This window comes from Allorhizobium sonneratiae, assembly GCF_023700755.1.
Lineage (GTDB): Bacteria > Pseudomonadota > Alphaproteobacteria > Rhizobiales > Rhizobiaceae > Allorhizobium > Allorhizobium sonneratiae.
Genome location: NZ_JAMKOJ010000008.1, coordinates 111,731 through 225,616 on the forward strand (window position 1 = coordinate 111,731; position 113,886 = coordinate 225,616).

The window sequence follows — 113,886 nt, forward strand, 5'->3', positions numbered from 1 at the left end:
CGCTGGCGCGCGACTATGGCGTCAAGCTGCACACCATGCCGGAAGAAGAGTGGATGGCAATCGTCAAGGAACGCGCCATCGATGCGATGATGGCGATGATCCGTGAGGATCTTGCCGCACTCAATGTGCATCACGACCTGTTTTTCTCCGAACGTCAGCTTCATGCCGATGGCGGCGCGGCCATTCGCACAGCGATCAACGACCTGACGTTCAAGGGCCATGTCTATCGTGGCGCGCTGCCGCCGCCGAAGGGGCAGGTGCCGGAAGATTGGGAAGACCGCGAGCAGACCCTGTTCCGCTCGACCGAAGTGGGTGACGACATTGACCGGCCGCTGATCAAGTCCGATGGCAGCTACACCTATTTTGCCGCTGATGTCGCGTACTTCAAGAACAAGTTCGACCGCGGTTTTTCGCAGATGATCTATGTGCTGGGCGCCGATCATGGCGGCTATGTCAAACGGCTGGAAGCCGTGGCACGGGCGGTGTCGGAAGGTGCCTCGAAGCTGACCGTGCTTCTGTGCCAGCTGGTCAAGCTTTATCGTGATGGCGAGCCGGTGAAGATGTCGAAACGTTCCGGCGACTTTGTCACTTTGCGTGATGTGGTGGATGAAGTGGGCCGCGATCCGGTTCGGTTCATGATGCTTTATCGCAAGAACAGTGAGCCGCTGGATTTCGATTTTGCCAAGGTGACGGAGCAGTCGAAGGATAACCCGGTTTTCTACGTGCAATATGCCCATGCCCGCTGCATGTCGATTTTCCGCCAGGCGGAAGAGGCTTTTGCCGGTGTAACTGCCGATCTTGCTGCGATGAAGGATGCCGTCAGCGAAATTGGCGATCCGGCGGAACTGCAACTGATTGCAAAGCTTGCAGAATATCCGCGTATCGTTGAGGCAGCCGCCCAGTCCATGGAGCCTCATCGCATCGCATTTTATCTGTACGATCTGGCCAGCTCCTTCCATGCGCATTGGAATAAGGGTAAAGATCAGCCGGAATTACGATTTGTTAACGATAAAAACCGACAATTGACCTTGGCCAGGCTTGGGCTTGTTCATGCTGTCGCCTCTGTTTTGAAATCCGGCTTGGCAATTACGGGCACGGATGCGCCGGAGGAAATGCGATAGTGTGATGCATGTGCCCGTTACTCCCGGCTTGTCGATGTGTCGCGTAGCAAGTGGATCAGGGTATGGTGCAAAAACAATCCGCATATGACAGGGACGCTGGCGGGCGCGGCTTTGCCGATGACGACCCGTTGGCGGAGCTTGCCCGTCTTGTCGGCTATGATGCACCCGTTGCTCGCCGACAAGAACCCGAGATGACCGCGCCCGAGACTGGAATCGGATATGGCGGATCTCACGACCTGTCCTGGGGGCAGGTGCCATCAGAGCCTGTGGCAGCGCCCAATGAGACATATGTAGGTGAGACTTTATCCTATGCTTCGCCATCGCAGCAGCCGCAGGATCCCGTTTATTCCGGCGGCGATGCCCTTGCTGATGAGCTGGAATGGTCGATGGAGCCGCAGCTTGCGCCTGCAACCGCACCATCTGTGCGCCATGGTGCAGCCGATCCGCAAGGCGGCTATGGCAGTCATCGCCTGCCGCTGGCCAATTTCAGTCCGGCAACCCCGGCACGACGGGTTGAAGAGCCGGTCTTTCAGCAGCCCAGCCCGCCGCAAGTGCCTGTTTCCTCGGCGCCGCAGCCGGTTGAGGAACCCGATTATGATTTTGGTTTTTCGCCCCCTCCCATATCGAGTGCTGCGCCGCCCGTTATGCATCAACGATCGGTCGAGCCGGAGCTGGATCTGAGTGCACGCCGCGAAACATTGGCTGCTCCCTCGCCGGTTTCGCCATCGCCGACACGGACTGAGCCGTCTTTTGAAGCCGTTCGCTATGATGCGCTCAGTGCGCCGTCTTCATCCGGCAAACCTGCCTCGGGTGATTTTTTTGCAGCTCTAGCGTCAGGCGAAGCTCTGTTTCAGGAGCCGCCCGTCCAGGCGCGAATGGAGCCGCGGATGGAGGCATCGTCGTCTCAGCCGAGCGTTGCGCCGCAGGCCGCAATGGATGAGCCGCTGGAAAATCTGGATTTCGATCTTGAGGATATCACCCTCGATCTCTCCGATCTCGAAATGGAGCCGGTGGCAGTGCCTGCTCCGGAGCCGGTCCATTTTGTTGCAAAGCCTGAGCCTGCGCCGGTTGCAAGGCCTGTCAGCGCCCCGGTTGCGCCTGCCGCGTTGGTGAAAAGGCCTGTTGTCTCTGCTCCAGCTCCAACTCCTGCTCCGGCACCTGTCGCGGATAATGTGCCCGGTCTTCCGTTCGACAATGCAGAAATTGCTGATCAGGATGAATTACTGGAGCCTGTATCGCATCTGCATGTGCCGGACCTGCCGCCAGTCGAAGACAAGAAGCCGGTCAGCTACACGCCTGATTATGATTTCGATATCGATGCGGAGCTTGCCAGCCTGCTCAATCAGGCTGGTCATGGTGGTGGCAAGACGGCGGCTGCTCCGGTCGCCGGGCAAGCACCATCCGAGCAGCCGTCAGCAGTGCGTGTGGCAAGGGCAGACCTTCCTCCTGTCGTGGAAAAGGTACGTAGTCTGCCAGGGGATGATTTCGACGTTTTCGAAAAGGCCCTTGAGGAGGATTTCCGCAAGAGCCTTGATGAAACCGGACCGTTTCGTTCTTCTTCTTCGGGGATGGCTTCTGCCGGAGTGGCGGATGTCTCTCTCGATCAGACAGGCAGGATGGATGATTATGACCCCGAACATTCTGGTGGCGGTCGAATGATCGCTGTCGCTGCCGCGGCGGTCGTCGTTCTTCTCGTTGCTGGTGGCGGGGTCTATGCCTGGTTGAAGATGAAAGACCCACTGGCGCTTGAAGGGGGTAAGCCTCGCATCGTCATGGCTGACAAGGCACCGGTCAAGGTGGTGCCGACCAATCCCGGCGGCAAGGTTGTACCCAACCAGAACAAGGCGGTTTACGAGCGCGTCTCCGGCGATGGTTCCGAGCAGCCGCAGCAGAAGCAGTTGATCACATCCGAAGAACAGCCCATGGATGTGAGCAAACAGACCGACATGACCAATATGCCGATGGACAGCGACACGGGCGCTGACGCAAATGCGGCTCAGAACGGGGCGTCTGCAAATGGTCAGCCTCTGGTGACGCCGCAACGGGTGAAGACCATGATCGTGCGCCCGGATGGTACGCTGGTGGCGGCGGATACCGGATCGTCGTCAGCAACACCGGCTGCATCATCGCAGGATCAGCAGGTTCAGCCGCTTAACGCACCGCCGGCAAACGAAACGACCGATCAGGCCCTGGCGTCTGCCGGTTTTTCGACAACAGCGGCGACGCCAACTGCTCAGCAACCGGCTGCGGATAGCGGCGATCTCACAGGCGTTCCGGCACCCAACATGCCTGTGCCTGTTGCCCGTCCTAACATTCGGTCTGTGCCTGCTGCCTCAGCCCCTGCTGTGCAAAGGGCGTCTCTGGCAGCGCCCGTTGCTGCCCAGACGTCTCCGGCCACAGCGGCTGGCGGCGGCTATTATATCCAGATTTCGTCGTTGCCGTCGGAGGCAGACGCACGCAAGAGCTATGAACGGCTTTCGTCCAAATTCGCGGGCGTGATCGGCGGCCGGGCGCATGATATCAAGCCCGCTGAAATCCCCGGCAAGGGGACGTATTATCGTGTCCGGATTGCTGGCGGCAGCAAGGATGAGGCGGCAGCGCTCTGCGAACGTTACCGTCAGGCAGGCGGCAGCTGCATGCTGGTCCGCTGATCCGTTCGAGCAAAACGGCCATATGATTGGCGCCTTGCGTTTTATAAAACCCAAGGCGCCATTAATTGTCCTTAAAGCATGTCGCGTTTCATTGTCCTCAATGAAACGAGAACGTACATGCGACAAAACAAAGACTTAAAGCACGTTGCATGAGGCTGATAAGCCGCAACGTGCTTTAGAAATCTGTCTTGTTACAGGGCAGGTGCTGCCCAGGCCGGGAAGGGATCCGACAGATTGCGCCACTGCGAGGGTGAGAAGTCTGAAGCCGGGATAAGACATGCATCGAGAGCGTCACGAATGGCCTGTTCATGCATGGGATCGGCGCCGATGAAGACGATTTCCTGCCGCCTGTCGCCCCAGACGGGATCAAGATAAGGCTGCATGGCTCTGAGAAACCCCGGATCTTGAGGCCATTTTTCCTGCGGCACGGAGGCCCACCACAGCCCCATGCGCCCGGTGCGCACCAGCGGACCAGCCAGACTGAATTCCCCCACATGATGCGGCCTGGTGCCCAGCCAGAAAAAGCCTTTCGCCCGGATGACACCGGGGAGCGGCGTTTCGATAAAGCGCTGAAACAGGGCGGGATCGAACGGGCGTCTTGCCTTGTAGACAAAGGAGCGGATGCCATATTCCTCAGTTTCGGGGATATGATCCTTGAACCCATGCAGTTCCTTGAACCAGAGGGGATGGGTTTCGGCGCGGCCCAGATCAAACAGTCCTGTGCCAAGCACGTCTGATAAGGCCACCTGGGCAAAATCGGTCTCGATGATCCGGGCATCCGGATTGAGCCCGACAATGATCTTGCGCGCCGCATCCAGACGCTGAGGTCCGGCGATCCCGATCTTGTTGAGCACGATCACATCGGCAAATTCGATCTGTTCGACAAGAAGATCGACAAGAGTGCGTTCATCGTCGTCACCGGCTGTTTCGCCTCTGTCGGAGAGAAAATCGGCAGAGGTATAATCCTTCAGCAGATTGGCGGCATCGACAACGGTGACCATGGTATCCAGCCGGGCAATGTCGGAGAGGCTGTGCCCGTCTTCGTCGCGAAACTCAAAGGTTGTGGCAATGGGCAGCGGTTCGGCAATGCCGGTCGCCTCGATCAAAAGATAATCGAAGCGCCCGGATTGGGCCAGTGCGCGCACTTCCGTCAAAAGATCGTCACGCAAGGTGCAGCAGATGCAGCCATTGCTCATTTCCACCAGTTGCTCATCGGTGCGCGACAGGTTTGCCCCGCCATCGCGCACCAGTGCTGCGTCGATATTCACCTCGCTCATATCATTGACGATCACTGCCACCCGCAAGCCCTCGCGATTGGCCAGAATATGATTGAGCAGTGTGGTCTTTCCGGCACCAAGAAAGCCGGACAGGACTGTGACAGGCAGTTTTGTGTTCATGTTTCACCTATATGATATAACGTAACATAACTTGGGCAAGTTTCGGCTTGTCTATCCGCTGAGACCTGTCAGGCGCGGTTGAGCCTGACAGGGTTTCGATAAAATGTTCAGGGCATCAGGATTTCAGGCAGTCGGCCATCGCCTTGGCCATGTCCTGCATCAGGGCCGGATAAAGATCGGGACCATCCGCCTGCTCGGTCCCCAGAGGGTCGAGCAGCCCGGTGCGGGTTGGCGTGCCTTCAGCCACCACCTTGACGATGGGTGAGGGAAATTGCGGTTCGGCAAACAGGCAGGCAGCGCCTGATGCTTTCAGCTTGTCATGGATTTCTGCAATCCGCTCGGCTCCCGGCGCGGTTTCGGGGCTGACGGAGATCGATCCGGTCACGGCCAGCTTGTAGTGATGTTCGAAATAATGATAGCCGTCATGAAAGACGATGATCGGTTTTGCCGGCAGGTCGGCAAGCTGTTTGACGATCCCCTTATCCATGGCGTCAATTCTGGTATCAAAGGCAGCCAGATTGCGCCGATAGGCATCCGCATGGTCGCCATCCCTGGCGATCAGGGCATTGGCCATGGCCGCTGCCATGGCTTTGGCATTGTCGGGATCGAGCCAGATATGCATATCATATTCGCCATGATCATCATGGCCAGCATGATCTTCATCGGCATCGGGTTCAAACAACCCTCCTTCACGCAAAGGCAGGAGCCTGACGTTAGGGGCGCCACTCAAGGTGACAATCCTGGTTGTACTGTTCAGGCTGGCAAGCGGCCGGGACATAAAGGCTTCGAGCTGCGGACCGATCCAGAAGACGATATCGGCGGTCTGCAGGGCGCGCGCCTTGGACGGCTTGAGACTGTAACTGTGAGGGGAATTGGCGCCATCCACCAGCAGGCTCGGCTCACCGACCCCCTGCATGATGGCGGCGGCAATCGAATGGACCGGTTTGATGGTGGCGACAACATTCGGCGCCGCCCAGGCTGCCGACATACTGGCCATCAGGGTGAAAAGCACAAGGGCAGGGCGATGCATGCGGTTTTCCACGGGATATGTCCTTTCTTTCACTCTTGCCGATCTTATGTAATGTTATTACATTGATTGCAACAGCCTATCAGCTGTGTCATAGAGTATCACTCGAACAGGGTCGGGCGAGGATCGGTAAAATCATGCTCGAAATCAAATGTTTAGAGTGCCGGTCAGATGCAATCTGATGGTATGGCGGCCTGATCGGGCGCAACAGGCAGACAAGGGAGTTTTCCATCCGTGCTCAAAGCCGTCGAAGACGATTGTCTGGTGACCCTGACCAGTGCGGGCTTTCGCCGTGGCGGGCGCTTTCTGGTACGCGGCGTCGATTTTTCTGTCCACCGCGGTGAGATCGTGACCCTGATCGGGCCGAATGGTTCGGGAAAATCGACAACGGCGAAACTTGCGACCGGCATATTGCGCCCCGATGAAGGCGAAGTGCGGCGGCATGGGGCGATCAGCATTGGTTACGTACCACAGAAAATCGCCGTGGACTGGACCATGCCGCTGACGGTGAAGCGGCTGATGACCATGACCGGCAGGCTCTCAAATGCCGATATAGACAGCGCGCTTGCGGCGGTGGGCATACCGCATCTTGCCCGGTCGCCTGTGCAGCATCTTTCGGGCGGCGAGTTTCAGCGGGCGCTTCTGGCGCGCGCGCTTGCCAGAAAACCGGATCTTCTGGTTTTGGACGAACCCTTGCAGGGTGTCGATTTTGCCGGAGAGATCGCGCTTTACGAGCTGATTTCAACCATCCGCCGCAAGAGCGGTTGCGGTGTTCTGCTGATTTCTCATGATCTGCATATGGTCATGGCGGAGACTGATACCGTCATATGTCTCAATGGCCATGTCTGTTGCCGGGGAACGCCGGAAAGCGTCAGCCAGAATGCGGAATATCGCAAACTTTTCGGCGCTGCAGCCAGAACGCTTGCGGTGTATAATCATCGCCACGATCACACGCATCTGCCGGATGGTCGTGTGCTGCATGACGATGGCAGTATCACCGATCATTGCCATCCGCAGGACGGGCACCATCACGGCGATCATTCTGATCATACGCATCGCCATGCAGAGGGCACTGGTCATGATGGATGATTTTTTCATCAGGGCCATGTTTGCCGGTATCGGTCTTGCCCTGACAGCGGGGCCGCTCGGCTGCTTTGTCATCTGGCGGCGCATGGCCTATTTCGGTGATACGATGGCGCATTCCGCCCTGCTGGGTGTTGCCCTGTCGCTGTTGTTTTCCCTCAATCTGACCGTGTCCGTGTTTATCGTGGCAGCCCTTGTGTCGGTGCTTCTGCTCGCCTTGCAAAGACAGCGCGGTCTGTCGGCCGATTCGCTGCTTGGCATTCTCAGCCACGCAACGCTTGCGATCGGCCTGGTATTGGTCGCCTTCATGACCTGGGTGCGCATCGATCTGATGGCCTATCTTTTCGGGGATATTCTGGCTGTTTCCAGTCAGGATGTGATGGTTGTCTGGATTGGAGGACTGGCGGTTCTCGTCGGTCTCTGCCTGATCTGGCGTCCTCTTTTTGCCGCAACGGTGAATGAAGACATCGCCATTGCCGAAGGACTGGCTGTCGGCCCGACCCGGCTCATCTTCATGCTGCTGATGGCGCTGGTTATCGCGATTGCCATGAAGCTGGTCGGAATTTTGCTGATCACCGCCCTTTTGATCATTCCGGCAGCAACGGCAAGACGGTTTGCCGCAACGCCTGAAATCATGGCGATCCTGGCCGGGCTTATCGGCGCGCTGGCGGTGATGGGCGGTCTTATGGGGTCGCTTCACTATGACACGCCGTCTGGCCCCTCGATTGTGGTCGCGGCCCTTTGCCTGTTTCTCTTCAGCCTGCTGCCGTATCGGCGCGCCGCCGCCATGAAAGGATGATCGCCATGACATCACATGCCTTGGGCAGCCATGCACTGACCCGCAATCAGTCGCTGGTGTTTCACACCCTCGAACAGGCCGGGGGGCCGTTATCGGCCTATGTAATTCTCGACAAGCTGCGCGATCAGGGATTTCGCGCCCCGCTCCAGGTCTATAGGGCTCTTGAAAAACTTCTTGAATTCGGTCTGGTCCACCGGCTTGAAAGCCTCAATGCGTTTGTCGCCTGCTCGCACCGCGAGGAACAATGCTGCGCCCATGGCACAGTTGCCTTTGCCATTTGCGAGCGCTGTGGCCATGTGCAGGAATTTCACGATCACACCATCGATCATCGTCTTGAGGACTGGACCAAGGGGCGTGGCTTCAAAATGGAAAAGACCACGATCGAGATTCGTGGTCTTTGTGCGTCCTGCTCGGCATAGATAGATAGCGATATCTGGCTGCTGCTGTCAGCCTTGACCCTTGTAGATAAGCCAGCTTTTGGTCGGCTCGCGTTGTATTTCTTCATTATAGGCGCGAATGCAGTTTCGGCCGCTGTTCTTGGCATTGTAAAGGGCGACGTCGCTACGTCCGTAAAGTTCTGATGCATCCTGACAGTTGACGGCAAAAGCATAACCTAGCGACACGGTGATCGGACCGTAATTCACTCCGGTCCGTGAATTGCGGAAGGGGGTCGCCTCAATACTGGACCTGATCTTTTCGCACATGGCCTGCATGTCTTCACTCGAGCCTTCGGCAATGACGGCGAATTCTTCGCCCCCAGTTCTTGCGGCAAAAGTCTCGCGCGACAGGCAGGCGCGGATGAGGCCGGCGACAATGGCCAGAATCTTGTCACCAACCGGATGACCGAATGTGTCGTTGACGGTCTTGAAATGATCGATATCGATCAGGATCAGCGCGATTGAAGCAGACGGTGTCTGATTGAAAAGATTGGCCATCCGCTCATCGAAGGCACGACGATTGGAAAGACGTGTCAGCGAATCGGTGTTGGCGATACGCTTGTATTCATCAAGTTCACGCCGCACGGCATCCATATCTGCGGATTTCTGGTTAAAACTGGCAACCGTCTTTTCACCACGTGCCATAGTGTCGCCCGTTGCCTGGCTCAGAAGAGTAATCGCATTGCGCACAAGTTCGACACTGGCCAGATTCTTGGCATTGATCCGGCCATTGGTTTCCTCAAGCAGGTCACTGTAGATTCTAAGGGCGCTTTGTTCCTGCTTGAGCAGGCGTACAATATTGTCCAGTTCGTTTGTCAGTCGGGAATGTGCGTTTTCGACCAGTCGATTCGAATTATGAGAAAAAAATTCCTCCGAAATTATATCGAGATCTTCCTGCGTGGCTTTAGCGCCAAGGGCGACAAGGCGCCGCGTCAAAGCAGGATTGGAGCCGATATAAGCCTCATAAAACAATTCATAGTTGCGTGGCAGCGGCGAAACTCCCATATTGCGCATGGCAAAAAGAATTTGCGCAGCAAGATCACCGTTTTGTCCCCTGTTTGTTGACGCTGAATTCATTTTTATTGTCCCACGTTTTCTCCCTGTCGGTTGCCCTGTACGATGTTCAGTCAGGCAAACCCTTACCCCGACAGCAAGTCTATATTTTGTCGTTCCAAGCTCTCTTCATTGTCGAAATGCAGCCTGATTCTGTCTTGCAGAACGTTATCTGTATGTGCATGGCTGGCAGCAAGAGGAAGGCTTCATTCTCCGCCAAGCGCTTTGCCTGCTATGACATCATGTGTTTCATTAAACACATTGAACTTTCTGTAAATATTTAAATTTACAGCATAATTCCTTAAATCTCTGCCGACTTTATATGGTTGTAACTGCAGCATTATTTTCAATGCCTTACAGAGAGGCTCGTAAAATAGTCATTTTTCATGCCTCATCCTGAAGCCTCTTTCTATCAAGCTCTGAAGTGAAAAATGTCTGCAGTTTATGATTGCATATTTTCTATGAAGGCCTTTGCATGTTTTCAATCTGTGGAAAGTTCTGTTGCTGCCAGATACAATCCATAATCTGTCTAACTTGCGTTGCGGCAAATAGAAAAAATGAATCATGCTCGCATTCGCAATAATGATTGTATTTAATCGATATTGATTAAAATGAAAAGCATAGTTCCGTGCAATTGGTGTGGCCGCAAAGTTTTTTTCAATTGCTTGCTCAACAAAATCAGGATTTTTCAGAGGGGATCCCTGTTGTTGTCTGACTATGCGGGGCCCATCACTCCCATCGACGTTTACGGCATCCTGACGGATCTCAGGCCTTCAGACGGCGACAGTTTTTGTGCGCAGATCAACATTCGGAGAAAAGGAATTTTACAGCTGTGGGCGCATTTCTGCAGGTTGCGACCTTTATGATGCGTTAGCGTGATGGCAACCGTCCTGATCGTCGTATAGGCCATCGTATTTCGTAGTATTATTTTATCAATACACGAAATAAATTAATATAATATAATTTCGTCATCCAAGATTTATACTTGCAAAATATCGACAAAAATATAACGATAATATTTGAAATTAATTCAATTATAAATCATGATTTCGTACTTTCGATTTTTATATATGAATTTTTAATATCTAATATAAATTATGATATACATGGATATTCCGTTTATCAATGTCAGATTATAGGGGTTTTTTGAAAAAAACGCCGATTAATCCATAAAATTTATGGTATGCGAAATTTGGCAACCGAGTTGCGAGTAAAGCGTCGTGGAGTGTCCCGCTTTGCAGCATGGTGCTGCCAGAGATGGATCCCTGGCAGCAGTCTCGCGCGTTATACGCAACTGCCATTAGAGCAGCAGACGATATTTTGCGAACCCATTCGCGCCGTCACCGGCGTCCTCGATTTTTGCGCCGACGACTTTACCCGCAAAAGCGCGTCCCTTCGGCCCTGTCTCAAACACGGCAGTTGTTCCGGGCATGGGCGCAAAATGCCAGTTTCCGTCCGCCGATGGATTGATCGTGCCCTCGGAGACAATGTAGCGCACGATGACATCGCGATTGGTGTCCGGGCCGACAAAGATGACCTTGCTTGCGTTGATGCCAGGGAAATTGCCACCGCCGCCAGCACGGTAATTGTTAGTCACGACGACAAACTGCTGTTTCAGATCAATGGGTTTTCCCTGATAGCTCAGATTTTTGATGCGGCTTGCATCTGCGTGGATCAGCTTGCCGTCTTCATCGTAACGGGCGGGCTGGGAAAGATCGATTTCATAGGTCACGCCATCAATGACATCATAGTTGTAGGACGGGAAGCTGGGATTGATCAGCGGCGCATCCTTGGCACCCGGCTTGACCTCATGGAAAATGCCAGCCGACATGTCCAGCCAGTCTTTCACGTCCTCTCCGGTCACCAGCACGGCCTGAACGGTGTTGGGATAGAGATAAAGGTCGGAGACATTCTTGATGGCGATGTCGCCCGCCGGAACGTCGGTATAATAATCCGGTCCGCCACGGCCGCCGGATTTGAAGGGAGCTGCCGCCGACAGCAGCGGATAGTCCTTGTATTTCGTCTCCTTCAGCATGGTCTTGATATACCAGAGCTGGGCATTGGAGACGATCTGCACCGACGGATCATCGGCCACAAGCGCGAAATAGGAGTAAAGCGGCGCGGAGGTCTTGCCAACCGGCGTGCGCACATAGGCCAGCGTCGCCTCATGTTCCTTTTCGACGGCGGCGACGATTTCCGGCTTGTCCTTGACATCGGCAATCACTTTACGGGCTTCGTCACGATGATAGATCGGACGGGCCTCGCTGGTGAAATCGACGATCTTCCAGCTCTTGCCGTCTTTTTCCAAGAGCAGGTCGATCAGCCCCATATGCGAGCCCCAGAAACCGGCCATCACGGCGGGCTTGCCCATCAGCGTGCCTTTCACCGGGTCAGCACCTTTGATGCCGTCCCAGGTTTTCGGACCGGGGAAGACGAGATGCTGATGGCCGGTGAAAATCGCGTCAATCCCGTCAACGCCGGCAAGATAAAGCGAGGCATTTTCCATACGATCAGATGGGCCGCTGCCATCGATGCCGGAGTGGGAGAGCGCAATGACGATATCGGCACCCTGTTCCTTCATCACCGGCACCCAGGCCTTTGCCGCCTCGACGATATCGCGGGTCTGGGCCTTGCCCTCGAGATTCTTGGCATCCCAGACCATGATCTGCGGCGGCAGGAAGCCGATGAAGCCGACCTTGACGGTGTTTTCCTGTCCGCTACCATCCTTGATCTTTTTGTCGAGGATGATGAAAGGCTTGAAATAGAGATCATCCTGTTTCGGATCGGAAGCCAGCTGGCCTTTGGTCAGGTTGGCGCAGACGATGGGAAATTTTGCCCCGGCCAGCGTGTTGAACATAAAATCGAGGCCGTAATTGAACTCGTGATTGCCAAGCGTACCGCAATCATAGCCAAGAACATTCATCGCCTTCATCACCGGATGCACGTCACCGGCCTTCATGCCTTTTTTGTAAGCCATGTAATCGCCCATGGGGCTGCCCTGCAGAAGATCGCCATTGTCGATCAGCATGGAATTTGTGGCTTCGGTGCGGATCTTGTCGATCCAGCTTGCCGTACGCGACAGGCCAAGCGTGTCATTCGGCTTGTCGGCATAATAGTCGTAGGGCAGAAGGTTGACGTGGATGTCGGTGGTTTCCATCAGCCGCAGATGGGCCTGATTGGCTGCAGCGCGGGCGCTGAACGGGTGGAGAACCACCAGAGCGCCGGTTGCGGCAAGCCCTCCGAGAAGATAGCGGCGACTTATGGGATGGCTGTCGTGAAAGAGAGACATGTGTGGCTCCTGGCGCTGGGTTTGGATCCGGAAGCATCTGGCGAAAGAGGGCCGGACGGTGTCGGCATTTGATAGATGTCCGACACCGTAAGGACGCTTCTTTTAAAAGCAACTGCATCCTTATCATGACAGGAGAATGATGAGGCGCATCTTCCTATCCGCTCTCACCGGCATGATATCTGCCCCGCTTCACATCGAAACGGTTTTTTCCCACATCACCTTACCGGTTATCTGGCAGGTTATGGCAAGGCGAATGGTCTTGTCACCCTCATTCTGCCTGAGGCTCAGAAGAGTCGCTCCGGTTCCGCTGGAAGTTGTTCCGCTTTGCCAGAGCACTTTGCCGTTCCGGCTGTAAAAGATCAGGTTTCCATCCTCTTTCAGCAGCAGGCGACCGGGCAGGGCGGCGGCATCCTGCTGTTCCAGCATGGCCCAGAGAATATGGCCTGCGGCATCGCTCAGCACGGGGCCGTGTGCGGGCAGGTTGTTCAATGTCGCGCCGCCAGTGAAAGTGGTCAGCGCCTGACCGGGCAGCATGACCGGACGCATCCGGCTGTCGAGACGTGACCCATCCTGCATTTCTCCCACCAGCGGTACCTGCATCAGATAACGCAGATCCTCTGCGGTCCAGCCGTTGAAGTCCTGTGCTGCCAAAAGCACGGTCAGCTTGGCAAGCGAGGCCATCGGCGTCATGTCGGCGGGATTGAGTGCGCCGATGCCTGGAAGCCAGGCGCCGGCGGCATAGGCGTTGTAATCCACCGCACCTTTCAGCACCTGAGTATTGTCGACAATGACCACGCCCTGATCTGCGGCCTCTTTCAATGCACGGGCAATCGCGCCTTTTTCCGGCTCGTTGGGGTTGCCGCTTGGAAAATTGCCCTCGCCATAGGCTTCCAGCACCAGCCCACGAATGCCCTCAGCTGTGACGGCGCGGATGAGATTGGCAAGGAGCGCCGTGCCGGCCTCTGGCCGGTACCAAGCGGGAAAGGCGTTGAGCTGCATCACCGGCACCTGATCGAGCCGGTCGAAAATGGCCTGCAATTGCGCCAGTGTGGCTGCTCGCGCTGTCGGATGATCGAGGCTGACCGCATCCGAGAGCGGAAAGGGCAGAGCATTCCTGGCGTCAAGCGTGAGCGTAATGCCATATTGACCGACATCGGGAAAATTCGGCGAGGTGAAGCCATGAAACTGATTGGCATCGGTTTTCACCACCCGGCTGCCGCGCATCAGATGGCTGTTGAAGAAGACATAGAGACCGGCAAGACCTGTGGCGGCGGCCGCCACCGCACCGCAGACATTCTGGAATGCATCGGTGTTGAAGCTCATGCCCGTGATTATTCCTGCCTGATCGGCGTGGAAAAGCGGCACCTGCGAACCGGTGAGAATGACCGGCTTGCTGAGCTGGGCAAGCGCTGTGCCATCGGCACGAAAGCGGCCTAGCAGCATGGACAGTGCCGTGCCGCTGAAATCCATCGTATCGGTGCCATGCAGCACCACCCAGCCATCGGCCTCGTCGTAATGTTCAAGAATATATCGGGCGATCAGGCACCAGTCTGAAGGTTGCAGATTGGTGCTGTCCAGCATACCGCTCGCACTTTCCGGGAATGCGAGATCGGTGACATAATCAAGGTCGAGGCCGGGACATGTCTGCTTGAGAATCGGATCGAGATGAATGGCAGATGCCGCCTTGAAGGCGGCGCTCGACATCGGCGCAAGGGGATTTCCGACGCAACTGATCGTGCCGCCGGTATTGATGATGGCAATCTTCATGAAATCCCCTCCGCTTATGTTTTATCACCCGGGCGAGCGATCTTCCGCCCGGTCGATCCGGCACTGATAACAATTATTGCGTGCCGAACGGACATGCACATAAGCGATTTCCGTCCGTTCGAGAAGGGCCGAAGCGCGATCGACAATGGCTTCGGTTGCCGTCACGGCGCCTGTTCCATAAACGATGCGATGATCGTCACCGTAACCCCGCAGGATATAATCCTGGCTTTCCAGCATGGGGGGAAGCCTGTTGCTCGCCTCGTAGCGGGTGCATTCTTCGGCATGAAGAAAAAGCGGTCCGGTTTCCGCATAGGGTTGAAGGGCGGGAAAGGGCCGGTACGCCAGAGTGAGGCAGGGCTCTCCCGCGGCAATCATGTAAAGGCAATGACGGCAGGGATAGCCGCCGGGAGAAATATCCCTTTCCGGTAAAAGCCCATAGGCATCCGGCGATCCCTGGCGCAGCGCCTTGACGGCGTCAGAAGGCAGGGCGGTGAAGTGAACGGCAACCATGGCGGTACTCTCTTCTGTTGGCGATACCGGCATTGTCATGGTTCAGACTTGGGATTCCACCCGATTCCTGCGCCTCTCAGATAGGACGGGGCAGATGATCGTACACGTCTTTCAACTGTTGCAGGCGGATGTCATAGGCCTTGCGGATACAGGCGGCATCGGGCCCGCAGGCTTGCCGGGTTTTGAGCCAGGCGGCCTGCTGATCCTGAAGATCGCCACGGCTGCCCATGGCGAGAAGCCCGGAGAGAAGATCGAAAGTGGTGACCATCTTCACATCGAGATCGTTGAGGTCGCGATTGGCGCAGATGGTCTTTTCATCAGGCATGAGACTGGCTTTGGTGCAGTCGAAACTCGCTGCAACGGCCATGCGCGGATAGGGCAGAGCCAGGGCCGCTACCGCCAAAACAATCATCGGCAATCGCATAAGACAATCTCCTCTCTGGGCTGGTTTTAGAACGCAATTCGATCTGATCGAATCAGAACGGCGGCCTCATCTTTTCTTTTCGATTCATAATCTTGATCGTCCTCGTTTCACTCCGACCGGATTATGATCTGAAAACGAAAGAGGGTGGATGAGAGTTCCGTTTTTATCGGGATGGCGGGAAAAACAACTCCTGTCACGCAGGCACGCAAAAGTGATTGGACTGTCCTTGCAGGAGACTGCGACGCTTCCCGAGCCATCTGTTGTGCGGGTGTGATTTATAAAACCTTAAGATGTGGGAGTGGGGTTATGCGGGGTTTTTCATGTGCATTATTGTCGGTCGCTGTTTGTGTGTCGCTCAGTTCCTGTGTCACGACGCAAGGCTCTCATCTTCATGCACAGAACGGGATTACGGCAGTCAGTGGTGAGCGAACGAAGATTGCTCAGGCATGGCATCTCAATCCGGATTGCACGGCTGACGGCGTGCCGAATATCCGTATTCTCCAAGAGCCGCAGCACGGCTCTGTCAATGTCGTGACCGAACCTGTCTATCCGTTGTTTGCGCGAGGAGTCTTGGCCAAATGCAGGACCAAAAAAGTGCGCGGCACCGTGGTCTATTATACATCCGCCCCCCATTATCTCGGGCCTGATCGTGTCCGTACCCGCTCATCCTTCCAGATGGGCGGAGTTGCCGATGTGGTGACAAAGATCAATGTCGTCAAGTAAGGCGATGTAACGATCTTTGGCTTCATTCCTGACAGTATCGTGCGTTTTCTCAAGCGCACATAAGATGCTGTAACGCCTTAAATCTAATGCATAATACCTTAAACCGAATTCCGGTTTAAGGTATTGTGTTTACGCATTTACGGAGCGCGACCATCTTCATTGCAACCGACTGATCGTGAGATGAAAGCCTCCTGCCTCGGTGGCAGGGCAGAGACGTCGAAATGATCGGGTGGCTCACCGGCCCGGGCGCGGGTCATCATCATGGTGAAGGCGGTTTCCAGATGGCGGCAGAAGCGTTCGGCATCGAAGAGCGGTGCGATGAAGCGGTTCTGTTCAAGATGCGTCCTGATCGCGGCACGTTTTTCCGGCTGGGCAATGAGGCTATTGGCCAGCGCGACGAAACCGTCCTCATCCTCCGCCACCAGTTCAGCAAGGCCTATGGCGTTGAGCAGGCTTTCCGAGACGCGGGAGGCGAAATTGCTGCCCTTTTTGGTGATAACCGGAACACCGGCCCAGAGAAGGTCCGATGTTGTCGTATGGCCGTTATAGGGGAAGGCGTCGAGCGCGAAATCACAGGCCTGCACCCTTGCCAGATGATGGGCATAATGCAGTTTCGGGGCAAAATGCAGTTGCGATTGCTTGATGCCGAGGCTTTTGAAACAGGCGGCGGTGGCCTGTCGCGCGGCCTGACCCTCGATCATGATGGACAGCAGCGCCTGCGGGTTGTCTTTCAGCACCCGCGCCCAGAGCCTGATCGTGGCGGGTGTGTTTTTCCATTGTGTGTTGAACGCACCGATCACCGGCCTCTCGGCGGGCAGGCCCAGTGCCAGCCGCTGGGCCGGTGGCGGCAGGGGGCGGTGGACCGGATCGTTGGGCTGATAGCTTTCCGGCAGACGGCAGAATTTTTCATGGTAATGCGGGAGCGAACTGTCGGGCAGCACGAAACGGTCGCCAATCACATAATCGCAATCCACCTCCTGACAGGAGCCGGGAAAGCCCAGCCATTGCACATGCACCGGCGCCAGCGCCCGGTTCATCAATTGTGAGCGGGAGCCACGGGTGTGGCCCTGCAAGTCAACGATAATGTCGAATTGTTCCGACCGAATGCAGGCTTCGGCCTCGTCGTCACTCATCTGGCCGATGGTAAGAATGCGCCCCCATTCTTGGCGTCCTCCCTCATCAAAGGCCTTGAGATGGTCCGGTGTATAACAGATCAGCGTGACGTCGAAGCGGTGCCGGTCATGAGCGGCTATCACGCTGCGCGCCAGCCGTAAAACGGCGTGATTGTCCCAGAAATCACCGGAGAGGTAACCAATGCGGATTTTTCCGTCATCGGGCCTGAGGCGGGAATGGCGCAGATGACGGACGGCGTCAGACGGCTTGGGCGCGATGGCGATATAGCCCGCCCGCCGGTTCAGCGCCTCATCCTCAATGCCGATGAGATTGGCATGGGGGGAGGTGACCTCGAGAAAGTCGAGACGACCTGCGGCAATATCCGCCTTTATCGCGTCCTCCTCCGGCATCAGCAGATCATAGGCACATTGACTGCGGGCAAGACCGATCAGCCACATGCGGACAAACTGGTTATTGGGCTGTCTTTGCCGCAGTTTGAGGAACAGCGGCAAGGTCAAGGGATTGTCCGACTTTTCCGCCAGACTGTTGGCGGCAAACAGAAGGTGTTCTACCGCCTCGCTGGCGCAGAGGCAGCCAAGCAATGCCTGTTGACTGGCAGGATCGAGCTGGCGCGCCGTCTTCAGCCGTACAAAGGCAGCATCGGCATTGGTCGCATCGATATGGTTTGCCTGTTCGGCCAGCGCCAGTGCCGTTTCATCCTCGCCGGCAGACAGCATCAAGCGTGCAGCTCTGGCGTAAAAATCGGCCTGCTGTGACCCATGCGGGCTGTTCTGTGCCTGCCCCACCAGAGCAATGGCCTGTTCGACGAGGCGCTTCGGTTGCTCGCTCGCGCTCATGCTCCGCATCATCCTTTTATGGCTTCGGCTGAACTGAACGGCGATCTCCGCTCAGGAAGCGCCGCAACATCGAAAGGTGCCGGATCCAGCCCTTTCTGCGCCCGCGCCACCATGGTTTCAAAGGCACTCTCCAGATGACGGCAGAAGCGTTCGGCATCGAAGAGGGGGGCAATAAAGCGCTGGCTGTCGAGATGCTGCCTGAGGGCGGCACGTTTTTCCGGATAGCGGATGAGGTCGCTGGCCAGTGCCACAAAACCAGCCTCGTCTTCGGCAACAAGCTGCGGCAGACCGATGGCATTGAGCAGGCTTTCCGACACGCGCGAGGCAAAGTTTCTGCCCTTGCGGGTGATGACCGGCACGCCCGCCCACAGCATGTCAGACGTGGTTGTATGCCCGTTATAGGGAAAGGTATCCACGGCAAAATCAGCCGCCTGGACGCGGGCGAGATGCGCGTCATAGGCCATTTTCGGGGCAAAGAGCAGTTGCGACTGCTTGATGCCGAGGGTCTTGAAAAAGGCGGCCGTAGACTGGCGGGCTTTCTGCCCGTCGATCATCAGCCAGAGCAGTGCCTGAGGATTGTCTTGCAGCACCTTTGCCCAAAGTCGCAGCGTTTCAGGCGTATTCTTGCGCTGGCTGTTGAAGGCGCCGATAATGACCCGACCTTCCGGCAATCCGAGCGAGAGCCGCTTCACCGGCGGCGACAAAGGCCGATGGAACGGATCGTTTGGCTGATAACTTTCCGGCAGACGGCAGAATGCCTCGTGATAATGGCAGGCAGAGCTGTCCGGGAGCACGAAACGGTCGCCGATAACATAATCGCAGTCCACATCGATGCAGGAGCCGGGAAAACCCAGCCATTGCACATGCACGGGCGCCAGCGACCGGTTCATCAGATTGGAACGGGTACCGCGGGTATGGCCCTTCAGATCGACGAGAATGTCGATCTGTTCCTGGCGGATCAGGCGTTCCGCCTCCTCGTCGCTTTTGCCGGCAAGCAGAACGATCCGGCCCCATTCGCTGCGTCCGCCCCGGTCGAACGAGAGCATTTTCTCGTCCGTATAGCAGAAAAGCACGATCTCGTAGCGCTTTGGATCATGCGCCGTCAAAACACTGCGGAAGAGGCGCATGGTGGCGTGATCATCCCAGAAATCGGAGCTCAGATAGCCGATCCTGATCTTGTCCGCCCAGTTATGCGCCATGGCGCGGCGGTGTTTTCCAAGCTGTGGCGACCAGGGCGTGAAAGGACCGATCAACCGGGCGAGACGGTTCAGCCCCTCATCCTCCTGCCACATGAGATTGCCGTGTGGCTGCTCTGCCGCAAGGGCTTCGGTTTTGCCTGCGGCGATATCGGTCAAAAGCTTCGGCTCCTCTTCGGCCATCACCGTATAATCGCATTGCTCGCGCGCCAGGTGCCAGAGCGTCATGCGCACATAGGCATCCTGCGGGTAAAGCGCGCGCAGGCGCTGAAATACGGCCAATGCGAAGGGGCTGCGATAATCGGCTGCAATCGTGTTGATCAGCAGCGGATCACTGGCGAGCGCATTGAGGATAAGGCCGAGCGCTGTCTCGCGCTGGCCGTGTTCATCGAGGGATTTGGCTTGGTCGAAGATGAGGGCTTGATCGGTCACGGCATCACTGACATTGCAAAGATAGCGATGCTTTAAGATGTCGAGCTTGCCTGAAGCTCATGAGCGTGATCCGCGCTGTCGGTTTCGTTATGCCGTTTTCGGTTTGGCGCGCCGCCTTTGCATCAGTGTTGGACGGATCAGGCGATAGGCAATCAGCAGAATGACGACCGCCGTATAAAAGGCCGGTTCCAGCGTGAAGGACTTGCGCGACAGGATGAAGTGCAGCAATCCGGCGGGTAGGATCAGATAGACGGCCTTGTGCAGGGTGATCCAGCGGCTGCCGAGCTTGCGGATCGACCAGCGGTTCGAGGTGACCGCCAGCGGGATCAGCAGGATAAGCCCCGCCATGCCCAGCATGATATAGGGACGTTTGAGAATATCGCCGAGGATGGATGAGAAGATCAGCCCGCGGTCCAGTGTCAGATAAATGGCGAAATGGGCCAGAACATAATAAAAGGCAATCAGCCCCAGCGCCCGGCGATAGGCGATGAGATTGATCCGTGCCAGATCGCGCAGCGGCGTAATCACCAGGCCAAGGCAGAGAAAGCGCAAGGCCCAGATACCGAGTGCATGTTCAAAATCCCGCACCGGATCGGCACCAAGCTCGCCATAAATGCCGAGATAAAAATCATAACAGCCCGGAAACAGGCCAATGACATAAAGCGCCCAGACGGAGAGCGATTTCTGCCGGGCAGACAGCGAAAATCCGGCCATGATCAGAAATATTTCCTCAAATCCATGCCCGTATACATGCTGGCCACCTGATCGGCATAGCCGTTGAACATCAGCGTATCGATACGCTTGCCGCCGAAAAGGCCGGAATCCTCGCCAATGCGCCGCTCCGTGGCCTGGCTCCAGCGCGGATGATCGACATGCGGGTTCACATTGGCGTAAAAACCGTATTCATTCGGCGCTATGATGTTCCACGTGCAGGGCGGCTCTTTTTCCGTAAGCGTGATCTTGACGATGGATTTGATCCCCTTGAAGCCGTATTTCCACGGAACCACAAGACGGATCGGGGCACCGTTCTGATTGGGCAGGGTTTCATCGTAAAGGCCCGTGGCCAGCAGCGTCAGCGGATTGCGTGCCTCGTCCATTCTCAGGCCATCGACATAGGGCCAGCTGATCGGCTGGAAAAAGCCCCGCTGGCCGGGCATCTGGTCCGGGCGTACGACGGTTTCGAAGGCGACATATTTGGCGCTGCCCAGCGGTTCCACCCGGTCGAGCAGGGAGGCAAGCGGAAAACCGATCCACGGAATGACCATCGACCAGGCTTCGACGCAGCGCATCCGGTAAATGCGTTGCTCCATCGGAAAGCTCTTCATGATGTCGTCCATGGACAGCTTTTGCGGCTTGGCAACAAGGCCGCCGATCTCGATGCTCCAGGGCAGGGGCTTGAAGGCGCCGGAATTGGCGGCCGGATCGGATTTGTCCGTGCCGAATTCATAGAAATTGTTATAGGTGGTGACATCCTTTTTCGGCGTCAGCTTGTCCGGTACCTTGTAATCGGTCGGCTTGCCGGTGAGCGGTGCCGCCAGTGCCTCACCTGAAGCGGCAAGTGCCAATGCGCCTGCCGCCCCGCCAATGATCTGGCGGCGCTTGAGGTAAAGCGCTTTCGGGGTCACTTCGCTTTCAGGAATATGCGGCGGGCGAAAGGCAGACATGACGGCTTCCTCTGATGGGCATGATTGATTATCCTATATACGTAGATTGAAGCGAAAAGATTACAGGCCGCCAGAACAAAATTTGCAGTTTATCAGTCTATCGTTTCACAAAAGCGTGCTTTCGCGGTCTGTTCCGGTGCCGTTTGCCGTACCGTTTTTCGCTGCGGCGATAGTGACAGGGACGGTTGGATTGCTTAGGAAATCTCTTAGAAAAGACGGTGCGCCGTGGATACAGGGCGTGTCTTGAGCATTTCCAGGGAAAGTGGTCTCCGGTTTCCCGTCCGGAAATGCGCCAACAAGAGCATTTCGAGGGAAAGTGGTTCCCGGTTTCCCGTCCGGACATGCGCCAACAAGAGCATTTCGAGGGAAAGTGGTTCCCGGTTTCCCGTCCGGACATGCGCCAACAAGAGCATTTCCAGGGAAAGTGGTCTCCGGTTTCCCGTCCGGAAATGCGCCAAACAAGAGCATTTCCAGGGAAAGTGGTCTCCGGTTTCCCGTCCGGAAATGCGCCAACAAGAGCATTTCCAGGGAAAGTGGTTCCCGGTTTCCCGTCCGGAAATGCGTAAAACAAGAGCATTTCCAGGGAAAGTGATCTCCGGTTTCCCGTCCGGAAATGCGTGAAACAAAAAACACAATCTGTCGAGGACATGCCCATGCCAGCCTATCGCTCAAGAACCACCACCCATGGCCGCAACATGGCCGGTGCGCGCGGCCTCTGGCGCGCCACCGGCATGAAGGATGGCGATTTCGGCAAGCCGATTATTGCCGTGGTCAATTCCTTCACGCAGTTCGTGCCGGGCCATGTGCATCTGAAGGATCTCGGCCAGCTCGTTGCCCGCGAAATCGAGGCGGCTGGCGGCGTGGCCAAGGAATTCAACACCATTGCTGTCGATGACGGCATCGCCATGGGCCATGACGGGATGCTTTATTCGCTGCCCTCGCGCGAAATCATCGCCGACTCGGTTGAATATATGGTCAATGCCCATTGCGCCGATGCCATGGTCTGCATTTCCAACTGCGACAAGATCACGCCCGGCATGCTGATGGCGGCACTGAGGCTCAATATTCCCGCCGTCTTCGTGTCCGGCGGGCCGATGGAAGCGGGCAAGGTGGTGCTGCATGGCAAGACGGTGGCGCTGGACCTCGTCGATGCCATGGTGGCCGCCGCCGACGACAAGGTGACGGATGAGGATGTGCAGGTCATCGAGCGTTCCGCCTGCCCGACCTGCGGCTCCTGCTCCGGCATGTTTACCGCCAATTCGATGAACTGTCTGACAGAGGCTTTGGGCCTGTCGTTGCCCGGCAATGGTTCGACGCTCGCCACCCATTCCGACCGCAAGCGCCTCTTCGTCGAGGCCGGTCATCTGATCGTCGATCTCGCCCGCCGTTATTACGAGCAAGACGACGACAAGGTGCTGCCGCGTACCATCGCCTCGAAACAGGCCTTTGAAAATGCCATGGCGCTGGATATTGCCATGGGTGGATCGACCAATACGGTGCTGCACATTCTCGCTGCCGCTTACGAGGGCGAGGTGGATTTCACCATGGACGATATTGATCGTCTGTCGCGCAAGGTGCCGTGCCTGTCCAAGGTCGCGCCTGCCAAGCAGGACGTGCATATGGAAGATGTGCACCGCGCAGGCGGCATCATGCGCATTCTCGGTGAGCTGGATCGCGGCGGGTTGATCAACCGCGACTGCCCGACCGTTCACGCCGAAACAATTGGCGATGCTATCGAGCGCTGGGACATTACCCGCACCACTTCTGAGACGGTGCGTGAATTCTTCCGCGCCGCCCCCGGCGGTGTGCCGACGCAGGTGGCGTTTTCACAATCCTCGCGCTGGGATGAACTGGACGCCGACCGGGAAAAGGGCGTCATTCGCTCTGTCGAGCATCCTTTCTCCAAGGATGGCGGGCTTGCCGTGCTGAAGGGCAATATCGCGCTGGACGGCTGCATCGTCAAAACCGCAGGCGTGGATGAAAGCATCCTGAAATTTACCGGTCCGGCCAAGGTCTATGAAAGCCAGGACGCTGCCGTGAAGGCCATCCTCAGCAATGAAGTGGTTGCGGGCGATGTGGTGGTAATCCGCTACGAAGGCCCCAAGGGTGGGCCGGGCATGCAGGAAATGCTCTACCCGACCAGCTACCTGAAATCCAAGGGCCTCGGCAAGGCCTGCGCCCTGATCACCGACGGCCGCTTCTCCGGCGGCACTTCGGGTCTCTCCATCGGCCACGTCTCGCCGGAAGCGGCCAATGGCGGCACGATTGGCCTTGTCAGGAATGGCGATAAGATCGAGATCGACATCCCGAACCGCACGATCAGCCTTGCCATTTCCGACGCCGAACTCGCCACCCGCCGCGCCGAGCAGGACGCCAAGGGCTGGAAGCCTGCGGAAGTGCGCAAGCGCAATGTCACGACGGCGCTGAAGGCCTATGCGGCTTTTGCAACGAGCGCGGACAAGGGAGCGGTGAGGAAGTTGCCTGAATAAGGGTTTCGAGCTGTAAATGATTGAAAATGCCGTCGCAAAATCAGATTTTGCGACGGCATTTTTGTCTGATGGATCATTCTGGCTTTGTGTTTTGGTGAAGGCCACGCCATTCTGTATAGGTTGCAGTGGCGCTGAGGTCCGGGCGGGGTGGTTCTGGCAGTATAGCGATATATTCCAGCGAATGGCCGTCTGGATCGCGAAAATAGACGCTGGCTGCGGGCATCCATGGCAAAACAATTGGCTGATCGATTTCTGCGTTTCCGCTCAGGTTGAGAGGAAGAACACCTTTGGACCGCAAATAGTCCGGTGCCAGTAACACCTGCTCAAGTGATGTTTGAAACGCGGTATGCAGTTTCATTTGCATGGGCGAGCTGTGAATTGACCACAGGCCGAGCATGGAGCGCTCTCGTCCACCAATCCAGAAAAAGGCAACATCGCGGGCTGGTATTTTGTGGGCCAGTTCAAGCCCGACAACATCCCGATAGAAATCGATGGATTGTTCAAGATTGGAAACGGTCAGGTGGGTTTCGTATAGACCGTTGATTTGGACCATGATGATCAACTCCTTGTTCTGCGCTGCCATTGGTATTGGACGTCGCGTTGTGGGTTGATCGAGTTTATAGAACCTCAACCACAGTTGAGGTCAATGGTGTGTTATACAAAAATGATAAAAAGGTTGCCGCTCAACAGGATAGGTTGCCCAAACACCAATATTTGAGCGACGATCTTTGTTGAGCGGGACTGATAGGCTCTTAAGATGTGGCCTTTCAGAATTGGTCGGTCTACCTTAGCAGAAAGTTGTTTTCAGGCGTTGCAGCATTGAATTTTACGATGGAGCGTTGACTGTAGGCTTTGGCTTCTGCAAACGGGTCGCTGGAAGATATACGCGACGCTTCTTCCATTGTTTCGCAACGAAGGACGATGATGGCTGTTCCATCATCACAAGGGCCGCACAGAACCAGTTGGCCTCGATTATGCAATTGATGAAGCCAAGTGACATGCGCCTTCACCAATGAGGAGGTCATCAGCTGTGATCGGGCATCCGCAAGGCGAACAAGAAAATGCGTCATCGTTATTTCCGATTGGCAGATGTTATGCGACCCTTTGTTTGGGTTTATAGCGTCGCAGTAAAATATGGGTGCGACGCTACTGTATGATTTTACCGGAATTCGGGTGCCGGTGTTTTCCGGAGATAAATCTCACCCAAAAACCCGCTTGAAAATCGTATCCACATGCTTGGTGTGATAGCCAAGGTCGAACTTCTCGCGGATCTGCTCTTCGGAGAGCGCGGCCCGCACTTCCGTATCACCCAGCAGTTCTTCCAAAAAGTCCTTGCCCTGTTCCCAGACCTTCATGGCGTTGCGCTGCACGAGGCGGTAGCTGTCTTCGCGGGAGACGCCGGCTTGGGTCAGAGCCAGAAGCACGCGCTGGCTCATCACGAGGCCGCGGAATTTGTTCATGTTTTTCAGCATGTTTTCCGGGTAAATCACCAGCTTTTCAACAACGCCAGCCAAACGGTTCAGGGCGAAATCGAGGGTGATGGTGGTGTCTGGGCCGATGGCGCGTTCAACGCTGGAGTGGCTGATGTCGCGCTCGTGCCAGAGGGCTACGTTTTCCATGGCTGGAACGACCGACATGCGCACCAGGCGGGCAAGGCCGGTGAGGTTTTCGGTCAGCACCGGGTTGCGCTTGTGCGGCATGGCCGACGATCCCTTCTGGCCCGGAGAGAAGAACTCTTCGGCTTCCAGCACTTCCGTGCGCTGCATGTGGCGGATTTCGATGGCGACGTTTTCGATGGATGAAGCAATCACGCCGAGCGTTGCGAAGAACATCGCATGGCGGTCACGCGGAATGACCTGCGTGGAGACCGGCTCTGGCACGAGGCCGAGTTTTTCGCAGACATGTTCTTCCACACGCGGATCGATATTGGCAAAAGTGCCAACCGCGCCGGAGATGGCACCCGTGGCGATTTCAGCCCGCGCATTGACCAGACGTTCGCGGTTGCGCTTCATTTCGGCATAGAAACGGGCAAAGGTCAGGCCCATGGTGGTCGGTTCGGCGTGAATGCCGTGGCTGCGGCCGATGCGCACCGTATCCTTGTGCTCGAAGGCGCGGGTCTTCAGCGCGGCCAGCACCCGGTCCATGTCGGCGAGCAGAATATCGGCGGCGCGCACGAGCTGGATGTTCAGCGTGGTGTCGAGCACGTCGGAAGAGGTCATGCCTTGATGGACGAAACGGCTGTCCGGCCCGACGAATTCGGCCAGATGCGTGAGAAAGGCAATGACGTCATGCTTGGTAACGGCTTCGATCTCGTCAATGCGCGCCACGTTGAATTCGGCAGCGCCACCTTTTTCCCAGATGGTTTTTGCCGCCTCTTTCGGGATCACGCCAAGCTCGGCCAGCGCATCACAGGCATGGGCCTCGATCTCGAACCAGATGCGGAATTTGGTTTCCGGCGACCAGATGGCAACCATTTCCGGGCGGGAATAACGCGGGATCATCGGCTCGAACTTTCCTTGGGCTAGATCATGTCCATAAATGGGGAAGCGAGCTTCCCCTTCGGAGATGCGTAAAACGGATCGTCAGTGGGGTTTGACCGGCTCTTAGCAAACCTTATGGCCGATCTCAACCGATCCTATAATTTTATAGGAATGGCCAGCCAGCGCCCGTCGGACCCATCGGAAGAGGGGGTCAGAACCAGCACGAGCGCAATCTGCACCAGATTGCCGTTGGAGGCCTGATAGGTGACCACGCCGCCCAGACGATAGCCGGTCGGGCAGCGGCGGCTTGCGGGCACATGGCCGTCCTCATACACCACCTTGTCCTGCTTGGCCCCGGCAATCTGCGTCATGCGCAGGCGAAAGCCCTTGATCACCGGCGCTTCATCCTTGCAGGCCGCAGGGGCGCCTTCATCCAGCTCTTCCAGAGTCAGCGTATAGGGCTGCCCGGTCAGCGGCATTGTTGCGCGCAGGCGGTAGCTGAGGCTATGCGGATCGACACCAGCCTCGCTCACCGGATTGAAGGCCACCATCTCACCCGGATGATCCTTGAAATCATACTGGCTGACCATCTGCGCCACCTTGTCGGCGCTTTGCTGGCGAATGGCCGCAAGTCCGCCCTTGCCATCCTCGCCGCGCAGGCGCACCGGCGTATCAGGAAGAAAGGTGTTGTTGTTCAGGTTGATGGCGTAAATATTGGAATAGGCGGTGTTGGATGGCGTCTGAATGCCATATTCCTCAAAGGCGAATACGCTGCCATCGGCAGAAAAGCCGAGAGGGTGCACGGCGGCTATGTCACCGGCAAAAGCGGGAAGGGCGGAGAAGGCCAGAAGTCCGGCGGCCAACGTCCGGGTCAACCAGTGTTTCAAGCGCGACCTCCCTCGGCGGCCTGCCTCAGCGCGGCCACGGTCTTGCGATAGGCATCCACCCCTTGCCCCTTATAGATGGCGGAACCGGCAACCAGAACATTGGCGCCCGCCGCGGTCACCAGCGGCGCCGTCTCGACGGTAATGCCGCCATCGACTTCCAGAGCCACCGGCCTGGTGCCAATCAGCGTTTTTGCCTGTCTGAGCTTTTCGGCGGCGGCGGGAATGAAGCTCTGGCCGCCAAAGCCTGGATTGACGCTCATGATCAAAATCAGATCGACATCGTCGATGACATGCTCGAGCGCGGAAACCGGCGTGGCCGGATTGAGCGAAACGCCCGCTTTCTTGCCGAGCGCCCGGATCGTCTGCAGTGAGCGGTGAAGATGCGGCCCGGCTTCGGCATGAACGGTGATGTAATCGCAGCCCGCTTCTGCAAAGGCGGCAAGATAGGGATCGGCAGGCGCAATCATCAGATGACAGTCGAACACGGCTTTCGTCACCGGGCGCAGCGCCTTGATCACGGCGGGGCCGAAGGAAATATTGGGAACGAAATGCCCATCCATCACGTCGAGATGAATCCAGTCTGCGCCGGCCTCGACCACATCGGACACCTCCTGACCCAGACGGGAAAAATCGGCGGCGAGGATCGACGGTGCGATCAGCGGAGCGTGAAACATCGGTTCTTAAACTCGTCGAATGGGCTTATCACTTGGCGCTCAATAGCATTCCCTTGGGAGCGCGACAACCTTTCCCTTGGTCTTCAACGTGATCTTATCGTCAAGCCGTCGATCCTGTCCCGGGGCATGATGGATGGATTGACGGCAGACACTGTGCAGGGATGGCAACGATTTCGAAACGTGCAAAAGGCACAAACATGGTGCGATTTGTGGTGCGTTTTGCAAGGCAGGCTGCTTGCGGGGCAGACGCCGCAGGGTTCAGACCGTGCCTTTGCTCAGCGCTTCGGCTTCGTCATAGGCATCGCGAGTCTGTTTCAGGCCAGCACGGGGCTGCTCATTTTCGCCGGCTTTCATGAAAAACAGACCAAGAGCCGAGGATTCGGTCAGAGTGGTGATGGCCGCGCGGGTTATCGCTTCAGCCTTGGCTGCATCCTTGTCCTTGCGGATATTGATCTGGCGGGAAATCTGCTCGACATAATTCGGCCGCATCACCTTCGCGGGCGGCTTCAAAGTATCGGCAACATAGCCTGCGGTTGTCGCGGACACCGACAGAATCTGGGTCATGGCGCATCACCAAAACGTGTTTCAACGAGTCTTATCTTCAACATGAGTATTCAACGGCATTTTTACCTGCAATTGTGCAGAGAATTTCGTGCTGTTTCAGAAGATAAACATATCTGCGTGGATATAGTTTTGACTTTAACGCTTAAATTTTATCGATGTTCCAAGCTGAGGCGATTTTTACGTGAGGCGAGGCAAAATATTGACATATGCCTGTTTGTACCTCGATGGACGGTTTTGCCTGTCCGTGACCTTGACGGCAAAGCCCGAAGCCGTCAGGTGAATTGACAGGTGACAGATAGGATCAGAAAGGATCGGCATTGATGAAGCATGTTCTTTTCGTGGCTGTTGGCGGTGGTATCGGCTCGGTGCTGAGATATTGGACCGGTGTGATTGCCGTGCGCCTTTTTGGCCCCTTTCTGCCCTGGGGCACATTTGCCGTGAATATTGTCGGTTCCTTCTGCATCGGGCTTCTGGCGGAGATGATTGCACGCAAATTCAATGCTTCCATGGATATGCGGATGTTTCTCGTCACCGGCGTCATGGGTGGCTTCACCACGTTTTCGTCCTTTTCGCTGGATGCAATCAGCCTTGCCCAAAGGGGTGATCTTGCCTGGTCGGCAGCCTATGTCCTGGGCAGTGTCGGGCTTGCGCTGTGCGCTGTTTTCGCCGGTCTTGGCGTTGGGCGTGCTTTTTTCTGATCCATGGTTTTCTTCCGGCTGTGAAATAGGGTAAAGCCTGCGCTTAAAAAGGAATAAGCGCCCATGGCAGGTATAGAGCATATCAAGGTCGATGCGGATGAGGCGGGCATGCGCCTCGACCGCTGGTTCAAGAGTCATTATCCGGGGCTGGGGTTCGGGCAGTTGCAGAAACTGCTGCGCTCCGGTCAGGTGCGCGTCGATGGCGGGCGGGTGAAAAGCGACAGCCGGGTTCAGCCGGGCCAGATGGTGCGTGTGCCGCCGCTCGATGTCGATGCAAGAGGCCCGAAAGCAGGGCCGATCGCCGGGAAAGAGCTGAAACATTCCGGTGATGCCGAGCTTCTGGCGCGTATGCTGCTGCATGAGGATGACAAGGTTTTCGTGCTGAACAAGCCTGCGGGTCTTGCGGTTCAGGGTGGATCGGGCGTTGCCCGCCATATCGATAAAATGCTGGAGGCCTGGACCAGCCCGAAGGGCGAAAAGCCGCGCCTCGTGCACCGCATCGACCGCGACACCTCAGGCGTGCTGGTCGTGGCGCGCACGCGCGGTGCGGCGCAAAAGCTGACGGCTGCTTTCCGCGAGCGCGACACCAAGAAAACCTATTGGTCGCTGGTCAAGGGCGTGCCGCGCAAGCGCGAAGACAAGCTGTCCTCCTGGCTGGTCAAGGAACAGACCATTGATGGCGACCGGATGCGGATCGCCAAACATGGTGAAGAGGGGGCCGATCATGCCGTGTCCTTTTACCGGGTGATCGATACGGCCGCCCAGAGCCTCGCCTGGCTGGAAATGGAGCCCTATACCGGGCGCACCCATCAGCTTCGTATCCATGCGCTTTCCATCGGTCATCCGATCATCGGTGATCCGAAATATTTTATCGACGATCCGAATTGGGATTTTCCCGGCGGTGTGCAGAAGCGCCTGCATCTTCATGCCCGCCATATCGATATTCCCCATCCTTCCGGCGGGCGGCTGAAGGTCACGGCCCCCTTGCCGCCGCATATGGTGCAGACCTGGAACCTGCTGGGTTTCGATCAGGATTATGGCGGGGATGTCGAGGAATGAAGCTGGTTCTTTTTGATTGCGACGGCACGCTGGTCGATAGCGCCGGCACCATCCATGAGGGCATGATCCGCACCTTCACCGCCTTCGATAAGCCGGTGCCTGATCTGGTGCAGACAAAATCGATCATTGGCCTGACGCTGGATATTGCCATTGCACGGCTTGACGGCAAAACCCATGCCGATGACGAGGCGATTGCCATGGCGGCCCATTACAAGTCGCTGTTTACAGACCTGCGCAAGGCATCGCAGTTTCACGAACCGCTCTTCGATGGCATCGATACGGTGCTGAAGAGGATTGCCGCGCGCGATGACATGCTGATCGGTGCCGTCACTGGAAAATCGCGCCGCGGCCTCACCTTCATTCTCGATCATCACGGGTTGTCGGAGCATTTCATCGTGCGTCGCACGGCGGATGACTGCCCCTCCAAGCCGCATCCGGCGATGGTGACGGAATGCTGCGATGAAATCGGCATTCACCCCCAGGATGCCATTGTCATTGGCGATGCGATCTACGATATGCAGATGGCCAAGGCGGCGGGCGCAAAAGCCATCGGTGTCAGTTGGGGTTATTGTTCCGTTCCGGCCTTGAAGGAGGCAGGAGCCGACGCGATTGCAGCTGAACCAATCGATCTGATCGACCTGATTTTCTGAAGAGTTCTCGATATGCGCGATATTTTTGATGGGCTGACACCGGAGCCGAGCGATCCCGATCCGGTGCGCCGTGCCCAGATCCAGATGAAACGACCGCTGCCAAAACGCTTCTACAAAGAGGTGACGGTCGAGGCAGCGAACGACGGATTTGCCGTCCTGCTGGATGGCCGCTCGATCAAGACACCGGTCAAGCGGCAGCTTATCCTGCCGTCAGAAGCCGTGGCCGAACTGGTGGCTGAGGAATGGCGTGCACAGGCCGAGGAGATCAATCCGGCGGCCATGCCTGTCTCCCGGCTGGTCAATACTGCGCTTGATGCGGTGGCCAACAGTCTCGACGAGGTGATAGACGACCTTGTCCGCTTTTCCGGTTCCGATCTTCTCTGCTATCGCGCTGAAGAGCCGCAGGCGTTGGTTGAGCGCCAGAGCGAGGCCTGGAACCCGGTGCTTGCCTGGCTGGTGGAAACCCATGGTGTCAGGCTCATCACCGTCAGCGGCATCATGCATCAACAGCAGCCGGATCAGTCCGCCGCCGCCTTCCGCCGCGCCATCGAACGTTACTGCTCGCCGCTGCCGCTATCTGCCTTGCATGTCATGACAACGCTGACCGGTTCGGTCGCTCTGGCTCTGGCGCTGGCCGATGGCTTTTTGAACCTTGATGAGACCTGGCGGCTTGCCCATCTTGATGAGGACTGGACCAATGAGCACTGGGGGACGGATGCCGAGGCACAGGCGCGCCGTGATGCCCGTTTTGACGAGATGCAGGCGGCATATTCGCTTCTGTCAGCTTCGCCCCTTGATAGGTTAATAAAATAATACAAGAAAATTTTTTAGTATAATCTGTAATTTGTGGTTGCTATCCTGGTTGTCAATGGTGATACTTCACAACGGTAAGGGGCACCGCTCTCTTTAGAGTTCGTCCGGGGAAAGGAGTAGCTTTTTCCCGAAAAGACAAACGAACACATATCGAGAGCCTGTTTATGATCTGTGGGGAAAGCTTCTGCGGCAACGCTGTTGTCATGATGCTTTTCCTGCGGGGTTGTGGGGATAAATGCAATTTTCAAAATTTGGACGCGCCATGCTGGCTGGCATGGTGAGCGTATCTCTTGTGTCTGAAACGGCCTTTGCACAGTCGGCTGTAAACGCGAGTGTTTCAACAGCACCAACAGCACCAACGGCAACCGCACCTGTGTCAGCACCTGCGGTGGAAACGGCGGCTCCGGCAGCTGCAACGGCCAATAGCGGCGATCAGCAATGGCAGCAGGAACTGGCGGTCTGGCAGGCGGCCATGGCTGGCAATACACCCGGTGACTACAAGGCCTATCTGGCCGCCTATCCGAATGGCAAATTTGCGGCCATGGCGAAAAACCGTATTGCCGAGGCAGCGCCTGCAGTCGCTCCGGCACCGGTGGAAGTGTCTCGGCCCAGCGAGCCGCCACCACCGCCGCCACCGGGCTTCACGGTTGGAACGCCCGCCACGGAAGCCGTGTTTCTCGACAGGGGTACGAAGCGTGAAGTGCAGGGCAGGCTCACCTCCATCGGCTATCCGACCGGCGGCGCCGATGGCAGTTTCGGTGAGCGTACCCGCACGGCCATTTCTCGCTGGCAGGCCGTTGTCGGCGCACCGGTAACGGGCTATCTGAGTTTTGATCAGTTGATGCGTTTGCGCCAGGATAGCGCCGGTGTCTATGAAGACTGGCTCAACCAGCAAGTGGCTGTTCGCCGTCATGTGCCGCGCGGTCCGGTTCTGGAAGGCCGGGTGAAAGACAATCATGACGATGCCGCAGCCGCATTGGCTCTGGGTCTTATTGGCGGGGCTTTGCTGGGTGGCGCAATTGCCGCCGGTGGTGGCCATGGTCATGGTGGCCCCCGGTTCATGCCAGGTCACGGACCGCGCCGTCATCCGTAACGCCAGTTTTCTAAGCGATTGCCTGAAGCGCCATGGGCCATCAAAGGGGCATGGCGCATTCTTCGCCGCAATTGACTTGGCCGTCAGCCCACTCTATCAGTATTTTATTGGATGGTTTTCGATCTGAGTAACGTCGGGTTGAAAAGCAAAAGGGAATGCGAAAGCGCCGACCCATGCCGGGAGCGCCAAACGCAGCCGACCCCGCGACTGTAGAGCAGTGAGGGTTTTCCATCCGGTTTCAAAAGACCGTCGTGACGGTCCGCAGGGTGCGGGCGGCGGCGGGAAGGAGAGGCCGGAAAAACCACTGGAGTGGCAAGACGATCAGCCGGGGTTGGACGCCTCTTTTTTCTACGAATCGTCCGCCTTTTCGTCTTGCGTGACGCTCTGGGAAGGTGAGGGAAATCCGCAAGGATCGATCATCCTGACTTGATCGTCCTGACATTGCGAGCCAGGAGACCTGCCGTCCGTGACGGGCGAAAAGCCCATGGGGGGAGCAATCCCCGACGCCAGCACGGAGGTTGTCGTGGCGAAACAGGTTTCAGCGGTGGTCGCACCGCCGCAGGGGATGAGTCCATCCCCTGTACTCGGACATAGCGCTTCGCCTTTCGGCGTTGTGCTCAGTTTCATGTCCTATCATTGTCTTGGCCTTGCTGTTCTGGTGCTGCTGATTGCGGCGCTGGTGTTTGCCGCTTTGCCTCTGTCGCGATCAAAGCCGCAGGCCATTCTGCCCGTTTCACCGCCTGCTGAAAAGAATGCTGCCTCTGAGCGCTCCACCTTTGGCGGCGCCATGGCTTTACCGAAAGCGGATGTGCGGGCAGTGCCGATGCCGCAGGCGATGCCTGCATCGCGCAGCTTTCCGGCCTTTGCCCCGCGGTCCGGCGGTCTTTACGCCACGCCGGCAGACGGGCGGTGAGCCTATGAACAATCCCGCAGCAAAAAGCACCTTCGTTCTCGGAGGTGCGCGCTCCGGCAAATCCGCTTTTGCCGAGAAAAGCGCCATTGCCACAGGTTTCGAGCGCCATTATCTGGCCACGGGCCGGGCATGGGATGAGGAGATGCGCGCCCGCATCGACAGGCATCGGCAGGAGCGCGGCCCGCTCTGGACCACCCATGAAGAACCGCTGGCGCTGACGCAGACGCTGTTGCGTCTCAATCAGAAGGGGCGGGTGATCCTTGTCGATTGCCTCACCCTCTGGCTCACCAATCTGATGATGGAGGAGGGGCGCGACATTGCCGCCGAGAGTGCGGCACTGGCTGCCCTTCTGCCGCAGCTTTCCTGCTCTGTCATTCTCGTGTCCAACGAAGTCGGTCTTGGCATCGTGCCGGAAAACCGCATGGCGCGGGAATTCCGCGACCATGCGGGCCGTCTTCACCAGATGATTGCCAGCGAAGCCGACGAGGTGTTCTTCGTCGCCGCTGGCCTGCCCCTGAAAATGAAAGGTTGACCCCATGTTGCAGCAGAAAATTCCCGCCACCGTGATCACCGGTTTTCTCGGTGCGGGCAAGACGACGATCATCCGCAACATGCTGATGCATGCAGGCGGCAAGAAAATCGCGCTGATCATCAATGAATTCGGCGATCTCGGCGTCGATGGCGAGGTGCTGAAGGGCTGCGGCGCGGACAATTGCAGCGAGGACGACATTATCGAACTGACCAATGGCTGCATCTGCTGCACCGTTGCCGATGATTTCGTGCCGACCATGCAGAAGCTTTTGGAACGCGAGGTCAGGCCCGACCATATCGTCATCGAAACCTCGGGTCTTGCTTTGCCGCAGCCGTTGGTCGCCGCCTTCAACTGGCCGGATATCCGCACCCGCGTCACCGTCGATGGCGTGGTGACGGTGGTCGATAGTGCCGCCGTTGCCGCCGGACGCTTTGCCGACGATCATGACCGGCTGGATGCACAGCGGGCAGACGATGACAGTCTCGATCACGAAAGCCCGATCGAGGAACTGTTCGAGGATCAGTTGACCTGCGCCGATCTGATTGTGCTCAACAAGACCGACCTTCTCGATGGCGAGGGGCTTGCCCGCGTCAGGACCGAGGTGACCGGACGCATTGCCCGCAAACCGGCTTTGATCGAGGCCAGAAATGGCGAGGTTCCGGCCATGGTGCTTCTCGGCCTCGGTGCAGGCTCTGAGGCCGATATCGTCAACCGCAAGAGCCATCATGAGCTGGAACATGAGGCCCTGCATGACAGCGGGGAGCCGCATGAGCATCATCACGACCATGACGAGTTTGACAGTTTCGTCGTTTCGCTGGGGGCCGTCGCCGATCCTGCCGGTTTTGTCGATAAACTGAAAGAGATTGTCGAGGCCCATGACGTGCTGCGGCTGAAGGGCTTTATCGAGGTGCCGGGCAAGCCGATGCGGCTGGTGGTGCAGGGGGTCGGCAGCCGTATCGACAGCTATTTCGACCGGCCATGGGCGTCAGGCGAAACGCGCGAAAGCCGTCTGGTGGTGATCGGTCTGCATGATCTCGATCAGGCCGCGATTGCCGATGCCATCGGCAAGGCAGTGTAAGCCATGCATCTGCTGCTTGCCCGGCAAGGATCGTTGAGCGATGGAGACGAGGCGATCGATCTCGGCCAGACGCCGGGCGACATCCTGTTTCTCTCCGCCGCCGATACCGAGCTTGCAGCGATGGCTTCTGCTCTGGCTGGTCCGGATGTGCGACCACCCATGAAACGCTGGCGGCTTGCCAGCCTGATGAACCTCAAGCATCCGATGTCGGTGGATGCCTATATCGAACGCACTGCCCGCCATGCCCGGCTGATCGTGGTGCGGGCGCTGGGCGGAGCCAGCTATTTTCATCACGCGCTGGAAGCGCTCGCTGCCGCTGCCCGAAAAAGCGGTTCGCTGATTGCCGTGCTGCCGGGCGATGACAAGCCCGATGCCGGTCTCGATGGCTTCAACACGGTCAGCGAGGAGGATCGTCAGGCGCTCTGGGCCTATCTTTGCGAAGGCGGCGGCGAAAACAGCACCCGCTTCATCGCCTATGCCGAGGCGCTTCTGACCGGGGCGGAAAAGCCGGCCGGAGCCGAACCCTTGCTCAAGGCCGGAATCTGGTGGCCGGCCAAGGGCGTGATTGGCGTCGAGGCGTGGAAGGCGGTGGCACATGATGAGAAACGTCCGATTGCCGCGATCGCCTTCTATCGTGCTCTGGTGCAAAGCGGCGAGACCGCGCCCGTCGAGGCGCTGATTGCGGCATTGGCGAAACATGGGCTGGCAGCGCTGCCGGTTTTTGTCACCAGTCTGAAAGATGCAGTGAGCAGCGAGACTTTGCGGGCGATTTTTGCCCGGGCAAGACCCGAGATCGTGCTGAATGCCACCGGTTTTGCCGTTTCATCGCCGGGTGAGGATTATTCCGGCACGGTTCTGGACGAAGACGGCGCCATTGTGCTTCAGGTGATTTTTTCCTCCTCCAGCCGAGCCATGTGGCAGGAGGCCAGTCAGGGGCTCAATCCGCGCGATCTTGCCATGCATGTGGCGCTGCCGGAGGTGGATGGCCGGGTGCTGACGCGCGCGGTGTCGTTCAAATCTGTTGCCCGTTATGATGCAAAGGTCGAGGCCAATCTGGTTCGGCATGAGCCGGATGAGGGGCGCGTGAATTTTGTCGCAAGCCTTGCCGCCAACTGGGTGCGGCTGCGACGGAAAAGCGCTGGCGAGCGCCACATCGCGCTGATCGTGGCCAATTACCCGAACCGTGACGGCAGGCTTGGCAATGGCGTCGGGCTCGATACGCCGGCTGGCACGATGGAAGTGCTGAAAGCGCTGGCCGAATCGGGCTATGATGTTCAAAATCTTCCCAAAGATGGTGATCACCTGATGGCAGCCCTGATGCAAGGGCCAACCAATGCGGCCATTCAGGGCAGGATTGTTCGCGAACAGATATCCTTAGCCGACTACCGAGAGTTCTTAGCCGGCTTGCCATCTCGGGTGCAGCAGCAGATCGAGGCTCGATGGGGTGCGGCGGAAAAGGATCCTTTTTTCATCGATGGTGGCTTTGCGCTTCCCTTGATGCGCTTCGGCAAGATCATGATCGGCATTCAACCGGCGCGTGGCTATCATATCGATCCGAAAGACAGCTATCATTCACCCGACCTCGTGCCGCCGCATGGTTATCTGGCCTTCTATGCTTTTCTGCGGCAGGTCTTTGCCGTCGATGCGGTCATTCACATGGGCAAGCACGGCAATCTCGAATGGCTGCCGGGCAAGGCTCTGGCGCTATCGGACACCTGTTTTCCCGAAGCGGTCTTCGGGCCGCTGCCGCATCTTTATCCCTTCATCGTCAATGATCCGGGTGAGGGCACGCAGGCCAAGCGCCGCACAAGTGCGGTGATCATCGATCACCTCACCCCGCCGCTCACCCGCGCGGAAAGTTATGGGCCGCTGAAGGATCTCGAAGCGCTGGTTGATGAATATTATCAGGCGCTTGGCCATGATCCACGCCGGGTCAGGCTGTTGCAAAAGCAGATTGTCGATCTTGCCGCCGATATCGGGCTTGAGGACGATGCCGGAATTGCGCCCGGTGAGGAAACCGATGTCAGGCTGGAAAAACTCGATGCCTATCTCTGCGATCTGAAGGAAATGCAGATCCGCGACGGTCTGCATATTTTCGGCCGTGCGCCGGAAGGGCGGCTTTTGACCGATCTGACCGTGGCGCTGGCGCGGGTGCCGCGCGGGCAGGGTGAGGGCGGCGATGCCAGCCTGCAGCGGGCGATTGCGGAAGATTGCCTTGGAAAAAGCGCGTTCGATCCGCTCGATTGCCGCTTTTCCGATCCCTGGACCGGTAAGAGGCCCGTTCTTCTTGAGGCTGTCAGCAATGATCCCTGGCGCAGTCTCGGCGACACGGTTGAGCGCATCGAAGTGCTGGCGGCCAGTTTTGTCTCCGGCGAGGTGCCATGCCCGCAAGACTGGCCGAGAACGCAGGCCGTGTTGCAGGAAATCGAGACCCGGCTGAAACCCTCCGTAATCCGCTCCGGTCCCGGTGAAATCACAGGATTGCTTAAAGGCTTGGATGGGCGTTTCGTGCCGCCCGGCCCATCGGGCGCGCCGACACGCGGACGGCCCGATGTGTTGCCGACGGGGCGCAATTTCTATTCGCTCGACAGCCGCGCCGTGCCGACCCCTGCCGCTTATGCGCTGGGGCAAAAATCCGCAGAGCTTCTGATTGCCCGTTATGTGCAGGATCATGGCGACTGGCCGACCGCCTTCGGATTGACCGCCTGGGGCACGTCGAACATGCGCACCGGCGGCGACGACATCGCCCAGGCGCTCGCGCTGATCGGTGTCAAGCCGCTGTGGGACAATGCATCGCGCCGGGTGACAGGCTTCGAGATTGTGCCGATGGCAAAGCTTGGCCGTCCAAGAGTGGATGTCACCTTGCGCATTTCCGGCTTTTTCCGCGATGCCTTTCCCGATCAGATTGCGCTGTTCGACAAGGCGGTGCGCGCCGTCGGAGCGCTGGAGGAGGATGAGGGCGACAATCCGGTTGCCGCACGCATGCGGGCCGAAACGGCGCGCATGGTGAAGGACGGTTTGAGTGAGGCCGAGGCGCAGCGCAAGGCCGGATACCGCGTCTTCGGTTCCAAACCCGGCGCTTACGGCGCGGGGCTTCAGGCGCTGATCGATGAAAAATTATGGGACAATCGCACTGATCTTGCCGAGGCCTATCTCGTCTGGGGCAGCTATGCCTATGGGGCGGGCGAGGAGGGCAAGGCCGAGCGCCGCCTCTTCGAGGAGCGGCTGAGCGGGCTGGAAGCCGTCATCCAGAATCAGGACAATCGCGAACACGATCTTCTCGACAGCGATGATTATTACCAGTTCGAGGGCGGCATGACGGCGGCGGTGGAAAGCCTGTCGGGAAAACGTCCCGGCGTCTATCACAACGATCATTCCCGCCCGGAAAGACCGGTGATCCGCTCGCTCGAAGAGGAAATCGGCCGGGTGGTGCGCGCCCGCGTCGTCAATCCGAAATGGATCGAGGGCGTGATGCGCCATGGCTACAAGGGTGCCTTCGAGATTGCCGCCACGGTGGATTATCTCTTCGCCTTCGCCGCCACCACAGGCGCGGTCAGGCCGCCGCATTTCGAGGCAGTCTATCGCGCTTTCGTGCTGGATGACCGGGTGCGCACTTTCATGGCCGAGAAAAATCCGCCTGCGCTTTCCGAAATGGCCGCCCGGTTGATGGAGGCCATAGAGCGTGGGCTCTGGACGCCCCGCAGCAATTCGGCGAAATATGATTTGACAGACCTTGTCGCTGCCAATTGACCGGAAGATATTATGACAGAAGAGATGACACCCACCACGCCCGAAGACCTTGCTCGCCACGCGGAAAAGATGGCGAAGAAAAAAGCCGCGCGCGACAAGATCATGGCGACCAAGACCGGCGAAAAGGGCCTGATCATCGTGCATACCGGCAAGGGCAAGGGCAAATCCTCCGCGGCGTTCGGCATGATTTTCCGCCACATCGCCCATGGCCGCAAATGCGCCGTGGTGCAGTTCATCAAGGGGGCGATGTCCACCGGCGAGCGTGATCTGATCCTGGCGCGTTTTTCTGATCTGTGTGCTTTTCACACTATGGGCGAAGGTTTTACCTGGGAAACGCAGGACAAGGCCCGCGACACCGAAATGGCCCGCGCCGCCTGGGAAAAGGCCAAGGCGTTGATCCGCGATCCTTCCCATCACATGGTGCTGCTGGATGAGATCAACATCGCCATCCGCTATGATTATATTCCGCTGGATGAGGTGCTGGATTTTCTCGCCACCGAAAAGCCGCCTATGACCCATGTGGTGCTGACGGGTCGCAATGCGCGGGACGAGCTGATAGAAATGGCTGATCTGGTGACGGAGATGGAACTGGTCAAACATCCCTTCCGCTCCGGCATCAAGGCGCAGATTGGAGTGGAATATTGATGGCGCAGAACTGGGCTTTCTGGGCGTTTCTCTCGGCCTGTTTTGCCGCTTTGACCGCGATTTTCGGCAAGATCGGCGTGGCGGGGGTGAATTCGGACCTCGCCACCCTGATCCGCACCGTCGTCATTCTTGCCGTGATTGCAGCCATCGTCTTTGCCTTAGGGCAATGGCAGCCGCTCTCTTCCATTGGCGCAAAGACCTGGCTTTTCCTTGTCCTGTCGGGTCTGGCGACCGGGGCCTCCTGGCTTGCCTATTACCGGGCGCTGAAGCTGGGGGAGGCCTCGCAGGTAGCGCCGGTGGACAAGCTTTCCGTGGTCATGGTGGCGATTTTCGGCGTGGTTTTTCTCGGCGAAACGCTCTCGGCCATTCACTGGCTCGCCATCGGCATGATTGCTGCGGGCGCGGTCATGCTGGCGGTGTTTTGAGCGGATGGATCTCCGGTTTTTGCCTGCGCTGCCTGCCAGACGCGCAGAAAATTCTCGCTATAGACATCAATAATGCGTTCTGACGGCCATCCGGCGTCGAGCATGGCCTCAGTCAGTTTCGGCAGATCCGCGCCGCTTGTCATGCCGGTCGGTATGCTGGAAATGCCGCCATCGAAATCGCTGCCGAAGGTAAGATGTTTCCATGGATCGTCGGTGATTCCCATGCCGTCGATCAGTTCCGCCAGTTTCTCGTAATAGCGGATGACAAAAACCAGATCGGCATCCCGGTCCGGTTTGCCGTTTGCAAGCGTCGCATGCTTGAGAAAATAGGGCGAGAGGATCACGCTGATCGTGCCGCCGGTCTCGACGATGGCGCGAATGGCCGCGTCGTTCAGGCCCCGGTCGAGATGGCGCGAGGCGCTGGTTTGCGTGCCTGCCGTTATGCTGCGGGATGCGGCATGGGAGGCAAAGACCGGAACGCCGCGTTTCAATGCGATGGCTGCCGTGTCGAGAATGCCTTGACTGGAGGTGTGCGAGACATCGATCAGCAGACCGGCCTCCATGGCGGTTTCGACGAAATGTCTGCCATAAGCTGATAGCCCGCCACCGGCGATCTTGCGCCAGGGATTGGTCGGCGCATAACCGGCTTCAGAAATATCGGTGGTGCAGAAATGGTTGAGGGTGAGATAGGCGGCACCGTCTTTTGCAATGTCCGTGAGGCGCTTCAGCCGCAAGTCCTGCGTTGCCTTGCCGGTTGCGCCCAGCACATGCGCCCCTTCGACGGAAAGAATGGCAGAGCGCAGTCCTTCTGCCTTGGCCTGCCGGACGGCGGCGGGCGTGGCGGTAAGCCGCATGCGTCCGCTGCTTGTTTCAACGATCTGTCGGACATAGGCGGCATGATCGAGCCAGTTTTTCCAAGGATCGAAAAACGGGTCGGAAAACAGGTTTTCCCACAAGGCATGGGCGCTGAAACAGGCCCCGCCATAGCCGCCTGCAATGAAATCCGGGCCGCTGACATGGTCGCAGAGCGGTTTGTTGATCCCTTTCGGCGTGATCGCCTTGATCAGGGCGATGGCAGGCGATGTGCGCGTCGCCTTCCAGTCACCTTTCCAGAAGTCGTAACCACTGACCCGCGCAAGATAAAGCGAATCGAGATGCGTATCGATCGGGTATGCCATCTCATGGATGGTCTTGTGAGGTTCAGGATAAAGGCTGCGACAGGCGGAAACAGAAAGAACCATGGAACAAATCTTTCCTGAATTTTGACGCTGAAATCTGTCTTGAGAGACTGTCTGGTTCAATCTGAACCTGGCACACTCTCACCAATTATTTTTGAAACATGATTTTGAGCGTCCTCGTTTCACTCCGATCGGATTATGCGCTGACGTTTTTCTTCCGCATCTGCGGATGGAAAACCGCTACGCAGGTTTCACGGAACGATGCTCAAGCGCTGCATTGCGAAATGTGAATGGTTAAAAGCAAAAATCACGCCAGTTTATGGCATGGTTGTGCGGCGACGGCCTGTAGAAAGACGTCGGCTTATCTGGTCTTCTATCCCGCAAATATGACAGGGGCTTACACGCCAATCCAGACGCGCAGCGGATTTGTCGGGTCGAGCAGCAGTTTTCCGGCAAGGCAGACGCAGGTGACGATCAGCAGTGGTTTGATCAGCTTTGCCCCGTTTTTCATCGCCAGTCTGGAGCCGGTCTGGGCGCCGAGAAACTGGCCGATCCCCATGACGATACCGAGTTTCCATAAAATCACGCCATTGAAAACGAAGATCAGGAACGCACCGATATTGGAGCCGAAATTCAAGAGCTTGGTATGGGCGGTCGCTTTCAGCATGCCGGAACCGGCCATGGCGACGAAGGAGAGCATGTAAAACGAGCCTGCTCCTGGGCCAAAAATGCCATCATACATCCCGACCAGCGGTGCAAAGGTGAGGCCAAAAACGAAGGGTGAAATCCGCTGATGGCTGTCGACATCCGACATGTTCGGTTTGACGGCGAAATAGACGGCAATGGCGATGAGAAGCAGTGGCATAAATGCTTTGAGCACATCGCCCGGCACGAAGGTGGTGATGCTGGCGCCGATCATGCTGCCCAAAAGCGCCATGGCGGCCATGGGCAATTGTTTCTTCAGGTTCACATGGCCCTTGCGGGCATAGGCAATCGTTGCCGAGGCTGAGCCGAACATGCCTTGCAGCTTGTTGGTGCCGAGCGATTCCAGCGGTGGAATACCGGCAATCAGCAAAGCGGGAATGGTGATCAACCCGCCGCCACCGGCGATGGAATCGATAAAACCGGCTGTAAAAGCTGCAAAAAACAGGAACAGGAATGTCTGGAAGGCAATATCGGTCATTTATAGAAATCCGTAAGGGAAGTAGGCTTTTGTTCATGGCATTCGCATTGCTTTTTCGCAAGCCTGTCGATTCCGGTTTGACCGGGCAAGCCCCCTTCGCTAAATGAAAGACAGATGTGCGACGGCGCCTGTTCGACAGGCTGCGGTCCGGTGCGGCTGACTCAATCCGAGGGCCAAGTCCGGAGCTGTCCAAATGCCATGGAAATGCTTGCCTTCGGCAAGGGTCCGGCGCTTCGTACATATCGATTGAACGAAGCAGAAGGGCCTTGAGCACATGGCGGAAAAACTCGGAATCATGGTCTGCGGCCACGGCAGCCGCAATCAGAATGCGGCACGCGAATTTGCTGTCATCGCCGAGGCGTTGAAGGCGAAAAATCCCGATATGCCGGTGGAATACGGCTATCTGGAATTTTGCAATCCTGTGATTGCCGCCGGTCTCGACAGCCTGCGCGAACAGGGGGTGACGCGGGTTTTGGCCGTGCCGGGCATGCTTTTTGCGGCCGGTCACGCCAAGAACGACATTCCCTCCGTGCTCAACACCTATCAGGCGCAGCATCCGGGTTTCGTCATCAATTACGGTCGTGAGCTTGGCATTGACCTGAAAATGATCCGTGCGGCGGGCGACCGGATTCAATCCGCCATCGATGCCGCCAATGCCGAACATGGTTTTGTTGACAAGCATGAGACGCTGTTGATGGTGGTGGGGCGCGGCTCGTCCGATCCCGATGCCAATTCCAATGTCGCCAAAGTGATGCGCATGCTCTGGGAAGGCATGGGCTTCGGCTGGGGCGAGACCTGCTATTCCGGCGTGACCTTTCCGCTGGTCGAGCCGGGGCTCACCCATGCGGCAAAGCTCGGCTACAAGCGCATTGTCGTCTTTCCCTATTTTCTCTTTACCGGCGTGCTGGTGAAGCGCATCTACAGCTATACCGACGAGGTGGCGGCCCGCCATCCGCAGATCCAGTTCGTCAAGGCGCCTTATCTGAACGATCATCCGCTGGTGCTCGATGCCTTTCAGGATAGGGTCAAGGAAATCCTCGACGGTGCGGCGGTGATGAACTGCCAGATGTGCAAATATCGTGAGCAGGTTTTAGGCTTTGAAGCCCATCTCGGCCTGCCGCAGGAAAGCCATCACCATCATGTCGAAGGCATTGGCGGGGGGCTGGAAAACTGTCCCTGCAAGGGCGATTGCGATGCCTCCTGTCGCGATCCGGATTTCTGTCAAAAGCATGGTCTGCCCTGGACGTCAGTGCACAGCCATGCCGAGCCGAACCCGCTCACACCCGCCTTCGATTACACCGTTTCGACGACATTGGGCGGCAAATATGGTCATCTCCTCAACGCCGCGCCCGATGCGGAACTGGAGGCAGTGATGACGGCGCCATCAACCGGCACATATCAGGATCATCATGGGCACGAGCATGGGCCGAATTGCGGATGCGGCCATCACCATCATGATCACGCCCACGATCACAGTCATGGTCACGACCATCATCACGAGCACCATGATCACCACCATGGCCACGCGCATGACCATGAGCATGGCCATCATCATGCGCCCTATCCGCATGCCGATCATCCGCTGGGGCCGAAATCCATGAGCAAGAAACGCTGAATGGCGCTGTTCGACAGCATTCTGATCGTCGACTGGTCCGGCGCGAACCGCCCGGTAACGGGGAGCAATTCGCTCTGGGCCTGTCTTGTCGAACAGGATGCGGGCCTTGTCTGGCTGGAGAATTTTCCAACCCGCGCCGCCTTCATGGCGCGGCTTTCAACGCTGGTGGACGAGACGCTTGCGTCAGGAAAGCGTCTGCTGGCTGGTTTCGATTTCTCCTTTGCCTATCCGGAAGGTACGGCTCAGCGCATCACCGGCGAGGCTGGTTGGCAAAGCGTGTGGCGGGCGCTGGAACGGGACATTGAGGATGATACGGACAATCGTAACAACCGCTTTCTTGTCGCCGATCGCTGGAACCGGGATTGTTTTGCCGATGCGCCACGGTTCTGGGGCAGGCCTGCTGGTCTTGAATTGAAAAACCTGCCGGAAAAGCGCGTGCCGGTGCCACGCGATCCGCCTTTTGCGCTTCGCCTGACGGAGCAGGCAGCGAAAACGGCGAAGTCTGTGTTCCAGATGGCCTATGCCGGATCGGTCGGCAGTCAGTCCATGCTGGGCATTGCCCGGCTTTCGGCTTTTCTCGAAGGTCATCCTGAACGGTGCAAACTGGCTGTCTGGCCGTTCGAAACCGGGTTTTCCTCTGATTTTTCGGCAGAGATTCTGTTTGCGGAAATCTATCCCTCGCTTTTTACCGCCAGTGTGCAAGAAGGCGAGGTGAAGGATCAGGCTCAAGTGCGCCATATGGCGGCGGAGTTTCTCCGACTTGATAGTGCTGGCCTTTTGAAAAAATTATTGGAACGGCCTGATGGCTTGAGCAATGCGCATGTGGGGTGCGCGCTTAAGGAAGAAGGCTGGATTTTGGGGACGGGGCATAAGGTGATTGAGACAGTCGTTTCTTTGAATGACGGCATGACAGGTGAGAAGGATGCGCGGCCGGGGCTGGAATATCTGCGCTCTCCCGCCGAAATCTATCGGCAATCCTTTGCCATGATCCGCGATGAGGCCGATCTTTCGCGCTTTCCCGCCGATCTGCAGCCGATGATCATTCGGCTGATCCATGCCTGCGGCATGGTGGATGTGGCAGAAGACATTCAGTTTTCTGAAAACGTGGTGCAGGCGGGGGCCGCGGCGCTTGCAGCCGGTGCGCCGGTTTTATGTGATGCGGAAATGGTCCGCCATGGCATTATCCAGAAGCTGCTGCCAGCGCAAAACGAGGTGGTCTGCCTGTTGAAGGATGTGCGGGTGCGCCCGCTGGCAGCCTGGAATACGACAACGCTGTCGGCGGCTCAGGTGGACCTCTGGCTGCCGATGCTGGATGGGGCGGTGGTGGTGATCGGCAATGCGCCGACCGCTCTTTATCGTCTTCTGGAAAAGCTCGATCAGGGCGCGCCAAAACCGGCGGCGATCCTCGGCTTTCCGGTGGGTTTCGTCGGGGCAGCCGAAAGCAAGGCGGAACTGGCCGCAAACAGCCGTGGCGTGCCTTTCATTACCCTGAAAGGAAGGCGTGGTGGTTCTGCCATCGCGTCTGCGGCGCTGAATGCACTGGCCGGAGGGCTTGGCGGGCATGACTGAGGCCTGGCTCACCATCATCGGTATGGGCGATAGCGGTCTCGACAGTTTGAGCCCGCAGCAGCGCCGCGCCCTCGATCAAACCGAGGTGCTGGTGGTGGGCGAGCGGCTGGAAGCGCTGGCCGGGCAAAGCCTGCCGCAGGTGAAGCGCATTCTGACATGGGGAGCCGGGTTTCGCCCCACGCTGGAGGCGGTTCTGTCGCTGAAAGGCAAGCCGGTCACGGTGCTGGCTACCGGAGATCCGATGCATTACGGCATCGGTGCAACCCTGCTGCGCTCTATGAAGCCGGAGGAGATGCGGGTGCTGCCCAGTCCCTCGGCCTTTTCTCTGGCCGCTGCCCGGCTGCATTGGCCCTTGCAGGCGGTGGCGCAGATATCCTTGCATGGCCGTCCGCTCAGCCATCTCAACCGCCATATCCTGCCGCAGGCCCGCATTCTGGCGCTGACCTCGAATGGCGACAGTGTCAAACAGGCGGCGAAGCGTCTTGTTGAACGCGGCTTTGGCGCGGCTCTCTGCCATGTGCTGGAGCACATGGGCGGGGTCGTTGAGCGGCATATCGTCATGACGGCAGTAGAGCTTTGTGCCACGAACGACGTGTTTGCAGACTTTAATACGCTGGCGATCGATTGCGGGCAGGGCCCGAACCTGCCGCCGCTGCCCGGTCTGCCGGATGAGGTTTTTCGCCATGATGGACAATTGACCAAAAGCGAGGTCAGGGCAGTGACGCTGGCAAAGCTTTCACCCTTTCCCAACGCGCTTCTCTACGATGTTGGGGCAGGCTGCGGCTCGGTCGCCATTGAGTGGCTGCGGCTCGGCATGGGCACGCGCGCCATCGCCTTCGAGCAGAAGACGGAACGGATCGCCATGATGCGCGACAATGCCGAGACGCTCGGCACGCCGGATCTCGACATCGTCGAAGGGCAGGCCCCCGCCTGCCTTTCAGGGCAGGAGCCGCCGGATGCGATCTTCATCGGCGGCGGCATCACAGGGCTTGGTGTGTTCGAGACCTGCTGGCAGGTTTTGAAGCCCGGCGGGCGGCTGGTGGCCAATGCCGTGACGCTGGAAGGTGAGGCGCGGCTTACCGAGCTGCGGGGCCTTCATGGCGGCGAGATGATCCGGCTGTCCGTTGCCCGTGCGGCCCCGGTCGGGCGTTATTGCGGCTGGAAATCGCTGATGCCGGTGACGATCTGGAGCGTGGTGAAATGAGCGGAACCCTCTACGGTCTGGGCCTTGGCCCCGGTGATCCTGAACTGATCACGCTGAAAGCCCACCGCATCCTGACCTCTGCACCTGTGATTGCCTATCCGGCGCCCGATACCGGCCCAAGCTTTGCCCGCCGCATTGCCGCCCCCTATCTTCGTGCCGATCAATTGGAAGTGCCGATTGTCGTGCCGATGCGGGTGGAGCGGTTTCCGGCGCAGGAGGTCTATGACCTTGCGGCGGAGATGCTGTCGCATCACCTTGATGCCGGGTCTGATGTTGCGGTTCTCTGTGAGGGCGATCCGTTTTTCTACGGTTCCTTCATCTATCTGTTTTCCCGGTTGGCGGAGCGCTACGACACCGTGATCGTGCCGGGCATTTCCTCGGTCATGGCGGCGGCGGCGCAGTCCGGGCGGCTGCTTGCGGCGCGCAATGAGGTGTTGACCGTGTTGCCGGGGCCGCTTGCCAATGACGATCTGCGTGCCCGGCTGGAGAGCACGGATGCGGCGGCGATCATCAAGCTCGGACGGCATTTTCCACGCATCCGCGCGCTGCTCGATGCGATGGGGCTGACCCCTTTTGCCTGCTATATCGAGCGCGTGACGCTGCCGGAAGAACGCATTCTGCCGCTTGCCGAGGTGGCGGAAGACAGCGCTCCCTATTTTTCGATGATCCTGATTTACAAGGGTCAGGAACAACTGACACAGAAAGACCGCGATGCCTGAGCCAGACAAACCCGTTATCGTCATCCTCTCGCAGACGGCGCTGCCGCTTGCCCGGCGCGTGGCAGAGATAACGGGCGGCGAGGTGCATGGCGCAACGTCCCGCGTGAGCGGGGCCGATCTCGGTTTCGAGGCAGTGAAGCCCCATCTACAGGCCCTGTTTCAGGCCGGGCGTTCGATCATCGCCATCATGGCCTCCGGTGCACTGATCCGCCTGCTGGCGCCGGTTCTGTCCGGCAAGCAGCAGGAACCGCCGGTCATTGCGCTTTCGGAAGACGGGGCCTCGGTCGTGCCGCTTCTTGGTGGTCACCATGGGGCAAACGATCTTGCCCGCCAGATTGCTGGCTCTTTACAAACCCATGCCGCCATCACCACGGCGGGCGATCTGCGCTTTGGCGTGGCGCTCGATCAGCCACCGGAAGGCTATGTGCTGGCCAATCCCGATCAGGCCAAGGCGGTGATGGCCGAACTTGTCGCGGGCGTGAGTGTGCGCCTCAATGGTAAGGCGGACTGGCTTGAAACATCGCGTCTGCCTTTTGCCGAGAACGGTCCGGTCACACTGACCGTCACCGATCGCGTCACGACGCCCAGTCCGCTGGAGCTGGTCTATCACCCAAAAACCCTTGTGCTCGGCATGGGGGCGGAACGTCACGCCGACAGTGCCGAGGCCATTGCGCTTGCCGAAGAGCTGTTGGCTGCGGGTGGTTATGCACGCGAAAGTCTCGCGGCACTTGCCTCCATTGATCTCAAGGCGGATGAGGCGGCTCTTCATGCAGTTGCAGCACATTTTTCCGTGCCTGCCCGGTTTTTCACCGCTGAAATGCTGGAGGCCGAGCGGGATCGGCTGCAAAATCCATCGGATGTTGTCTTTGCCGAGGTCGGCTGCCATGGCGTGGCGGAAGGGGCGGCCCTTGCCGCCGTCGGTCAGGATGGTGCTCTCGCGCTGGCCAAGCGCAAGGGTAAAGGTGTGACAGCCGCAATTGGCCGGGCAGAATCCCCGCTCGATATTCTTCCCATGGGCCGGGCGCGCGGCAAGCTCTTCGTCGTCGGCATCGGGCCGGGGTCCGAAGGCTGGCGCTCGCCGGAAGTGAGCCGAATGGTCGCAGACAGCAGCGATCTGATTGGCTATTCGCTCTATCTGGATTTGCTTGGGCCGCTGGTTCAGGGCAAGGCCCGCCATGATTTCGATCTTGGCAAGGAAGAAGCCCGCGTGGTGCACGCCATGGAGCTGGCGGGCGAGGGCAAGACTGTGTCGCTTGTCTGCTCCGGCGATGCCGGGATTTATGCGATGGCGACGCTGGTGTTCGAGCTGTTTGACAAGGGCGGCGTGTCTGATGCGGCACGGCGCATCGAGGTACAGGTCTCGCCCGGCATTTCCGCCCTTCAGGCTGCGGCAGCGCGTGCCGGTGCTCCGCTCGGCCATGATTTCTGCACCATCTCGCTGTCTGATCTTTTGACACCGTGGGAGCATATAAAACGGCGGGTACAGGCGGCGGGTGAGGGCGATTTCGTCATCGCTTTCTACAATCCCGTCTCAATGAAGCGCCGCACCCAGCTTGCCTATGCGCGGGATGCGCTGCTGAAATTCCGCCCCGCCGATACGCCGGTCATTCTTGCCACCAATCTCGGACGTCCGGGTGAGACGTTGCGGATTGTGCCGCTTGGCGACCTGAATGTCGATGATGTCGATATGCTGACTGTGGTGGTGGTCGGCTCCTCCGAGAGCCGGTGTGTGCGGATGGGTGACGGCAAAACATGGGTCTATACGCCGCGCGGCTATTCCGGCAAGGCAGGCACTGGCATGGTAAAGGAAGACTGAGATGACCGTTTATTTCATCGGTGCCGGCCCCGGCGCGCCAGACCTCATTACCGTGCGCGGCCTGAAACTGATCGAGCGCTGCCCGGTCTGCCTTTATGCCGGTTCGCTGGTGCCGGAAGAGATTGTCCAGGCAGCACCCAAAGACGCGCTGGTCAAAGACACGGCCCCCATGCATCTTGACGATATCCTTGCTGAGATCGTCAGCGCTCATGCGCGGGGCGAAGATGTCGCCCGCGTCCATTCCGGTGATCCGTCGATCTATGGCGCGATTGCCGAGCAGATGCGCAGGCTCGATGCGCTCGGTATTCCTTATGACGTCGTGCCGGGCGTACCGGCCTTTGCCGCCACCGCAGCCCGGCTGAAAACCGAACTGACGCTTCCCGAAATTGCCCAGACGGTGATCATCACCCGCACCGAAATGAAGGCATCTTCGATGCCTGAATTTGAAACGCTGGAGATTCTCGGAAGATCACGCGCCACGCTCGCCATTCATCTGTCGATCCGCAATCTGACCCATATAAGGGAAACGCTGACGCCCTATTACGGCGAGGACTGCCCGGTGGTGATCGCCTATCGCGCCACCTGGCCGGATGAGCTTTACATTCGCACCACGCTGAAAGACATGGCGGAGGAGGTGCGCAAGGCCAAGATCACCCGCACGGCTTTGATCCTTGTCGGCAAGGTTTTTGGAGATGTCGAATTCCGCGACAGCGATCTTTACAATGCCGGATTTTCGCATGTACTGCGCAATGTGGGCAAGAAGAAACGACTGGCTGAGTAACGTATAGCGCGCCTGACACAAACCGTGTTCCTCATCCTCGGGCTTGACCCGAGGATCACCTGCCGCAGCCATCCTATCGACGTTTCATGATGATAGACCATGGCAGATGCCCGGCTCAAGGCCGGGCATGACGTCAGGACTATAGGCAAAAATGGCGGGTGTTTACGCCCGCCATTTTTTTCGTTACGCTGCCGGTCTGGAGCCGATGGCCCCATAATAAGCAATGTAGAGATAGCAGACGATCGGCATCAGGAAGGCGAGGTGAATGCCGAAATGATCGGCAAGTGCGCCCTGAAGCAGTGGCAGCAGCGCACCGCCGACAATGGCGAGGCAAAGAATGCCCGATCCCTGGCTGGTGTGACGGCCAAGACCCTTGAGCGCCAGACTGAAAATCGTCGGGAACATGATCGAGTTGAACAGGCCGATTGACAGGATCGCCCACATGGCGAAATGGCCGGTGGTCAGCACGGTAATCAACAGCAGGGCTGCTGCAACCAGCGCATTGAAGGCCAGCGTCTTGGCGTCATCGATGTAGCGCATGGCCGCCGAGCCGATGAAGCGACCGACCATGGCCCCACCCCAGTAGTAAGAGACGTAATTGGCGGCCGTTTCAGACTTCAGACCGGCAATGGTCGGGTCGCCGAGGAAATTCACGAGGAAGCTGCCGATGCTGACTTCCGCGCCGACATAGACGAAAATGCCGACGGCGCCGAGCACCAGATGGCGATAATTCCAGGCAGAACCGGCATCATGGCCAATATGCTGCGTCTCTTCTTCCTCTTCCACCTTTGGCAGCTTCAGGAAGGCGAAAATCGCCGCCAGAACCAGAAAGGCAATCGCTAAAAGCAGATAGGGGAATTTCACCGCCGCAGCTTCCGCCGTGCGCAGTGCATTGATCTGTTCGGGCGTGGCGTTTGCCGCAAGCTCGGTCGCGGAAGACAGGATCAGCAGCGCGCCGAAGAAAGGCGCAACCGTGGTGCCGAGCGAGTTGAAAGCCTGTGTCAGAGTCAGGCGGCTGGACGCGGTTTCCGGTGCACCCAAAATGGTGACGTAGGGATTGGCGGCGACCTGAAGAATGGTCACGCCGGTGGCCAGCACGAAGAGTGCGCCAAGAAACAGCCCGTAGACACGCAGACTTGCCGCCGGAATGAACAGCGCGCAGCCGATGGCGCAGATCAGAAGACCGGCAACGATACCGCCCTTGTAGCTGATCCGCTTGACCAGCGCGCCCGCAGGCAGCGACACGATGAAATAGGCACCGAAAAAGCACAGCTGGATCAGCATGGATTCGGTGTAGTTCAGGTCAAAGACCTTTTTCAGATGCGGAATCAGAATATCGTTGAGGCAGGTAATAAAGCCCCAGAGAAAGAAAAGCGAGGTGAGTGCAATCAGCGGGCCCGTATAGGCGTGGGATGAGGATTGCGTTGTTGTCGATCGTGTGCCGGTCGAAGCGGTTTGAAGTCCTGCCATTTTTCGGTTCTTCTTGTTGATGCGCGGCGTGGGAGGCAGCGCCTGGGTTGATAAACAGAGTTTGTCTCTGGTCGGGAACGGAGGTCGTTGCTGTTCTGCGAGTCATGTCCGGGTAAGGGGTTGATCTCTCACCGGCTGCAGATCGTCTGAAATCGAAATGTAGAAAGCGCGCGTCAGAATGAGAGATTGCTCTTTGAAAACCGCCATCTGGACGGCCTGATAGCGCTATCCTCACGCATTGTGCATGAAAAGATTTACACCTTAATTTTGATCAATGTTATCCTGCCTCATCGCTTGTCTTGCGGCGGCGTTCAAGAGGGGTAGGCTGAAAACGCTATCGCCAGAACACTGTTTTTAATCAAGAATACGTCGAAGTCTCATGCCATGTTTTATGGGCTGTCCGACGTGTTGTTGAAAAGGCATTTAGCGCGGGGTCATATGTATCTCAAGTGACGGATGGCATATTTTCATGCCATCCAGAAGATTGCGGCAGGAACGTGCGTCGAGATCAAGGATTGGGTCAGGGCTTGGACGGCGGTTCCATATCGCCAAAGATCCGGGCAATTTCATCCTGTAGATCGCTTTCGCCACCGCCGGACACGCTTGGCTCACGCACCTGCACAGGGCGAGCGGCAGTCTGTGCAGGCTCAAGCGGCGGCAGGCTTCTGGCAACAGGTGGTGCGACGGTCGGGCGCGATACCGGCTTCACCAGGTCCTCATTGTCGAGGATTTTTTCGAAATCGCTTTTCAGACTGTCCAGTTCCGGCTCAGAACGCGGCTGGTTCGTCGCTGGAGCCGGTTCAGACGGGATTTCTGGGGCGGGATCTTCTGCCCTGCGGATAAAACGCTCAGGCGGAAACGGCTGCGAGCGCATATGCGCCGGTCCCGGAGCAGATGGTTGTGTCTGTGTCTCAGTCTGTGCCGGCGGTTGGGCCAGAACCCGCTCGCGCGCAGCATCGAACACAAGCGCTGCTTCCTGCGCGGCAATCGCTGGTTTCCTCTCCTCATCGATGGAGGGGGTCGGTGCAGGTTTTGGCGCAGTCACAGGGGCTTCGGTGACGGGTGGGGATTTTACCGGTGTCGGTCTCTGCTCGGCAACAGGGCGAGGAGCAGGCTGGGGCTGGCGCAGCGGCAAGGCACCTTCAGCAGGGGCTGTCGCGGGCGCAGCACGCATTTTTGCCGTGGGCATCTCCGGATTTTGATGTCTGACCTGCGGTCTGGCCGGTTGGCCTGTCTTGATCTCGGCTGCTGGCCTCGGCGTTTCGGTTTCGCTGGTGGCCGGGGCAAGGCTTGCCTGCTTTCCACGGCTTGCAAGGGCAGACTCCTGCCGTTCTTCGCCAGCGGCAAGGGAGGGGTGTGCTGCAAGCTCACCGGATAGCCAGGCTTTCGGCTCGCCAATTCCGCTTTCGACGACAACATCGGTTGGCCCGCCAATGAGGATCAGATGCTCGATATTGTCGCGTCGCACCAGAACCAGACGGCGTCGCGCATCGACCGCAGCGGCGTCAAGCACCTGAAGCCGTGGCTGACGGTTGCGTCCGCCGCGCACGAAGGGAGACGGAGCCCGGTGGCGGATGAGCCACAGAACGACGACAAGAACGATCAGCGCAAGAAAAACGCCACCAACGGCTATGATGAGGCGTTCGCCATAGGCGTTCAGAATATCGTCCATCATGGTCGCGTTATCCCTCCTGTCGTGCGGGCATGATAAAATCAGGAACCGATATGGCGGCCTCTTTACGGCCTCAATCGATCCGGTCTGGCGATCGCATTCCGGCTCGTTTCAGTGTCACGCTTTCGCCGGTCTGTCCAGAATGCCAGCTGCTTCTGAATTAAGAATAGGGCAAACCTGTGAGTTTGTAAGGGGAAGTTTTCCAAAGGTGCCCCTGTGAGCCTTTTGGCTGACGCAACAACAAGGTAAAGATTGTACAAATTGCGATTCCGCCCTTAAGGTCCGGGCGGTATTTAAAGCCGGAAGAGGGGCGCATGACGAATAAGCCGCATCACGACGACAGCCAGGGGCCGCTCGTCGATCGCAGGCCCCATGGGGGCGCGGCGCTCAGAATCGTTATCATGGGGCTTGCCCTGCTCGGGGCGGCGGCTGCCTTCGTGGTGTTCAGGGATCAGCTCGACAATCAGATCGTGCTCGGCGTGCTTGGTGTTCTTGCCATTGTCGGCATTTTCTTTCTCGTCTCGGCGATTATCGGCTTCATCGAAGTCATGCCGCAGACGCCGTCGGACGGTCTGGGCCGCGCCTTTCTCGACAGTCTGAATGAAGGAACGCTGATCACCGATCCGCGCGGACACATTATTTATGCCAACGCCGCTTATGGCCGCATGACCGGCGCGCGGCGCGCCACGGAGGTGCAGACGCTCGAAGCGCTTTTGTCACGCCACCGCGAGGCGGGCGAGGCGCTTTACCGGCTGATCAACGGTCTGAGACAGGACCGGGACGGCTATGAGGAATTCCGGCTGCTGAAACCGCTGGGCCCGCTTTCTGAAAACGGCTCAGGTGCGCATTGGTATCGGCTCAGGGCCAGACGGCTGGTCAGCTCCGGCGGTCATGGCGGCCTGCAGATCTGGCAGATTGCCGATATCACCGCAGAGCGGGACGATCAGGAGCGATTTTTCAAAGAATTGCAGAACGCCATCGATTATCTCGATCATGCGCCGGCGGGCTTTTTCTCCGCTGGCCGCAAGGGGGAAATCTTCTATCTCAATGCGACTCTGGCCGAATGGCTTGCCATTGATCTGACGCAGTTTTCTCCCGGTGCAATGTTCCTCAAGGATATTGTCGCGGGCGAGGGCATGGCGCTGATCCAGTCGGTGCAGGCCGAACCGGGCCTCACGCGCACGGCAACGCTTGATCTTGATCTGCGCCGGGCTGATGGCCGCAGTTTTCCGGCCCGTCTCGTGCATAGGGTGCGCTCGGCCCGTGACGGAGCGCCGGGTGAAAGCCGCACCATCGTGCTGGCGAGGCTCGAAAGTGGCGGTGATGAGCGCTCCGACAGTTCCGCTTCGATGCGCTTTACCCGGTTCTTCAACAATACGCCGATGGCGATTGCCTCGGTGGATGGCGAAGGCCGCATTCTGCGCACCAATGCGCCGTTCATGAAGTTTTTTGCCGATGTGGTCTCGCGCGATGATATTGACCGCAAGGTCAAGCTGGAGCGGGTGCTGCATGAAAACGAGCGTCCGCGCTTTCAGGAAGCACTGGCGGCCGCGCGCGACCGGCAGGTGGATATCGCGCCGATGGAATCGCGCCACCCCTATGATGACAGCCGCCACTTCCGTTATTACGTCAATGCGGTGATCGATCAGAGCGATGAAGCGCCGGAAGAGGCGGCCATTGTCTATGCTGTCGATGTGACCGATCAGAAGGCGCTTGAAACCCAGATGGCCCAGACGCAGAAGATGAATGCGGTTGGCACGCTGGCGGGCGGTATCGCCCATGACTTCAACAATGTGCTGACGGCCATTCTTCTCTCCTCCGACCATCTTCTCTTGCAGGCGCGTCCTTCCGATCCGAGTTTTGCCGATCTGATGGAAATCAAGCGCAATGCCAACCGCGCCGCCGTTCTGGTGCGGCAATTGCTGGCCTTCTCACGTAAGCAGACCATGCGGCCTTCTATTCTGAACCTGACGGACGTGATCGGCGATCTGCGGATGCTGGTCGATCGGTTGATTTCCGGCACCAATATCAAGCTGACCGTCGATTATGGCCGCGATCTCTGGCCGGTGAAGGCGGACCTGTCGCAATTCGAGCAGGTGCTGATCAATCTCTGCGTCAATGCCCGCGATGCCATGCCGGATGGTGGACGCATCACCATCAGCACCCGCAATATCAGCGGAGCGGAAGCCGCCGCCTTCAACTATCGCGGCCTGCCGCATGAGGATTTCGTGTTGGTCGAGGTGTCGGATACGGGTACAGGGATTGCGCCGGAAATCATCGACAAGATTTTCGAACCCTTCTTCACGACGAAGGATGTTGGCAAGGGAACGGGGCTTGGTCTGGCCATGGTCTATGGCATCATCAAGCAGTCGGGCGGCTATATCTATCTGGAATCGGAAGTGGGCGAGGGCACCAGTTTCCGCGTCTTCCTGCCGCGCCATGTGGTGGAAAGCGTTGCCATCCAGGACCCGGCTCAGGCTGGAGCCGAGCGGGCAAATGCCGTTGTCGCCGACGGACAGGGCCAGTCACCGACCGAGCCGGAAGATCTGACCGGCAAATCAGCCGTCGTTCTGCTGGTCGAAGATGAGGACGCCGTGCGCCGCGGCGGCAAGCGGATGCTCGAAACCCGCGGTTATACGGTCTATGAAGCGGGGTCCGGTGTTGAGGCGCTGGATATTATGGAAGAGTTGAAGGGGGCGGTCGATATCGTCGTCTCGGACGTTGTCATGCCGGAAATGGATGGACCTTCCCTGCTCAAGGAATTGCGCAAGACCTATCCAGACCTCAAATTCATCTTTGTCTCCGGCTATGCTGAGGATGCCTTTGCCCGCAACCTGCCAGCCGACGCCAAATTCGGCTTTCTGCCCAAGCCCTTCTCGCTCAAGCAGCTTGCGATCGCGGTGCGTGAAATGCTCGATGCGTAAAGCCTTTTCCAGTTCTGTCAAATACGGTGACCTCAGTGCATAAAGTTATTTTCGATACCGATCCCGGCGTGGACGACGCCATGGCGCTCCTGTTCCTGCACCACCACCCAGACATCGATCTTTTGGGCGTGACGACGGTTTTCGGCAATGGAACCATCGAAACCACCACACGCAACGCCTTGTTTTTGAAACGTGAATGGAAGATCGATGCGCCGGTAGCGAGGGGTGCGGGGGAAACCTTCATTCCGCATCGCGTCTTTCATGCGCCTCCCACCTGGATTCACGGCGATGATGCGCTCGGCAATATCGGGGTGCCGGATATGGTCGAGGATGTACCTCTTGATCCACGGCCTGCGGCGCGTTTTATCATCGATACCGTGCGGGACAATCCGGGCGAGGTGACGATTGTCGCGGTCGGCCGCATGACCAATCTCGCCAATGCGCTGAAGGAGGATCCCGGTATCGTACCGCTTGTCCGTCAGATTGTCATCATGGGTGGCGCTTTCGATGTGAATGGCAATGTCACGCCGGCGGCGGAGGCCAATATTCATGGCGATCCGGAAGCCGCCGATCTGGTATTTACCGCCGACTGGCCGGTGGTTGCCATCGGTCTCGATGTGACCTTGAAAACGGTCATGACGCGTCAGGCCCTTGCCGATATTCGCGATGCAGCGGGAAAACGCGCCGAACTTCTCTTCGACCTGTCACAGTTCTATATCAAATTTTATGAAGGCCAGGTGCCGGATGGCATGGTCGTGCATGACAGCTGCGCCTGCGCCTATGTGGTGGCGCCAGAGCTTTTCACGCTGCGCAGCGGGGCGGTGCGGGTGGTCTGCGGCGGTATCGCCGATGGTCAGACCATCCAGAAGCCCGACGGGAAAGGTTTCGGCCCGAGCGACTGGGACAATCTGCCGTCAAAACAGGTGGCAACCGACATTGATTCCCCCAAGCTTCTCAAGCTGATTCACGACACCATAACCTCGGTGCGCGAGGGATAAAGCATGTCGCGTTTTATTGTCCTCAATAAAACGACACAGGACATGCGACAAAACAAAGACTTAAAGCACCTTGTCTGAGGCTGATAAGCCGCAACGTGCTTTAAGGATCGGGCGAAAGCCGCTGATCGTTTTTTCCCGACGCTCGTGTCTCATAGCTTTGGATAAGCAGGCTTAGACGCCATGGAAATGCATGGCCTCACAGTTGTGTCATCTTCCTGAAACACGAGTCTGGTTTGTGAGCTTTATGGATCAAGAGCGCAGAAGGAACATTTGCGTGAGCGACGACCCTGAAGCACGCAAGGTGCGGACCCTTTTCATCTCGGATGTGCATCTTGGCTCGAAAGCCTCCAAAACAGATTTTCTGTTGGATTTTTTGCGCTGTTATGATGCCGAAACCATTATTCTCGTTGGCGATATTGTAGACGGCTGGCGGCTGAAACGCAGCTGGTATTGGCCGCAAGGCTGTAATGACGTGGTGCAGAAACTGTTGCGCAAAGCACGCAAGGGCGCACGCATCGTCTATATTCCCGGCAATCATGACGAATTCCTGCGCGCGTTTCCGGGAACCCATTTCGGCGGCATCGAAGTGCTTGACCGCATGGTGCATGAAACGGCCGATGGCAAACGCTATCTCATCCTGCATGGCGACCAGTTCGACGTCGTTGTGCGCAATGCCCGTCTGCTCGCCTATCTCGGCGATTGGGCCTATGATATGGCGATCGCCATCAATGTTGTCCTGTCTATGGTCCGCCGCAAGCTCGGTATGCCTTACTGGTCGTTTTCGGCCTGGGCCAAGCTGCAGGTCAAACATGCCGTGAACTTCATCGGCGAGTTTCAGAAGGTCGTGGCCGAGGAAGCGCGCCGCAATGAGGTGGATGGCGTGATCTGCGGACACATTCATCACGCAGTGATGGAAACCGTTGAAGGCATTCATTACATCAATACCGGCGATTGGGTGGAAAGCTGCACCGCCGTGATTGAGGATATTGACGGACGCTTCGAGTTGATCGAGTGGGGCAAGCGTTATGCTGACATGCCGCAACCCCGGCTGATCGGCCCGGTGGAGCCGGTGCGCATTCCGCGCCAGGTGGACATGCCGACCGCGCTTGACGGTCTTTCTGTTGCTGAACGCACGCCTGCCTGAAAGCAAGCAGGCCAGTGTGGGTGTGCCCAATTTTTTGATAATCGTCATAAAATGTATGAAGCGTTTTAGCGTTTAAAAAAACGCTGAGACGCTCAAGACGGGTATTCAGCTATTTTCAATACCCTTGGTCGATTGTATTGTTGCATAAATATCAACTCTACACCCACGAAAGTGTTGAGAAAGGGTGAATCGACACTTTTTCTTATCGCAATTGGTGGATTTGTCGTTTGGCAGGAGTATAGTCGCGCATCGGTCGGGCGACAGAAGGCCCGCTTCTAAAGGATGATCCTGTTGAAAGTCTGCGGGTTTTGAGTGCCGAACAGATGACGAGCGCAACGGTTGATATGGAAGACCTCACGGACGGTGAGGGCAAGCGCCTGCGCATGAGCGGACAATGGCGTAACACGAGTATCGATATCGTCGTCAAGCATCTCAAGGACTTGAAGCCGTTGCTTGGCCATCGTGTCGAGATCGATATTTCCGGAATCAGCAGTCTCGATACCTCTGGCGCGTGGTTGATCCGGCGCATTGAGCTTGCGATCGCCAAAGAGGGGGAGGCCAGGATCGTCGGCGGCAGTGATGTGATGCGAGAACTGATTGCCGCCCTGCCGGAACAGCCGCCACTGCCCGAAAAAAAGCCGGACAACACGCCATTCTATCAGCGTCTTCTGGTGCCTGTGGGGCGCTTCACCGTCAGCGTCTGGGAAGACATGGTGGCGATGACCTATGTGCTAGGTTCGGCGGTGAGGGGTGCGCAGTCCAAGGAAAAGCGCAGCCGTCACACCTCCATTCCCGCCATTGTCAACCAGATTGACCACATGGGGGTGGGGGCCGTTCCGATCATCTTGCTGATGTCCTTCCTGATCGGGGCGATCATTGCCCAGCAGGGCGCGTTTCAGTTGCGCTATTTCGGCGCGGAGGTTTTTGTCGTCGATCTGGTCGGCATTCTGCAATTGCGCGAAATTGGCGTTTTGCTCACCGCCATCATGATCGCCGGTCGATCGGGCAGCGCTATCACTGCCGAAATCGGTTCGATGAAGATGCGTGAGGAAGTCGATGCGCTGAAAGTCATCGGGCTCAATCCCATCGGTGTTCTGGTTCTGCCGCGGCTTATTGCCTTGATCATTTCGCTGCCGCTCCTGACAGTCATTGCCAATTTTGCCGCGCTCTTCGGTGCGGCGATCGTGTCCTGGGCCTATTCGGGCATTACGTTTGAGGTCTTCATCTCACGTCTGCACGAAGCCATCGATTATGGCACGCTGGCTGCCGGTCTGATCAAAGCGCCATTCATGGCGGTGGTGATTGGTATCGTGGCGGCGGTCGAAGGAATGAAGGTCGGCGGCAGCGCCGAGTCGCTCGGCAATCACGTGACGATTTCCGTCGTCAAATCCATCTTCGTTGTTATCCTCATGGACGGGCTGTTTGCCATGTTCTATGCCGCAATCAATTTTTAGGAGTGCGGCAGTGGAGCAGCAAAGCTTGACACAGCAGAAGAAAACGGGAGAGCGTGAAAGCGTGTTGTCGGTGCGCGGCCTGACGGTCGGCTTTGGCGATAAGCTGGTGCTTGATCATCTCGATCTCGATGTCTGGCGCGGCGAGATTCTCGGCTTTATCGGGCCATCCGGGGCTGGCAAGTCCGTTCTGATGCGGACTGTGCTTGGGCTTCTACCGCGACGCAGTGGCAAGATCAGCATTCTTGGCGTTGATTATGATTCGGCCGGTTCGGATGAAAAGAACCGTCTCGACAGCCGCCTTGGCGTCTTGTTTCAGCAGGGAGCCCTGTTTTCCTCACTGACCGTCAAGGAAAACATCCAGTTGCCGATGCGCGAATATCTGAAGTTGCCGCAATGGCTTATGGACGAGCTTGCTTATCTGAAAATTGAAATGGTCGGTCTTGCTGCCGATGCCGGCGACAAATATCCGTCGGAACTATCAGGCGGCATGATCAAGCGTGCCGGTCTGGCGCGAGCTTTGGCGCTTGATCCCGATCTCGTTTTTCTCGATGAGCCGACCTCCGGTCTCGATCCAATCGGCGCGGCAGAGTTTGACGAACTGATCGCAAGACTGCGCGACACGCTCGGCCTGACGGTCTATATGGTCACCCACGATCTCGACAGTCTGTTTTCCGTCTGCGACCGTATTGCGGTGCTGGGTGAGAAGCGGGTGATGGTGGACGGAACCCTGAAAGACATGCTGGCCTGCGATGAGGAATGGGTCAAGACCTATTTCCGCGGTAAGCGGGCGCGCAATATTCCCAAACAACAAGCCCTTGGCGCTGGGCAAGAGTGAACGAGGCACCATGGAAACCAAAGCGAACTACTCTCTGGTCGGCTTCTTCACGGTGCTCGTGGTGCTGGCCGCCTTCGGTTTTATCTACTGGATGGCGGAATATGGCCGCGGCGGCCCAACCTTGCCATTGCTCATCCGCATCCCCGGCTCAGCCAACGGGTTGAGTGTCGGCTCGCCCGTTCGCTTTAACGGTATTCAGGTGGGATCGGTCACCGGGCTCAGCATTGACCGGGACGATCCGGCTTTTTCGCTCGCCCAGACCCAGGTGCAGGAGGATGCGCCGATCCGCTCCAACACCAAGGCAGTGCTGGAAATCCAGGGCTTGACCGGCTCGGCCTATGTAGAACTGTCGGGTGGTGCCGGTGGTGAGGATCTGTTCAAGCTGGCTGAGAAGAATGGCAAGCGCGCCGTGTTGATGGCGGATCAGTCCAGTGTCACCAATCTTTTGGCGACAGCCGACAAGATCATGCAGAAGGCTGATGACACCATTTCGCAAATCCAGGTCTTTGTGCAGGATTCGCGTCAGCCCCTGACCAATACGGTGAAAAATGCCGAAACCTTTTCCAAGGCGCTGGCCGACAATGCCCAGGGCATCGATACCTTTCTCAAGAGTGTAAGTGCGCTGTCGGATACGATCAAGGGTGTGTCTGCGCGGTTGAATGCAACCTTGTCCGCAGCCGAAGATTTGCTGAAAGCCGTGGACAAGAAGAAGGTCGATCAGATTCTGGCCAATACCCAGACCCTTACGCGCAATGTGGCAGAGGCATCGGGCAAAATTGGCACGGCGGTGGACAATATTTCCACCACGGCAAAAACCTTCAACGATTTCGGTCTGAAGGCTGACGGCACGCTGGACCGGGTCGACAAGCTGGTGGCCGCCATCGACAGCCAGAAGATTTCCGGCATTGTCGATAATGTTTCTGTCGCCACAGCGCAGGCCCGTCAGGCCATGGCTGATATTCAGTCGGTCAGCAGTGATGTGAAAAACCGCAAACAGGATATCGATCAGGCGATCAGCGATTTCACCCAGATGGCCAACCGGCTCAACAATGCCTCGACCCGAGTGGACGGCATTCTGGCCAAGGTCGATAAGCTGCTTGGTTCCGATGATACCAATTCGCTGTCGGCGCAGGCCCGCGCCACCTTGCAGTCGATCAAGGACGTTGCCGACAACCTGAATAAGGAAATCGGGCCGATTGCCGATAATCTGAAGAAGTTTTCGTCATCCGGTCTTGGCGATGTGACGACTTTGGTCAACGAAACCCGTCAGACGGTGCGCAATCTCGACGACACGATCACCAATCTCAATCGTGATCCGCAACGGCTTATTTTCGGCGGCGACAATGTCAAGCAGTATGATGGGCGGATGCGTCGATGAAAGCTCTGGAACATGTCCAGCACAAGCAGAGAAGGGTATGGGTCATGGCGGCAAGCCTGAAGGGTTTCCCGAAGATTGGTGCATGTGTGCTGCTGCCTCTGATGGCGGCGGGTCTTGCGGCCTGTGGCACAACCTCGCGCGATACCTATGATCTGGCAAGCCTGCGTGTCGCAGCCCAAGGCCGTGCTCTGCCCAAACGGCAGTTGCTGATCGCCAATCCGACTGCATTGAAAGCTTTCGACAGCAACATGATTGTCGTTCGGGTTTCGGGCACGGAAATGCAGTATCTGGCCGGTTCGCAATGGAGCGACACGCTGCCGAACATGGTGCAGGCAAAACTGGTTGCTGCCTTTGAAAACACCGGCAAGCTCGGCGGTGTCGGTGAGCCGGGACAGGGATTGGCGGTCGATGATCAGCTGCTGACTGATATCCGGACCTTTGAGATTGACACCAACGGACCGGCGCGCGCCAATGTTGCCATTTCGGTGAAACTGCTCAACGATCGCAACGGCACCGTGATTTCACAAAAGCTGTTTTCAGCCACCGTGCCGGTGAAGGGCGAGGGACGCCAGGCGATGATCGATGCCCTGTCCGGCGCCTTCTCTCAGGTTAGCTCCGATATCGTGACCTGGACGCTTGCCAGTCTGTGAACAAGCGACCGGTGGCGTGAGTGATCGTGGTGGTTTTTATCGCAGCCGGATCACGACCGGCACTTTGGCAGCTTGGCGCGCGATATAGAGATGAATGGTTGCCGGGGGCTGGGAATAGCGCCAGGCGCGGGCGCCGTGGCTCAGCAGCAAATTCATCAGTTCCCGTGTCTTTGCACGGGGACGATTGATACCGAGATCGGCGAGGCGGATGGCAGCGTCATGAAGCGGTGACAGGCTGGCTCTCGGGTTATAGGTAAAGGGATGCACGGAGGCTTCTTCCGGTCCTCGGTGATTTTCGTTGCTGGCCATTGTGATCCTCGTACTCATAACTTTATTTCGAGGTTCTGAAGCGATGCTGGCCGAAAGTGTCGTGCAGTTTCGCTTCGATTTTGTACATAACAGTTTGCGTCCTGTAGCCTTTCAGTGTTTCACGGAAACCTTGAAAGGCTTTAACTCTTTGTTTTTCCGCATTTCCGGACGGAAAACCGTTTCACACTTTTCCTGGAATTGCGCTAACTCTCTGGTTTCACACAACTCCAGACGCAAAACCGTGTGACGATTTTGCTGGAATTGCTCTAGGGGATTCCATGGGATTGACGGCCCGGATGCCCCNTTGCGCTAACTCTCTGGTTTCACACAACTCCAGACGCAAAACCGTGTGACGATTTTGCTGGAATTGCTCTAGGGGATTCCATGGGATTGACGGCCCGGATGCCCCCGCATGCGGCAGGTCAATGGGCTGACGCCCAGCATTTCACCCCTTTTTTCTTAAGCGTCTGGCAGGTATTCACTGCAAGCTTTTCATCCTTGAAACCAACAAAGCGAGCGCGATAAAGCTTCTTCTTGCCTTCGCCATACGGTGTGGCCTCCATCCGGGCGCTGCGCAAAGCGCCGCCTGCCTTGTGTTTGATCTGTTCAAGCAGCTTAATGGCGCGGTCCCGCTCATCAGAAATGCCGACCTGAATGGACCAGCCAGCCGTGTCGTCGCCCGTTGAGGAGGTGACGGTGCGATCGACATTGGCGGGAATGTTTTGCGAATGCTCGCCATGACGACCATGTCGATGCTTGGGAACCGGGCTTTCCAGAAGAATTTGCCGGGAAATAGCTGCGGTAGCGTGATTGCCATCGCCATTCTGGGAATAGGCCGTCTCGTCCACATTTTCGCGGCCATAACGCTTGCCGGGAAGCGGAATGTCAGCGGTGGGGACCTCTACGGCTGCCTCTTCATGGCGCTCGGAATTGGGAATGGGGGCAGGAACAGTATGGCCATGCGCAACAAGACGGGGCCGTGCTCCACGGGAGGATGCCTGTGGCAGATAGGTTGCCACCAGCTGGCGCATCCGCTTGTCACGTGAAGCTGCTGTCGTGCCGCCAATCACCACACCGACAAGAGACTTGCCATCAATATGTACCGATGTGACCAGATTAAAGCCGGATGCATAGATAAAGCCGGTTTTTATCCCGTCAACGCCCGGCACACTGCCGATCAGGCGGTTATGACCGCGAACGACCGTCTTGCCGAATACGAAGCGCTGTACGGAAAAAAAGTGATAATATTGCGGAAAACGGTCATGAAGGGCGATGCCAAGCCTTGCCTGATCGCGCGCCGTGGTTTTTTGCCCGGAATTTGGCAGGCCATTGGCGTTGCGATAGGTCGTGCGGGTCATGCCGAGTTCACGCGCTTTGGCCGTCATCATCTGAGCAAACCGGACCTCCGAGCCACCGCCCAGATATTCCCCCAGCGCCTCTGCGGCATCGTTAGCCGATTTTGTCACAATGCCGAGGATGCAGTCTTCAACCCGGACCCGGCTACCGGCTCTGAGACCGAGCTTGGTTGGCGCCTGGCCGGCCGCATGGGCAGATACAGGAATTTCGCTACCAAGCCGGAGGCGACCCTGTTGCAGAGCTTCAAAGGTCAGATAAAGCGTCATCATCTTTGTGAGCGATGCCGGATAGCGCAACTCATCTGCGGCTTCCGCGTGCAACACCTTGCCTGTATTGGCATCGATCACAAATTCAGAATAGGGCGGCGAATACCCGGCCCTTGCTGTGGCCGGATAGGCAGATGAGATGGAAACGGCAGCGACAATGCCGACGCGAGCGGCAAGGCGGACAACATGCCGAACGGTCGCGCTCCTGCCAAGGAGGCTGGCAACTTGCACTTTCAACACTTTACTCGATCCTGAATTTCAAACTTTGCCGCCCCCCAGCGACGTGTTTTTCAATCATAGAGGTTTAGCGTTACCAAGAGGTTTATGCTGAACAAAAGCTTGCCATTTCTGCTCTTGTTTTCAGAAAATTCTAATGAATTGGTGCAGCGTCGACCAGATGGCGATCGACATAGGCGCCGAGGGAGGTCTCGATGGCCTGCCAGTCCTTCAATCGGGCGCGGGAATAGCGATAAAGCAGGCTGAGATCCTTGCCGACATGCACATCGCGCTGGCAGGCATCGCCCCCGTTTGCGGCTATGTCATCGATAATCAGGCAGCGTATGGCGAAGTATTTACCCTCAGGAGTTCTCGCGGTGTACAGTACCTCGCCATCATAACCGCTGCCCTTACGAAAATGGTGCAGGGTCAGGCCATAGGGGCCGGCCTCTGGAGGGCCTGAAAAAAGCTGACTGTAAATCGGCTCCACCCGACCTGACATATCGCGCGACATGGTGCTTTGCGACAATTGAAGAAAGATCAGGCCGTCCGCCTGATTGATGTCATCGAAGCGGAGACGATCGGCGTTGGAAAAGCCGCGCATTTCCGGCCAGAGCAGTTCCAGATCGATGCGGCCCATGACGCCATCGTGACGCTGACGTTGAAAGCGAATGCTGTTGTCTTCAAGGGTGAGGTGGTCGAGGCCGATGGTGATGCTGCGCTTTACGGTGCTGTCTGAATGACCGTTGCGTAAAAGCAGCTTGCCCAGGGGCGCGCTGCCATAGACCATCAGGGATGACAGGATACACAGACCTGTTGCTGCAAGAAGGATCATTGTGATCATCCTGCTGGACAGGAGGGGTTGTTCCTCTTCTTCGATCCTGCTGCTCACGGCGATGCGCGTCCTGTCGCAAAAAGCGAAGGGCGGTCAGAAACCGCCCTTCGGGTCTTGGGAGAGGATCGTGATTTATGGTTAAGATATTCTTAATTGGCCGTTGATCGATAAACGATCCATGGTGCAGCATTAATTATGAATGGAGGCAACATAGGCGGCGCGGCCATCTTCGATCTTGACCCATGCGCCCGGATTGGCGGCATCCTGACGCTTGAGATAGGTATATTCCGTTTCGGACCACAGCATGACCTTGTTGCGCATGTTGTCGAGAATGAAATCGCCGCGATCGGTGCGAAATGTCAGTACGGCATGACCTTCGCCGTTGGGCTGAAGAACCACCGTCATCAACAGGTCCGATGTCGGAATGCCTTTCTGGATCAGCAGCTTGCGCTTCATCAGTGCATAATCTTCACAGTCACCGGCGCCGGATGTGGGGTATTCCCATTTTTCCTCGACGCCATATTGCTGCAAATCGGTTTCCGGACGCACGGTGGTGTTGACCGTGTAATTGACGTCCAGAACGGTTTTCCACATCTCAGGCGTCAGATGAGCGGGGCCTGCATCGCCACCGGCTAGCGGCTGGCACTCTCTGGGGTATTCCTTGCAGAAATCGTAATGACCGATGGGCTGGCTGGTGCGACCCGTCAGTTCCATGGTCAATGGAGCAGCTGCGGCCGTAAGGCTGGACAGGCTGAGCGTTGCAGCAGCAAGGAAAATGGCGAAACCGAATCTGTTGTTTTTTGTCATTGGGTCTCTCCCCGGTTCATGAGAAGAGTATTGCCATGGATAATTTTACCGGTCGCAAAATCTGGAAATCAATTTAAGTACAAATTCGAGATCAATAAGTATTAAATGCAAAATAAATTTGATTTATATTTGAGGAAAATTTGATTAAAATTTGAGTTGTTTTTTATAGGATAACGAGCGACACGGCTTGATGCCTGAGTGAGAAATTTCAATTAAGTCATTGTATTGATGTGCTATTTTGTAATTTTTTCTCGCTTTCCCGTTGGTTTCATGTGACGGCATATGTATCGTTTTGGTGCGATCTGGTGGGGGTATTGCCGTGAAAGCTGTATGGAAATCACTTGATATGTGTCGTTTTGACCGGATTTCCTCATGATTTCGATTGAAGAAATCTGTAAATGCCTGATGATGTGGTTAATATACTTTGAAAACAATGGGGGCCTTTCGCTCAAGGCAGGATTGCTCGCAATTTTACATGAAGGATGGCGGTTGTGGCATCTGTCCCATCAGGCGCTCTTCGGTCATTCAACTGCTTAATTTGCAGAAATTCTGTCGCAACAGGGGCAGAAATGCCGGTGGTGATGGTTTAAGCAATGGTCGACAAGATTGCTCATTCTCTCACCGCAAGAGTGCCCCATGTTTTTGTCCGTATTCGATGTGTTCAAGATCGGTATCGGCCCGTCCAGTTCCCACACGATGGGACCGATGACGGCAGCCAACCGGTTTCTTGATCTTGTGCTCTCCGATGAATGGCCCCGTCCGGCTGGGGCTGTGGTGCATGGTCTGAAGGTCAGCCTGCATGGATCGCTCGCCTTTACCGGCATCGGTCACGGAACGGATCGGGCGGTGATCATCGGCCTGACCGGAGAGCAGCCGAAAAGTGTCGATCCGGACCGGATGGATGCGATTGTTGCAGAGGTGGAAAAAACCGGCAGGGTCATGCCGCCGGGCCATCGCGGTTACGCCTTCCAGCCGAAAACGGATCTGATCTTTGACAAGCAGCAATCTCTGCCGGGGCACGCCAACGGCATGCGGATTTCGGCTGTCGATCAGGATGGGCGCATTCTGTTGACCCGTATTTATTATTCGATTGGTGGCGGCTTTGTCGTGACCGACAGCGAGCTTGAGGCGATGCGCACGGTGGCAAAAAAGCCTGCCGCGCAGAGTCTGAAAGTGCCCTATCCCTTTGCCTCGGCACGGGACATGCTGGCCATGGCGGCGTCTTCGGGGCTGACGATTGCGCAGATGAAGCGGGCGAATGAAGAAGTGATGATGGACCGCGCCAGTCTCGATGCCGGTCTGGACGATCTCTGGCAGGCGATGCGAAGCTGTATCGATCGCGGTCTGCGCGAGGAGGGAATTTTGCCCGGCGGCCTGAAGGTCAAGCGTCGGGCCAAGGCGATCCATGACAAACTGCAGGAAGAGTGGCGTTCCAACAGGCTCAATCCGGTGCTCGCCAATGACTGGCTCTCGGTCTATGCCATGGCGGTAAACGAGGAAAATGCCGCGGGCGGCCGGGTTGTAACGGCGCCGACAAATGGTGCAGCTGGCGTTATCCCTGCCACGATCCGCTATTATCAGCATTTTCATCCCGATGCCGATGAGAATGGCATTCGCGACTATCTGCTGACGGCAGCGGCAATTGGTGGCATCATCAAACACAATGCCTCGATTTCCGGTGCGGAAGTCGGCTGTCAGGGCGAGGTCGGTTCGGCAGCGGCCATGGCGGCGGCGGGACTTGCCGCCGTGATGGGCGGCACGCCCGAACAGATTGAAAATGCCGCTGAAATCGCGCTGGAGCATCATCTCGGCATGACCTGTGATCCTGTCGCCGGCTTGGTTCAGGTGCCGTGTATCGAACGCAATGCTCTGGGCGCGGTGAAGGCCGTGACCGCAGCATCCCTGGCGGTCAAGGGAGATGGCAGCCATTTTGTGCCGCTTGACGCCTGTATCGAGACCATGCGCCAGACCGGCAACGACATGAGCGACAAATACAAGGAAACCTCGACTGGCGGATTGGCTGTGAATGTCGTCGAATGTTGATTGAACGCTTGCCTCGAAACGATAGATAAGATGTCGGTCGCTGCACAAGCTGGCTAAAGCTTTCTCGCCTTGTGCAGCAACTCCGGCTCTCATGCCGGAAGCATACCGGCCCGTATCATTGATGAAGACAAGAGAGCATGACGTTACATCTGATCAAACTCTGTGTCGGCGCCGACAGCCTTGATGACCTCAGGCAATGGGTGGCCGAACGGGCACTTGTTGCCGTTTCCGCCGGGCTTGAGCCGCACAGTTCGCATGTGACCCGCATGGTGCCGAAGCGGATTGAAGAGCTTCTGGATGGCGGCTCGCTTTATTGGATCATCAAGGGGCAGGTTGCCGCGCGGCAGAAACTTCTGGATATCGTCAGCTTTACCGGCGGCGATGGCGTCAATCGCTGTGAACTCGTGCTTGGCCCGGAAGTGATCGAAACCAGCCCGGCGCCCCGCCGTCCGTTTCAGGGCTGGCGCTATCTCGACGCCAAGGATGCCCCGCGCGACCTTATGGCCGGATCGGACCATGACGATATGCCGGATGAGCTGAAACGGCAACTGGCCGAGCTTGGGCTTTTATAAAACTCTACACGCAAAAGGCTGCCACCTGTTTTTGCAGCGTCATGCATTGAGTCAAGCTTATATAAGATGCTGTAAAACCTTATATTCTCTGTATAATATCCTGAATTGTTTCCGGTTTACGCAATGGTTCGGCAAGAGAAAAACCGGGGCTTTTGCCATCGCGCCCTGCTGGTGTGACAGGGCTGCAATCACATCTTTGCTTCCTCGTTGCGACTGCTTGTTTTCCTGTCGAAATGGGCAGAAAATCATCGCTGCGGGCTGAACTTTTTTCCCGCTCATGCGTTGAGTGATACCGGACATCAAGATCCGTTTCTTCTGTCAAAAAGAGGTTGGTTTCCCATGAAGATGAAAACTGTTGTTGCTGTTGCGTCCCTGCTTATTTGCGCCACGTCGCTTGCCTCATGCGGAAACACGATCCGGGGAATGGGAAGAGATACGGCCAATGCCGTGCACGCCACCAAGGACGCGACCCAGGATGTTGCCCATTCGGCTCAATAAGCCGGATTGGTGGTGATTTGATCAAGGAGAGATGTTTCACCCCTCTCGCAAAACAAGCAGAAAAGGGGTGAAATATCGGTCCGCAAGGTTCGAGATTTTGTAATGCGTTAAAAGCTTCAGGAAGCATTGCATAGCGGATGCATAGGGCAGCTGTTCCTGTCCAGATGGTCCTGCATTGCAGTGAAAACACAAACGAATGTCACCGTTGAGGGAGGACGTAGCATGTCGTTGAGTTTTCTGGCCAAATCCAGTGCGTTTTACATGGCTCTTGTCATGACTGCGGCTTTCATTCACCTCATGGCGTCGATTGCCACTCATGAGCCGCGCGAGATGAGCGCCAGCCGCACCAATGGCGCGACATTGAGTATGAATGAATAAGGATTAGACAGTCTTCATCATGTGGTTTCGTTGACCATGATGAAGACTGTTTGTTGTGGGATGACTGTTTAGGATCTAACCTTCGCGTGCTGCCGGTTCCAGATGTTCTCAGGCCGCATGCTGTTGGGGCATTCGTTCAGACGTGGCCGAACGGGACGGGATGGCTGCCAGAGTCAGGATTTCATCGACAAAACGTCCGCCATTTTCCAAAGCCTTGGCGAGATTGGACACCTGAGCCGGATCGAGGTCATGCAAAAGACCGCCCCTGTCAAAGATATCACGATAGGCGGCGCGCTCTGTGAGGGGCGTTTCCATCACAGGAACATGGCGGTCGATGAGAAAACTGCGTGCGGCCTGCAAGGCCCGTGTGGTGACAGCGGCATTGACCCTGTTCAGGACAACCGAATGGGGAATATGGATGCCGCAACCAAGCTCCAGTTCGTGCAACAGGTCAAGAATATCGGCGCCTCCAGCGGCATCCATGGCGCAGCCTTGAACCGGGATGAAAACATGATCGGCAAGCCCGACGGATTTTGCCAGCAGCGCATCATGGATCGACGGCAGGTCGATGATGACAATACCGTCCCGCTGGCGGGCTTCTGCAACAATCGCCTCAATTGTGTCTTCCGTGACATCGTAAATCACATCGAGACGCTCTGCCGGCAGATCCGACATGTCATACCAACGGCTGATCCAGCCGCGCGGATCGGCATCGATAATGGTAACCGGATAGTTCCGGCGAACCAGTTCGCAGGCAAGAATCATGACAGCGGTTGTTTTGCCCGCGCCACCTTTGGTATTTGCAAATGTAAAAACTGGCATGAAGTGTCCTTGATGCTGACAGGGTGGCATACGTGGCTTTGTTTGGATTTGCCTCACAAAAAACGGTTTATGCTGTGATTGCTGGTCGTCATGCATGGTATGAGCATAACTTGCCTCTACCCTTCGTGGTGCTCTTCGGCTCCAGTTCTCACGTTAATTATTAATTAATGAAATTATAAAGTTGTAAAGTGGAATATCGCAACCGTCATGAAGGATTTGGGGATAAACTATCTTAAAATCAACGGCTCATACCTGATCCAGTTGGCCACAATCCTGATGGCGCTGATGCCCGTGCCGGTTATGGCGCAAACCGGCTTCTGTCATGACTGGATGTTTCGTGGGGTCGCCTATCGCATTTGCCGTTTCGATCCCCGTCACGACATGATCCGTCTTTATGATCACGCGCCGGACGGTATTCCCTATGCCGGTTTCGACCGTTTGCAGAGCCAGCTTTCGGCAGAGGGAAGGCGACTGGTTTTCGGCATGAATGGCGGCATGTATCTGGATAATCTCGATCCGGCCGGTCTGTTCATTGCCAATGGCATGACCCTGAAACCAGCAGTGACCGGTGATGGCTGGGGCAATTTCTATCTCAAGCCGAACGGGGTTTTTTACCGAGAGGGCCGGATTGCCGGTGTGATGGAAACACAGGCCTTTCTCAACTCCGGCATTTCACCGGATATGGCCACGCAGTCCGGGCCGATGCTGGTGATTGATGGCAGGATTCATCCCCGTTTCCTGCCCGATAGCGATAGCCTGAAAATTCGCAATGGTGTCGGTGTCGATGACAAAGGCGATGTCATCTTCGTGCTCAGCGAGGATCCGGTACGCTTTTACGATATGGCGCTTTTGTTTCGTGATGACCTGCACACGCCGAATGCGCTCTTTCTCGATGGCAGCATTTCCGCCATCGCCGAGCCGCAGAACCAGCGTATCGATCGGGGTGCGCCGCTGGGTCCGATCCTTGCCGTCATCGCGGATGATGCCCAACAAGCGGACAAGAAAAGGGATGACAGCGCGGCGGCAGCGGAGGCACATCGAAATGGTCCGGCTCCAGCCCCGACCGGTCCCGCTCAACCATGAGGGTAAAGGCGCTTTCCAGATGGCGGGTGAAGCGTTCCGTATCGAAGAGCGGTTTCAGGAATCGGTTTTCGCCCAGTTTGCGGCGAAGCGTCACGAGGGTGTCCCGATCCTGCGCCAATCGGGCAGTATAGGCCACCAGATCGTCGGGCGTTTGCATCACCAGTTCATCGAGACCGAGGGCATGAAGCAGGCTTTCAGAGACACGTGAGGCAAAATTGCTGCCCTTGTGGGTCAAGACGGGAAGGCCCGCCCACAGCTTGTCCGATGTGGTTGTGTGACCGTTATAGGGATAAGTGTCGAGGCCGAGATCGGCGCATTGCAGCCGGGCGAGATGGGACTCGTAGCCGTAGAAATCGGCAAAATGAATGGCGCTTGCCGATACCCCCAGGGACACCATGTGATCCAGAAAATTTTGCCGCGTTGCAGGTGGGCAGAGGATCCACAACAACGCATTCGGGATTGCCGCCATCAGCCGCGCCCACAGCCTTGCCGTTTGTGGTGAAATCTTGCGCACAACGTTGAAACTGGCCAGCACGAAGGCCTCTTCCGGCAGGCCGAGATCCTTGCGGGTAGCAGGCGGCGGCAAAGGACGAAACAGATTGTCATTGGCCTGATAGCTGTCCGGCAGGCGACAGAATTTCTCATGATAATAAGGTCGGGCGCTATCCGGGGTGACGATGCTATCACCAATGACATAATCGCAATCAATGCCGAAAGCGGAACCGGGAAAGCCGAGATAGGCCACCTGCAGCCGGGCAAGGCCGCTATTGACCAGATTGATGCGGCAATCCTTGGTGTGCCCCTTGAGATCGACCAGAATATCGAGATCGAGGCTGCGGACCATTTCTTTTGCCGCCTCGTCATCCTTGGGCAGGCAGTGCAGATTGGCAAGATCAGCCCGGAACCCCCGGTCATGGGCAATCATGCTTTGCGGGGTTATGCAAAGATGGTGAATATCGAAGCGCTCACGGTCATGGCTCGCGAGAACGCCGCGAAAGAGGCGCATTGTCGGATGCTGATCGCAGAAATCGGCGGAGAGGTAACCGATCCTGATCCGGTCGTTTCCCGGCAGGGGCAGGCTGCGCCGCGCCTGTTTTGAGGCCGGGGTAAAGGCTTCGCCCTTGGACATCCGGGTCTGGCGGTGATTGATCGCTTCATCACCGCACCACAGCAGATGATCATAGGGATCATCGACCTTGAAAAAGGCCGGATCACGACTCTCCATTCCCTTCAGCACAGCGGTATTGCTGGCCTCTGCCTTGGCGATCAGCAGCCGGGAGCGCAGCAGGCGCCGCACAGTATTGTGCGTTTCCGGATCGAATTGATCGTCCCGTACCGCCTTGAAGGCAAGCGGCAAGGCCTCCTCGTCCTTCTCTTCCATCAGATAGAGACGCGCTGCCAAAAGATAAAGCAGCTCGCGATTGCCGGCAGCCTGACCGGCGGCTTCGACATAAAGCCGGGCGGCTTCGAGATTCTGCTCCAGCCGCGCATGACATTGCGCCGCCAGCAAAACCGCCGGAAATGGCCGTTCTCCGCTGTCCATGACCGGCTGCAAAAGGCTGAGACAGGCGTCTGTCTCTCCGCCTTTGTAAAGCTGCATGGCACGGGCCAGTCTCTCTGTGTCCTGCATGGTCCTTAGAGTGCCGATTTCGGATAGGCGCGCTCCAGCCCGCCGGACCGCACCAGTCCCTGGCGAAAAGCGTGATAGGCGGCATGCTGGCTGGAACGGGCGATTTCCATGAGGCGGATCTGCAGCCTTGCAGGGGCGGTGTTGCCCAGCCATTCCCCGGCGCGTTCCAGTTTCAGCGAATTGAGGAATTTCGCCTGTGCCGCCGTTTCCAGATAGAGATAAAGCCCTTCTGCCAGAGCTTCATCCTGCTGCGGATTTTCCAGCAACAGGGTCAGAAAGGATTGATCCTCCTCACCCAGGCTGCTCAGCTTGGCAGACACCGTATCGCGGTCAGGAAAGGGGGCGCTGGGTGGTGACATTCTGTCCTCCTGCAACGGATTGTCATATCGTGTTCTGCTTAATCAGGCCGGACTGGTGCGTAGCTTGCGCCGCAACCCAGAGAAGAGGGGCCGATGGCAAAGGGACTGCTGCGCGGCGGCAAAGGGGGAACGGCGAAATGATCGGGTTCCAGCCCTTGTCGCGCCCGCTCGATCATCATGACGAAGGCTTTTTCAAGATGGCGTGTGTAACGCTCTGTATCGAAGAGTGGCGCGATACGCCGGTTTTTGATGAGCTTTTGCCGCAAAGCCGCCAGTGTCTCCGGTTCTTGCGAGAGCCTCACGGCCAGATCGACAAAGGCAGCATCATTGTCTGCAACCATTTCCGGCAGGTCGATGGCGTGCAGCAGGCTCTCGGAGACCCGTGAGGCAAAATGGGTGCCGCGTTTGGTAACAAGTGGCAGCCCCACCCATAACTGTTCCGAGGTCGTGGTGTGCCCATTATAAGGAAAACTGTCGAGACCGAGATCGGCAGCGGGAAGGCGGGCGAGATGGTCGAGATAGCCGGTTTTGGCGGCAAAGATCACACGGGCCGGATCAATGCCAGCAGCGGCAACGGCACGGCGAAAATGATCGTCTGCCAGCGCGCCACCGCTCAGCATCCATAACACACTGTCGCCGGTGCGGCGCAGGATCTCCATCCACAGATCGAAACAGTCGGGCGTGATTTTGCGGATGGCATTCATTGCAGCGAAGATGAAGCGGCCTTCCGGCAGGCCTAGCGCCTTGCGCGACAAGGGCGGCGGCAGCGACCGGCGCAGATTGTCATTCGGCTGATAGCAGTCCGGCAGCAGGCAGAATTTCTCATGATACCATGGCCGGCTTTCCGGCGGCGTCACAATGGCGTCCGTGACGATGTAATCGCAATCCACCCCTGTCTGGCTGCCGGGAAAGCCGAGATAGGCGACTTGTATCGGGGCTGGCCCGCGATTGACGATATCGAGGCGGCCATCGAGCGTGTGTCCCTTGAGATCGACCAGAATATCGATCTGGCGCGCCCGGATCGCAGCGCAGGCTGTTTCCGTGTCAAGATGGCCCAGCGGGACGATACGCTCGGCATGACGTTTGCGAAAATCACCGTCGGCGGCAATCATGGCCGGGCTGGTATGGCAAAACAGGGTAAAATCGATGGCCTGCGGATCGTGAAAATCCAGCACGCCCTGCAAAAGCTGCATCGTGGCGTGACAATCGGAAAAATCGCTGGAGAGATAGCCCACCCGCGGTCTTTGGGAATAAACATGCGGCCGGTGCCTGCGGCGATGACGATCCTCCGGTGTAAAAGCGGCAGCGCCCTCGACAAACGTCACGCGGCTGTTCAAGGCCTCGTCCGCGCACCAGGCAATATGGTTGAGTGGGCTTTCAATGCCGAAATAAAAGGGGTCGTTTCGGCGCATTCCGGCAAGGATGGCGGCATTGGAACTTCGCTGTTCTTCGATATCGAGCCGCTGGCGTAAAGTGTGACGAAAGACATAAGCTGCTTCCTGATGGCGTGGATCAAGCCCGAGCAGCAGGCGGGCGACGTCATGGGCCTCATCGAAACGTCCGGCGGTGCGCAACAGCGTCAGGGCCAGTGACAGGAGTGCGATCTTATCGGGGACGCCTTCCATCGCATCGGCAGCGATACGATAAAGTGTTGCCGCAGATGCATTGTCACCAAGCCTCGCCTGGCACTGAGCAAGAATCAGAAGGCCCGGCAGGGGCAGGGCGGCACGGTCCCTTTCGGCTTCAAGCAGGATGCGGGCGCTGGCAAAATCCTGCGCCTGATAGAGCTGCATGGCTCTTTCCATGGCAGAGGGCATCGGCATTTTCCTCTCCGGTTTCAGGTGTCTGACCGCAGAACAGGGTCTGCGCAGTCAAGCTTGAGCGAGGCTTGCGGCCTGTTTTGCCTCTGATTGACATAACCCTTTTCTGTGCCGACTGTCTCTCTCTGTTTTGTCAGGATTCGTTTCAAGTCATTTTCAGGCTGCGCGCCTGTGCAGGGAGACACCATGCCCGCCTTGACCCTTTGCATGCCAAGCCGGAGGCCTCTTGCCGAAGCGCGTGCTTCCATCGACAGCGCGCTTGCCTTTTGCGAGGCACGTGATGCGCTTCTCGTCATCTCCGATAATTCGGGTGAGGCTGAGAAGCGTGCAGCTCTGGAGCAGATTTCTCCACGGCTTATCTGGCTGGAAAGCCAGGCGGAAAACGCATTTGCCAATATGTTCAATGCCGTCTCCGCCGCCACGACGCCCTTCATCATGCTGATTGGTGATGATGATGCCATCGTGGCGGATGAGGGCATCGAAGCGGTCGATCTGGACGATATTCCCTTCGATCATATCGGTCTTTTGCCGGTGATCGAAACCTTCGGGCCGGATGGCCAGACCGTTGCGACGCGTGCCTTTGCGCTGGAAGACGAAACGGCGGCGGAGCGCATGTTCGCTTATCTGTCCTTCGTTACAGACAATGCTGCTTTCTACTCGATCTTCCGCCGGGAGATCTGGCTATCCGTTATGGATCTTTTCCTGCGCCATCACCCGACAAAGGGCGCCTATGCCGATTGGGCGCTCACCTTGAGCCTGTTTTCTTCCGGCAAGATGGGCAAGGATGACACGATCCGCTATCGCTATAATGCCTCGCGCTGGCAGACGGCAGAACAGGTCGAGACCATGCGCGCCTCCCTGCTCAAGGAGGCTGGCCTGCCGGAGATGGCGATGCATTTCGAGACGCTTCTTCTGTTTCTCGATGTCTTCGTGCTGGTCAACCGGGTGGGATCGCCGCTGTCGATCGACGAACGGCAGCAGCTTGGCAAGCATACCGTCAACCGGCTTCTCGGTGCCTTTGTTCAGAAGGTGGCGGAAACACCGGCGCTTTATGGCGAGGATATTTTGCAGCTTGCCGAAATGGTGCTGGATGAAAAGGACAGCTTTACCCAGTTTCAACTGGCCATGCTGATGGCGGAACGGTTGCAGCCCGGCCTGAAGGACAAATATATTGCCTTCATTCAGGCAGCGATTTCCGGCACGTGAACGATGGCCGTTTCCATGCCCTTGCTGAGCCTGTCCATGCCAAGCAACAAGCCGCTTGAGAAAAGCCGGGCGGCGATTGAAAGCGCCCTGGCGTTTTGTGAGGCTCGCGATGCGTTGCTGATTGTTGCCGACAGTGCCGACGATCCTGAAAAACAACGGTTTTGCCAGAGTGTCTCGCCAAGGCTCCGCTATCTTGCCAGTCGGGAAAAGCGGGCGCTGTTCAACTTCAATTGTGCTATTCAGGCAGCAGAAACCGACTTCATCATGCCCATGGCGGATGACGATCTGATCTTTGCCGATGCGGGTGAACCATCCGTCGACCTTGCCTGTCTTCCCGCAGGCGTAGCCGGGCTTTTTCCCGTGCGTGAAGAAGTGGGGGAAAACGATAGTGTTTCGGCAACACGAACCTTCAGCCTGCCGGGCGCCGACCCGGCCGAGCGGATGCGCACCTATCTGAGCGAAGCGGGCGGCCGAAACAGCGCCTTTTACAGCATCTTTCGCCGTCGGACCTTGCAGGGGATCATGCGTCTTTTGACGGCCTTTCATCCGAATGGCGGCGCCTATACCGACTGGTCTGTCGTGTTGTGCCAGCTGGCCTGCGGGCCGGTTCTCTTCGATGGCTCGATCCGCTATCGTTATCGGCTGGGCAATTGGGCCGATGCGCAGACATCTGCGGCTTCATTGGCCGGTCTTTACCGGGAGGCTGGCCTGCCGGAAGCCTCGCCGCTGTGGATGCGACTTTTGACCTATCTCGACCTTTTCGTGTTGGTATCCTCACCGGTCGTGGCGCTTGGCGAGGATGACAAGGCGCAGTTGACCGCACGGTTGAGCTCCGGCCTGCTGCTCGATTTCACCAGCCGGGTGGCGGACGATCCCGCCGGTTTCGACGACCACGCTTTGGCGCTTTGCACCATGATCACCGAGGAAGCCGACAGTTTCACACGCTTCCAGCTTTCTCTGATGCTGGTGGACCGGCTGCAGCCGGGGCTGAAGGATCGCTATGTCGCCTTTTTTCGCGCGGCACTGGCGAACTGAGCTCTTTGACTTGTCCGGTCTGAAAGGCGATAAGCGCCGGATGATTTCAGCGTGAGGACAAGACCCGGATGACGCGCACCATCATGCTGCAGGGAACAGGCTCGGATGTCGGCAAGACCGTTCTCGTTGCCGGTCTTTGCCGTTTGGCCCGCCTGAAGGGGCTGAATGTCCGTCCTTTCAAGCCGCAGAATATGTCAAACAATGCCGCCGTTGCCGATGATGGCGGCGAGATCGGCCGGGCGCAATGGCTGCAGGCGCTGGCCTGCGGGGTGCCGTCGTCGGTGCATATGAACCCGGTACTTCTGAAGCCTCAAAGCGAAAACGGCAGTCAGATCGTGGTGCAGGGCCAGGTATTCGGTCAGGCTGCTGGGCGCGATTATCAACGGCTGAAGCCTCAGCTTCTCGGGGCGGTGCTCGACAGTTTCGACAGGATCAAGGCCGGGGCGGATCTGGTGATCGTCGAGGGGGCTGGCTCGCCCGCCGAGATCAATCTGCGCGCCGGAGATATTGCCAATATGGGCTTTGCCACCTGCGCCAATGTGCCTGTAGTGCTGGTCGGCGATATCGATCGGGGCGGCGTGATTGCCTCGCTGGTCGGCACCCATGCGATCCTCCCGGACGCGGATCGGCGGATGATCTGCGGCTATATCATCAACAAGTTTCGCGGCGACCAGAGCCTGTTTGCCGATGGAATCAAGGCGATTGGCCGCTATACCGGCTGGCCCTCCTTCGGCATCGTGCCGTTTTTGAAGGCGGCGGCCAGATTGCCCGCCGAAGATTCCGTGGCGCTGGAGCGATTGACCCGCAGCGCGGACGGCGCGCTGAAAATTGCCGTTCCCATGCTGCAACGCATCGCCAATTTTGACGATTTCGATCCGCTTGCGGCAGAGCCTGCCGTCGATCTCGTCTATGTCCGCCCCGGTGAGCGCCTGCCTGCCGATGCTGCGCTCGTCATCCTGCCGGGCTCGAAATCCACGATTGGCGATCTTGAGGATCTGCGTCGGCAGGGCTGGGACCGCGACCTTGAACTCCATCGCCGCCGAGGCGGGCGGATCATCGGCATTTGCGGCGGCTATCAGATGCTGGGGCAAAGCGTTGATGATCCGCTTGGCCTTGAAGGTCTGCCGAAAAAAGTGGCAGGGCTCGGTCTACTTGATATTGAGACCGTCATGGCCCCGGAAAAGACGGTGGCCAACAGTCCGGCCCGCGCTCTGCACTACGATGTGCCGCTGCAGGGCTATGAAATTCATCTCGGCAAGACCACGGGGCCGGATTGCGCGCGTCCGGCGCTGTCGATTCGCAATGTTCCCGATGGTGCAACCTCAGCCGATGGCCGGGTTTTCGGCACCTATCTGCATGGGCTCTTTGCCAATGACGCCTTTCGCGCGGCCCTGCTCAAGGATTTCGGCGTACTCGAGACCAGCGAAAACTATCGCCAATCGGTTGAGCAGGCGCTGGATGATGTGGCGCTGGAACTGGAAAAGGTGCTTGACCCGCGCTTTCTCGATCAGCTTTTCGGCGGATCGGAGCGAGACTGATTTTTTGTCTCTCCTCTATCCTGGCGGTTTAGCCAGTCGGCGATCATCCACACCATCAAAGCCCAGGCACCGCCCACCGTCCAACCGGCAAGAATATCGGTTGGGTAATGCACGCCGAGAAACACACGGCTGGTGCCGCTGAGCAGGGTCAGCAACAGCCCGCTCAAGATGACGAAGACCCGCAGACGCCGGGTGGGCTGGGCGCGGGCCAGCATAGCCCCCAGTGTCAGATAGGTAATGGCCGACATCATCGCATGGCCACTTGGAAAGCTCATGGTCTGCACCTCGACCAGATGCGGCACGATTTCTGGTCGAGGGCGCGAAAAGAGCAGCTTCAAGCCGCGTTCGGCCAGCGCGCCGAAAGTGATCGCCAGCGTGACGATAGCGGCATTGCGATATTGCCGTGCGGCGGTGAGATAGAGAACCGATAAAAGGGTGATCAGCGAAATCAGTGTAAAGCCGCCCAGGCTGGTAATGTCGCGCATTGCCAATGCCAGCCAATGCGGGCCGATCATCATCGAAGGATCATCCTTCAACCGCAGTGCCAGCAAGATTGCCCTGTCGAAGGCATGGCTTTCCTCCTCCACCACATCCTCGCTGATCTTGGCGAAAGCAAGCAGGAGTCCGCCAAGGACCGTGAGCGCCAGAAGCAGTCTTGGTTCTACGCGGTTTAAAAGCTGATTGCGGATGAATTTCAACGTCTTGCTCCTTTTTTGAGGAGATAGGGTTGAAGCGTGCCTTTTCCAAGCCTTACAGATCAAGAAGAAGAACAGGGCAGGGCGCGCCCGCTTCAAGCGCTGGCGCGTGTGGTGGGCGGATGATCAGGCCATTGGCTTCAGCCAACACCCGCATCATTGAGGAATCCTGCCGGGAAAAGGGAGTTGCCACCATTGCAGCCCCATCCTCGTTCATAATCCTGGCGCGCAGATAATCCTGCCGCTGGTCGTTGGCGGCAAGGGCTGTGGCGGTGCGGGCCATTCTCAGCCGGTCCGGTCTCTGGCGATGGCCGAGACGGCAGATGAGCGGCTCCAGAAACAAAAGGGCGCAGACCATGCTGGAGACCGGATTGCCCGGCAGGCCCAGCACCGTCATCGGTCCGAGCCGTCCGACCATCAGAGGTTTACCCGGCCGCATGGCAATTTTCCAGAAATCGAGCACCATGCCCGCCTCCAGCAGGGCAGGCTGCACCAGATCGTGATCGCCGACCGACGCACCGCCCGTCGTGACCAGCACATCGGCGCCCGCGGCTTCGGCGCGGCGAATGGCGGCGATGATGTCTTTCCTGTCGTCGCGCACCAGACCCAGATCGAGCACCTCGGCACCAAGGCTTTCAGCAAGGCTTTTCAGGCCGTAGCTGTTGGAGGCAATAATTTGATCCGGCCCCGGTATTTCTCCCGCAGACACCAGTTCATCACCGGTGGCAATCAGCGCAACAAGCGGTTTTTTATAGACGCGGACCACAGCGTTGTTGGAGGCAGCAGCCAGCATGATGGTGGAAAAGCCAAGACAGGTGCCAGCCGTCATCAGCCTGTCACCTGCGGCAAAATCCTGACCGCGTGGGCGGATATTGCGGTTTTTGCCGACCGGTTCCAGCACGATGATGCGGTTTTCGTCAGAGTGCTTTTTAACATTTTCCTGAATGAGAACGGCATCCGCCTCATCGGGAACCGGAGCGCCGGTGAAGATGCGCACACATTCGCCGCGACTGAACGTGCCGGTAAAAGCGCGACCGGCAGCCGATTCGCCCACCACGGTCAACTCGACCCCGGCCTCAGCCGCGTCCTCGCTCTTCAGCGCATAACCATCCATGGCAGAGGCGTTGAACGGCGGCTGGGTGAGATTTGCATGAACATCGGCTGCAAGAATGCGGTCACGTGCGACAGACAGCGGCACGTCTTCCGTTCCGGTCAGCGGATGAGCCTTCTCCAGCAGCCGCGCCTGCGCTTGCTCAACCGGCAAAAGCGCCATCAGCCAGCCTCCTCCAGCCGGTAAGGGCCGGATTTGCCGCCGGTTTTTTCCAAAAGCCGGATGCCGCCGATCTCCATGGCTTTATCGGCGGCTTTTGCCATGTCGTAAATCGTCAGGCAGGCGACGGACACCGCCGTCAGCGCCTCCATTTCAACGCCGGTCTTGCCAGTGAGCTTTACCGTGGCGCGCACGACAAGACCGGGCAAGGCTTGGTTTTCGCTGATCTCGACGGAAACCTTGCTCAGCATCAGCGGATGGCAAAGCGGAATGAGATCGGCGGTGCGCTTGGCTGCCATGATACCGGCAAGCCGCGCGGTACCGATCACATCGCCTTTCTTGGCGTTGCCAGCGAGGATCAGGTCCAGTGTTGCGGGGGCCATGCGCACATGGCCCTCCGCTGTTGCGACACGAACGGTTTCATTCTTGTCGCCGACATCGACCATATGCGCCTCGCCGGACGCATCAATATGGGTCAGACCCGCTGTCATTCGGCAGCAATACTGGCACTCTTGCCAGTCAGCAATTCTCGCGTGGCGGACCTGACATCGGCCTTGCGCATCAGGCTTTCACCGACAAGAAAACTGTTGATGCCGGACGCTTTCAGCCGCATGCAATCGCTATGGGTGAAAATGCCGCTTTCGCCGACCAGAAGCCGGTCAGACGGCACCATGGAGGCCAGTCGCTCACTAACGGCAAGGTCGACCTCGAAAGTGCGCAGGTTACGATTATTGATGCCAACAAGCGGTGACGTCAAACGAAGCGCACGCTCCATCTCTGCTTCGTCATGTACCTCGATCAGCACATCCATGCCGAGCTCATGGGCCACGCCTTCAAGCTCGGCGGCTTCTGCATCTGAAAGCGAGGCCATGATCAGCAGAATGCAGTCTGCCCCCCAACTGCGAGCCTCATAAACCTGATAGGTTTCAAACATGAAATCCTTGCGCAGTGCCGGAAGTGCGCAAGCCGCCCGTGCTGCGATGAGAAATTCCGGAGCGCCTTGAAAACTTGGCTTGTCCGTCAAGACGGATAGGCAGGCTGCGCCGCCTTCCTCATAGGCTTTTGCCAGCGATGGCGGATCGAAATCCTCACGGATCAGACCTTTGGACGGACTGGCCTTCTTGATTTCCGCAATCAGGCCAAAACGGCCTTCGTCTTGTCTTGCCTTGAGCGTCTTGTAAAATCCGCGTGCGACGGGTTGGTCGGCAGCGCGAGCCTTGATCTCGGAAAGGGGAAGGGCCGTCTTGGCGGCGGCGATTTCTTCCCGTTTGTAGGCTTCGATCTTCTTCAGGATATCACTCATGCTTATCCTCCGTTGGAGACGGCAATCAGCTTTTCAAGCCGGGCAAGGGCTGAGCCGCTTTCAAGCGATTGTGCGCCCAATGCCATGCCTTCTTCGATCGTTGCAGCCTTGCCGGCAATAACCAGCGCAGCAGCGGCGTTACAGAGTGCGACATCGCGATAGGCATTCTTCGCACCTTCAAGAACGGCACGGAGTGCCTTGGCATTATGCACACCATCGCCGCCCTTGAGCGCCTCAAGCTTGACCGTTTCGACGCCAAAATCTACTGGCGAGAGGTTGAAGTGACGGATATCACCGTTTTCCAGGGCGGAAACCTTTGTTGTTCCTGTCGTCGTGATCTCGTCGAGCCCGTTGCCATGCACAACCCAGACACGGTCGCTGCCAAGATCGCGCAGGGTTTCGGCCAAGGGCTCGACCCATTGTGGCGCATAGACGCCCAGCAACTGGCGCTTGACCCCGGCAGGATTGGCGAGCGGCCCGAGAAGATTGAAAATCGTGCGCGTCCCAAGCTCGACACGCGCGGGACCGACATGGCGCATGGCGGCATGATGCATCTGGGCAAACATGAAGCCGATCCCGGCCTCTTCGATACAGCGCGCGATGATGTCCGGGCCGATTTCCAGATTGACGCCAAGCGCCGTCAGACTGTCGGCCGCGCCGGATTTCGAGCTCAGGGCCTTGTTGCCGTGCTTGGCGACGGTCACGCCCGCGCCTGCGACGATCAGGGCGGCAAGCGTCGATATATTGTAGGTTCCCGTGCCGTCGCCGCCCGTGCCGACAATATCAATGGCATGTTCGGGCGCTTTCACCGGCAGCATTTTCGCTCGCATCACAGAGACGGCGCCAGCGATTTCGCCAACCGTTTCACCCCGCATTCTCAGTGCAATGAGAAAGCCGCCGATCTGGGCAGGCGTTGCAGCCCCCGACATCAGAATGTCAAAGGCGGATGCCGCTTCCTGTCGCGAGAGTGCTTCGCCACCTGCCACCTTGGCGATGAAAGGCTTGAGACCATTCATGCGCTTTCCCTCCCGATCAGCGGATCATGGCCTGCTGTGCCAGAGACTGGTTCAGCTTTACACCATATTTCGACTGCAACTGATTGACCATTTCGTCGAGGATATCGTCACCTGCGGCATTGGCAAAGGCAACGATCTGCTGCTTGTCCTGACCGAGAACGTCAGTTTTCGGATGAGTGTCTACTGTCTTGACCTTATACAGGATCGCCGTCATCGGCTCTTCGCCGGCGGTTGCCCCAACGGCGCCGACCCCACCCTGGAAGATCGCACGAATTGCGGCCTGGCCAAAAAGCTGATCCTTTGTGTCGCGGCGAATGCCATCCTTTGTCTGGATGGTCAGCTTGGTTTCGGCGGCAATATCGGCAAGCGATTTGCCGTGTTCCATTTCCGTTTTCAAGGCTTCCGCTTTTGCTGTCAGCGCCTGCTTGCGCTGCTCATTCATCCAGTCGGCGGTGGCCCGGTCCTTGACCTCACTCAGCGTTCTGTCCCGTGACGGGTCGATTTTCGTCACCTCGAACCAGACATAACCGGAGCGACCGAGATTGAGCGGAAGGGGCTCGCTGCCGATTTCGGTGGTGAACACGGTTTTCAAAAGATCGGGCGAGTCGGGCAGCAGGACCGGCTTGTCATGGTTATCGCTGCCATGGCTGTCGATGCTGTCGACCTTGACCAGCTTGAGGCCGGTTTTTTCTGCTGCTTCGGCAAGGGTTGCGCCGGAATTGCGCAGATCCTCGAACTTGTCATGCACGGCATTGACCTTGTCGGCGGCGGCGGCGGCGGCAAGATCGGCGCGGATCTGATCCTTCACCTCGTCCAGACTTTTGGTATGGCTGGGCTTTATATTGCTGATGCGCAGGATCACCGGACCGAAGGCGCCATCGACCACCGGGGTGACGTCGCCATCCTTGGTGACGGCAAAGGCGGCCGCGGCCAATGTCTGATCCGGCAGTTGCGCTTTGGTGAAATCGCCAAGCAGCACGTCGGATTTGCTCTTGCCCTGATCGGCAATCAGCTGATCGAAGGTTTTGGCACCCGATTGAAGCTGCTTTTCCGCTGCATCGGCCAGCTCTTTCGTCTTGAAGGTCAATTGTTCGATGGTACGTGAGCCTTGAACCTCATAGGCCTGCAGATGGCTCTCATATTCCTTCTTGATCTCGTCGTCGGTAATCGCCTTGGCGTCGGCAAGGTCGCGCGGCTCCAGCGTGACATAGTTGAAACTGCGATATTCCGGCGCACGATAGCGGAATTTCACCGTATCGAACCAGGTTTGCAGTGTCTTTTCGTCCGGAGCCTGAATCGGCTCGATATTCGCTGCCGTCAGAAGCAGATAATCGACAGATCGGGTTTCCTGACGATAGAGCGTCAATGCATCGACAAGCACCTTCGGGCCGGTAAAGCCCGAGGCCACCGCATCGACGATCTGGCTGCGCAGCGCCACTTTCGAGCGTTCGGCGATATAATCATTTTCGCGAATACCGGCATTCTGCAGGCGGCTGGTAAACAGCTGGCGGTCGAACTGGCCATTGGCATTCTGGAAGGCAGGGTCTTCGGCAAGCAGTTGCGCCAGCTTGTCCTTGGAGAGGCCGAGCTTCATGTCGCTTGCCAGTTGGTCAAGTGCAGCCCCTGCTGTCAGCTGCGAATAGACCTGCTGTTCCACACCAAGAGAGCGCGCCTGTTCTGCGGTGATCTGGGTGCCAAAGCGGCGACTGAGATCGGCAAGCTCACGCTTGTAAGCCAGCTGAAACTCATTGACCTTAACGGTCTGATCACCCACCTGAATGACGGCGTCCGGCGTGCTGCTGACCAGCGAACTGGAAATGCCCCAAATTCCGAAAGAACCGACAAGCAGTAAGAGCAGGCCCTTTACCAGCCAGGAATTGGCGGTTTTTCGCAAAGTTACGAGCATGGGAACGCAAACCTCATCAGTGTTGGTCGAGAGCGTTTTCAACCGGAAAAACCGCTCAATCTTTCAAATTTACCGCAGTCGTCACAATGACGGGACCTTGCAGTCAGCCTTAACGGCTTCACCGGCAAGCGAAGCACGGACCTGTCCTTAAAGCAAAGCCTTTAGAAATTGAAGGCAGTCAACCGGGAAAATGCAAAAAGTGCAAAGCCGTCATCGCAGCCCTCACACAAAAAACCCGGCACCATGGCCGGGTTTCTTTGAGGCTGGCTGACGCGAGTGCTCAGCGCTTGTCCATCGACAGATAGTCGCGCTTCGGTGCGCCGGTATAAAGCTGGCGCGGACGGCCGATACGCTGCTGCGGATCTTCGATCATTTCGTTCCACTGGGCAATCCAGCCGACGGTGCGGGCCAGAGCGAAGAGAACGGTGAACATTTCCGTTGGGAAGCCCAGTGCACGCAGCGTGATGCCGGAATAGAAGTCCACATTCGGGTAGAGCTTCTTCTCGATGAAGTATTCGTCGCTGAGGGCGATTTTTTCCAGTTCGAGCGCCACCTGCATCAGCGGGTTGTTGGCATTACCGGTCGCTTCCAGCACTTCATACATGGTCTTCTGCATGATCTTGGCGCGCGGATCGTAGTTTTTGTAGACCCGGTGACCGAAGCCCATCAGGCGGAACGGATCGTTCTTGTCCTTGGCCTTGGCGATATATTCCGGGATACGGTCGACCGAGCCGATCTCCTGCAGCATGTTGAGCGCTGCTTCATTGGCGCCACCATGAGCCGGGCCCCAAAGGCAGGCAATGCCGGCGGCGATGCAGGCAAACGGGTTGGCGCCCGACGAGCCGGCCAGACGCACGGTCGAGGTCGACGCGTTCTGCTCGTGATCGGCGTGGAGGATGAAAATCCGGTCCATGGCGCGGGCCAGAACGGGATTGACGTTATAGTCCTCGCAGGGCACGGCAAAGCACATGCGCAGGAAGTTCGAGGCATAATCCAGATCGTTCTTCGGATAAACGAAGGGCTGGCCGATATGGTATTTATAAGCCATGGCGGCGATCGTCGGCATCTTGGCGATCATGCGCAGGCTTGCCACCATGCGCTGATGCGGATCGGTGATGTCGGTCGAGTCGTGGTAGAAGGCGGACAGCGCACCGACCGTGCCGACCATGACCGCCATCGGATGGGCGTCACGGCGATAGCCGGTGAAGAAGCGGGTCATCTGCTCATGCACCATGGTGTGGCGGGTGACGCGCTCGTCAAAATCCTTCTTCTGGGCAGCCGTCGGCAGTTCGCCGTAAAGCAGCAGATAGCAGACTTCGAGGAAGTCACCCTTTTCGGCGAGCTGTTCGATCGGATAACCGCGATGCAGAAGCACGCCTTCGTCACCATCGATATAGGTGATCTTCGATTCGCAGGACGCCGTGGACGTGAAGCCCGGATCGTAGGTGAACATGCCGGTGTTCTTGTAGAGTGTGCCGATATCGATCACGTCGGGGCCGATCGTACCGCTGCGTACGGACAAACCGGCAGCCTTGTCTCCGACTTTGATATTTGCGCCTTGATCAGTCATGGTGGTCCTCCGAATGCGAGGCGCTACGGCATGGCTGTCGGCTCGCCTCCAGTTTCATCTGTGACGATAGCTATATGATCCAGAGGTTAATGCCAAGCTATCGAACCAAGAAAGCGTGCATTGCAAAAAGACAAAATGACACAATGGAACAACCAGAAAGCTATTAGGTAAAATGAAGAGTAAACTCTGTTCGTCGCATCCGCGGATTGCTATTGTGATTTCATCAGCCAATCGGCTGGCGGTGTGCCGGAAGATGGGTGATTAACAAGGCGTTCATTTTCATTATTTTTCAGTATTGTCTTTATAAGATGTTTTTGTCTGCATGGCTGCCCGCGGGCATGGATCAAGAAGGGGCAGATGGCGGACAGTGACGAATGGACACTGGTGAGGGAGCCGCCGGCGAAGGGACCGGTTGTGAAAGCTGCCCCCTGGATTTCGCCGGTGCAGCATTTTTCCGACGAGGATAGCCTCACTGCCGATCCAGTTGAAGATATCCTGCCTTCCGCACCGCTTTTACCCAGCTTCTCAGAGCGCTTTGCCGTTTTGCTGCGCCAGTCTTTACGGGCCGAACTGGCCCAGGGAAGGGCATTTCTGTTCGCTCCTGTCGTTTATGGTACAGGTGCGATCTGGTGGCTGACGAGGCCTGACGATCTCTCTGTCTGGCCGCTTCTGATCTTTGCCAGCCTTGCTATTTTGGGCTGGCATAAGCTGCGCTATCGCCATCCTGTTGCGGGTTTGCTGTTTGGTGCGGCCAGTTTTGCCCTGCTTGGCATGGTGCTGGCCAGTCATGAAACCTTTCGGGCGCAGACCATCCTTCTCGATGAGGCCGTGACCACAACCATAAGGGGTCAGGTCATCTCCTCGGAAGAAAATGCAAGTGGGAATCAAAGATATGTGATCGATCTGATCGGCACGGAAAAACCCGAGCTCAAACGAATGCCGCAAAGGGTGGCGCTTGTGGCTCGGTCTTCCCGAGAAATCTTCAGGACCGGCGATATTGTTGAGGGCAGGGCGCGCTTAAGCCCTCCTTCCGGGCCGGCTCTGCCGGGACTGACCGATTTTGCCTTCAATTCCTATTTCGACGGCATTGGCGCGATTGGCTATTTCTATGCACCGCCAAAACGGGCCGACACTCCGGCAGGATGGCTCCAGGACGGGCGGTTTCATTCTCTGCTGCATCAAATCGAAGGCTGGACCCAGAGCTTGCGTGATGTGATCACCAATCGAATTAGACGGGTTGTTCCGGGGGATCCGGGCGCTTTTGCCGCCGCTATTGTCACGGGTGAGCGGCGTGGATTGTCAAGCTCAGCCAACGAGGCGCTACGCATTTCCGGTCTTGCCCATATCATCTCCATCTCAGGCCTGCATATGGCGTTGGCCGGGGGGCTGTTCTTTATCGGTATCCGCAAGTTTCTCAGCCTGATTCCCGGGCTGGCGGAAACCGTATCGACCAAGAAAATCGCAGCAGCCGGGGCCATCGCCACGACCACCGCCTATTTCTGCATTTCCGGCTATGATGTTGCCGCCCAGCGCTCTTATCTGATGATGGTCATTATTCTGGCGGCTGCCTTTTTCAATCGCTCGGTACTCAGCCTGCGCAATGCCGCCTTTGCCGCCTTGCTGGTGATTCTGATCTCTCCGTCCCAGATCCTTGGCCCCAGCCTGCAAATGTCCTTTTCCGCCACCTTCGCCTTGATCAGCGGCTTTGCGCTTTGGACAAAAAGGCCGAAACTGTCTTTTTCCGTTGAGAAGCTGCCTTTCATGACCTGGATATGGCCGCTTTTGAAACGGATCGGCGCCGTCATGCTGACGTCTGCCATCGGCGGCCTGTCGACCTCCCTTTATTCTGCGGGGAATTTTCACCGCATCGGCTTGAATGGCATCGAAGCCAATCTCATGGCCGAACCGTTGATCTCGCTGATTGTCATGCCATCGGCAATGATCGGCATGATATTGATGCCGCTCGGTCTGGATTACTGGCCGCTCTTGCTCATGGGCAAGGGGCTCAGCCTTGTGCTGGATATCGGTTACACCGTCGCCAGTTGGCAGGGGGTGATGCGGTTTGACCGTTTCGATCCGTGGTTCCTGCCGGTGATGAGCATGGGCCTGATCATTTTTCTACTGTTGCATACACGTCTGCGGTTGATCGGCCTTGCCATGATGCTGGCAGCTGGCGGTTATGAACTGGCAAGACCGAAACCGCCGCTGGCCGAGCTTGCCATTGCCGAGGACGGGCAGTTGGTCGGGATCGTGAACAGGAGAGGAGATGACGGGGGCGTTTCCATTGCGATCAGCAAGAAAAATCCCTCCAGTTTTATTTTTGCCCAATGGCAAACTGTGCTCGACATCCACCAGATCCTTGAACCGGAAACGATTCCACGACCCCGGCGCAGCAACAAGGAGCACAGCAGCGACGGTGACACAGAGGATAAGGCAGGAAAGACGAAAAGAAAGGCTGCGCGACGGAAGACGTCAGCCGATATGGCCTTGTCACAGACGATGCTGCTTCGCGACAAGGCTCTGTCTTTTCCCGGCATTTTTCAGTGCAGCGGTGCAAGTCTCTGCCTCGCCGAGATGCATGGCGGCTGGCGCATAGCCGTGCTTCGCGACCGTGATTATGCCGAAGCCGCCTGTCAAAATGCCGATCTGATCATCACAAGCCTTACAGCCTATTCTGTTGCCTGTGCCGATCACGACGATCAAGAAGATGTCCTGGCAAGGAACGCACACAAGACAGTTCCTTCAAACGTCGTAACAGAGACCTCTGCGGTTTCAGTGCCGAACGCTCCCATTGTTATCAGCCGGGATGTACTCAGGCGCACTGGCGCCTTGGAACTCAGCCTGGGAGACAGACAAAGCCGGACACTTGCAGTCACCAAAGCGTTCAACGGTGAAAACCGACCCTGGATCCGTCATCGCTACTATAACTGGCGAAGCCAAAGTTACGATTTGCCAGATGGTCACGACGATGGTCCAACTGACGGTATATTTAATGATACCGGCGAATGAGCCCCACCAGCTTTCCCTGAATTTTCACACGATCAGGTCCAAAAATACGGGTTTCATAAGCCGGATTGGCCGCTTCCAGTGCAATGGAGGCTCCTTTGCGGCGATAGCGCTTCAATGTGGCTTCCTCATCATCGACAAGCGCGACGACAATATCACCGGGCGTGGCGGTGGTGGCATTGCGGATGATCACAGTATCGCCATCGAGAATGCCGGCTTCGATCATCGAATCGCCGCGAACCTCCAAGGCATAATGTTCACCCTGTCCCAGCATTTCGGCAGGAACGGAAATCTCATGCGTATTGTTCTGAATGGCGGAAATTGGCACGCCTGCAGCAATCCGTCCCATCATCGGAACGCTTGCGGCATTGCGGATGTCTTCCACCGGTTTGGATGGTGTTGACGTCACGGGCTGCAATTTCCCCCGGCTTCCTTCGATGACGGAGGGCGAAAAAGCCCCGCGACGTGGCGGAATGCTTGTTGCCATAGCTTCTGGCAGCTTTATCACCTCCAGTGCTCGGGCGCGATTGGGCAGGCGGCGAATGAAGCCGCGTTCTTCGAGCGCAGTGATCAGCCGATGGATTCCCGATTTCGAAGCAAGATCGAGCGCATCCTTCATTTCATCAAAGGACGGCGGCACGCCCGATTCCTTCATCCGCTCATGAATGAACAGCAGAAGCTCCTGTTGCTTGCGCGTCAGCATCGACATATGTCCTTAAAACTGTGAAACAAATCCAGAACGGACACTATATGTTCCATATGTGTTCTGCAAGCCTTTAATTTTGAGGGAGTATGCTGCTAACAGGGCCGAAAGCACATCGCGTTTCATTATTAAGAACGGCTGGCAGGCTTGCTGGAGCATCTGACACAGAGACGTCATACTCTCATGATGGATTGCGACTCGGGTAGACATCCGAAAATCCCATGGATTTTTAGAGTATGGCTGTCTCCAGTCCCATTGGAATTGAAGGAGGGTGGACCATGAAATTTGCTTTTGCGTCGCTGGGCGCTGTGATGTTGCTTTCGTCCTCTGCCGCACTGGCCGCCTCCTCCTGGCCCGACACACCGCAAGGCCGTCTTGAGGCATTTGCGGTTTTGCAGACCCTCAATGCCGAGCTTTTGAGCCATGACAGCGCCACTTTGACGCTTGATCGCTGGTGTTCAAGCCATAAGCTTGCCAAAGAGGCAAAGATCGTTGCCGAGCGGGTGCGCGGCCAGGACAAGCCGGTGACAGAGGATATCCGCCGCGTCCTTAAAGTGGGGCCAAACGAGGCGGTGGGCTATCGGCGGGTGCGGCTCAAATGTGGTGCCGTGGTGTTGTCTGATGCCGATAACTGGTATGTGCCGTCGCGGTTGACACCCGAGATGAACAAGGTTCTCGATACGACCGATGGTGCTTTCGGACGGGTGGTGCAGCCCCTGCATTTTCAGCGACATACCGAATCGGCGAAACTTCTATGGTCGCCTGTGCCGGAAGGATGGGATATGGGCGCAGCTTTTCCCGCTGCGAGCGGCAAGCCCTTGGCCGTTCCCGATCATGTGATCGAACACAAGGCGATATTGACCTTGCCGGACGGTGCGCCCATCAGCATGGTGGTTGAAAGTTATACGGGTCGGGTTCTGGACTTTGCTCCACCCGGTCTGTGAGATTCTTGTCTACACGCTTTCTTGTCTTCATGCTTTGCAGGACATCCATCATGTCGCATTCCGCCAGCCGGTCGGTTGATCATTTTGTTTTGCCAGTCACCATGCTTGACGGCGCCGTAACGCGCTTTCAGATGCTGGGTTTTACTGTCGCACCGCCAGCTGATCACCCCTTCGGCACGCAGAACGCCTGTGTGTTTTTGTCCGATAAGACCTATCTGGAGCCTCTGGCCGTCGGTCGTCAGGCAGAGGCCGATCGGGCTGTGCTGGACGGCAACGTGTTCGTTACGCGTGACAGGGCATTCCGCACGGAACGCAAGGAGGGATTGTCAGCCATCGTTGCCGCATCTGACGATGCCGAGGCGGATCATATCGGTTTTGTCGAAAAGGGGATGAGCGGTGGCAGTCTGCTGGATTTTTCCCGCCCCATGCGGCTTCCTGATGGCGGCGAGGCCATGGCCAGTTTTCGTCTGGCCTTTGCCACTGAGGCAAATGAGAGCGGTTTTTTTCTGTTCACGTGCCAAAGAATTGCACCACTGTCTGCCGACCGAAGCCAGCTTGAAACCCATGCCAATGGCGTGACCGGAATAAGCCGCATCTTTCTTCATGCCAGGCATCCAAACAGGTATCGGAACTGGTTTGAGACCGTTTTTGCTGTCAGTGCGGCAGAAACCAGCGGGGGCCTGCTGTTTGAGGCAAAAAACCTCGCGATCGAGATTATCGAAGCCAGCGATCTTGCCGATATACTGATTGCCACGGCGCTGGTGTTTTCGGTGAAGGATATCGACGTGACAGGACGTGTGCTGACTGATAATGGCATTGAGCATCAGAAAATGCCGGGTGGCATCGCCGTCGCGGCAGCGCCCGGACAGGGCGTCGCCTTGCTGTTTGAGGAGAGTATATCGTGACAATTGAAGCCGCCGCCAAGCCCAATGCCGTCGTCACGCTGGGCGAAGGCAAGCATCAGGTTTCTTTTTCCAATCAGGCGCGTTTCTCGCTGATCTGCGGCCCCTGCCAGATGGAAAGCCGCGATCACGCCTTCATGATGGCGGGTGCGATCAAAGAAATCTGTGACAGGCTTGGCATCGGGCTGGTGTATAAATCCTCTTTCGACAAAGCCAACCGCACCTCGCTCAAGGGCGGGCGCGGTATCGGGCTTGAAAAGGGGCTGGAAATTTTTGCCGACCTGAAGAAAGAATATGGTTTTCCGGTCATCACCGACATTCACACTGAAGAGCAATGCGCTGTCGTCGCCGAGGTTGTCGACATGCTGCAAATCCCGGCCTTTCTCTGCCGGCAGACTGATCTTCTGGTGGCGGCGGCAAAAACCGGCCGGGTGATCAATGTCAAGAAGGGCCAGTTTCTCGCGCCATGGGATATGAAGAATGTGATGGAAAAAATCACCTTCTCCGGCAATCCGAATGTGCTGCTATGCGAGCGGGGTGCGTCTTTCGGCTATAATACGCTGGTTTCTGATATGCGATCCCTGCCGATCATGGCATCCATGGGCGCACCGGTGATTTTCGACGCCACCCATTCCGTGCAGCAGCCGGGCGGGCAGGGCGGATCAACAGGCGGCGATCGCAGATTTGTCGAGACGCTTGCCCGCGCTGCCGTTGCCGTCGGTGTGGCCGGACTTTTCATTGAAACCCATCAGGATCCGGATAACGCACCTTCGGATGGACCGAATATGGTGCATCTCAAGGATCTGCAAGCTCTGCTTGAAAAGCTGATGGCCTTTGATGCCGTGGCCAAAATGGTCTGATCCGATCCCGCAGAGCGCGTGGGACAGCCAGTGTCGCGCAGCGCTTTAAATCGATTAGTTTTTTCGTGTCTTTCACCCTGATGTCATTGTAATTTTGGGACCATGGAGTAAGACAGGGACGAAAAGAAATGGCTCATTCTAAAATCCATAGGGAGCGAACATGACCGCGATTACCGATATCATTGCCCGCGAGATTCTCGACAGCCGTGGCAACCCCACCGTCGAGGTGGATGTCTATCTCGAAGACGGCAGCATGGGCCGTGCGGCGGTTCCTTCCGGCGCATCCACCGGCGCTCATGAGGCCGTCGAACTGCGTGATGGCGGCAAGCGGTACCTCGGCAAGGGTGTTGAAAAGGCGGTTGAAGCCGTCAACAGCGAAATCTATGACGCCATTGGCGGTCATGATGCCGAAAACCAGATCATGATCGACAATCTGATGCGCGAGCTGGACGGCACGCCGAACAAGTCGCGTCTTGGCGCCAACGCCATTCTCGGTGTCTCTCTGGCCGTGGCCAAGGCCGCTGCCGAAGCCTCGGGCCTGCCGCTCTATCGCTATGTCGGCGGTCCGAACGCCCATCTCCTGCCGGTTCCGATGATGAATATCATCAATGGCGGCGCCCATGCCGACAACCCGATCGATTTTCAGGAATTCATGATCATGCCGGTCGGCGCCGACACGATCCGCGACGCCGTGCGCATGGGTTCGGAAGTATTCCACACGCTGAAGAAAGAGCTTTCCGCACAGGGTTTCAACACCAATGTCGGCGATGAAGGCGGCTTCGCGCCCGGTCTCAAAAGCGCGCCGGAAGCGCTTGATGTGATTGTTAAATCCATCGAAAAGGCTGGCTATCGTCCGGGTGAGGACATCTATCTGGCGCTCGACTGCGCCTCGACGGAATTCTTCAAGGACGGCAAATATGTGCTGGAAGGCGAAGGCCGCACGCTGGAGCCGGAAGCCATGGCCGATTATCTGGCCGAGCTTGCCGCAAAATATCCGATCATCTCGATTGAAGACGGCATGGCCGAAGACGATTGGGATGGCTGGAAATATCTGACCGACAAGGCCGGCTCCAGGCTGCAACTGGTGGGCGACGACTTGTTCGTTACCAATTCCGCCCGTTTGCGTGACGGCATCCGCATGGGTGTTGCCAACTCCATGCTGGTCAAGGTCAACCAGATCGGTTCGCTGTCTGAAACGCTGGATGCTGTGGAAACCGCGCATAAGGCTCGCTATACCACCGTCATGTCGCACCGTTCGGGTGAAACGGAAGATTCGACCATTGCCGATCTCGCTGTCGCCACCAATTGCGGTCAGATCAAGACTGGTTCCCTGTCGCGCTCGGATCGCATGGCCAAGTACAATCAGCTGATCCGCATCGAAGAAATGCTGGGTGCGCAGGCTGCCTATGCCGGGGCGTCGATCCTCAAGGCTTAATCAGCCCGATTGATCAAAAGAAAAGGCCCGGATTTTCCGGGCCTTTTTCGTTTTACCAGCTGCCGGTATTCGGCATCGATGTCCAGGGCTCGGCCGGGGCAAGGCTCTCGCCCTTTTGCAGGATTTCGATGGAAATACCGTCCGGAGACCGGACAAAGGCCATGTGACCGTCGCGTGGCGGACGGTTGATGGTAACGCCATTGTCCATCAGCTTCTGGCAGGTGGCGTAGATGTCATCGACCTCATAGGCGAGGTGGCCGAAATTGCGTCCGCCGGTATAGTCTTCTTCATCCCAGTTATAGGTCAGTTCCAGACAGGGTGCCTTTTCGGTTGTGGCTTTGTGCGTGTCTTCATCGGCGGCCAGAAAAATAAGGGTGAAACGGCCCTTTTCATTCTCGATTCGACGCACTTCGCTCATGCCGAAAAGGGTGCAATAGAAATGAAGGGAGGCCTCGATGTTTTTGACACGGACCATGGTGTGCAGATATCGCATGATAATTCTCCTGTTTCGGCAGAGCGCTCTCTTTTGAAGGCGATGTCAAACATAGTGTCATGGTCTTGCCAGTCAATGATGACAATATGACCCCACAGAAGGGCTGCGTTGATGCTAAAACGAAACCTGTCGTTGCGCGCCAGCCTGGAACAAGCTCATATTGCTATGAACCAATTGCGGATAAGTGAAACAGGGGCTTGCGCAAAAGCCTTAATGAAATGTTAATCTCTTGTTCGGGAATCAGTTTGTCGTGTCCGGTTCAGGTGTTTCGAGGGGCGAGTTGAGATGACGGAGAGAATTTCGGCGAAAGCGTTCGTGGAATTCAGCGGGCTCTCGGATGAGTCCATGGACTTGATCGAGATAACCGGTGTCGTCAAATGGTTCGATGTGGCCAAGGGTTTCGGTTTCGTCGTGCCGGATAACGGTATGCAGGATGTTCTTCTGCATGTCAGCTGCCTGCGCCGCGACGGTTATCAAACCATTCTGGAAGGCACTCGCATCGTTGCGCTTGTGCAGAAACGGGACAGGGGCTATCAGGCTTTCCGTGTTCTGTCGATGGATCAGTCCACGGCTGTACATCCCTCGCAAATGCCGCCAGTTCGTACCCATGTTCAAGTTACGCCGTCGAGCGGGCTTGAGCGCGTACTGGTCAAATGGTTTAATCGCACCAAGGGCTTCGGTTTTTTGACGCGGGGCGAGGGCACGGAAGATATTTTCATCCACATGGAAACACTCCGCCGGTTTGGTCTGACGGAATTGCGTCCTGGCCAGACTGTTCTGGTCCGCTTCGGAAATGGCGACAAAGGCCTTATGGCTGCCGAAATTTATCCAGATAATCCTCTGCCGAATACGAGAGCCCATTAAGGACACGGACCATGTTCCTGACCGTAAGAAGCGCCTTTATGGCGCTTTTTTTGACCCTAATTTTCCCCATTCTGCCTGCCATGGCGGCACCGGGTCTGCAAAAGGGGGTTGTATCGATCGAAACCGCCAAAGGTGTTCGGCATGATTTCCATGTCGAATATGCCATCAAGCCCGCTGACCGGGAGAGGGGCCTGATGCAGAGGACGACACTCCCGCCCGATCAGGGCATGATCTTCGATTTCGGTGAAAGTCGCCAGGTGATCATGTGGATGAAGGATACGCCTTTGCCACTCGACATGCTGTTCATTGATGCAAAGGGCAGGATCACCCGGATCGCCGAGCGAACCACGCCTTTTTCGGAGGATTTGATCCCGTCCAATCGACCGGTCCGCTATGTGCTGGAAATCAATGGCGGTCGCGCCCATGATCTCGGCATTGCCGCTGGAGACCGCATCGTCAGTGGTCTGTCCGCGGGTAAACCGGGTCAATAAACAGGATTTCTTCCTTTTTTCATCAATGTTGTTGGGAAAAATCGATGCTGAGCCAATTCAGTCGTGGACAGCCGATTAATTCTGATTTTCGTTTGATTTTCCTGTTGCAGATGCGCTGCGAAGCGTGTATCCCGCCCTTCGTCGAAAGACAAAAGTCGGAGTGTAGCGCAGTCTGGTAGCGCATCTGGTTTGGGACCAGAGGGTCGGGAGTTCGAATCTCTCCACTCCGACCACTCCTTGAGTATGTTTTGTCAAACAACTCATTCAATCTCTGTTGACGGTTAGCATCATCGGCACGGCTTTAAGTGCCTTCGACACCGGGCAAGTTTCCTTCGTTTCCTCGGCCAGTTTCTGCAATTTTTCTGTGTTGCTGCCGCTGACTTTCGCTGTGAGATGAAGCTGAATACCCGTAATCGAAAAGCCGCCATCCTGCTGGTCCAGCGTGACCTCGGCACGGGTGTCGAGACTATCAACTGTCATTCCGGCATCGCTCAAGGCCTTGGACAGCGCCATGGTGAAGCAGGCCGCATGAGCAGCGCCGATCAGTTCTTCCGGATTGGTGCCAGGCTTGTCCTCAAATCGCGTATTGAAACCATAGGGCTGATCTTTCAGCGCACCACTCTTGCTGGAGATCGTGCCCTTGCCGTCTTTGAGGCCACCGGTCCAATGGGCTGAGCCATGCTGTTTGATCGCCATGGGAAAACTCCTTTCGTTATGACACGAAGGAAGAACCCTTGACGGCCTGTCGAGTTCCTTATGATTTTGCAGGAATTCAGGCAAGCTTGCGCAAATTTTGCGCGAATCGCTTCCAGTTTGCGACGTAACTGGCTGCGGATCGTTTCAGGCCTTCGATTGCGCTTTCATCAAGCGTTCGGATGACCCGGGCAGGGCTGCCGACAATCAGACTATTGTCGGGAAACGCCTTGCCCTCGGTGACCAGCGCATTGGCTCCCACAAGGCAATTGCGGCCGATTATGGCGCCATTCAGAACTGTGGCACCCATGCCGATCAGACTGTTGTCACCAATGGTGCAGCCATGCAGGATGGCGCGATGACCGATCGTGCATCCGGCCCCGACGGTGAGGGGAAAGCCCATATCTGTGTGCAGGATGCAGCCTTCCTGGATATTGCTACCAGAACCAATGGTGATGATCTCATTGTCACCGCGCAACACCGCTCCAAACCAGATGCCAGCATCCTCTGAAAGCACAACGCGACCAATCACGTGCGCATCGGGGGCAATCCAGTGGCGGTTGGGATCAGGCAAGGTGGGTATGTGCTCACCCAGTGCATAAACAGGCATTGTTTTCACTCCTCATTTTGAGGAAGTTTACAATACGGAACCCAACTTGCGCCAGATCTTATCCTGTCAGAATTTATAGCCGATCATAACAGCCGCGCGGGTCATGCCGTCATTGGGATCGCAAAGTCCCGCATTGGAGGCATGTTCGACCTGACCCATGACATTCCAATGCTGGGTGAAGCGATAACCCAGACCGGCATATTCGCGAAACAGCACTTTGCAGCCAAGGCTCGGTCCGCCATCATTGCTGTCATGGGTCGCGCCATCATGAACAACGCCACCAAAACCTGCCTCAGCAAAAATCTTGTCCGTCATGTTCACGGTCCAGGTAAAACCGGCATAAGCTTCGTCATTCAGATGACGGGAACCGATTTCTGCGCCAACATGCACGCGCGGATGAGTTAGCTTCTCCCAGAATCCATGAGCGGTCTCGCTGTGAAACGGGTCGAAAAGCACCATGCCCTCACCGGCAATGCCGTTCTGGTTGCTCTGGATCGAGGTGACCACGCCGAGTCGAACTTCATCAATAATCGAGCCACCGCTACCGGCGACAGCCGAAGATGAGGTTGCCCCTATGATTGCTGCGCTGGCGCAGGCCAGTTTGAGGGCCATTCGGATGCTGAAGGTCATCGGTTTCTCCGCACGAAACAAAGTACGTGCGGCTGTATCATGACAATCCGCTCGCACATCTTCTCACCGTTTGCAGTCGAGCTTTCGCAAAAGCATAACTGCAAACGATTCGTTAAGCGTATCTTGTCGTAAACCGTCGGCGTTCGGGAGGGTGAAAATGTCACACAGGCCCAGAAATTACGATTCCGGCCCCGTATCACTTTGCTGCGGGACAGGCCGCAGGAGACCAATGTTGCGCGCGATCAGCTTCAGTTGCAGCTTGTATTGCCACCAGACCAACGGGTGACATCATGGCCGATGCGCTCGCCAATCGTTTCACCCATCATCGGACCAAAGACCTGCACCTTTGCCGGAGAACCTTCAGCCATAACCACAAGAACCGGGCGGATATCCTTCGAGCCCTTGCGCACCAGCAGAATGCGCGGTTTGCCGGAGAAGGAGTTGAGTTCGGCATCCATACGATAGGGTTTGAAAGCCGGATCGCCGGATTTGAACCAGCAGCTATGGGCGCTGACCATGACATGGTTCATCACCTCATAGGCGCTGTTATCGGACATTGATTCCTGTTTGGTGGCGCAGGATGCCAGAGCCAGCAGACTGGAAAGGGCAGAAAGAAACAGCAGTTTGCGCATGGGCAATCCTGTCAGGAAGGGTGAAACGAGACAATCAGGCAGCGGCGACGACATCGAGGGCAGAGGCGAAAATGCCACGACCGTCATTGCCGCCATGGGCTGCCTCGATCAGATTTTCTGGATGTGGCATCATGCCGAGCACATTGCCGCGCTGGTTGATCACGCCGGCAATATCGGATACGGAACCGTTCGGATTCGTGCCCTCGGCATAACGGAAAACCACCTGACCCCTGTCTTCCAGCGCCTTCAGCGTCTCGGTATCGACAACGTAATTGCCGTCATGATGGGCAACCGGACAGCGGATAATCTGGCCTTGTTCATAGGCGCGGGTGAAATCCGTGTCGTCATTCACGACTTCAAGCTTGACTTCACGGCAGACGAATTTCAGCGAGGCATTGCGCATCAGCGCGCCCGGCAAAAGCCCGGCTTCGACCAGTATCTGAAAGCCGTTGCACACACCCAGAACCTTGACGCCCTGTTCGACCTTGGCCTTGATCGCCTGCATCACCGGCATGCGGGCAGCGATTGCGCCGCAGCGCAGATAATCGCCATAGGAAAAACCGCCGGGAATCACAATAAGATCGACATCGGGAATGTCTGTTTCCGTCTGCCAGACCGTGACCGGCGCTTTTCCGGAAATCTTGGTGAGTGCGGCGATCATGTCGCGGTCGCGATTAAGACCGGGAAGCTGGACAACGGCGGATTTCATGGGCGGCTCGCATCCTGTTCGGGTTAGGCTGTCTTTGCCTGGGCAAAATGGCAAAAAAAGGTTGAAGGCCCGCAAGGCTGCGGGCCAGTCAGATCATGTCAGTCAAGCGCGATGGCGTAGTTTTCGATCACCGTATTGGCGAGCAGCTTTTCGCACATGGCTTTCAGCTCGTCTTCGGCCTTGGCCTTGTCCGTGCCCTCCAGCACCAGATCGAACACCTTGCCTTGACGTACCTGATCAACGCCGGAAAAGCCGAGCGCGGTGAGCGCGCCTTCGATGGCCTTGCCCTGCGGGTCGAGAACGCCGTTTTTCAAGGTAACGGTTACACGGGCCTTAATCACGAGACGATCTCCTGAGCTTACTTGACCAGAACGGGGCCTGTGCCGCGCACAGGTTCGTTTTCATTGATGATGCCGAGGCGGCGGGCGACTTCCTGATAGGCTTCGAGCAGGCCGCCCATATCCTGACGGAAGCGGTCCTTGTCGAGCTTTTCGCGGGTTTCGATGTCCCAGAGGCGGCAGCTGTCGGGCGAGATTTCATCCGCAAGCACGATTCGCATCATATCGCCTTCAAACAGACGGCCGCATTCGATCTTGAAATCGACGAGCTGGATGCCGATGCCGAGGAAAAGCCCGCTCAGAAAATCGTTGACGCGGATGGCAAGCGCCATGATGTCGTCCAGTTCGGCGGGATTGGCCCAGCCGAAGGCGGTGATATGCTCTTCCGAGACAATCGGGTCTTCGAGGGCATCGGATTTATAGTAAAATTCAATGATCGAGCGCGGCAGCACCACGCCTTCCTCGATGCCCAGTCGCCGTGAGAGCGAACCGGCGGCAACATTGCGCACCACGATCTCGAGCGGAATGATTTCCACTTCCTTGATCAACTGCTCACGCATGTTGAGGCGGCGGATGAAATGGGTCGGGATGCCGATCTTGTTGAGATGCGTGAACACATACTCGCTGATGCGGTTGTTCAGCACGCCTTTCCCGTCAATGATTTCGTGTTTCTTCTTGTTGAAGGCGGTGGCATCATCCTTGAAAAACTGGATCAGTGTGCCCGGCTCAGGACCTTCATACAGGATCTTGGCCTTGCCCTCGTAAATACGGCGGCGACGGTTCATGACAGCGTGTCTCTGTTGTTGGCGTCTTGGGAGCGACGCTCGAAATGAGTGTTTGAGGCGGTCCCATAAAGGAAAAAGTGTCGTTTCACAATCCGGCTCTTTCCCTTCCTGTTTATGCGGGCCGATTTTCCGAAAAAGTGCTGTTCTGGTTCCGTGCTCTGACCTCCGTTGCGGAGGGACCTTCAGACGGTCCTGATTGCTGTTATGTGCATCCTTTGTCTGAAACTCGGGCTTTACCTGAAAATCGGTTCGCTGCGGCACAAGATTTTTCCTGTGCCCGATGAGTATTCTAGCACAGTCAATGAAAAGCGCGAAATGAACCGGTCAAGAAAGCCATGGATAACTTCTGGATCTCTCCGGGTAAGGCGGATCGAGACATAAAATGGACATGTCTTCTTTACGGCCAATTTTGAAATAGAAGTTTCCAGAAAAGAGTGGTGAGCGCGCAGGGATTCGAACCCTGGACCTACTGATTAAAAGTCAGTTGCTCTACCGGCTGAGCTACGCGCTCCCGTCTTCGGCAAGGTGTTTGACACCCCCTCGGGAAGTGCGCGGAACATATTCAGGCGGCCGGATATGGTCAACCCATAAAATCCATAAATCCGCATTTTTGCCGGAAGTGCCGAAAGCTCAACAAAAAAATGTGGTTGGCGGAAGGGGTTAAACAAGGTTACGAAAGTTTCGGAGCGCATGACAGTGCAGATCATGGCAAGGTGGGTGATGGATATTTCTTTTTTGACGGCGTTTGTGGCTGGAGCCCTGTCTTTTCTGTCGCCCTGCGTATTACCGCTTGTGCCACCCTATCTCTGTTACATGGCCGGAGTCAGCATCGACCAGTTCCGCGGCGCTACGGTTACGGCAGAAGCGGCGCGGGCGCGTTCGGCCGTGGTCTTCTCCGCCCTGTTTTTCACGCTTGGCTTTTCCACCGTTTTCGTCGCGCTGGGGGCTGGCGCTTCCAGCATCGGCATGATGCTGCGCCAGCATATCGATCTGCTCGGCAAGATCGGCGGGCTGATCATCATTGTCATGGGGCTGAATTTCCTCGGCGTCTTTCGCATCGGGCTTCTGGCGCGCGAGGCCAGGTTTTCCGGTGGTGGCAAGCCTGCCACCTTGAGCGGCGCCTATATCATGGGGTTAGCCTTTGCCTTCGGCTGGACACCCTGTATCGGGCCGGTGCTGGGGGCGATTCTTGCCGTTGCCGCAAGCCGCCACACGGTCGAGCAGGGGGCATTGCTTCTCTCCGTCTATTCGCTCGGCCTTGCCGTGCCGTTCTGGATCGCAGCAGGCTTTTCCGGCGCCTTCATGCGCTTTCTGGCCCGTTTCCGCCGCCATCTTGGGTTGGTGGAAAAGGCCATGGGCCTGCTCCTCGTTCTCACAGGACTGGCCTTTATTTTCGGCTTCGTCTCCGATCTGGCGATCTGGTTTCAGCAGAGCTTTCCGATCCTGTCAAAGATCGGATGATTGGCTCATGACGGCTGGCGTGAGAGGATTTTCCCTTTCACCATCTCGCGAAATGCGCCAAAACCTTTGCCGGGGGCAACGCCTTCGCGCATGACAAAGTGTCTTACCGGTGAAAATTGCGACAGAACGTGCAACCCGGCCGCCCGCACCATCTGCACCGGCAGAAAAGCCGAGAGCAGCGAGCGGTTGAGCAGGTCGACGCTTGCCGTGCGGCTTAACACATCTACCTTGCGGCGGCGGTCGAAACGGGCGCCGATCTCTTCGCCAAGCGGCCTGTCCGGTTCGGCGCCAACGAGATCTTCCAGCGTCATGATATCACGCAGGCTGAGATTGAGGCCCTGCGCTCCGATGGGCGGGAAGGCATGCGCCGCTTCGCCGATGAAGACGGCACGCCCCTTGCCGTAACGGGTCGCCGTCATGCCGGAGAGCGGCCAGTATTGTACGCCGGGTTCCACCGTCACCTTGCCGAGGAGCGATTGCATCCTCTCTTCGATCAACTGTGAAAGCGCGCCAAGCGGCAATTCTGCCAGTCGCTTTGCCTCCTGCGGCTCAACCACCCACACAAGGCTGGAGCGTTTGCCGGACAGCGGTACCTGGGTAAAGGGGCCGGTTTCGGTGTGAAACTCGGTCGAGACATTGTCATGTGGAAGCTCATGGGCAAAATTCAGCACCAATGCGCTCTGTGGGTACGACCAGGTTTTCAGGGAAACGCCTGCCGTCTGGCGGGTGAGCGAGCCACGCCCGTCTGCGCCGACGACAAGTTCACCTTCGATCTGCCGGTCATCGGCAAGGGTGACTGCTACGTCGTTTGCGGAAAAGACGATCGCGCTGGCATTGCTATGAATAACGGTGATGTTCGGCTCCAGATCCACCGCTTTGCTGAAGGCGTTCAGGAGATCGGCATTGGTGAAATTATAACCGAAAGCCGCAAGGCCGATTTCCGAACTGCGGAAGGCAACCGGGGGGGCGCGCAAGAGCCGTTTTGTCCCGTCGATGATCTGCATCGTGGCAAGGGCGGAGGCTTTTGGCTTCAGCCCATCCCAAAGTCCGAGCCTGTCGAGAAAGCGGACCGATTGATCCATCAGCGCGGTGGTGCGGCGGTCATCGGTTTTGCGGTCGCCGGCAATAAGCATGACCTTGCGGCCCCGTCTTGCCAAAGCAAGGGCGGCGACAGAACCGGCAAGACCGGCGCCAATGATGATGATTTCGCTTCTGTCCATCGGATCATTCCTCAAACGCTTCATTCCTTTCATGTAATTCGCCCGTCATGGAAAATCCATGGGCCGAAATGGCGCAGTCAAACGCAAATCTGCCATGAAAACCCAAGGGGGCAGGTGTTTCGGCTGTTGCTTTTACGGCAATTTCAGGGAATATCGCGGCAAAGACGTGTAAGCCCGGCCTTTGCCGGAAAAGGACTGTCCTACCCATTATGAAGATTTTTAACTATAAACGGGTGCCTTATGCGGAAATGCGGGCATTTTCCGTGCATATCCTGACAGCCTCGGGTTCCTTTCTCGCCTTTCTCGGTGTGGTGGCGGCAGCTGAACGGCGCTTTGTCGATATGTTCTGGTGGTTGGGGCTGGCATTGCTGGTAGATGGGATCGATGGACCGATCGCCCGCAAGGTCAAGGTCAAGGAAGTGCTGCCCAACTGGTCGGGCGACATGCTGGACAATATCATCGACTATGTCACCTATGTGCTGTTGCCGGCCTTTGCGCTCTATCAAAGCGGGATGATCGGCCAACCCTGGTCTTTTCTCGCTGCGGGCATGATCGTGATGTCGAGCGCTATCTATTATGCCGACATGGGCATGAAGACGGAGGAATATTTCTTCTCCGGCTTTCCTGTTGTCTGGAACATGGTGGTGTTCACGCTGTTTGTCATTCATGCCACGGCAATGACCTCGATGATCGTCGTGGTCTTTTCGGTCATCCTGACCTTCCTGCCGATCAATTTTCTTCATCCTGTGCGGGTCAAGCGGCTGCGGCCGCTCAATCTCGGCATATTCCTCGTCTGGTGTGCTCTGGGCGGCTATGCACTGCTTGTGCATTTCGATACGCCGGCATGGCTGCTTCTGCCTTTTGTCGTTTCCGGCCTCTACCTCTATTTTATCGGGGCGGTGCTGCAGTTTTTACCGGCCCTTGGCCGCCGGTAACGAAGTGTTTGCCTGAAAATCGGGCATGATCCAAAAAATGATCTTTCAGGGAGTTGCCTCCCCCGATAAACTCGCTATCAATACAAATAATTCTGGTGGCTTTGCGCGGTTGTCCGGCTAAGCCACTGATATAGCTTGTCTATGAAGACTGCCGGGATATGGGCCTGCGGCAGGGCAAGGGGGTCAGGTGTCGCATAGCCGCGTCGAAGCACAGACTTCGCTGTTGTCCGTTCATAAAATCGTCAAGCGTTTCGGGGCCTTTGCGGCCTGTGACGGTATTGATCTTCAGATTGCGCCTGGTGAAATTCATGCCCTTCTTGGCGAAAACGGCGCTGGAAAATCGACTCTGGTGAAAATGCTGTTCGGCGTGCTGACGCCAACGGAAGGTGCAATATTCTGGAAGGGGCAGGCCGTTGACATTGCATCACCCGCGGAAGCCAGAAAGCTTGGCATCGGCATGGTGTTCCAGCATTTTTCCTTGTTTGAGGCCTTGACGGTCGCGGAGAATATTGCCCTGTCGCTCGACCGTTCGGTCTCGATTGGCGACATTGCCGAAAAGGCACGCTCGCTTTCGGCGGCATACGGCCTGCCGCTTGATCCTTTCGCCCATGTGGCCGATCTTTCGGTTGGCGAGCGCCAGCGCATCGAAATCGTCCGGGCACTGCTGCAAAATCCGCAACTGATCATTCTCGACGAGCCGACATCGGTGCTGACGCCGCAAGAGGCCGACCGGCTGTTTGAAACGCTGGACAAGCTGAAGGCCGAAGGCCGATCCGTGCTCTATATCAGCCACCGGCTGGAAGAGGTGCAGCGCATTTGCGACCGCGCCACGGTGCTGCGCCACGGCAAGGTCACCGGATCCTGCGCACCGCGGCAGGAAACGCCCGCCTCGCTGGCGCGGATGATGGTTGGCGCCGAAGTGGCTGTGGTCAAGCCGGATTATACCGGGCCACGCGGACCCGAACTGCTGCGGGTCGATACGCTCTCGGTCAGGCCGCGCAGTCCCTTTGCCATGGCGCTGAAAGAGGTCTCGCTCAGTGTGCGCGCAGGGGAAATCCTTGGTATTGCCGGGGTGGCGGGCAACGGGCAGAGTGAGTTGTTTGATATTCTCTCCGGTGAATATCCGGTGAACAGACATGATGCGATCATGCTTTGTGGCAAGGCAGTCGGAACATCCGGAATCAATCCAAGGCGGCTGATCGGCGGCGGTTTCGTGCCGGAAGAGCGTCATGGTCATGGGGCGGTGGTCGGGCTGTCACTGTCGGACAATCTGCTTTTGTCGCGTCATCGTTCGGATCGCGGCCATTATACCAGCGGCGCGCTGGGCTTCATTCACCGTCATGCGGTCCAGGAGGCCACGGCACGGATTTGCGAATCGATGGATGTGCGTAAAAGCGGTCATGATCCTGACGCAGGATCACTCTCGGGTGGAAACCTGCAAAAATTCATCATGGGACGGGAGCTGGAGCGCAAACCTGCCGTTCTCGTGGTCAATCAGCCCACCTGGGGGGTGGATGCCGGGGCAGCCAGCACCATCCGGCAGGCGATGATCGATCTTGCCCGGCAGGGCTCGGCCATTGTCATGATCAGCCAGGATCTCGATGAAATCTTCGAGGTAGCGACGTCGATTGCCGCCATTTCGGAAGGTCGGTTGTCGCCAGCCTATGCGGCGGACACCATGACGCGTGAACGGATCGGCCTTTTGATGGGCGGCCTGCATGGACTGGAGGGCGACCATGCGCATTGAACTGGAAAAAAGAACCCGTCCATCCGGCTTTTTCACCATTGCATCGCCGCTTCTGGCGCTGGCTTTGACCCTCTTTTTCGGCGGTCTGATGTTCTGGGCGCTGGGCAAGAACCCGTTTTTTGCCCTTTACAGTTTCTTCATCGATCCGTTGACACAGGTGTGGTCGCTGCATGAACTGGCAATCAAGGCAGCTCCGCTGATCCTGATCGGCGTCGGTCTGTCGGTCTGTTATCGCGCCAACAACTGGAATATCGGTGCGGAAGGCCAGTTCACCGTCGGTGCGATCATTGGCTCTTATCTGCCGGTGACCTATTATCAATGGCATTCACCTTTGCTTCTGCCGTTGATGATGGTGATGGGCATGATCGGTGGAGCGCTTTACGCCGCCATTCCCGCGCTGCTGAAAACCCGTTTCAACACCAATGAAATCCTGACCAGCCTGATGCTGGTCTATATTGCCCAGTTCATTCTCGATTATCTGGTGCGTGGTCCCTGGCGCGATCCGCAGGGCTTCAACTTTCCCCAGACACGGGATTTCGTCGATCAGGCGGTGCTCCCTGCCATATGGGAGGCCTCTGGTCGCGCCCATTGGGGCTTCATCTTCGCGCTGGTCGCTGCCGTTGGCGTGTGGATCATGATGCGCTACACGATGAAGGGCTTCGAGATCGACGTGATTGGTCGCTCGGAACGGGCAGGGCGCTTTGCCGGGTTTTCGGCGCGGGGCATGACCTGGTTTTCCCTGATGTTTTCCGGCGCGCTGGCCGGGCTTGCCGGCATTGCCGAAGTCTCCGGCTCCATTGGTCATCTACAGCCGTCGATTTCGCCGGGCTATGGTTTTACCGCCATCATCGTCGCCTTTCTCGGGCGGCTCAATCCGCTGGGCATAATCGTTTCCGGTCTGGTATTGGCGCTGACCTATCTTGGCGGTGAGGGTGCGCAGCTTGCCCTTGGGCTTTCCGACAAGATTGCCCGGGTGTTTCAGGGCATGTTGCTGTTTTTCGTGCTCTCCTGCGACACGCTGATTGCCTACAAGATCAGGATTGTCTGGACCAAGGCGCGCAATGCCGTCATTGGAGGCACAAAATGATGTTTCAGGCGATGCTTTTAACAATCATCACCGCCTCTACCCCGTTGGTGATCGCTGCCATCGGCGAACTGGTGACGGAGCGGTCTGGCGTGCTCAATCTCGGCGTCGAGGGCATGATGGTCATGGGTGCGGTCGGTGCCTTTGCCGCCGCTCATTATACCGGCTCGCCGCTGATTGGCGTTGTGGCAGGCATTGCCACGGGCGCGGTCTTTTCGTTGCTCTTTGGCTTTCTGACGCTGACGCTGGTGGCCAATCAGGTTGCGACCGGGCTGGCGCTGACGCTTTTGGGCCTTGGCCTGTCCGGTCAACTCGGAGAAAAGCTGGTCGGTGCGCCGGGTGTGCAGTTGATGCCCATTGATATCCCTGTCCTGTCGGGCCTGCCCTTTGTCGGTCCGGTTCTGTTTCATCAGGACATGATCTTTTATTTGTCCATTGCGCTTGTCATCGGCGTCCACTGGTTTCTGTTCAGGAGCCGGCGTGGGCTGATGCTGCGCGCTGTCGGTGACAGTCACGCTTCAGCGCATACTTTGGGTCTCAACGTGCTGCGCATCCGCTATCTGGCGGTGTTGTTCGGCGGCGGTTGCGCCGGGCTTGCCGGTGCACAGCTGTCGCTGGTTTATACGCCGCAATGGGCGGAAAACATGACGGCGGGGCGCGGCTGGATTGCGCTGGCGCTGGTGGTCTTTGCCTCTTGGCGTCCGGCCAGAGTGCTGGCGGGTGGCTATCTCTTCGGAGCTGTCACGATAGGCCAGCTTTATGCACAGGCGCTCGGTATCGGCCTGCCGTCGCAATTTCTCTCGGCGCTTCCTTATGCGGCGACGATTGTGGTTTTGATTGCAATCTCGCATAATCGGCGCACAACGCTGATCAATACACCTGCGGCGCTTGGCAAGCCTTTCGTGCCGGACCGCTAGGCTTCTCTGACCGATTACCTTCTTCCAAACCATAGGGGAAACCATGAAGAAACTGACCCTCGCCCTTGCCTCCGCCGCGGCTATGCTGATGACCGTGACGACTGGCGCTGAGGCTGCCGGCAAGACCAAGATCTGCTTCGTCTATGTCGGCAGCGTTAATGACGGCGGCTATACCGAAGGCCATGACCGTGGCCGCAAGGAATTGCAGGCCCATTTCGGCGACAAGATCGAAACGCCTTATCTGGAAAACGTTCCGGAAGGCCCGGATGCCGAGCGCGCTATCGAGCGTCTGGCCCGTGACGGCTGCAAGCTGATCTACACCACCTCTTTCGGCTTCATGGATGCGACGCTGAAAGTGGCGAAGAAATTCCCGAACGTGAAGTTCGAACACGCGACCGGTTACAAGACCGCTCCCAATGTCGGCACCTATAATTCCCGCTTCTATGAAGGCCGTTACATCGCCGGTGTGATCGCCGGGAAGATGTCGAAGAAGGGTGAGGCCGGCTACATCGCCTCCTTCCCGATTCCGGAAGTGGTGATGGGCATCAATGCTTTCGAGCAGGGCGCGAAGTCGGTCAATCCGAATTTCAAGATGAAGGTCGTCTGGGTCAACAGCTGGTATGATCCGGGCAAGGAAGCCGACGCCGCCAAGGCACTGATCGATCAGGGCGTCGATATCCTGACGCAGCACACCGATTCGACCGCGCCGATGCAGGTTGCCGAACAGCGCGGCATCAAGGCCTTCGGTCAGGCTTCCGACATGATCAAGGCCGGTCCTCATGTGCAGCTGACGGCGATCGTCGATACCTGGGGCGCTTACTACATCAAGGAAACCCAGACCTTCCTCGACGGCAAGTGGAAGTCCGAGCAGACCTGGGACGGTCTGAAGGACGGCATCCTGACCATGGCGCCCTACACCAATATGCCCGATGACGTGAAGAAGCTGGCGGAAGAGACCGAAGCCAAGATCAAGTCCGGCGAGATCGTGCCTTTCAGCGGCCCGATCAACAAGCAGGACGGAACGCCCTGGCTGAAGGCCGGTGAAAAGGCTGACGACGCAACCCTGCTCGGCATGAATTTCTATGTGCAGGGCGTGGACGACAAGCTGCCGAAATAAGGCTTGGCAGATTGATTCTGCCTGATAATCTGTGCCGCGCAGCTCATGCTGTGCGGCATTTTTTTAAGGATTGGGCCATGAAGCTTCATCGCGTCACAGAACAGCTTGATGTCAACGACAGCAATCTCTCTGGCTCTGTCTTTGTGAATGCCAATCTGTCCGGCAGCCGCTATGTTCAGATCAATTTCGCCGGTGCCCGTTTCGAGGACAGCAATTTGACCGGATGGCAGATCAACAACGCCAATCTTGCCGGTTTCCGTGCCAATGACGTCAATTTATCCGGGAGCCAGATTCAGAATGCCAACCTGTCTGGCGTGCAGATCATAGCTTGCCGGCTGACTGGCGCGACCATTGACGGCATTTCCATCGAAGAGCTGCTTGCCAACTATCGGGCGTCACATCCGTCAGCCCGTGGGGATGAGGCGTGACATTTCTCCGTTTGTAGTTTTTTGCCAAGCTGTTAAACAGCCTCTTCCGATCGCTCGATCGGATATGACCATGTTGATTGGCTGGAGAAGATCATGAGCCGCACCTGCCTTGCCGTCATTCTTGCCGCTGGCGACAGCACGCGGATGAAGTCCTCGATGTCCAAGGTGCTGCATCCTGTCGCCGGGCAGCCGATGATTGCCCATGTGATGCAGGTGGTTCAGAAAAGCGGCATCGCTGACGTGGCGCTGGTGGTGGGGCGCGATGCGCAAGCCGTGTCCAGGGCTGCCGAGGTCGAGGGGCTTTCGATCACATCCTTCACCCAGACCGAGCGTCTTGGCACCGGGCATGCGGTGCTGACGGCGCGTGAGGCGATTGCCCGTGGCTATGACGAGATCCTCGTCGCCTATGGCGATGTGCCGCTGATCACGCCGGAAACGCTGATGACCGCAAGGGCGGCCATGGCGGGTGGCTGCGATGTTGCCGTGATCGGCTTTCACACGGCAAAGCCAACGGGTTACGGACGTCTTCTCGTCAAAAATGACGAACTCCTGGCCATACGTGAGGAAAAGGATGCGAGCGAAGAGGAGCGCAAGATCACCCGCTGCAACAGCGGTCTGATGGTGATCGACGGCAAGAAGGCGCTCGACCTTTTGTCGCGCATTGGCAACGAGAACGCCAAGGGTGAATATTATCTGACCGATCTCGTGGAAATCGCCCGTTCGCTCGGTGGTCGCGCTGTCGCGGTCGATGCCTCGGAGGAGGAAGTCTCCGGCTGCAACAACCGGGCGGAACTGGCTGTGATCGAGCACCTGTGGCAGGTGCGCCGCCGCCATGAGATCATGCTGTCCGGCGTGACGATGATTGCGCCGGAAACGGTGTTTTTAAGCCATGATACGGTGATCGGTCAGGATGCGTTGATCGAGCCGAATGTCGTTTTCGGTCCGGGCGTGACGGTGGAAAGCGGCGCGGTGATCCATGCCTTTTCCCATCTCGAAGGCGCGCATGTTGCCTCAGGCGCAACGGTTGGGCCATTTGCGCGCTTGCGTCCGGGAGCCGACCTTGCCGAAGGCGCCAAGGTCGGCAATTTCTGCGAGGTGAAGAAGGCCGAGATCGGTGCGGGCGCCAAGGTCAACCACCTGACCTATATCGGCGATGCGGTGATCGGTGCGGGCACCAATATCGGTGCAGGCACGATCACCTGCAATTATGACGGCATCAACAAGCACGAAACCCGCATTGGCAAAAACGCCTTTATCGGCTCGAACAGTGCGCTGGTCGCCCCCGTTACCATTGGTGACGGCGCTTATGTCGCATCCGGCAGCGTGATCACCGAGACCGTGCCGGATGATGCGCTGGCCTTTGGCCGGGCGCGGCAGGAGGTGAAGCCGGAGCGGGCAAAAGCCGTACGCGAGCGGGCGGTGGCCTTGAAGGCGATGAAAAAGAACGGCCATTCATAACGGTTTTTTTCGTAACGTTACGATATCCAATGTGAATCGCCACCGCATTGCGAAAATCATCAGACATTGTAGGACTGTCTCGCCCGCTCCTTGAGCGGGCGAGCGTTTGTCTGGAAAAAGTGGAACCCGGTTTTTCAGATCAAGACAAACGAAAACAAAAGAATCGTGAGTGTGTCTGGTTCAATCTGAACCTGACAGAGTCACGTGAAGGAGAAAGATCATGTGCGGTATTGTTGGGATCGTGGGCAATCAGCCCGTGGCGGGGCGTCTGGTGGATGCGCTGAAGCGGCTGGAATATCGCGGTTACGATTCCGCCGGTGTCGCAACGCTGAAGGATGGCGCGATGGAGCGCCGCCGGGCCGAAGGCAAACTGTTCAATCTGGAAAAGCTGCTGTCGGAAAAGCCGCTTGCAGGCGAAATCGGCATTGCCCATACCCGCTGGGCCACCCATGGCGTGCCAAACGAAATCAATGCCCATCCGCATTTCGTCGATGGCGTTGCCGTGGTGCATAACGGCATTATCGAAAATTTCGCCGCGTTGAAAACCGAGCTGATGGCAGAGGGCGCGATTTTCACCAGCCAGACCGATACCGAGGTCGTGGCCCATCTTCTCGCCCGCTATCGCCGCGAAGGGCTGGACGGCAAGGCGGCCATGCTTGCCATGCTGAACCGGGTCGAGGGCGCTTATGCATTGCTGGTGATGTTTGCCGACGAGCCGGAAAAGCTTTACGCCGCCCGTTTCGGGCCACCACTGGCGGTTGGCCATGGCCGGGGCGAGATGTTTCTGGGTTCGGATGCGATTGCCCTTTCACCCTTCACCCATGAAATCACCTATCTGGTCGATGGCGACTGCGCCATTCTCTCCCGTGATACGGTCGAGATCGTCGATTTTTCCGGCAAGCCGGTGAGCCGGCAGAAGCAGATATCGCAGGCCGCCGCCTTCATGGTGGACAAGGGCAATCACCGCCATTTTATGGAAAAGGAAATCTACGAGCAGCCGGAGGTGATCTCGCATGCGCTCTCGCATTATGTCGATCTGGCAGGCCTGACCGTCAAGCCTGCCGATCCGGCGATTGATTTTGCAAACCTCAGAGGTCTGGCGATTTCTGCCTGCGGCACGGCCTATCTGGCCGGTCTTGTCGGCAAATACTGGTTCGAGCGCTATGCGCGTCTGCCGGTGGAAATCGACGTGGCGTCGGAATTTCGCTACCGGGAAATGCCGCTGTCGAAGGATCAGGCGGCGCTGTTCATTTCACAGTCCGGGGAGACCGCCGATACACTCGCTTCGCTGCGCTATTGCCGTCAGGAAGGACTGGCCATCGGTGCGGTGGTCAATGTGCGCGAATCGACCATTGGCCGCGAGGCGGATGCGATTTTCCCGATTCTGGCCGGGCCGGAAATTGGCGTTGCCTCGACCAAGGCCTTTACCTGCCAATTGGCGGTGATGGCGTCGCTCGCCGTTGCGGCGGGCAAGGCGCGTGGGCTGATCACGGCCGTCGAAGAGCAGGAGATGGTCGGCCATCTTGCCGAAATGCCGCGCATTATGAGCAAGGTATTGAACGCCATTCAGCCGCAGATGGAAAACCTGTCGCGTGAACTTTCACGCTTCAAGGATGTGCTTTATCTCGGTCGCGGCACCAGCTATCCGCTGGCGCTGGAAGGCGCGCTGAAGCTCAAGGAAATCTCCTATATCCACGCCGAAGGCTATGCCGCTGGCGAACTGAAACATGGGCCGATTGCGCTGATCGATGAAAACATGCCGGTTATCGTGATTGCGCCGCATGACCGTTTCTTTGAGAAAACCGTCTCCAACATGCAGGAGGTTGCCGCCCGCGGCGGCCGCATCATCTTCATCACCGACGAGACGGGGGCCAAAGCGGCCAGGCTCGACACCATGGCCACCATCGTGCTGCCCGATGTGGCGGAGATCATCGCGCCCATGGTGTTTTCGCTGCCGATCCAGCTTCTGGCCTATCACACGGCTGTGTTCATGGGGACGGATGTCGAT

The 113,886-nt window shown here is 57.3% G+C and carries 102 protein-coding genes, 2 tRNA genes and 1 riboswitch (2 of these 105 only partly in view); of the genes, 56 read left to right on the plus strand and 48 right to left on the minus strand.

Annotation, left to right across the window (positions count from 1 at the left end; genetic code table 11):
- Positions 1 to 1,121, plus strand: partial view of an arginine--tRNA ligase gene (gene argS / locus NAC44_RS15225; protein ID WP_250942110.1) — the 3' portion only. Its footprint begins 637 nt before the window's first position; only the last 1,121 of its 1,758 coding nucleotides appear in the window; its start codon lies beyond the left edge, outside the window; the stop codon is at positions 1,119 to 1,121.
- 62 nt (positions 1,122 to 1,183) lie between these two features.
- Entirely contained in the window at positions 1,184 to 3,772 is a 2,589-nt protein-coding gene (locus tag NAC44_RS15230; RefSeq protein ID WP_250942111.1) for an SPOR domain-containing protein, read from the plus strand.
- Between the two features lie 191 nt (positions 3,773 to 3,963).
- Here NAC44_RS15230 and NAC44_RS15235 read toward each other — a convergent pair whose 3' ends face one another.
- On the minus strand, positions 3,964 to 5,169 hold the full coding sequence (locus NAC44_RS15235) for a GTP-binding protein (RefSeq protein WP_250942112.1): 1,206 nt from the start codon (positions 5,167 to 5,169) through the stop codon (positions 3,964 to 3,966).
- A 115-nt stretch (positions 5,170 to 5,284) separates the two neighbouring features.
- Positions 5,285 to 6,199 (minus strand): zinc ABC transporter substrate-binding protein, encoded by a 915-nt coding sequence (locus tag NAC44_RS15240; RefSeq protein ID WP_250942113.1) that lies wholly within the window; start codon positions 6,197 to 6,199, stop codon positions 5,285 to 5,287.
- A gap of 231 nt (positions 6,200 to 6,430) precedes the next feature.
- Between NAC44_RS15240 and NAC44_RS15245 the strand changes: the two genes are divergently transcribed.
- From NAC44_RS15245 to NAC44_RS15255, 3 genes are read left to right on the plus strand one after another with little or no spacing between them, the layout of a single operon-like run.
- Entirely contained in the window at positions 6,431 to 7,285 is an 855-nt protein-coding gene (locus tag NAC44_RS15245; protein WP_250942115.1) for an ATP-binding cassette domain-containing protein, read from the plus strand.
- Positions 7,275 to 8,078 (plus strand): iron chelate uptake ABC transporter family permease subunit, encoded by an 804-nt coding sequence (locus NAC44_RS15250; protein ID WP_250942332.1) that lies wholly within the window; start codon positions 7,275 to 7,277, stop codon positions 8,076 to 8,078. Before NAC44_RS15245 ends, NAC44_RS15250 begins: the two co-directional genes overlap by 11 nt.
- Positions 8,079 to 8,083: 5 nt before the next feature.
- Entirely contained in the window at positions 8,084 to 8,497 is a 414-nt protein-coding gene (locus tag NAC44_RS15255; RefSeq protein WP_250942117.1) for a Fur family transcriptional regulator, read from the plus strand.
- Between the two features lie 27 nt (positions 8,498 to 8,524).
- Here NAC44_RS15255 and NAC44_RS15260 read toward each other — a convergent pair whose 3' ends face one another.
- The 5 genes from NAC44_RS15260 to NAC44_RS15280 form a co-directional block, all read right to left on the minus strand.
- The gene (locus tag NAC44_RS15260) at positions 8,525 to 9,592 is read right to left on the minus strand and encodes a GGDEF domain-containing protein (protein ID WP_250942119.1); all 1,068 of its coding nucleotides are present in this window, start codon (positions 9,590 to 9,592) and stop codon (positions 8,525 to 8,527) included.
- A gap of 1,276 nt (positions 9,593 to 10,868) precedes the next feature.
- Positions 10,869 to 12,857 (minus strand): bifunctional 2',3'-cyclic-nucleotide 2'-phosphodiesterase/3'-nucleotidase, encoded by a 1,989-nt coding sequence (locus NAC44_RS15265; protein WP_250942121.1) that lies wholly within the window; start codon positions 12,855 to 12,857, stop codon positions 10,869 to 10,871.
- A gap of 189 nt (positions 12,858 to 13,046) precedes the next feature.
- Positions 13,047 to 14,624: an asparaginase domain-containing protein gene (locus tag NAC44_RS15270; RefSeq protein ID WP_250942122.1), complete on the minus strand. Its 1,578-nt coding sequence runs from the start codon at positions 14,622 to 14,624 to the stop codon at positions 13,047 to 13,049.
- 24 nt (positions 14,625 to 14,648) lie between these two features.
- A complete protein-coding gene (locus NAC44_RS15275) occupies positions 14,649 to 15,134 on the minus strand; it encodes a DUF1203 domain-containing protein (protein WP_250942333.1) in 486 nt (161 codons plus the stop codon).
- A gap of 76 nt (positions 15,135 to 15,210) precedes the next feature.
- Positions 15,211 to 15,558 (minus strand): lysozyme inhibitor LprI family protein, encoded by a 348-nt coding sequence (locus NAC44_RS15280; RefSeq protein ID WP_250942123.1) that lies wholly within the window; start codon positions 15,556 to 15,558, stop codon positions 15,211 to 15,213.
- Positions 15,559 to 15,702: 144 nt separating this feature from the next.
- Between NAC44_RS15280 and NAC44_RS15285 the strand changes: the two genes are divergently transcribed.
- Positions 15,703 to 16,281 (plus strand): hypothetical protein, encoded by a 579-nt coding sequence (locus NAC44_RS15285; RefSeq protein WP_250942124.1) that lies wholly within the window; start codon positions 15,703 to 15,705, stop codon positions 16,279 to 16,281.
- A gap of 137 nt (positions 16,282 to 16,418) precedes the next feature.
- On the opposite strand, the gene NAC44_RS15290 is transcribed toward NAC44_RS15285, so the two are convergent.
- From NAC44_RS15290 to msrP, 4 genes are all read right to left on the minus strand, one after another.
- Positions 16,419 to 18,251 (minus strand): O-linked N-acetylglucosamine transferase, SPINDLY family protein, encoded by a 1,833-nt coding sequence (locus tag NAC44_RS15290; RefSeq protein WP_250942125.1) that lies wholly within the window; start codon positions 18,249 to 18,251, stop codon positions 16,419 to 16,421.
- Positions 18,252 to 18,259: 8 nt separating this feature from the next.
- Positions 18,260 to 19,879: an O-linked N-acetylglucosamine transferase, SPINDLY family protein gene (locus NAC44_RS15295; protein WP_250942126.1), complete on the minus strand. Its 1,620-nt coding sequence runs from the start codon at positions 19,877 to 19,879 to the stop codon at positions 18,260 to 18,262.
- Between the two features lie 87 nt (positions 19,880 to 19,966).
- Positions 19,967 to 20,593: a protein-methionine-sulfoxide reductase heme-binding subunit MsrQ gene (gene msrQ / locus NAC44_RS15300; protein ID WP_250942127.1), complete on the minus strand. Its 627-nt coding sequence runs from the start codon at positions 20,591 to 20,593 to the stop codon at positions 19,967 to 19,969.
- Positions 20,594 to 20,595: 2 nt separating this feature from the next.
- Positions 20,596 to 21,543 (minus strand): protein-methionine-sulfoxide reductase catalytic subunit MsrP, encoded by a 948-nt coding sequence (msrP, locus tag NAC44_RS15305; protein ID WP_250942128.1) that lies wholly within the window; start codon positions 21,541 to 21,543, stop codon positions 20,596 to 20,598.
- A gap of 653 nt (positions 21,544 to 22,196) precedes the next feature.
- Here msrP and ilvD point away from each other — a divergent pair.
- Positions 22,197 to 24,032 (plus strand): dihydroxy-acid dehydratase, encoded by a 1,836-nt coding sequence (ilvD, locus tag NAC44_RS15310; RefSeq protein ID WP_250942129.1) that lies wholly within the window; start codon positions 22,197 to 22,199, stop codon positions 24,030 to 24,032.
- Positions 24,033 to 24,105: 73 nt separating this feature from the next.
- Here ilvD and NAC44_RS15315 read toward each other — a convergent pair whose 3' ends face one another.
- From NAC44_RS15315 to NAC44_RS15340, 6 genes are all read right to left on the minus strand, one after another.
- Positions 24,106 to 24,615, minus strand: coding sequence for a VOC family protein (locus NAC44_RS15315; protein ID WP_250942130.1), 510 nt, complete (start codon positions 24,613 to 24,615; stop codon positions 24,106 to 24,108).
- Positions 24,616 to 24,814: 199 nt separating this feature from the next.
- On the minus strand, positions 24,815 to 25,102 hold the full coding sequence (locus tag NAC44_RS15320; RefSeq protein ID WP_250942132.1) for a YciI family protein: 288 nt from the start codon (positions 25,100 to 25,102) through the stop codon (positions 24,815 to 24,817).
- 129 nt (positions 25,103 to 25,231) lie between these two features.
- Entirely contained in the window at positions 25,232 to 26,533 is a 1,302-nt protein-coding gene (gene purB / locus NAC44_RS15325; protein WP_250942134.1) for an adenylosuccinate lyase, read from the minus strand.
- A 134-nt stretch (positions 26,534 to 26,667) separates the two neighbouring features.
- The gene (locus tag NAC44_RS15330) at positions 26,668 to 27,387 is read right to left on the minus strand and encodes a DUF2259 domain-containing protein (protein WP_250942136.1); all 720 of its coding nucleotides are present in this window, start codon (positions 27,385 to 27,387) and stop codon (positions 26,668 to 26,670) included.
- 8 nt (positions 27,388 to 27,395) lie between these two features.
- Positions 27,396 to 28,073: a ribulose-phosphate 3-epimerase gene (gene rpe / locus NAC44_RS15335; protein ID WP_250942139.1), complete on the minus strand. Its 678-nt coding sequence runs from the start codon at positions 28,071 to 28,073 to the stop codon at positions 27,396 to 27,398.
- 258 nt (positions 28,074 to 28,331) lie between these two features.
- Positions 28,332 to 28,637, minus strand: a complete 306-nt coding sequence (locus NAC44_RS15340) for a hypothetical protein (RefSeq protein ID WP_250942141.1) — start codon at positions 28,635 to 28,637, stop codon at positions 28,332 to 28,334.
- A gap of 320 nt (positions 28,638 to 28,957) precedes the next feature.
- Here NAC44_RS15340 and crcB point away from each other — a divergent pair, with 320 nt between their 5' ends.
- From crcB to NAC44_RS15395, 11 genes are all read left to right on the plus strand, one after another.
- Positions 28,958 to 29,335 carry a fluoride efflux transporter CrcB gene (crcB, locus tag NAC44_RS15345; protein WP_250942142.1) on the plus strand — a complete coding sequence of 126 codons (378 nt, stop codon included), beginning with the start codon at positions 28,958 to 28,960 and terminating at the stop codon, positions 29,333 to 29,335.
- A 63-nt stretch (positions 29,336 to 29,398) separates the two neighbouring features.
- Positions 29,399 to 30,394: an RluA family pseudouridine synthase gene (locus NAC44_RS15350; protein ID WP_250942144.1), complete on the plus strand. Its 996-nt coding sequence runs from the start codon at positions 29,399 to 29,401 to the stop codon at positions 30,392 to 30,394.
- A complete protein-coding gene (locus tag NAC44_RS15355; RefSeq protein ID WP_250942146.1) occupies positions 30,391 to 31,044 on the plus strand; it encodes an HAD-IA family hydrolase in 654 nt (217 codons plus the stop codon). Before NAC44_RS15350 ends, NAC44_RS15355 begins: the two co-directional genes overlap by 4 nt.
- 12 nt (positions 31,045 to 31,056) lie before the next feature.
- A complete protein-coding gene (locus tag NAC44_RS15360) occupies positions 31,057 to 31,857 on the plus strand; it encodes an ATP12 family chaperone protein (protein WP_250942147.1) in 801 nt (266 codons plus the stop codon).
- Between the two features lie 373 nt (positions 31,858 to 32,230).
- The gene (locus NAC44_RS15365) at positions 32,231 to 32,950 is read left to right on the plus strand and encodes a peptidoglycan-binding domain-containing protein (RefSeq protein WP_250942148.1); all 720 of its coding nucleotides are present in this window, start codon (positions 32,231 to 32,233) and stop codon (positions 32,948 to 32,950) included.
- Between the two features lie 95 nt (positions 32,951 to 33,045).
- Positions 33,046 to 33,429: riboswitch (cobalamin riboswitch) on the plus strand.
- Entirely contained in the window at positions 33,417 to 33,863 is a 447-nt protein-coding gene (locus tag NAC44_RS15370; RefSeq protein ID WP_250942150.1) for a hypothetical protein, read from the plus strand. (Overlaps the previous riboswitch by 13 nt.)
- A gap of 4 nt (positions 33,864 to 33,867) precedes the next feature.
- On the plus strand, positions 33,868 to 34,395 hold the full coding sequence (gene cobU, locus NAC44_RS15375; protein WP_250942152.1) for a bifunctional adenosylcobinamide kinase/adenosylcobinamide-phosphate guanylyltransferase: 528 nt from the start codon (positions 33,868 to 33,870) through the stop codon (positions 34,393 to 34,395).
- A 4-nt stretch (positions 34,396 to 34,399) separates the two neighbouring features.
- The gene (cobW, locus tag NAC44_RS15380) at positions 34,400 to 35,473 is read left to right on the plus strand and encodes a cobalamin biosynthesis protein CobW (protein WP_250942154.1); all 1,074 of its coding nucleotides are present in this window, start codon (positions 34,400 to 34,402) and stop codon (positions 35,471 to 35,473) included.
- Between the two features lie 3 nt (positions 35,474 to 35,476).
- Positions 35,477 to 39,223 (plus strand): cobaltochelatase subunit CobN, encoded by a 3,747-nt coding sequence (cobN, locus tag NAC44_RS15385; protein WP_250942156.1) that lies wholly within the window; start codon positions 35,477 to 35,479, stop codon positions 39,221 to 39,223.
- A gap of 12 nt (positions 39,224 to 39,235) precedes the next feature.
- Complete coding sequence (gene cobO / locus NAC44_RS15390; protein ID WP_250942158.1) at positions 39,236 to 39,868, plus strand: cob(I)yrinic acid a,c-diamide adenosyltransferase; 633 nt, start codon at positions 39,236 to 39,238, stop codon at positions 39,866 to 39,868.
- Positions 39,868 to 40,293, plus strand: a complete 426-nt coding sequence (locus NAC44_RS15395; protein ID WP_250942160.1) for an EamA family transporter — start codon at positions 39,868 to 39,870, stop codon at positions 40,291 to 40,293. The genes cobO and NAC44_RS15395 overlap by 1 nt, the downstream gene beginning before the upstream one ends.
- Here the strand turns inward: NAC44_RS15395 and NAC44_RS15400 are convergent.
- Together NAC44_RS15400 and NAC44_RS15405 are read right to left on the minus strand one after the other, a co-directional pair.
- Positions 40,236 to 41,534, minus strand: a complete 1,299-nt coding sequence (locus tag NAC44_RS15400) for a membrane dipeptidase (RefSeq protein ID WP_250942162.1) — start codon at positions 41,532 to 41,534, stop codon at positions 40,236 to 40,238. The two genes, NAC44_RS15395 and NAC44_RS15400, sit on opposite strands and share 58 nt — an antisense overlap.
- Positions 41,535 to 41,868: 334 nt before the next feature.
- On the minus strand, positions 41,869 to 42,654 hold the full coding sequence (locus NAC44_RS15405) for a TSUP family transporter (RefSeq protein WP_250942164.1): 786 nt from the start codon (positions 42,652 to 42,654) through the stop codon (positions 41,869 to 41,871).
- A 274-nt stretch (positions 42,655 to 42,928) separates the two neighbouring features.
- Here NAC44_RS15405 and NAC44_RS15410 point away from each other — a divergent pair, with 274 nt between their 5' ends.
- From NAC44_RS15410 to cobM, 6 genes are all read left to right on the plus strand, one after another.
- Positions 42,929 to 44,269 (plus strand): sirohydrochlorin chelatase, encoded by a 1,341-nt coding sequence (locus NAC44_RS15410; protein WP_250942166.1) that lies wholly within the window; start codon positions 42,929 to 42,931, stop codon positions 44,267 to 44,269.
- Between the two features lie 906 nt (positions 44,270 to 45,175).
- A complete protein-coding gene (locus NAC44_RS15415) occupies positions 45,176 to 45,838 on the plus strand; it encodes a precorrin-8X methylmutase (RefSeq protein ID WP_250942334.1) in 663 nt (220 codons plus the stop codon).
- Positions 45,831 to 47,042 (plus strand): precorrin-6y C5,15-methyltransferase (decarboxylating) subunit CbiE, encoded by a 1,212-nt coding sequence (cbiE, locus tag NAC44_RS15420; protein WP_250942168.1) that lies wholly within the window; start codon positions 45,831 to 45,833, stop codon positions 47,040 to 47,042. The genes NAC44_RS15415 and cbiE overlap by 8 nt, the downstream gene beginning before the upstream one ends.
- The gene (cobI, locus tag NAC44_RS15425; protein ID WP_250942170.1) at positions 47,039 to 47,761 is read left to right on the plus strand and encodes a precorrin-2 C(20)-methyltransferase; all 723 of its coding nucleotides are present in this window, start codon (positions 47,039 to 47,041) and stop codon (positions 47,759 to 47,761) included. Before cbiE ends, cobI begins: the two co-directional genes overlap by 4 nt.
- Positions 47,754 to 49,577, plus strand: coding sequence for a precorrin-3B C(17)-methyltransferase (gene cobJ, locus NAC44_RS15430; RefSeq protein WP_250942171.1), 1,824 nt, complete (start codon positions 47,754 to 47,756; stop codon positions 49,575 to 49,577). The genes cobI and cobJ overlap by 8 nt, the downstream gene beginning before the upstream one ends.
- A 1-nt stretch (position 49,578) precedes the next feature.
- Positions 49,579 to 50,358 (plus strand): precorrin-4 C(11)-methyltransferase, encoded by a 780-nt coding sequence (gene cobM, locus NAC44_RS15435; RefSeq protein WP_250942173.1) that lies wholly within the window; start codon positions 49,579 to 49,581, stop codon positions 50,356 to 50,358.
- Positions 50,359 to 50,541: 183 nt separating this feature from the next.
- Here the strand turns inward: cobM and fucP are convergent, their stop codons facing one another.
- The gene (gene fucP / locus NAC44_RS15440) at positions 50,542 to 51,828 is read right to left on the minus strand and encodes an L-fucose:H+ symporter permease (RefSeq protein ID WP_250942176.1); all 1,287 of its coding nucleotides are present in this window, start codon (positions 51,826 to 51,828) and stop codon (positions 50,542 to 50,544) included.
- Positions 51,829 to 52,348: 520 nt separating this feature from the next.
- Positions 52,349 to 53,503, minus strand: coding sequence for a flagellar biosynthetic protein FliO (locus NAC44_RS15445; protein ID WP_250942178.1), 1,155 nt, complete (start codon positions 53,501 to 53,503; stop codon positions 52,349 to 52,351).
- Positions 53,504 to 53,814: 311 nt separating this feature from the next.
- Here NAC44_RS15445 and cckA point away from each other — a divergent pair, with 311 nt between their 5' ends.
- The 7 genes from cckA (at position 53,815) to NAC44_RS15480 (ending at position 62,883) form a co-directional block, all read left to right on the plus strand.
- Complete coding sequence (gene cckA, locus NAC44_RS15450) at positions 53,815 to 56,424, plus strand: cell cycle histidine kinase CckA (protein WP_250942180.1); 2,610 nt, start codon at positions 53,815 to 53,817, stop codon at positions 56,422 to 56,424.
- A gap of 35 nt (positions 56,425 to 56,459) precedes the next feature.
- Positions 56,460 to 57,422: a nucleoside hydrolase gene (locus tag NAC44_RS15455; protein ID WP_250942182.1), complete on the plus strand. Its 963-nt coding sequence runs from the start codon at positions 56,460 to 56,462 to the stop codon at positions 57,420 to 57,422.
- A 244-nt stretch (positions 57,423 to 57,666) separates the two neighbouring features.
- Positions 57,667 to 58,566: a UDP-2,3-diacylglucosamine diphosphatase gene (locus NAC44_RS15460; RefSeq protein ID WP_250942335.1), complete on the plus strand. Its 900-nt coding sequence runs from the start codon at positions 57,667 to 57,669 to the stop codon at positions 58,564 to 58,566.
- Positions 58,567 to 58,889: 323 nt separating this feature from the next.
- Positions 58,890 to 60,020, plus strand: a complete 1,131-nt coding sequence (locus NAC44_RS15465) for an ABC transporter permease (RefSeq protein WP_250942184.1) — start codon at positions 58,890 to 58,892, stop codon at positions 60,018 to 60,020.
- 10 nt (positions 60,021 to 60,030) lie between these two features.
- Complete coding sequence (locus NAC44_RS15470; RefSeq protein WP_250942186.1) at positions 60,031 to 60,855, plus strand: ABC transporter ATP-binding protein; 825 nt, start codon at positions 60,031 to 60,033, stop codon at positions 60,853 to 60,855.
- 10 nt (positions 60,856 to 60,865) lie between these two features.
- Positions 60,866 to 62,233, plus strand: coding sequence for an MlaD family protein (locus NAC44_RS15475; RefSeq protein WP_250942188.1), 1,368 nt, complete (start codon positions 60,866 to 60,868; stop codon positions 62,231 to 62,233).
- 44 nt (positions 62,234 to 62,277) lie between these two features.
- A complete protein-coding gene (locus NAC44_RS15480) occupies positions 62,278 to 62,883 on the plus strand; it encodes an ABC-type transport auxiliary lipoprotein family protein (protein ID WP_250942336.1) in 606 nt (201 codons plus the stop codon).
- Positions 62,884 to 62,919: 36 nt separating this feature from the next.
- Here the strand turns inward: NAC44_RS15480 and NAC44_RS15485 are convergent, their stop codons facing one another.
- The 4 genes from NAC44_RS15485 to NAC44_RS15500 all read right to left on the minus strand — a co-directional run bounded on the left by NAC44_RS15485 (position 62,920) and on the right by NAC44_RS15500 (position 66,672).
- The gene (locus tag NAC44_RS15485; RefSeq protein WP_250942190.1) at positions 62,920 to 63,192 is read right to left on the minus strand and encodes a hypothetical protein; all 273 of its coding nucleotides are present in this window, start codon (positions 63,190 to 63,192) and stop codon (positions 62,920 to 62,922) included.
- Between the two features lie 422 nt (positions 63,193 to 63,614).
- Complete coding sequence (locus NAC44_RS15490; protein ID WP_420839964.1) at positions 63,615 to 65,045, minus strand: D-alanyl-D-alanine carboxypeptidase; 1,431 nt, start codon at positions 65,043 to 65,045, stop codon at positions 63,615 to 63,617.
- 139 nt (positions 65,046 to 65,184) lie between these two features.
- Entirely contained in the window at positions 65,185 to 65,865 is a 681-nt protein-coding gene (locus NAC44_RS15495) for a hypothetical protein (protein ID WP_250942193.1), read from the minus strand.
- Positions 65,866 to 66,054: 189 nt separating this feature from the next.
- Entirely contained in the window at positions 66,055 to 66,672 is a 618-nt protein-coding gene (locus NAC44_RS15500; RefSeq protein ID WP_250942195.1) for a transglutaminase-like cysteine peptidase, read from the minus strand.
- 636 nt (positions 66,673 to 67,308) lie between these two features.
- Here NAC44_RS15500 and NAC44_RS15505 point away from each other — a divergent pair.
- Together NAC44_RS15505 and NAC44_RS15510 are read left to right on the plus strand one after the other, a co-directional pair.
- Positions 67,309 to 68,715 (plus strand): L-serine ammonia-lyase, encoded by a 1,407-nt coding sequence (locus NAC44_RS15505; protein ID WP_250942197.1) that lies wholly within the window; start codon positions 67,309 to 67,311, stop codon positions 68,713 to 68,715.
- A gap of 137 nt (positions 68,716 to 68,852) precedes the next feature.
- On the plus strand, positions 68,853 to 69,287 hold the full coding sequence (locus tag NAC44_RS15510; RefSeq protein ID WP_250942199.1) for a DUF1489 family protein: 435 nt from the start codon (positions 68,853 to 68,855) through the stop codon (positions 69,285 to 69,287).
- Between the two features lie 57 nt (positions 69,288 to 69,344).
- Here the strand turns inward: NAC44_RS15510 and NAC44_RS15515 are convergent, their stop codons facing one another.
- Positions 69,345 to 69,587, minus strand: a complete 243-nt coding sequence (locus tag NAC44_RS15515; protein ID WP_250942201.1) for a hypothetical protein — start codon at positions 69,585 to 69,587, stop codon at positions 69,345 to 69,347.
- A 45-nt stretch (positions 69,588 to 69,632) separates the two neighbouring features.
- Between NAC44_RS15515 and NAC44_RS21485 the strand changes: the two genes are divergently transcribed.
- A complete protein-coding gene (locus NAC44_RS21485; protein WP_476726967.1) occupies positions 69,633 to 69,785 on the plus strand; it encodes an entericidin domain-containing protein in 153 nt (50 codons plus the stop codon).
- 222 nt (positions 69,786 to 70,007) lie between these two features.
- Positions 70,008 to 70,163 carry a hypothetical protein gene (locus tag NAC44_RS15525; RefSeq protein WP_250942204.1) on the plus strand — a complete coding sequence of 52 codons (156 nt, stop codon included), beginning with the start codon at positions 70,008 to 70,010 and terminating at the stop codon, positions 70,161 to 70,163.
- 108 nt (positions 70,164 to 70,271) lie between these two features.
- Here the strand turns inward: NAC44_RS15525 and NAC44_RS15530 are convergent, their stop codons facing one another.
- A complete protein-coding gene (locus NAC44_RS15530; protein WP_250942206.1) occupies positions 70,272 to 70,985 on the minus strand; it encodes a ParA family protein in 714 nt (237 codons plus the stop codon).
- Positions 70,986 to 71,261: 276 nt separating this feature from the next.
- On the opposite strand from NAC44_RS15530, the gene NAC44_RS15535 reads away from it, so the two are divergent.
- Positions 71,262 to 72,068: a phosphodiester glycosidase family protein gene (locus NAC44_RS15535; protein ID WP_250942207.1), complete on the plus strand. Its 807-nt coding sequence runs from the start codon at positions 71,262 to 71,264 to the stop codon at positions 72,066 to 72,068.
- Here NAC44_RS15535 and NAC44_RS15540 read toward each other — a convergent pair.
- Genes NAC44_RS15540 through NAC44_RS15550 form a run of 3 tightly spaced genes read right to left on the minus strand, consistent with a single transcriptional unit; the run spans position 71,956 to position 75,880 of the window.
- Positions 71,956 to 73,698 (minus strand): O-linked N-acetylglucosamine transferase, SPINDLY family protein, encoded by a 1,743-nt coding sequence (locus NAC44_RS15540; protein WP_250942209.1) that lies wholly within the window; start codon positions 73,696 to 73,698, stop codon positions 71,956 to 71,958. The two genes, NAC44_RS15535 and NAC44_RS15540, sit on opposite strands and share 113 nt — an antisense overlap.
- Before the next feature lie 5 nt (positions 73,699 to 73,703).
- Positions 73,704 to 74,057: a hypothetical protein gene (locus NAC44_RS15545; protein ID WP_250942212.1), complete on the minus strand. Its 354-nt coding sequence runs from the start codon at positions 74,055 to 74,057 to the stop codon at positions 73,704 to 73,706.
- 38 nt (positions 74,058 to 74,095) lie between these two features.
- A complete protein-coding gene (locus NAC44_RS15550) occupies positions 74,096 to 75,880 on the minus strand; it encodes an O-linked N-acetylglucosamine transferase, SPINDLY family protein (protein WP_250942214.1) in 1,785 nt (594 codons plus the stop codon).
- Positions 75,881 to 76,063: 183 nt separating this feature from the next.
- Between NAC44_RS15550 and NAC44_RS15555 the strand changes: the two genes are divergently transcribed.
- The 3 genes from NAC44_RS15555 to NAC44_RS15565 all read left to right on the plus strand — a co-directional run bounded on the left by NAC44_RS15555 (position 76,064) and on the right by NAC44_RS15565 (position 79,656).
- Positions 76,064 to 77,083, plus strand: a complete 1,020-nt coding sequence (locus NAC44_RS15555; protein ID WP_250942216.1) for a glycosyltransferase family 2 protein — start codon at positions 76,064 to 76,066, stop codon at positions 77,081 to 77,083.
- Positions 77,084 to 77,086: 3 nt separating this feature from the next.
- Positions 77,087 to 78,118 (plus strand): glycosyltransferase family 2 protein, encoded by a 1,032-nt coding sequence (locus NAC44_RS15560; RefSeq protein WP_250942217.1) that lies wholly within the window; start codon positions 77,087 to 77,089, stop codon positions 78,116 to 78,118.
- Positions 78,119 to 78,186: 68 nt separating this feature from the next.
- The gene (locus NAC44_RS15565; protein WP_250942219.1) at positions 78,187 to 79,656 is read left to right on the plus strand and encodes a cobyric acid synthase; all 1,470 of its coding nucleotides are present in this window, start codon (positions 78,187 to 78,189) and stop codon (positions 79,654 to 79,656) included.
- Here NAC44_RS15565 and NAC44_RS15570 read toward each other — a convergent pair.
- The 7 genes from NAC44_RS15570 to gltA form a co-directional block, all read right to left on the minus strand.
- Positions 79,626 to 80,354, minus strand: coding sequence for a phosphatase PAP2 family protein (locus tag NAC44_RS15570; RefSeq protein ID WP_250942221.1), 729 nt, complete (start codon positions 80,352 to 80,354; stop codon positions 79,626 to 79,628). The two genes, NAC44_RS15565 and NAC44_RS15570, sit on opposite strands and share 31 nt — an antisense overlap.
- 52 nt (positions 80,355 to 80,406) lie before the next feature.
- The gene (locus NAC44_RS15575; protein ID WP_250942222.1) at positions 80,407 to 81,624 is read right to left on the minus strand and encodes a molybdopterin molybdotransferase MoeA; all 1,218 of its coding nucleotides are present in this window, start codon (positions 81,622 to 81,624) and stop codon (positions 80,407 to 80,409) included.
- Positions 81,624 to 82,112: a cyclic pyranopterin monophosphate synthase MoaC gene (gene moaC / locus NAC44_RS15580; protein WP_250942224.1), complete on the minus strand. Its 489-nt coding sequence runs from the start codon at positions 82,110 to 82,112 to the stop codon at positions 81,624 to 81,626. Before moaC ends, NAC44_RS15575 begins: the two co-directional genes overlap by 1 nt.
- Positions 82,109 to 82,924 carry an indole-3-glycerol phosphate synthase TrpC gene (gene trpC / locus NAC44_RS15585; protein WP_250942226.1) on the minus strand — a complete coding sequence of 272 codons (816 nt, stop codon included), beginning with the start codon at positions 82,922 to 82,924 and terminating at the stop codon, positions 82,109 to 82,111. The genes moaC and trpC overlap by 4 nt, the downstream gene beginning before the upstream one ends.
- Positions 82,925 to 82,926: 2 nt before the next feature.
- Entirely contained in the window at positions 82,927 to 83,940 is a 1,014-nt protein-coding gene (gene trpD / locus NAC44_RS15590) for an anthranilate phosphoribosyltransferase (RefSeq protein WP_250942228.1), read from the minus strand.
- Between the two features lie 16 nt (positions 83,941 to 83,956).
- Entirely contained in the window at positions 83,957 to 85,846 is a 1,890-nt protein-coding gene (locus NAC44_RS15595; RefSeq protein ID WP_250942230.1) for a peptidylprolyl isomerase, read from the minus strand.
- 280 nt (positions 85,847 to 86,126) lie between these two features.
- Positions 86,127 to 87,416 carry a citrate synthase gene (gene gltA, locus NAC44_RS15600; protein WP_250942232.1) on the minus strand — a complete coding sequence of 430 codons (1,290 nt, stop codon included), beginning with the start codon at positions 87,414 to 87,416 and terminating at the stop codon, positions 86,127 to 86,129.
- Between the two features lie 357 nt (positions 87,417 to 87,773).
- On the opposite strand from gltA, the gene NAC44_RS15605 reads away from it, so the two are divergent.
- Positions 87,774 to 90,425 carry a ComEC/Rec2 family competence protein gene (locus NAC44_RS15605; protein WP_250942234.1) on the plus strand — a complete coding sequence of 884 codons (2,652 nt, stop codon included), beginning with the start codon at positions 87,774 to 87,776 and terminating at the stop codon, positions 90,423 to 90,425.
- Here NAC44_RS15605 and lexA read toward each other — a convergent pair.
- On the minus strand, positions 90,406 to 91,125 hold the full coding sequence (lexA, locus tag NAC44_RS15610) for a transcriptional repressor LexA (protein WP_250942235.1): 720 nt from the start codon (positions 91,123 to 91,125) through the stop codon (positions 90,406 to 90,408). The genes NAC44_RS15605 and lexA overlap by 20 nt on opposite strands.
- Positions 91,126 to 91,403: 278 nt before the next feature.
- Here lexA and NAC44_RS15615 point away from each other — a divergent pair, with 278 nt between their 5' ends.
- The 4 genes from NAC44_RS15615 to eno all read left to right on the plus strand — a co-directional run bounded on the left by NAC44_RS15615 (position 91,404) and on the right by eno (position 95,266).
- Positions 91,404 to 92,069, plus strand: a complete 666-nt coding sequence (locus NAC44_RS15615) for a hypothetical protein (protein WP_420839962.1) — start codon at positions 91,404 to 91,406, stop codon at positions 92,067 to 92,069.
- A 50-nt stretch (positions 92,070 to 92,119) separates the two neighbouring features.
- Positions 92,120 to 92,974: a VOC family protein gene (locus NAC44_RS15620; protein ID WP_250942237.1), complete on the plus strand. Its 855-nt coding sequence runs from the start codon at positions 92,120 to 92,122 to the stop codon at positions 92,972 to 92,974.
- A 2-nt stretch (positions 92,975 to 92,976) separates the two neighbouring features.
- Entirely contained in the window at positions 92,977 to 93,831 is an 855-nt protein-coding gene (kdsA, locus tag NAC44_RS15625) for a 3-deoxy-8-phosphooctulonate synthase (protein ID WP_250942338.1), read from the plus strand.
- A gap of 160 nt (positions 93,832 to 93,991) precedes the next feature.
- Entirely contained in the window at positions 93,992 to 95,266 is a 1,275-nt protein-coding gene (eno, locus tag NAC44_RS15630; RefSeq protein ID WP_250942242.1) for a phosphopyruvate hydratase, read from the plus strand.
- Positions 95,267 to 95,318: 52 nt separating this feature from the next.
- Here the strand turns inward: eno and gloA are convergent, their stop codons facing one another.
- The gene (gene gloA, locus NAC44_RS15635) at positions 95,319 to 95,759 is read right to left on the minus strand and encodes a lactoylglutathione lyase (protein ID WP_250942243.1); all 441 of its coding nucleotides are present in this window, start codon (positions 95,757 to 95,759) and stop codon (positions 95,319 to 95,321) included.
- Positions 95,760 to 96,044: 285 nt separating this feature from the next.
- Here gloA and NAC44_RS15640 point away from each other — a divergent pair, with 285 nt between their 5' ends.
- The 3 genes from NAC44_RS15640 (at position 96,045) to NAC44_RS15650 (ending at position 97,347) form a co-directional block, all read left to right on the plus strand.
- Positions 96,045 to 96,623, plus strand: a complete 579-nt coding sequence (locus NAC44_RS15640) for a cold-shock protein (protein ID WP_250942244.1) — start codon at positions 96,045 to 96,047, stop codon at positions 96,621 to 96,623.
- An 11-nt stretch (positions 96,624 to 96,634) separates the two neighbouring features.
- The gene (locus tag NAC44_RS15645; protein ID WP_250942245.1) at positions 96,635 to 97,114 is read left to right on the plus strand and encodes a DUF192 domain-containing protein; all 480 of its coding nucleotides are present in this window, start codon (positions 96,635 to 96,637) and stop codon (positions 97,112 to 97,114) included.
- Between the two features lie 156 nt (positions 97,115 to 97,270).
- A tRNA-Pro gene (locus NAC44_RS15650) sits at positions 97,271 to 97,347 on the plus strand.
- A gap of 31 nt (positions 97,348 to 97,378) precedes the next feature.
- Here NAC44_RS15650 and NAC44_RS15655 read toward each other — a convergent pair.
- From NAC44_RS15655 to NAC44_RS15690, 8 genes are all read right to left on the minus strand, one after another.
- Positions 97,379 to 97,810 carry an OsmC family protein gene (locus NAC44_RS15655; RefSeq protein ID WP_250942246.1) on the minus strand — a complete coding sequence of 144 codons (432 nt, stop codon included), beginning with the start codon at positions 97,808 to 97,810 and terminating at the stop codon, positions 97,379 to 97,381.
- Between the two features lie 76 nt (positions 97,811 to 97,886).
- Complete coding sequence (locus NAC44_RS15660; RefSeq protein ID WP_250942247.1) at positions 97,887 to 98,417, minus strand: gamma carbonic anhydrase family protein; 531 nt, start codon at positions 98,415 to 98,417, stop codon at positions 97,887 to 97,889.
- A 66-nt stretch (positions 98,418 to 98,483) separates the two neighbouring features.
- Positions 98,484 to 99,047, minus strand: a complete 564-nt coding sequence (locus NAC44_RS15665) for an acyloxyacyl hydrolase (protein ID WP_250942248.1) — start codon at positions 99,045 to 99,047, stop codon at positions 98,484 to 98,486.
- A gap of 248 nt (positions 99,048 to 99,295) precedes the next feature.
- Positions 99,296 to 99,679, minus strand: coding sequence for a hypothetical protein (locus tag NAC44_RS15670; protein WP_250942249.1), 384 nt, complete (start codon positions 99,677 to 99,679; stop codon positions 99,296 to 99,298).
- Between the two features lie 34 nt (positions 99,680 to 99,713).
- Entirely contained in the window at positions 99,714 to 100,388 is a 675-nt protein-coding gene (purQ, locus tag NAC44_RS15675) for a phosphoribosylformylglycinamidine synthase subunit PurQ (protein WP_250942250.1), read from the minus strand.
- A 98-nt stretch (positions 100,389 to 100,486) separates the two neighbouring features.
- Positions 100,487 to 100,729, minus strand: coding sequence for a phosphoribosylformylglycinamidine synthase subunit PurS (gene purS / locus NAC44_RS15680; RefSeq protein ID WP_250942251.1), 243 nt, complete (start codon positions 100,727 to 100,729; stop codon positions 100,487 to 100,489).
- Positions 100,730 to 100,746: 17 nt separating this feature from the next.
- Positions 100,747 to 101,511 carry a phosphoribosylaminoimidazolesuccinocarboxamide synthase gene (gene purC, locus NAC44_RS15685; RefSeq protein WP_250942269.1) on the minus strand — a complete coding sequence of 255 codons (765 nt, stop codon included), beginning with the start codon at positions 101,509 to 101,511 and terminating at the stop codon, positions 100,747 to 100,749.
- Between the two features lie 435 nt (positions 101,512 to 101,946).
- Positions 101,947 to 102,022, minus strand: a tRNA-Lys gene (locus NAC44_RS15690).
- Positions 102,023 to 102,216: 194 nt separating this feature from the next.
- On the opposite strand from NAC44_RS15690, the gene NAC44_RS15695 reads away from it, so the two are divergent.
- A complete protein-coding gene (locus tag NAC44_RS15695) occupies positions 102,217 to 102,972 on the plus strand; it encodes a cytochrome c biogenesis CcdA family protein (RefSeq protein WP_250942339.1) in 756 nt (251 codons plus the stop codon).
- A gap of 5 nt (positions 102,973 to 102,977) precedes the next feature.
- On the opposite strand, the gene NAC44_RS15700 is transcribed toward NAC44_RS15695, so the two are convergent.
- Positions 102,978 to 104,192, minus strand: coding sequence for a UbiH/UbiF family hydroxylase (locus NAC44_RS15700; RefSeq protein ID WP_250942271.1), 1,215 nt, complete (start codon positions 104,190 to 104,192; stop codon positions 102,978 to 102,980).
- A gap of 209 nt (positions 104,193 to 104,401) precedes the next feature.
- Here NAC44_RS15700 and pcsA point away from each other — a divergent pair, with 209 nt between their 5' ends.
- The 8 genes from pcsA to glmS form a co-directional block, all read left to right on the plus strand.
- Entirely contained in the window at positions 104,402 to 105,127 is a 726-nt protein-coding gene (gene pcsA, locus NAC44_RS15705; protein ID WP_250942273.1) for a phosphatidylcholine synthase, read from the plus strand.
- A 187-nt stretch (positions 105,128 to 105,314) separates the two neighbouring features.
- Entirely contained in the window at positions 105,315 to 106,874 is a 1,560-nt protein-coding gene (locus tag NAC44_RS15710; RefSeq protein WP_250942275.1) for an ABC transporter ATP-binding protein, read from the plus strand.
- The gene (locus NAC44_RS15715) at positions 106,864 to 107,961 is read left to right on the plus strand and encodes an ABC transporter permease (protein ID WP_250942277.1); all 1,098 of its coding nucleotides are present in this window, start codon (positions 106,864 to 106,866) and stop codon (positions 107,959 to 107,961) included. Before NAC44_RS15710 ends, NAC44_RS15715 begins: the two co-directional genes overlap by 11 nt.
- A complete protein-coding gene (locus NAC44_RS15720) occupies positions 107,958 to 108,875 on the plus strand; it encodes an ABC transporter permease (protein ID WP_250942280.1) in 918 nt (305 codons plus the stop codon). Before NAC44_RS15715 ends, NAC44_RS15720 begins: the two co-directional genes overlap by 4 nt.
- A 43-nt stretch (positions 108,876 to 108,918) precedes the next feature.
- On the plus strand, positions 108,919 to 109,992 hold the full coding sequence (locus NAC44_RS15725) for a BMP family ABC transporter substrate-binding protein (RefSeq protein ID WP_250942282.1): 1,074 nt from the start codon (positions 108,919 to 108,921) through the stop codon (positions 109,990 to 109,992).
- Between the two features lie 77 nt (positions 109,993 to 110,069).
- Positions 110,070 to 110,420 carry a pentapeptide repeat-containing protein gene (locus tag NAC44_RS15730; RefSeq protein WP_250942284.1) on the plus strand — a complete coding sequence of 117 codons (351 nt, stop codon included), beginning with the start codon at positions 110,070 to 110,072 and terminating at the stop codon, positions 110,418 to 110,420.
- A 93-nt stretch (positions 110,421 to 110,513) separates the two neighbouring features.
- Positions 110,514 to 111,878, plus strand: a complete 1,365-nt coding sequence (gene glmU / locus NAC44_RS15735) for a bifunctional UDP-N-acetylglucosamine diphosphorylase/glucosamine-1-phosphate N-acetyltransferase GlmU (RefSeq protein WP_250942286.1) — start codon at positions 110,514 to 110,516, stop codon at positions 111,876 to 111,878.
- A 220-nt stretch (positions 111,879 to 112,098) separates the two neighbouring features.
- A protein-coding gene (gene glmS / locus NAC44_RS15740; protein WP_250942288.1) for a glutamine--fructose-6-phosphate transaminase (isomerizing) crosses the window boundary here: on the plus strand, positions 112,099 to 113,886 show its 5' portion. Its footprint extends 39 nt past the window's final position; only the first 1,788 of its 1,827 coding nucleotides appear in the window; it begins with the start codon at positions 112,099 to 112,101; its stop codon lies off the right edge, out of view.

Excerpts from the sequence above, each read along its gene's own strand:
- msrQ (WP_250942127.1), bottom strand. The coding sequence starts at position 20,593 with ATGGCCGGATTTTCGCTGTCTGCCCGGCAGAAATCGCTCTCCGTCTGG.
- NAC44_RS15550 (WP_250942214.1), bottom strand. The coding sequence starts at position 75,880 with ATGCCGATGCCCTCTGCCATGGAAAGAGCCATGCAGCTCTATCAGGCG.
- NAC44_RS15290 (WP_250942125.1), bottom strand. The coding sequence starts at position 18,251 with ATGAGCGCGAGCGAGCAACCGAAGCGCCTCGTCGAACAGGCCATTGCT.
- NAC44_RS15395 (WP_250942160.1), top strand. The coding sequence starts at position 39,868 with ATGGCGCAGAACTGGGCTTTCTGGGCGTTTCTCTCGGCCTGTTTTGCC.
- NAC44_RS15485 (WP_250942190.1), bottom strand. The coding sequence starts at position 63,192 with ATGGCCAGCAACGAAAATCACCGAGGACCGGAAGAAGCCTCCGTGCAT.
- NAC44_RS15275 (WP_250942333.1), bottom strand. The coding sequence starts at position 15,134 with ATGGTTGCCGTTCACTTCACCGCCCTGCCTTCTGACGCCGTCAAGGCG.
- cobW (WP_250942154.1), top strand. The coding sequence starts at position 34,400 with ATGTTGCAGCAGAAAATTCCCGCCACCGTGATCACCGGTTTTCTCGGT.
- NAC44_RS15565 (WP_250942219.1), top strand. The coding sequence starts at position 78,187 with ATGACGCGCACCATCATGCTGCAGGGAACAGGCTCGGATGTCGGCAAG.
- rpe (WP_250942139.1), bottom strand. The coding sequence starts at position 28,073 with ATGTTTCACGCTCCGCTGATCGCACCGTCGATCCTCGCCGCCGATTTT.
- NAC44_RS15240 (WP_250942113.1), bottom strand. The coding sequence starts at position 6,199 with ATGCATCGCCCTGCCCTTGTGCTTTTCACCCTGATGGCCAGTATGTCG.
- NAC44_RS15495 (WP_250942193.1), bottom strand. The coding sequence starts at position 65,865 with ATGATCCTTCTTGCAGCAACAGGTCTGTGTATCCTGTCATCCCTGATG.
- NAC44_RS15640 (WP_250942244.1), top strand. The coding sequence starts at position 96,045 with ATGACGGAGAGAATTTCGGCGAAAGCGTTCGTGGAATTCAGCGGGCTC.
- NAC44_RS15620 (WP_250942237.1), top strand. The coding sequence starts at position 92,120 with ATGTCGCATTCCGCCAGCCGGTCGGTTGATCATTTTGTTTTGCCAGTC.
- pcsA (WP_250942273.1), top strand. The coding sequence starts at position 104,402 with ATGAAGATTTTTAACTATAAACGGGTGCCTTATGCGGAAATGCGGGCA.
- gltA (WP_250942232.1), bottom strand. The coding sequence starts at position 87,416 with ATGACTGATCAAGGCGCAAATATCAAAGTCGGAGACAAGGCTGCCGGT.
- NAC44_RS15250 (WP_250942332.1), top strand. The coding sequence starts at position 7,275 with ATGATGGATGATTTTTTCATCAGGGCCATGTTTGCCGGTATCGGTCTT.
- gloA (WP_250942243.1), bottom strand. The coding sequence starts at position 95,759 with ATGCGATATCTGCACACCATGGTCCGTGTCAAAAACATCGAGGCCTCC.
- cobM (WP_250942173.1), top strand. The coding sequence starts at position 49,579 with ATGACCGTTTATTTCATCGGTGCCGGCCCCGGCGCGCCAGACCTCATT.
- NAC44_RS15415 (WP_250942334.1), top strand. The coding sequence starts at position 45,176 with ATGACAGGTGAGAAGGATGCGCGGCCGGGGCTGGAATATCTGCGCTCT.
- NAC44_RS15605 (WP_250942234.1), top strand. The coding sequence starts at position 87,774 with ATGGCGGACAGTGACGAATGGACACTGGTGAGGGAGCCGCCGGCGAAG.
- NAC44_RS15260 (WP_250942119.1), bottom strand. The coding sequence starts at position 9,592 with ATGAATTCAGCGTCAACAAACAGGGGACAAAACGGTGATCTTGCTGCG.
- cobO (WP_250942158.1), top strand. The coding sequence starts at position 39,236 with ATGACAGAAGAGATGACACCCACCACGCCCGAAGACCTTGCTCGCCAC.
- purC (WP_250942269.1), bottom strand. The coding sequence starts at position 101,511 with ATGAACCGTCGCCGCCGTATTTACGAGGGCAAGGCCAAGATCCTGTAT.
- NAC44_RS15410 (WP_250942166.1), top strand. The coding sequence starts at position 42,929 with ATGGCGGAAAAACTCGGAATCATGGTCTGCGGCCACGGCAGCCGCAAT.
- NAC44_RS15695 (WP_250942339.1), top strand. The coding sequence starts at position 102,217 with ATGGCAAGGTGGGTGATGGATATTTCTTTTTTGACGGCGTTTGTGGCT.
- NAC44_RS15270 (WP_250942122.1), bottom strand. The coding sequence starts at position 14,624 with ATGAAGATTGCCATCATCAATACCGGCGGCACGATCAGTTGCGTCGGA.
- NAC44_RS15730 (WP_250942284.1), top strand. The coding sequence starts at position 110,070 with ATGAAGCTTCATCGCGTCACAGAACAGCTTGATGTCAACGACAGCAAT.
- NAC44_RS15645 (WP_250942245.1), top strand. The coding sequence starts at position 96,635 with ATGTTCCTGACCGTAAGAAGCGCCTTTATGGCGCTTTTTTTGACCCTA.
- trpD (WP_250942228.1), bottom strand. The coding sequence starts at position 83,940 with ATGAATGGTCTCAAGCCTTTCATCGCCAAGGTGGCAGGTGGCGAAGCA.
- glmU (WP_250942286.1), top strand. The coding sequence starts at position 110,514 with ATGAGCCGCACCTGCCTTGCCGTCATTCTTGCCGCTGGCGACAGCACG.
- NAC44_RS15540 (WP_250942209.1), bottom strand. The coding sequence starts at position 73,698 with ATGCAGGACACAGAGAGACTGGCCCGTGCCATGCAGCTTTACAAAGGC.
- NAC44_RS15465 (WP_250942184.1), top strand. The coding sequence starts at position 58,890 with ATGACGAGCGCAACGGTTGATATGGAAGACCTCACGGACGGTGAGGGC.
- NAC44_RS15720 (WP_250942280.1), top strand. The coding sequence starts at position 107,958 with ATGATGTTTCAGGCGATGCTTTTAACAATCATCACCGCCTCTACCCCG.
- NAC44_RS15560 (WP_250942217.1), top strand. The coding sequence starts at position 77,087 with ATGGCCGTTTCCATGCCCTTGCTGAGCCTGTCCATGCCAAGCAACAAG.
- NAC44_RS15230 (WP_250942111.1), top strand. The coding sequence starts at position 1,184 with ATGGTGCAAAAACAATCCGCATATGACAGGGACGCTGGCGGGCGCGGC.
- NAC44_RS15700 (WP_250942271.1), bottom strand. The coding sequence starts at position 104,192 with ATGGACAGAAGCGAAATCATCATCATTGGCGCCGGTCTTGCCGGTTCT.
- NAC44_RS15615 (WP_420839962.1), top strand. The coding sequence starts at position 91,404 with ATGAAATTTGCTTTTGCGTCGCTGGGCGCTGTGATGTTGCTTTCGTCC.
- cobU (WP_250942152.1), top strand. The coding sequence starts at position 33,868 with ATGAACAATCCCGCAGCAAAAAGCACCTTCGTTCTCGGAGGTGCGCGC.
- NAC44_RS15500 (WP_250942195.1), bottom strand. The coding sequence starts at position 66,672 with ATGACAAAAAACAACAGATTCGGTTTCGCCATTTTCCTTGCTGCTGCA.
- NAC44_RS15510 (WP_250942199.1), top strand. The coding sequence starts at position 68,853 with ATGACGTTACATCTGATCAAACTCTGTGTCGGCGCCGACAGCCTTGAT.
- NAC44_RS15665 (WP_250942248.1), bottom strand. The coding sequence starts at position 99,047 with ATGACCTTCAGCATCCGAATGGCCCTCAAACTGGCCTGCGCCAGCGCA.
- NAC44_RS15480 (WP_250942336.1), top strand. The coding sequence starts at position 62,278 with ATGGCGGCAAGCCTGAAGGGTTTCCCGAAGATTGGTGCATGTGTGCTG.
- cobJ (WP_250942171.1), top strand. The coding sequence starts at position 47,754 with ATGCCTGAGCCAGACAAACCCGTTATCGTCATCCTCTCGCAGACGGCG.
- NAC44_RS15530 (WP_250942206.1), bottom strand. The coding sequence starts at position 70,985 with ATGCCAGTTTTTACATTTGCAAATACCAAAGGTGGCGCGGGCAAAACA.
- NAC44_RS15475 (WP_250942188.1), top strand. The coding sequence starts at position 60,866 with ATGGAAACCAAAGCGAACTACTCTCTGGTCGGCTTCTTCACGGTGCTC.
- purQ (WP_250942250.1), bottom strand. The coding sequence starts at position 100,388 with ATGAAATCCGCCGTTGTCCAGCTTCCCGGTCTTAATCGCGACCGCGAC.
- NAC44_RS21485 (WP_476726967.1), top strand. The coding sequence starts at position 69,633 with ATGAAAACTGTTGTTGCTGTTGCGTCCCTGCTTATTTGCGCCACGTCG.
- NAC44_RS15670 (WP_250942249.1), bottom strand. The coding sequence starts at position 99,679 with ATGCGCAAACTGCTGTTTCTTTCTGCCCTTTCCAGTCTGCTGGCTCTG.
- cobN (WP_250942156.1), top strand. The coding sequence starts at position 35,477 with ATGCATCTGCTGCTTGCCCGGCAAGGATCGTTGAGCGATGGAGACGAG.
- NAC44_RS15235 (WP_250942112.1), bottom strand. The coding sequence starts at position 5,169 with ATGAACACAAAACTGCCTGTCACAGTCCTGTCCGGCTTTCTTGGTGCC.
- NAC44_RS15535 (WP_250942207.1), top strand. The coding sequence starts at position 71,262 with ATGGCGCTGATGCCCGTGCCGGTTATGGCGCAAACCGGCTTCTGTCAT.
- crcB (WP_250942142.1), top strand. The coding sequence starts at position 28,958 with ATGAAGCATGTTCTTTTCGTGGCTGTTGGCGGTGGTATCGGCTCGGTG.
- NAC44_RS15725 (WP_250942282.1), top strand. The coding sequence starts at position 108,919 with ATGAAGAAACTGACCCTCGCCCTTGCCTCCGCCGCGGCTATGCTGATG.
- NAC44_RS15340 (WP_250942141.1), bottom strand. The coding sequence starts at position 28,637 with ATGACCCAGATTCTGTCGGTGTCCGCGACAACCGCAGGCTATGTTGCC.
- NAC44_RS15350 (WP_250942144.1), top strand. The coding sequence starts at position 29,399 with ATGGCAGGTATAGAGCATATCAAGGTCGATGCGGATGAGGCGGGCATG.
- NAC44_RS15320 (WP_250942132.1), bottom strand. The coding sequence starts at position 25,102 with ATGACGCATTTTCTTGTTCGCCTTGCGGATGCCCGATCACAGCTGATG.
- NAC44_RS15555 (WP_250942216.1), top strand. The coding sequence starts at position 76,064 with ATGCCCGCCTTGACCCTTTGCATGCCAAGCCGGAGGCCTCTTGCCGAA.
- ilvD (WP_250942129.1), top strand. The coding sequence starts at position 22,197 with ATGCCAGCCTATCGCTCAAGAACCACCACCCATGGCCGCAACATGGCC.
- moaC (WP_250942224.1), bottom strand. The coding sequence starts at position 82,112 with ATGACAGCGGGTCTGACCCATATTGATGCGTCCGGCGAGGCGCATATG.
- purB (WP_250942134.1), bottom strand. The coding sequence starts at position 26,533 with ATGATCCCGCGTTATTCCCGCCCGGAAATGGTTGCCATCTGGTCGCCG.
- NAC44_RS15405 (WP_250942164.1), bottom strand. The coding sequence starts at position 42,654 with ATGACCGATATTGCCTTCCAGACATTCCTGTTCCTGTTTTTTGCAGCT.
- NAC44_RS15255 (WP_250942117.1), top strand. The coding sequence starts at position 8,084 with ATGACATCACATGCCTTGGGCAGCCATGCACTGACCCGCAATCAGTCG.
- NAC44_RS15360 (WP_250942147.1), top strand. The coding sequence starts at position 31,057 with ATGCGCGATATTTTTGATGGGCTGACACCGGAGCCGAGCGATCCCGAT.
- trpC (WP_250942226.1), bottom strand. The coding sequence starts at position 82,924 with ATGAGTGATATCCTGAAGAAGATCGAAGCCTACAAACGGGAAGAAATC.
- NAC44_RS15575 (WP_250942222.1), bottom strand. The coding sequence starts at position 81,624 with ATGGCGCTTTTGCCGGTTGAGCAAGCGCAGGCGCGGCTGCTGGAGAAG.
- NAC44_RS15545 (WP_250942212.1), bottom strand. The coding sequence starts at position 74,057 with ATGTCACCACCCAGCGCCCCCTTTCCTGACCGCGATACGGTGTCTGCC.
- NAC44_RS15355 (WP_250942146.1), top strand. The coding sequence starts at position 30,391 with ATGAAGCTGGTTCTTTTTGATTGCGACGGCACGCTGGTCGATAGCGCC.
- NAC44_RS15660 (WP_250942247.1), bottom strand. The coding sequence starts at position 98,417 with ATGCCTGTTTATGCACTGGGTGAGCACATACCCACCTTGCCTGATCCC.
- NAC44_RS15505 (WP_250942197.1), top strand. The coding sequence starts at position 67,309 with ATGTTTTTGTCCGTATTCGATGTGTTCAAGATCGGTATCGGCCCGTCC.
- NAC44_RS15445 (WP_250942178.1), bottom strand. The coding sequence starts at position 53,503 with ATGATGGACGATATTCTGAACGCCTATGGCGAACGCCTCATCATAGCC.
- cobI (WP_250942170.1), top strand. The coding sequence starts at position 47,039 with ATGAGCGGAACCCTCTACGGTCTGGGCCTTGGCCCCGGTGATCCTGAA.
- NAC44_RS15715 (WP_250942277.1), top strand. The coding sequence starts at position 106,864 with ATGCGCATTGAACTGGAAAAAAGAACCCGTCCATCCGGCTTTTTCACC.
- fucP (WP_250942176.1), bottom strand. The coding sequence starts at position 51,828 with ATGGCAGGACTTCAAACCGCTTCGACCGGCACACGATCGACAACAACG.
- lexA (WP_250942235.1), bottom strand. The coding sequence starts at position 91,125 with ATGCTGACGCGCAAGCAACAGGAGCTTCTGCTGTTCATTCATGAGCGG.
- msrP (WP_250942128.1), bottom strand. The coding sequence starts at position 21,543 with ATGTCTGCCTTTCGCCCGCCGCATATTCCTGAAAGCGAAGTGACCCCG.
- NAC44_RS15515 (WP_250942201.1), bottom strand. The coding sequence starts at position 69,587 with ATGTCCGGTATCACTCAACGCATGAGCGGGAAAAAAGTTCAGCCCGCA.
- NAC44_RS15280 (WP_250942123.1), bottom strand. The coding sequence starts at position 15,558 with ATGCGATTGCCGATGATTGTTTTGGCGGTAGCGGCCCTGGCTCTGCCC.
- NAC44_RS15460 (WP_250942335.1), top strand. The coding sequence starts at position 57,667 with ATGGATCAAGAGCGCAGAAGGAACATTTGCGTGAGCGACGACCCTGAA.
- cbiE (WP_250942168.1), top strand. The coding sequence starts at position 45,831 with ATGACTGAGGCCTGGCTCACCATCATCGGTATGGGCGATAGCGGTCTC.
- NAC44_RS15595 (WP_250942230.1), bottom strand. The coding sequence starts at position 85,846 with ATGCTCGTAACTTTGCGAAAAACCGCCAATTCCTGGCTGGTAAAGGGC.
- cckA (WP_250942180.1), top strand. The coding sequence starts at position 53,815 with ATGACGAATAAGCCGCATCACGACGACAGCCAGGGGCCGCTCGTCGAT.
- NAC44_RS15655 (WP_250942246.1), bottom strand. The coding sequence starts at position 97,810 with ATGGCGATCAAACAGCATGGCTCAGCCCATTGGACCGGTGGCCTCAAA.
- NAC44_RS15265 (WP_250942121.1), bottom strand. The coding sequence starts at position 12,857 with ATGTCTCTCTTTCACGACAGCCATCCCATAAGTCGCCGCTATCTTCTC.
- eno (WP_250942242.1), top strand. The coding sequence starts at position 93,992 with ATGACCGCGATTACCGATATCATTGCCCGCGAGATTCTCGACAGCCGT.
- NAC44_RS15400 (WP_250942162.1), bottom strand. The coding sequence starts at position 41,534 with ATGGTTCTTTCTGTTTCCGCCTGTCGCAGCCTTTATCCTGAACCTCAC.
- NAC44_RS15315 (WP_250942130.1), bottom strand. The coding sequence starts at position 24,615 with ATGGCAGCGCAGAACAAGGAGTTGATCATCATGGTCCAAATCAACGGT.
- NAC44_RS15525 (WP_250942204.1), top strand. The coding sequence starts at position 70,008 with ATGTCGTTGAGTTTTCTGGCCAAATCCAGTGCGTTTTACATGGCTCTT.